This is a genomic window from Desulfarculaceae bacterium (assembly GCA_020444545.1).
Lineage (GTDB): Bacteria > Desulfobacterota > Desulfarculia > Desulfarculales > Desulfarculaceae > Desulfoferula.
Genome location: JAHLKT010000005.1, coordinates 1 through 111257 on the forward strand (window position 1 = coordinate 1; position 111257 = coordinate 111257).

113 protein-coding genes and 1 tRNA gene (1 of these 114 running past the window's edge) are annotated in these 111257 nt (G+C 65.7%); 70 read left to right on the forward strand and 44 right to left on the reverse strand.

From position 1 onward, the window contains the following. Positions 1–85 precede the first annotated feature (85 nt). On the reverse strand, positions 86–1126 hold the full coding sequence (locus KQH53_15060; protein MCB2227998.1) for a hypothetical protein: 1041 nt from the start codon (positions 1124–1126) through the stop codon (positions 86–88). Between the two features lie 567 nt (positions 1127–1693). Between KQH53_15060 and KQH53_15065 the strand changes: the two genes are divergently transcribed. From KQH53_15065 to KQH53_15100, 8 genes are all read left to right on the forward strand, one after another. Next, positions 1694–2818 carry an ABC transporter substrate-binding protein gene (locus tag KQH53_15065; GenBank protein MCB2227999.1) on the forward strand — a complete coding sequence of 375 codons (1125 nt, stop codon included), beginning with the start codon at positions 1694–1696 and terminating at the stop codon, positions 2816–2818. Between the two features lie 128 nt (positions 2819–2946). Next, positions 2947–3861: an ABC transporter permease gene (locus KQH53_15070; protein MCB2228000.1), complete on the forward strand. Its 915-nt coding sequence runs from the start codon at positions 2947–2949 to the stop codon at positions 3859–3861. Between the two features lie 14 nt (positions 3862–3875). Further along, positions 3876–4760 (forward strand): ABC transporter ATP-binding protein, encoded by an 885-nt coding sequence (locus KQH53_15075; protein ID MCB2228001.1) that lies wholly within the window; start codon positions 3876–3878, stop codon positions 4758–4760. Between the two features lie 14 nt (positions 4761–4774). Next, positions 4775–5587 (forward strand): ABC transporter permease, encoded by an 813-nt coding sequence (locus KQH53_15080; protein MCB2228002.1) that lies wholly within the window; start codon positions 4775–4777, stop codon positions 5585–5587. Between the two features lie 26 nt (positions 5588–5613). Then, the gene (locus KQH53_15085) at positions 5614–6471 is read left to right on the forward strand and encodes an ABC transporter ATP-binding protein (GenBank protein MCB2228003.1); all 858 of its coding nucleotides are present in this window, start codon (positions 5614–5616) and stop codon (positions 6469–6471) included. 31 nt (positions 6472–6502) lie between these two features. Next, positions 6503–6691, forward strand: coding sequence for a hypothetical protein (locus KQH53_15090; protein MCB2228004.1), 189 nt, complete (start codon positions 6503–6505; stop codon positions 6689–6691). Further along, on the forward strand, positions 6688–7386 hold the full coding sequence (locus KQH53_15095; protein ID MCB2228005.1) for a DUF1638 domain-containing protein: 699 nt from the start codon (positions 6688–6690) through the stop codon (positions 7384–7386). The genes KQH53_15090 and KQH53_15095 overlap by 4 nt, the downstream gene beginning before the upstream one ends. After that, positions 7386–8117: a sulfite exporter TauE/SafE family protein gene (locus KQH53_15100; GenBank protein MCB2228006.1), complete on the forward strand. Its 732-nt coding sequence runs from the start codon at positions 7386–7388 to the stop codon at positions 8115–8117. The genes KQH53_15095 and KQH53_15100 overlap by 1 nt, the downstream gene beginning before the upstream one ends. 276 nt (positions 8118–8393) lie before the next feature. Here the strand turns inward: KQH53_15100 and KQH53_15105 are convergent, their stop codons facing one another. The 5 genes from KQH53_15105 to KQH53_15125 form a co-directional block, all read right to left on the reverse strand. Next, positions 8394–11207, reverse strand: coding sequence for a sigma 54-interacting transcriptional regulator (locus KQH53_15105; protein ID MCB2228007.1), 2814 nt, complete (start codon positions 11205–11207; stop codon positions 8394–8396). A 142-nt stretch (positions 11208–11349) separates the two neighbouring features. Further along, on the reverse strand, positions 11350–12150 hold the full coding sequence (locus KQH53_15110) for a hypothetical protein (GenBank protein MCB2228008.1): 801 nt from the start codon (positions 12148–12150) through the stop codon (positions 11350–11352). Between the two features lie 101 nt (positions 12151–12251). Beyond that, the gene (locus tag KQH53_15115) at positions 12252–12542 is read right to left on the reverse strand and encodes an HPr-rel-A system PqqD family peptide chaperone (protein ID MCB2228009.1); all 291 of its coding nucleotides are present in this window, start codon (positions 12540–12542) and stop codon (positions 12252–12254) included. Positions 12543–12662: 120 nt separating this feature from the next. After that, positions 12663–12842 (reverse strand): hypothetical protein, encoded by a 180-nt coding sequence (locus KQH53_15120; protein ID MCB2228010.1) that lies wholly within the window; start codon positions 12840–12842, stop codon positions 12663–12665. A gap of 1 nt (position 12843) precedes the next feature. Beyond that, complete coding sequence (locus KQH53_15125; protein ID MCB2228011.1) at positions 12844–13584, reverse strand: hypothetical protein; 741 nt, start codon at positions 13582–13584, stop codon at positions 12844–12846. 157 nt (positions 13585–13741) lie between these two features. On the opposite strand from KQH53_15125, the gene KQH53_15130 reads away from it, so the two are divergent. Beyond that, positions 13742–14917 carry a nucleotidyltransferase family protein gene (locus tag KQH53_15130; protein MCB2228012.1) on the forward strand — a complete coding sequence of 392 codons (1176 nt, stop codon included), beginning with the start codon at positions 13742–13744 and terminating at the stop codon, positions 14915–14917. A gap of 105 nt (positions 14918–15022) precedes the next feature. Here the strand turns inward: KQH53_15130 and KQH53_15135 are convergent, their stop codons facing one another. Continuing rightward, positions 15023–15931, reverse strand: coding sequence for a hydroxymethylglutaryl-CoA lyase (locus KQH53_15135; GenBank protein ID MCB2228013.1), 909 nt, complete (start codon positions 15929–15931; stop codon positions 15023–15025). Positions 15932–16383: 452 nt separating this feature from the next. Between KQH53_15135 and KQH53_15140 the strand changes: the two genes are divergently transcribed. The 5 genes from KQH53_15140 to KQH53_15160 are packed head-to-tail and all read left to right on the forward strand — an operon-like array spanning position 16384 to position 21302. Further along, entirely contained in the window at positions 16384–17970 is a 1587-nt protein-coding gene (locus KQH53_15140; GenBank protein MCB2228014.1) for a hypothetical protein, read from the forward strand. 9 nt (positions 17971–17979) lie between these two features. Continuing rightward, on the forward strand, positions 17980–18930 hold the full coding sequence (locus KQH53_15145; protein MCB2228015.1) for an ABC transporter permease: 951 nt from the start codon (positions 17980–17982) through the stop codon (positions 18928–18930). A 10-nt stretch (positions 18931–18940) separates the two neighbouring features. Further along, positions 18941–19753: an ABC transporter permease subunit gene (locus KQH53_15150; GenBank protein MCB2228016.1), complete on the forward strand. Its 813-nt coding sequence runs from the start codon at positions 18941–18943 to the stop codon at positions 19751–19753. Then, positions 19753–20547 (forward strand): ABC transporter ATP-binding protein, encoded by a 795-nt coding sequence (locus KQH53_15155; protein ID MCB2228017.1) that lies wholly within the window; start codon positions 19753–19755, stop codon positions 20545–20547. Before KQH53_15150 ends, KQH53_15155 begins: the two co-directional genes overlap by 1 nt. Next, a complete protein-coding gene (locus KQH53_15160; protein MCB2228018.1) occupies positions 20541–21302 on the forward strand; it encodes an ATP-binding cassette domain-containing protein in 762 nt (253 codons plus the stop codon). Before KQH53_15155 ends, KQH53_15160 begins: the two co-directional genes overlap by 7 nt. 61 nt (positions 21303–21363) lie before the next feature. Here the strand turns inward: KQH53_15160 and KQH53_15165 are convergent, their stop codons facing one another. Next, the gene (locus KQH53_15165; GenBank protein MCB2228019.1) at positions 21364–21759 is read right to left on the reverse strand and encodes a cupin domain-containing protein; all 396 of its coding nucleotides are present in this window, start codon (positions 21757–21759) and stop codon (positions 21364–21366) included. Between the two features lie 25 nt (positions 21760–21784). Further along, positions 21785–23800, reverse strand: coding sequence for a TonB-dependent receptor (locus KQH53_15170; protein ID MCB2228020.1), 2016 nt, complete (start codon positions 23798–23800; stop codon positions 21785–21787). A gap of 451 nt (positions 23801–24251) precedes the next feature. Between KQH53_15170 and KQH53_15175 the strand changes: the two genes are divergently transcribed. After that, positions 24252–24434, forward strand: a complete 183-nt coding sequence (locus tag KQH53_15175) for a hypothetical protein (protein MCB2228021.1) — start codon at positions 24252–24254, stop codon at positions 24432–24434. Between the two features lie 7 nt (positions 24435–24441). On the opposite strand, the gene KQH53_15180 is transcribed toward KQH53_15175, so the two are convergent. Continuing rightward, positions 24442–24529 (reverse strand) — tRNA-Leu (locus tag KQH53_15180). A gap of 151 nt (positions 24530–24680) precedes the next feature. Between KQH53_15180 and pyrR the strand changes: the two genes are divergently transcribed. The 12 genes from pyrR to KQH53_15240 all read left to right on the forward strand — a co-directional run bounded on the left by pyrR (position 24681) and on the right by KQH53_15240 (position 34963). Further along, positions 24681–25226, forward strand: a complete 546-nt coding sequence (gene pyrR / locus KQH53_15185) for a bifunctional pyr operon transcriptional regulator/uracil phosphoribosyltransferase PyrR (protein ID MCB2228022.1) — start codon at positions 24681–24683, stop codon at positions 25224–25226. Positions 25227–25448: 222 nt separating this feature from the next. Further along, a complete protein-coding gene (locus tag KQH53_15190; protein ID MCB2228023.1) occupies positions 25449–28466 on the forward strand; it encodes an FAD-dependent oxidoreductase in 3018 nt (1005 codons plus the stop codon). Positions 28467–28487: 21 nt separating this feature from the next. Then, a complete protein-coding gene (locus KQH53_15195) occupies positions 28488–28697 on the forward strand; it encodes a hydrogenase iron-sulfur subunit (GenBank protein MCB2228024.1) in 210 nt (69 codons plus the stop codon). 21 nt (positions 28698–28718) lie between these two features. Then, positions 28719–28928, forward strand: a complete 210-nt coding sequence (locus KQH53_15200; GenBank protein ID MCB2228025.1) for a hydrogenase iron-sulfur subunit — start codon at positions 28719–28721, stop codon at positions 28926–28928. Continuing rightward, positions 28928–29890, forward strand: a complete 963-nt coding sequence (locus KQH53_15205; protein MCB2228026.1) for a 4Fe-4S ferredoxin — start codon at positions 28928–28930, stop codon at positions 29888–29890. Before KQH53_15200 ends, KQH53_15205 begins: the two co-directional genes overlap by 1 nt. A 12-nt stretch (positions 29891–29902) precedes the next feature. Then, positions 29903–30931, forward strand: coding sequence for a 4Fe-4S dicluster domain-containing protein (locus tag KQH53_15210; GenBank protein MCB2228027.1), 1029 nt, complete (start codon positions 29903–29905; stop codon positions 30929–30931). A gap of 18 nt (positions 30932–30949) precedes the next feature. Next, complete coding sequence (locus KQH53_15215; protein MCB2228028.1) at positions 30950–31789, forward strand: FAD/NAD(P)-binding protein; 840 nt, start codon at positions 30950–30952, stop codon at positions 31787–31789. A gap of 192 nt (positions 31790–31981) precedes the next feature. After that, positions 31982–32677 carry a 4Fe-4S dicluster domain-containing protein gene (locus KQH53_15220; protein ID MCB2228029.1) on the forward strand — a complete coding sequence of 232 codons (696 nt, stop codon included), beginning with the start codon at positions 31982–31984 and terminating at the stop codon, positions 32675–32677. 72 nt (positions 32678–32749) lie between these two features. Next, entirely contained in the window at positions 32750–33298 is a 549-nt protein-coding gene (locus KQH53_15225) for a (Fe-S)-binding protein (protein MCB2228030.1), read from the forward strand. Between the two features lie 73 nt (positions 33299–33371). Then, the gene (locus KQH53_15230; protein ID MCB2228031.1) at positions 33372–33878 is read left to right on the forward strand and encodes a hypothetical protein; all 507 of its coding nucleotides are present in this window, start codon (positions 33372–33374) and stop codon (positions 33876–33878) included. A 44-nt stretch (positions 33879–33922) separates the two neighbouring features. Beyond that, positions 33923–34270 (forward strand): carboxymuconolactone decarboxylase family protein, encoded by a 348-nt coding sequence (locus KQH53_15235; GenBank protein MCB2228032.1) that lies wholly within the window; start codon positions 33923–33925, stop codon positions 34268–34270. Positions 34271–34372: 102 nt separating this feature from the next. Then, positions 34373–34963, forward strand: coding sequence for a hypothetical protein (locus KQH53_15240; protein MCB2228033.1), 591 nt, complete (start codon positions 34373–34375; stop codon positions 34961–34963). Positions 34964–35151: 188 nt separating this feature from the next. Here KQH53_15240 and KQH53_15245 read toward each other — a convergent pair whose 3' ends face one another. Both KQH53_15245 and KQH53_15250 read right to left on the reverse strand, forming a co-directional pair. Beyond that, the gene (locus KQH53_15245) at positions 35152–35562 is read right to left on the reverse strand and encodes a hypothetical protein (GenBank protein MCB2228034.1); all 411 of its coding nucleotides are present in this window, start codon (positions 35560–35562) and stop codon (positions 35152–35154) included. A 157-nt stretch (positions 35563–35719) separates the two neighbouring features. Further along, positions 35720–36382, reverse strand: a complete 663-nt coding sequence (locus KQH53_15250; protein MCB2228035.1) for an MBL fold metallo-hydrolase — start codon at positions 36380–36382, stop codon at positions 35720–35722. 381 nt (positions 36383–36763) lie between these two features. On the opposite strand from KQH53_15250, the gene KQH53_15255 reads away from it, so the two are divergent. Together KQH53_15255 and KQH53_15260 are read left to right on the forward strand one after the other, a co-directional pair. After that, positions 36764–37030 carry a hypothetical protein gene (locus KQH53_15255; protein MCB2228036.1) on the forward strand — a complete coding sequence of 89 codons (267 nt, stop codon included), beginning with the start codon at positions 36764–36766 and terminating at the stop codon, positions 37028–37030. Further along, positions 37030–37809, forward strand: a complete 780-nt coding sequence (locus KQH53_15260; protein ID MCB2228037.1) for a YIP1 family protein — start codon at positions 37030–37032, stop codon at positions 37807–37809. The genes KQH53_15255 and KQH53_15260 overlap by 1 nt, the downstream gene beginning before the upstream one ends. 4 nt (positions 37810–37813) lie before the next feature. Here KQH53_15260 and KQH53_15265 read toward each other — a convergent pair whose 3' ends face one another. Then, the gene (locus tag KQH53_15265) at positions 37814–39742 is read right to left on the reverse strand and encodes an ATP-dependent DNA helicase (GenBank protein MCB2228038.1); all 1929 of its coding nucleotides are present in this window, start codon (positions 39740–39742) and stop codon (positions 37814–37816) included. Between the two features lie 167 nt (positions 39743–39909). Here KQH53_15265 and KQH53_15270 point away from each other — a divergent pair, with 167 nt between their 5' ends. After that, positions 39910–40578: a CBS and ACT domain-containing protein gene (locus KQH53_15270; GenBank protein ID MCB2228039.1), complete on the forward strand. Its 669-nt coding sequence runs from the start codon at positions 39910–39912 to the stop codon at positions 40576–40578. Between the two features lie 70 nt (positions 40579–40648). Here the strand turns inward: KQH53_15270 and KQH53_15275 are convergent, their stop codons facing one another. Further along, the gene (locus KQH53_15275; protein ID MCB2228040.1) at positions 40649–43120 is read right to left on the reverse strand and encodes a PBP1A family penicillin-binding protein; all 2472 of its coding nucleotides are present in this window, start codon (positions 43118–43120) and stop codon (positions 40649–40651) included. A gap of 142 nt (positions 43121–43262) precedes the next feature. Here KQH53_15275 and hypA point away from each other — a divergent pair, with 142 nt between their 5' ends. From hypA to hypE, 6 genes are all read left to right on the forward strand, one after another. Then, entirely contained in the window at positions 43263–43604 is a 342-nt protein-coding gene (gene hypA / locus KQH53_15280) for a hydrogenase maturation nickel metallochaperone HypA (GenBank protein MCB2228041.1), read from the forward strand. 22 nt (positions 43605–43626) lie between these two features. Further along, complete coding sequence (gene hypB, locus KQH53_15285; protein ID MCB2228042.1) at positions 43627–44277, forward strand: hydrogenase nickel incorporation protein HypB; 651 nt, start codon at positions 43627–43629, stop codon at positions 44275–44277. Positions 44278–44456: 179 nt separating this feature from the next. Continuing rightward, positions 44457–46829, forward strand: a complete 2373-nt coding sequence (hypF, locus tag KQH53_15290; protein MCB2228043.1) for a carbamoyltransferase HypF — start codon at positions 44457–44459, stop codon at positions 46827–46829. Beyond that, positions 46826–47914 carry a hydrogenase formation protein HypD gene (gene hypD, locus KQH53_15295; GenBank protein ID MCB2228044.1) on the forward strand — a complete coding sequence of 363 codons (1089 nt, stop codon included), beginning with the start codon at positions 46826–46828 and terminating at the stop codon, positions 47912–47914. Before hypF ends, hypD begins: the two co-directional genes overlap by 4 nt. Before the next feature lie 19 nt (positions 47915–47933). After that, a complete protein-coding gene (locus KQH53_15300) occupies positions 47934–49460 on the forward strand; it encodes an altronate dehydratase family protein (GenBank protein MCB2228045.1) in 1527 nt (508 codons plus the stop codon). Between the two features lie 19 nt (positions 49461–49479). After that, positions 49480–50493: a hydrogenase expression/formation protein HypE gene (gene hypE, locus KQH53_15305; protein ID MCB2228046.1), complete on the forward strand. Its 1014-nt coding sequence runs from the start codon at positions 49480–49482 to the stop codon at positions 50491–50493. Between the two features lie 71 nt (positions 50494–50564). Here hypE and queD read toward each other — a convergent pair whose 3' ends face one another. Both queD and KQH53_15315 read right to left on the reverse strand, forming a co-directional pair. Next, on the reverse strand, positions 50565–50930 hold the full coding sequence (gene queD, locus KQH53_15310; GenBank protein ID MCB2228047.1) for a 6-carboxytetrahydropterin synthase QueD: 366 nt from the start codon (positions 50928–50930) through the stop codon (positions 50565–50567). Between the two features lie 4 nt (positions 50931–50934). Then, positions 50935–51282 (reverse strand): zinc ribbon domain-containing protein, encoded by a 348-nt coding sequence (locus tag KQH53_15315; protein MCB2228048.1) that lies wholly within the window; start codon positions 51280–51282, stop codon positions 50935–50937. Between the two features lie 221 nt (positions 51283–51503). Here KQH53_15315 and KQH53_15320 point away from each other — a divergent pair, with 221 nt between their 5' ends. Further along, positions 51504–53189, forward strand: coding sequence for a VCBS repeat-containing protein (locus KQH53_15320; GenBank protein MCB2228049.1), 1686 nt, complete (start codon positions 51504–51506; stop codon positions 53187–53189). A gap of 252 nt (positions 53190–53441) precedes the next feature. On the opposite strand, the gene KQH53_15325 is transcribed toward KQH53_15320, so the two are convergent. The 3 genes from KQH53_15325 to KQH53_15335 all read right to left on the reverse strand — a co-directional run bounded on the left by KQH53_15325 (position 53442) and on the right by KQH53_15335 (position 57605). Next, positions 53442–54695, reverse strand: a complete 1254-nt coding sequence (locus KQH53_15325; protein ID MCB2228050.1) for a hypothetical protein — start codon at positions 54693–54695, stop codon at positions 53442–53444. A gap of 4 nt (positions 54696–54699) precedes the next feature. After that, positions 54700–55983, reverse strand: coding sequence for a serine--tRNA ligase (gene serS, locus KQH53_15330; protein MCB2228051.1), 1284 nt, complete (start codon positions 55981–55983; stop codon positions 54700–54702). Positions 55984–56213: 230 nt separating this feature from the next. Then, positions 56214–57605 (reverse strand): PAS domain S-box protein, encoded by a 1392-nt coding sequence (locus KQH53_15335; GenBank protein ID MCB2228052.1) that lies wholly within the window; start codon positions 57603–57605, stop codon positions 56214–56216. 258 nt (positions 57606–57863) lie between these two features. Here KQH53_15335 and KQH53_15340 point away from each other — a divergent pair, with 258 nt between their 5' ends. Together KQH53_15340 and KQH53_15345 are read left to right on the forward strand one after the other, a co-directional pair. Continuing rightward, entirely contained in the window at positions 57864–59018 is a 1155-nt protein-coding gene (locus KQH53_15340; GenBank protein ID MCB2228053.1) for a hypothetical protein, read from the forward strand. 3 nt (positions 59019–59021) lie between these two features. Then, entirely contained in the window at positions 59022–59450 is a 429-nt protein-coding gene (locus tag KQH53_15345; GenBank protein ID MCB2228054.1) for a Zn-ribbon domain-containing OB-fold protein, read from the forward strand. A 72-nt stretch (positions 59451–59522) separates the two neighbouring features. On the opposite strand, the gene KQH53_15350 is transcribed toward KQH53_15345, so the two are convergent. Both KQH53_15350 and KQH53_15355 read right to left on the reverse strand, forming a co-directional pair. Further along, on the reverse strand, positions 59523–60221 hold the full coding sequence (locus tag KQH53_15350) for a LysM peptidoglycan-binding domain-containing protein (protein MCB2228055.1): 699 nt from the start codon (positions 60219–60221) through the stop codon (positions 59523–59525). Positions 60222–60309: 88 nt separating this feature from the next. Further along, on the reverse strand, positions 60310–61194 hold the full coding sequence (locus tag KQH53_15355) for a radical SAM protein (GenBank protein MCB2228056.1): 885 nt from the start codon (positions 61192–61194) through the stop codon (positions 60310–60312). Between the two features lie 103 nt (positions 61195–61297). Between KQH53_15355 and KQH53_15360 the strand changes: the two genes are divergently transcribed. From KQH53_15360 to KQH53_15370, 3 genes are read left to right on the forward strand one after another with little or no spacing between them, the layout of a single operon-like run. After that, positions 61298–62908 carry a DUF4445 domain-containing protein gene (locus KQH53_15360; protein ID MCB2228057.1) on the forward strand — a complete coding sequence of 537 codons (1611 nt, stop codon included), beginning with the start codon at positions 61298–61300 and terminating at the stop codon, positions 62906–62908. Positions 62909–62917: 9 nt separating this feature from the next. After that, complete coding sequence (locus KQH53_15365; protein ID MCB2228058.1) at positions 62918–63895, forward strand: hypothetical protein; 978 nt, start codon at positions 62918–62920, stop codon at positions 63893–63895. After that, positions 63892–64347 (forward strand): universal stress protein, encoded by a 456-nt coding sequence (locus tag KQH53_15370; protein ID MCB2228059.1) that lies wholly within the window; start codon positions 63892–63894, stop codon positions 64345–64347. The genes KQH53_15365 and KQH53_15370 overlap by 4 nt, the downstream gene beginning before the upstream one ends. A gap of 331 nt (positions 64348–64678) precedes the next feature. On the opposite strand, the gene KQH53_15375 is transcribed toward KQH53_15370, so the two are convergent. Both KQH53_15375 and KQH53_15380 read right to left on the reverse strand, forming a co-directional pair. Then, on the reverse strand, positions 64679–66001 hold the full coding sequence (locus KQH53_15375) for a M48 family metalloprotease (protein ID MCB2228060.1): 1323 nt from the start codon (positions 65999–66001) through the stop codon (positions 64679–64681). A gap of 60 nt (positions 66002–66061) precedes the next feature. Next, a complete protein-coding gene (locus tag KQH53_15380) occupies positions 66062–66358 on the reverse strand; it encodes an MTH1187 family thiamine-binding protein (GenBank protein MCB2228061.1) in 297 nt (98 codons plus the stop codon). 131 nt (positions 66359–66489) lie between these two features. Between KQH53_15380 and KQH53_15385 the strand changes: the two genes are divergently transcribed. The 5 genes from KQH53_15385 (at position 66490) to KQH53_15405 (ending at position 70407) form a co-directional block, all read left to right on the forward strand. Continuing rightward, positions 66490–67392, forward strand: coding sequence for a hypothetical protein (locus tag KQH53_15385; GenBank protein ID MCB2228062.1), 903 nt, complete (start codon positions 66490–66492; stop codon positions 67390–67392). 169 nt (positions 67393–67561) lie between these two features. Further along, positions 67562–69274, forward strand: coding sequence for a DNA polymerase III subunit gamma/tau (gene dnaX / locus KQH53_15390; GenBank protein ID MCB2228063.1), 1713 nt, complete (start codon positions 67562–67564; stop codon positions 69272–69274). Positions 69275–69289: 15 nt separating this feature from the next. Further along, positions 69290–69607 carry a YbaB/EbfC family nucleoid-associated protein gene (locus KQH53_15395; GenBank protein ID MCB2228064.1) on the forward strand — a complete coding sequence of 106 codons (318 nt, stop codon included), beginning with the start codon at positions 69290–69292 and terminating at the stop codon, positions 69605–69607. Next, positions 69607–70200: a recombination mediator RecR gene (gene recR, locus KQH53_15400; GenBank protein ID MCB2228065.1), complete on the forward strand. Its 594-nt coding sequence runs from the start codon at positions 69607–69609 to the stop codon at positions 70198–70200. Before KQH53_15395 ends, recR begins: the two co-directional genes overlap by 1 nt. A gap of 12 nt (positions 70201–70212) precedes the next feature. Then, entirely contained in the window at positions 70213–70407 is a 195-nt protein-coding gene (locus KQH53_15405) for a hypothetical protein (GenBank protein MCB2228066.1), read from the forward strand. Between the two features lie 54 nt (positions 70408–70461). On the opposite strand, the gene KQH53_15410 is transcribed toward KQH53_15405, so the two are convergent. Further along, positions 70462–71148, reverse strand: a complete 687-nt coding sequence (locus KQH53_15410) for an MBL fold metallo-hydrolase (protein MCB2228067.1) — start codon at positions 71146–71148, stop codon at positions 70462–70464. A gap of 140 nt (positions 71149–71288) precedes the next feature. After that, a complete protein-coding gene (locus KQH53_15415; GenBank protein ID MCB2228068.1) occupies positions 71289–72071 on the reverse strand; it encodes a hypothetical protein in 783 nt (260 codons plus the stop codon). A gap of 136 nt (positions 72072–72207) precedes the next feature. Here KQH53_15415 and KQH53_15420 point away from each other — a divergent pair, with 136 nt between their 5' ends. Further along, complete coding sequence (locus tag KQH53_15420) at positions 72208–72675, forward strand: hypothetical protein (protein MCB2228069.1); 468 nt, start codon at positions 72208–72210, stop codon at positions 72673–72675. Here the strand turns inward: KQH53_15420 and KQH53_15425 are convergent. Then, positions 72656–72922, reverse strand: coding sequence for a hypothetical protein (locus tag KQH53_15425; GenBank protein MCB2228070.1), 267 nt, complete (start codon positions 72920–72922; stop codon positions 72656–72658). The two genes, KQH53_15420 and KQH53_15425, sit on opposite strands and share 20 nt — an antisense overlap. An 850-nt stretch (positions 72923–73772) precedes the next feature. Between KQH53_15425 and KQH53_15430 the strand changes: the two genes are divergently transcribed. After that, the gene (locus tag KQH53_15430; protein ID MCB2228071.1) at positions 73773–74033 is read left to right on the forward strand and encodes a hypothetical protein; all 261 of its coding nucleotides are present in this window, start codon (positions 73773–73775) and stop codon (positions 74031–74033) included. Positions 74034–74037: 4 nt separating this feature from the next. Here the strand turns inward: KQH53_15430 and KQH53_15435 are convergent, their stop codons facing one another. After that, complete coding sequence (locus KQH53_15435; GenBank protein MCB2228072.1) at positions 74038–74817, reverse strand: hypothetical protein; 780 nt, start codon at positions 74815–74817, stop codon at positions 74038–74040. 139 nt (positions 74818–74956) lie between these two features. Here KQH53_15435 and KQH53_15440 point away from each other — a divergent pair, with 139 nt between their 5' ends. Next, positions 74957–75424 (forward strand): hypothetical protein, encoded by a 468-nt coding sequence (locus KQH53_15440; protein MCB2228073.1) that lies wholly within the window; start codon positions 74957–74959, stop codon positions 75422–75424. Here KQH53_15440 and KQH53_15445 read toward each other — a convergent pair. After that, entirely contained in the window at positions 75405–76181 is a 777-nt protein-coding gene (locus KQH53_15445) for a hypothetical protein (protein MCB2228074.1), read from the reverse strand. The two genes, KQH53_15440 and KQH53_15445, sit on opposite strands and share 20 nt — an antisense overlap. A gap of 246 nt (positions 76182–76427) precedes the next feature. Here KQH53_15445 and KQH53_15450 point away from each other — a divergent pair, with 246 nt between their 5' ends. Further along, complete coding sequence (locus tag KQH53_15450) at positions 76428–78260, forward strand: hypothetical protein (protein MCB2228075.1); 1833 nt, start codon at positions 76428–76430, stop codon at positions 78258–78260. Here the strand turns inward: KQH53_15450 and KQH53_15455 are convergent. Further along, complete coding sequence (locus KQH53_15455; protein ID MCB2228076.1) at positions 78257–78505, reverse strand: hypothetical protein; 249 nt, start codon at positions 78503–78505, stop codon at positions 78257–78259. The two genes, KQH53_15450 and KQH53_15455, sit on opposite strands and share 4 nt — an antisense overlap. A 78-nt stretch (positions 78506–78583) precedes the next feature. Here KQH53_15455 and KQH53_15460 point away from each other — a divergent pair, with 78 nt between their 5' ends. After that, positions 78584–79192, forward strand: a complete 609-nt coding sequence (locus KQH53_15460; protein MCB2228077.1) for a DedA family protein — start codon at positions 78584–78586, stop codon at positions 79190–79192. A 16-nt stretch (positions 79193–79208) separates the two neighbouring features. Here the strand turns inward: KQH53_15460 and KQH53_15465 are convergent, their stop codons facing one another. Both KQH53_15465 and KQH53_15470 read right to left on the reverse strand, forming a co-directional pair. Then, positions 79209–79697, reverse strand: a complete 489-nt coding sequence (locus KQH53_15465) for a protein-disulfide reductase DsbD N-terminal domain-containing protein (GenBank protein ID MCB2228078.1) — start codon at positions 79695–79697, stop codon at positions 79209–79211. A 27-nt stretch (positions 79698–79724) separates the two neighbouring features. After that, positions 79725–80756 (reverse strand): hypothetical protein, encoded by a 1032-nt coding sequence (locus KQH53_15470; GenBank protein MCB2228079.1) that lies wholly within the window; start codon positions 80754–80756, stop codon positions 79725–79727. 204 nt (positions 80757–80960) lie between these two features. Between KQH53_15470 and KQH53_15475 the strand changes: the two genes are divergently transcribed. Together KQH53_15475 and KQH53_15480 are read left to right on the forward strand one after the other, a co-directional pair. Further along, positions 80961–82562 (forward strand): response regulator, encoded by a 1602-nt coding sequence (locus KQH53_15475; GenBank protein ID MCB2228080.1) that lies wholly within the window; start codon positions 80961–80963, stop codon positions 82560–82562. Continuing rightward, complete coding sequence (locus KQH53_15480; GenBank protein ID MCB2228081.1) at positions 82559–83284, forward strand: hypothetical protein; 726 nt, start codon at positions 82559–82561, stop codon at positions 83282–83284. The genes KQH53_15475 and KQH53_15480 overlap by 4 nt, the downstream gene beginning before the upstream one ends. An 18-nt stretch (positions 83285–83302) precedes the next feature. On the opposite strand, the gene KQH53_15485 is transcribed toward KQH53_15480, so the two are convergent. From KQH53_15485 to KQH53_15500, 4 genes are read right to left on the reverse strand one after another with little or no spacing between them, the layout of a single operon-like run. After that, positions 83303–83515 carry a FeoB-associated Cys-rich membrane protein gene (locus KQH53_15485; protein MCB2228082.1) on the reverse strand — a complete coding sequence of 71 codons (213 nt, stop codon included), beginning with the start codon at positions 83513–83515 and terminating at the stop codon, positions 83303–83305. Positions 83516–83527: 12 nt separating this feature from the next. Continuing rightward, positions 83528–85663 (reverse strand): ferrous iron transport protein B, encoded by a 2136-nt coding sequence (gene feoB / locus KQH53_15490; GenBank protein ID MCB2228083.1) that lies wholly within the window; start codon positions 85661–85663, stop codon positions 83528–83530. Beyond that, positions 85660–85905, reverse strand: coding sequence for a ferrous iron transport protein A (locus KQH53_15495; protein ID MCB2228084.1), 246 nt, complete (start codon positions 85903–85905; stop codon positions 85660–85662). Before KQH53_15495 ends, feoB begins: the two co-directional genes overlap by 4 nt. A gap of 13 nt (positions 85906–85918) precedes the next feature. Next, positions 85919–86602, reverse strand: coding sequence for a transcriptional repressor (locus KQH53_15500; GenBank protein ID MCB2228085.1), 684 nt, complete (start codon positions 86600–86602; stop codon positions 85919–85921). Between the two features lie 219 nt (positions 86603–86821). Here KQH53_15500 and KQH53_15505 point away from each other — a divergent pair, with 219 nt between their 5' ends. The 10 genes from KQH53_15505 to KQH53_15550 all read left to right on the forward strand — a co-directional run bounded on the left by KQH53_15505 (position 86822) and on the right by KQH53_15550 (position 97502). Next, complete coding sequence (locus KQH53_15505; GenBank protein MCB2228086.1) at positions 86822–88201, forward strand: sigma 54-interacting transcriptional regulator; 1380 nt, start codon at positions 86822–86824, stop codon at positions 88199–88201. 195 nt (positions 88202–88396) lie between these two features. After that, positions 88397–89494 (forward strand): 4Fe-4S dicluster domain-containing protein, encoded by a 1098-nt coding sequence (locus tag KQH53_15510; protein ID MCB2228087.1) that lies wholly within the window; start codon positions 88397–88399, stop codon positions 89492–89494. Continuing rightward, on the forward strand, positions 89491–89967 hold the full coding sequence (locus tag KQH53_15515) for a hypothetical protein (protein MCB2228088.1): 477 nt from the start codon (positions 89491–89493) through the stop codon (positions 89965–89967). The genes KQH53_15510 and KQH53_15515 overlap by 4 nt, the downstream gene beginning before the upstream one ends. Before the next feature lie 180 nt (positions 89968–90147). Beyond that, a complete protein-coding gene (locus KQH53_15520; GenBank protein ID MCB2228089.1) occupies positions 90148–91296 on the forward strand; it encodes a DUF362 domain-containing protein in 1149 nt (382 codons plus the stop codon). Positions 91297–91300: 4 nt separating this feature from the next. Next, positions 91301–92005: an ATP-binding cassette domain-containing protein gene (locus KQH53_15525; protein ID MCB2228090.1), complete on the forward strand. Its 705-nt coding sequence runs from the start codon at positions 91301–91303 to the stop codon at positions 92003–92005. Then, positions 92002–92808 carry an iron export ABC transporter permease subunit FetB gene (fetB, locus tag KQH53_15530; protein ID MCB2228091.1) on the forward strand — a complete coding sequence of 269 codons (807 nt, stop codon included), beginning with the start codon at positions 92002–92004 and terminating at the stop codon, positions 92806–92808. The genes KQH53_15525 and fetB overlap by 4 nt, the downstream gene beginning before the upstream one ends. Before the next feature lie 149 nt (positions 92809–92957). Then, positions 92958–93449: a (2Fe-2S)-binding protein gene (locus KQH53_15535; protein ID MCB2228092.1), complete on the forward strand. Its 492-nt coding sequence runs from the start codon at positions 92958–92960 to the stop codon at positions 93447–93449. A 3-nt stretch (positions 93450–93452) separates the two neighbouring features. Further along, the gene (locus KQH53_15540) at positions 93453–94337 is read left to right on the forward strand and encodes a xanthine dehydrogenase family protein subunit M (GenBank protein MCB2228093.1); all 885 of its coding nucleotides are present in this window, start codon (positions 93453–93455) and stop codon (positions 94335–94337) included. Next, positions 94334–96610 (forward strand): molybdopterin-dependent oxidoreductase, encoded by a 2277-nt coding sequence (locus KQH53_15545; GenBank protein MCB2228094.1) that lies wholly within the window; start codon positions 94334–94336, stop codon positions 96608–96610. Before KQH53_15540 ends, KQH53_15545 begins: the two co-directional genes overlap by 4 nt. Positions 96611–96980: 370 nt before the next feature. Then, positions 96981–97502: a hypothetical protein gene (locus KQH53_15550; protein ID MCB2228095.1), complete on the forward strand. Its 522-nt coding sequence runs from the start codon at positions 96981–96983 to the stop codon at positions 97500–97502. A 34-nt stretch (positions 97503–97536) separates the two neighbouring features. On the opposite strand, the gene KQH53_15555 is transcribed toward KQH53_15550, so the two are convergent. The 5 genes from KQH53_15555 to KQH53_15575 form a co-directional block, all read right to left on the reverse strand. Then, positions 97537–98850: an amino acid permease gene (locus KQH53_15555; protein ID MCB2228096.1), complete on the reverse strand. Its 1314-nt coding sequence runs from the start codon at positions 98848–98850 to the stop codon at positions 97537–97539. A 74-nt stretch (positions 98851–98924) separates the two neighbouring features. After that, positions 98925–99140 carry a helix-turn-helix transcriptional regulator gene (locus KQH53_15560; protein ID MCB2228097.1) on the reverse strand — a complete coding sequence of 72 codons (216 nt, stop codon included), beginning with the start codon at positions 99138–99140 and terminating at the stop codon, positions 98925–98927. 10 nt (positions 99141–99150) lie between these two features. Beyond that, positions 99151–99684, reverse strand: a complete 534-nt coding sequence (locus KQH53_15565) for a DUF2975 domain-containing protein (protein ID MCB2228098.1) — start codon at positions 99682–99684, stop codon at positions 99151–99153. Between the two features lie 270 nt (positions 99685–99954). Continuing rightward, positions 99955–101091 carry an NADH:flavin oxidoreductase gene (locus tag KQH53_15570; protein MCB2228099.1) on the reverse strand — a complete coding sequence of 379 codons (1137 nt, stop codon included), beginning with the start codon at positions 101089–101091 and terminating at the stop codon, positions 99955–99957. A gap of 34 nt (positions 101092–101125) precedes the next feature. Next, complete coding sequence (locus tag KQH53_15575) at positions 101126–101569, reverse strand: DUF3795 domain-containing protein (GenBank protein ID MCB2228100.1); 444 nt, start codon at positions 101567–101569, stop codon at positions 101126–101128. A 161-nt stretch (positions 101570–101730) separates the two neighbouring features. Between KQH53_15575 and KQH53_15580 the strand changes: the two genes are divergently transcribed. After that, on the forward strand, positions 101731–102120 hold the full coding sequence (locus tag KQH53_15580; GenBank protein ID MCB2228101.1) for a carboxymuconolactone decarboxylase family protein: 390 nt from the start codon (positions 101731–101733) through the stop codon (positions 102118–102120). A gap of 364 nt (positions 102121–102484) precedes the next feature. Here the strand turns inward: KQH53_15580 and KQH53_15585 are convergent, their stop codons facing one another. Beyond that, complete coding sequence (locus tag KQH53_15585; GenBank protein MCB2228102.1) at positions 102485–103639, reverse strand: sugar phosphate isomerase/epimerase; 1155 nt, start codon at positions 103637–103639, stop codon at positions 102485–102487. Between the two features lie 54 nt (positions 103640–103693). Between KQH53_15585 and KQH53_15590 the strand changes: the two genes are divergently transcribed. Further along, positions 103694–104209: a hypothetical protein gene (locus KQH53_15590; GenBank protein ID MCB2228103.1), complete on the forward strand. Its 516-nt coding sequence runs from the start codon at positions 103694–103696 to the stop codon at positions 104207–104209. A 146-nt stretch (positions 104210–104355) separates the two neighbouring features. Here the strand turns inward: KQH53_15590 and glgP are convergent, their stop codons facing one another. Beyond that, a complete protein-coding gene (gene glgP / locus KQH53_15595) occupies positions 104356–106911 on the reverse strand; it encodes an alpha-glucan family phosphorylase (protein MCB2228104.1) in 2556 nt (851 codons plus the stop codon). A 189-nt stretch (positions 106912–107100) separates the two neighbouring features. Between glgP and KQH53_15600 the strand changes: the two genes are divergently transcribed. Then, on the forward strand, positions 107101–107580 hold the full coding sequence (locus KQH53_15600) for a C-GCAxxG-C-C family protein (protein ID MCB2228105.1): 480 nt from the start codon (positions 107101–107103) through the stop codon (positions 107578–107580). 123 nt (positions 107581–107703) lie between these two features. Next, positions 107704–108111 carry a C-GCAxxG-C-C family protein gene (locus KQH53_15605; GenBank protein MCB2228106.1) on the forward strand — a complete coding sequence of 136 codons (408 nt, stop codon included), beginning with the start codon at positions 107704–107706 and terminating at the stop codon, positions 108109–108111. A 312-nt stretch (positions 108112–108423) separates the two neighbouring features. On the opposite strand, the gene KQH53_15610 is transcribed toward KQH53_15605, so the two are convergent. Next, complete coding sequence (locus tag KQH53_15610) at positions 108424–108906, reverse strand: aminoacyl-tRNA deacylase (protein MCB2228107.1); 483 nt, start codon at positions 108904–108906, stop codon at positions 108424–108426. Positions 108907–108909: 3 nt separating this feature from the next. Next, positions 108910–110037, reverse strand: a complete 1128-nt coding sequence (locus KQH53_15615; GenBank protein ID MCB2228108.1) for a hypothetical protein — start codon at positions 110035–110037, stop codon at positions 108910–108912. A 317-nt stretch (positions 110038–110354) separates the two neighbouring features. Between KQH53_15615 and KQH53_15620 the strand changes: the two genes are divergently transcribed. Both KQH53_15620 and KQH53_15625 read left to right on the forward strand, forming a co-directional pair. After that, positions 110355–110789, forward strand: a complete 435-nt coding sequence (locus KQH53_15620) for a hypothetical protein (protein MCB2228109.1) — start codon at positions 110355–110357, stop codon at positions 110787–110789. 247 nt (positions 110790–111036) lie between these two features. Continuing rightward, a protein-coding gene (locus tag KQH53_15625; protein ID MCB2228110.1) for a Na/Pi cotransporter family protein crosses the window boundary here: on the forward strand, positions 111037–111257 show its 5' end (the start). 1402 nt of this gene lie beyond the right edge of the window; only the first 221 of its 1623 coding nucleotides appear in the window; it begins with the start codon at positions 111037–111039; its stop codon lies beyond the right edge, outside the window.

Below are 111257 nucleotides of genomic sequence, written 5' to 3' on the forward strand. Positions count from 1 at the left end.
CGATCATCACCACCGGCTGGTCGTGCCCGATGATCACCTCGCGGCTGGCGCTGCGAATAATGGTCTGCATGGTCGAAAGCCTTTCCTAGGAAATCTTGCCGTATTCCATGGCCGTCTTGCGGGCGGCGCGCACGTTCTCGTCGGGCACCCCGTCGGTGAGCCCCACCGTGTCGATGGAATAATTGGAAAGCGGCGCGCCCTGGTCGATGGCGTCCTTCACCGTGGCCGCCACCTCCTCGGGGGTGCCGTTTTTCATGAGCACCGGGCTGATGCGGGCGTTGAAGGCCACGTCAGGGCCCAGCAGCTCGCGGGAGCGGCGGAAGTCGGTGCCAAAGCCCGCTTCCACGAAGACCAGGTTGGGCACCTTGGCGTAGTGCTCGGCCACCGGGTCCAGGCTGCCGCAGTGGTGGATGCCAAAGGGATGGCAGGCCTCGGCCAGCATGGTGTCGTAGGGCAGGCCGAACTCCTCGTAGGTGTCCCCGCTGATCTGCTCCACGGTGCAGTTGGGCACGCAGTAGATGGTGGGGTCGCACATGGGAGTAACGTCTACCGCGCCGGTGCCGGTGATGGGATAGACCAGTTTCCACAGGTCGATAATGCACTCGGTGCAGAACTTCAGGAAGCGGTGCGCGAACTCGGGGTCCTCGAAGTAGTCCATGTAGAGCTCTTCGCCCCGTAGCTTGAGGGCCAGGTTCTGCACGCCGGTCACGTTGATGTCGCCCACCACCTTGCCGTACTTGCCCTTGAGATAGTCGATCTGCTTGAACACGGTGGCCATGGGCTCGGCCTTGGTCAAGTCGGGCTTTTGGAGCTTGTCGCACTCCTCGGCCGAGAGATTCATGGGCATGGCCCAAGGCAGGGCCGCCTCCTCATAGACGATCTCGCAGCCGAAGATGGCGGGCAGCATGACCATGCCGAAGCTGATCAGGGGCCTAGGGGCCGGATCGGCCTGCCCCAGGCCCACGTCGCCGAAACGCTCGTAGAGCGCCTTTTGCTGCTTGAGGCCCACCTCCACCCGGTAATCGGGATCATAGTAATAGTCCCGGCCGAAGACGATGCCGTAGTTAGCCTTCCACCAATCAGGGTAAAAACCCACGCCCAGGGGGATGTGTTTTTGTTCCGCCAACTGATTCCTCCATGCCGGCTGGGATTGTGATCAAAAAATTCGTGCTTAGCCGCCCCAACGCGGCCTTGTGGCCCGGTTTAATACAACATGCGTGCCACCCGGAGGCCCCAAACCGCGAAATCGTAGGAAATTTGCGGGCTCATTGGCTGAAATAGAAGTAAAAACAGATGCTTATATAAAAATGGCCCCGACTGGGACTCGCGGAAGGCTCTATAAAGAGGTTGCGAGGCCCCTTCGAAGCGCCCGCTGCCCGGGGCCGGACGGCCGCGATCTTGGTGCAAAAATGTTCCAAGAAAGGGCCCCTTGGTGCCCGGGGGCACCGGAAAACGCGCCCGCCGCGGCACAGCCCCGGTAGGGGTCCGAGCCGGTCCAGATATTACAACCTACTGAAAACTAATACTATATGGGCGATATTCCCCTCGCGGGGCATAGGAGAAATGCCTGTTTCCGGCGCTTTGGCATGGCTGCTGCAAATTTAGGCACCCGAACTGTCACCGGGCGGAGCAGTGCCCGCCCCAACTACCCAAGGCACGAGGACAGAGCGCGCCAAGGAGGGTTTAGGTAATGATGAATAGTTTTAGACGCTTAGGTAAAGTAGCCGCCCTGGGGGCCGGTGTGGCCCTGCTCTTGGCGGCCCTGATGGCCGTTGGCGGCGCTCCGGCCCAGGCCGCGGAGCCGGTGGAGATCACCTACGGGTACCATCCCTACTGGACCGGCGGCTGGTCCGGCGTGGTGATCAAGCAAATGGGCCTGTGGAAGAAGTATCTGCCCAAGGGCAGCAAGGTCAACTTCGAGGCTCACCTTACCGGCCCGCCCATGGTCAACGCCCTGTTGGCCGACAAGATGCAGGTCGGCACCATGGGCGACATGCCCTCCCTGGTGGCCACCACCAAGAAGAAGCAGGGCGACATCCGCCTGGTTTCGGTGCCCATGATCTCCAACGGCCAAAACTGCAACCTGATCGTGGTTCGCAAGGACGCCCCCAACTTCAAGACCCCCGAGGAAGCCATCAAGTGGATGAACGGCAAGCTCGTGGCCGTGCACCGCGGCACCTGCGCCAACCGCTTCTTCGAGTCCGTGCTCAAGAAGAACAAAGTCAAGCCCAAGCGCCTCCAGTACATGACCATCGAGGTGATCGCCAGCAGCTTTGAGGCCGGCAAAATCGACGCGGCGGCCATGTGGGAGCCCCACGCCCGCAAGGTGGTGGAGCAGGGCTTCGCTAAGTACGCCGCCACCGGCAGCCCCTACAAGGAGCTGGACGCCAACTTCACCCTGATGCGCCAGGACTTCATTGAGAATCACCCCGAGGCGGCCAAGGGCTGGATGAAGGCCGAGATCGAGGCCCTGAAGATCATGGAGAAGGACCCCATGGCCGTGGCCGCCATGGTCATGAAGGAGACCCAGGGCTACACCCCCAAGATCCTGTGGAAGGCTCTGTATGAGCGCCATCCGGACAGCGCCGGCGGCGACGACATCGTCTACGTGGGCGAGATGGTCTTCTCCCCCCGGGTGCTGGACCTGATGAAGAAGGGCTACGAGTTCCTGCACAGCATCAAGGTGCTCAAGTCCGGCGATATTCCCAAGAACGCCATCAACGAGGGCCCGGTTACCGAGGCCATGAAGGAAATGGGCGTCAAGGCCCCGGTGTGCGTGATCAAGGGCATGCCCGCCAGCGCCTACAAGGGCCAGTAGAGGCCTCCTAGGCGGCCGGCCGCTGATAAGTGGTCAGCCATCGCGCGCTCCCTCCGTCCCGCGCCCCGCGGGACGGAGGGAGATTAACCGCCGGCGCCACGCAAGCATAAGCATGGGATGACAACGCAATGAACCCCTACATAGTCTTGGGCCTGCTGCTCGCGGCCGTGTTGGCCGTGGGAGCCTGGCAGCAAAAGAAAAAGGCCTTGCTCTACGAAGTGTCCTGGGGACACCAGGTCCGTAAGACCCTGACCAGCAAGAGCTTCCTGTTGCAGCTGGGCGGCTTTCTCACCTTCGTGGTCCTTTGGGAGCTCACGGTAAAGACCTTCTCCCTTCCCTGGTTCAACCGGCTCCCCGGTCCCTGGGAATGCCTGATGGAGTGGCTCAGCCCGGACCCGGACTACGGCATCTCCATCTACACCCAGGACTATTACACCCACATCATCTACAGCACCTACCGGGCCACCACCGCCTTTGTGCTGGCCACGCTGCTGGGCGTGCCCTTGGGCCTGCTGATGGGGTGGAGCCGCAAATTTTACGATTACTCCTTCCCCCTGGTGGAGCTTATCCGGCCCATCCCGCCCCTGGCCTGGGTGCCTCTGGCCATCCTGGTCCTGCCGGGCGACGAGCCGGCGGTGATCTTCGTCACCTTCCTGGTGGCCTTCTTCGTTACCGCGCTCAACACCCTGTTGGGAGTGGAGTCCATCGACGAGGCCTACTTCCGGGCGGCCCGCTGCCTGGGGGCCAGCAAGAAGCGCCTGTTGTTCGACGTGGTGCTGCCCGGGGCCATGCCCTTCATCTTCACCGGCCTGCAAATCTCCATGGGCGCCGCCTGGTTCTCCCTGGTGGCCGGCGAGATGATCGCGGCCCAGTATGGCCTGGGCTTTTTGATCTGGGACAGCTACTCCCTGATCCAGTACCCGGTGATCGTCATCGGCATGGTCACCCTGGGAATCATCGGTTGGGCCAGCAGCGCGGTGGTGCGCAGCGTCGGCCGCAAGCTCATGGCCTGGCGTGAGCGCGAGCTCTTCGGCAACGCCTAGGCGGGATGAGGCATATGAATTCCGAACAAAAAGACACTATCGCCCCGGTGGACGGGCCCCAGGGCCCGGTGTGCCGGGCCAGCGACGGCGCCCTGTCCATCCGAAACGCAGGCAAGATCTACGACCCCGAGGGGGTCCACGTGGAGGCCCTCAAGGACTGCTCCCTGGAGATCGGGGCGGGCGAGTTCGTGGCCATCGTGGGGCCCAGCGGGTGCGGCAAGTCCACCCTGCTCAACGCCCTGGCCGGCTTCGACGGCATCACCTCGGGCGAGATTATCCTGGACGGCGAGCCCCTGGCCACGCCCGAGCTGGACCCCCGCCCCGGCCCCGACCGGGTGGTGGTGTTCCAGCACGGGGCCTTGTTCCCCTGGAAGACGGTGTTGGAGAACGTGACCTACGGCCCGGTGGTGCAGGGGGTCATGAGCCAGGAGGCGGCCAACAAGAGGGCCCAGGAGATGCTCGCCCGGGTGGGTCTCAACGACATCGAGACCTCCTATCCCGGCCAGCTATCCTCGGGGATGCAGCGCCGAGTGGAGATCATCCGGGCGTTGATCAACAACCCCAAGGTCCTTCTGTTGGACGAGCCCTTCCGGGCCATGGACACGGTGACCAAGAGCGCCAGCCACCAGTATCTCCTGGAGCTCTACAACGCCACCGGCAAGACCATCTTCTTCATCACCCACGACCTGGAGGAGGCCATCTTCCTGGCCGACAAGGTGTTGGTGATGACTACCCGGCCCGGTTACATCAAAAAAACCCTACAGGTGAACCTGCCCCGCCCCCGCCAGTATTCCATGCTGGCCTCGGAGGAGTTTTTGGGCATGAAGGCCCAATTGGTGGAGGCGGTGCACGAGGAAGCGGTCAAGGCCTTTGAGGCCGGCGAACGCGAAATGGCCTGAGGGGAGAGGCATTCATGGCTAGAGCAGCAGCAATCAGCGGGCCCACTTTGGGGGTGCGCCTGCGCAAATTCGTTACCAGCAAGCAGTTCACCCGGGGCAGCCTGGCGGTGCTGGGCTTTTTCGTGCTGTGGCAGGCGGGCTCCATGGGCCTCATGCCCTTTATGCACGCCATCCCCACCCCGGTCACCGTGGCCGGGTCCTTCTGGGAGTTCATGTCCACGGGCAAGTATTGGCTGAGCTGGATGGACAGCTCCCTCCGGGTCATGTACGGCTTCGTGGCCGCCCAGATCCTGGGCATCCCCCTGGGCCTGGGCATGGGCTGGAACCGCAACTTCAAGGACTTCTCCTATCCCCTGTTCGAGCTGATGCGGCCCATCCCGCCTCTGGCCTGGGTGCCGGTGTCCATCCTCTTCTGGCCTACCAATGAAAGCTCCATCGCCTTCATCACCTTCATCGGGGCCTTCTTCACCATCGTGGTCAACGTGCTGGGCGGCGTGAGCGCCATTCCCCGCCAGCTGGTGGACGCGGCGGTGAGCTTCGGGGCCTCGCCCCGCCAGGTGTTCTGGCGCATCGTCCTGCCCGCCACCATCCCCAGCATCGTCACCGGCATGATGGTGGGCATCGGCATCACCTGGAACGTGGTGATCGCGGCGGAGATGATCGCGGGCAACACCGGACTGGGCCGCCTCACCTGGGAGGCCTATCTGGCCGGGCACACCCCGGGCATCATCGTGGGCATGATCAGCATCGGCGTGGCCGGCTACGTCAGCTCCATGGCGGTGAAGGTTATCGGCGACTGGCTCATGCCCTGGAAGAAGGTCTTCTAGACGGGCCCGGAAAGGTACAAACGCAAATGGCCAACAACGGCAAGAAGCAAAACGACGGCACCAAGGGCGAACTGGTGATGGAGAACGTCACCCGGGTGTTCCGCATCCCGGGGGCGCCCGCCTGCACCGCCTTGCAGAATTGCAGCCTCACCGTGCCCCGGGGCAGCCTCACCGTGCTGGTGGGCCCCTCCGGCTGCGGCAAATCCACCCTGGCCAACATCGCGGCGGGTTACGACCACGCCGACAGCGGCAAGGTACTCCTCAACGGCCGCCCGGTGACCGGCTCGGGCCGCGACCGCATCATGGTTTTCCAGGAGACCGCCCTGTGGCCCTGGATGACGGTGATGAAAAACGCCATCTTCGGCCCGGCCATGGCCGGGCACATCAGCAAGGCCGAGGCCGAGCAAAAGGCCCTGTCCCTACTCAAAAAGGTGGGCCTGGAGGAGTTCAAGGACAAGTACCCGGCCCAGCTCTCCGGCGGCATGCAGCGCCGGGCCGAGCTTTGCCGCGCCCTGGTCATGGACCCCAAGGTGATGATCCTGGACGAGCCCTTCCGCGGCCTGGACGTGATGACCCGCGAGCTGATGCAGGAGTACCTGCTGGCCCTTTACCGCGACACCGGCCTGACCATGCTCTTCATAACCTCGGAGATCGAGGAGGCGCTGTTCCTGGCCGATCGCATCCTGGTCATGACCAATCTGCCCGGCACGGTGAAAACCGAGGTGGAGGTGGACCTGCCCCGGCCGCGCGACTTCCACGTGCTGAGCACCGAGCGCTACCGCCAGATCAAGGCCACGGTCATGGACTCGCTCTACGAGGAGGGCGCCAAGATCTTCGCCAAGCTGGACCGGGCCGAGGACCTTTTGGGCACCTGCGGCAATTGACAAGCGCGGCGCCAGCGGGGAGACTGCCCGGATGCCGACCTACCTTTTCATACTGACCTGGGCCCTGGCCCTGGCCGGAGGCGCCGCCGCCCTGGGCGCGGCAGTGGGTAAAGGCATGGGCGCGCTCTCCCCGGCTTGGACCGGCCGCCTCTACGGCCTGTCCTACGTGCTAATGGGCCTCAGCGTGGTGCTGTTCATCCTGCGGGGCTTCGCGGGATGACCTCCCTGGCGCCCGGCCACCGGGTTTTGGCCTGCCGGGTGTTTCAGCCCGAGCTGGCCTTCCTGGGGGTGGGCGAGGATCAGGCGGTTTATCTGGACCAGGGCCTGCACCGCTACCCCGACCAGCTCCGCCAAACAGTGGGGGCCTCCCTGCGCGAGATCGAGCAGGACCCCACGGTGAGCCGGGTGCTGTTGGCCTACGGCTATTGCGGCGGCGGCCTGCAAGGCCTCTGCTCCCAGCGCGTGGAGTTGCTGGCGCCCCTGGCCCACGACTGCGTGCCCGTGCTCTTGGGCGAGAAATTGGCCGATCCTTGCGTGGGCTGCGGGGGCAGCTTTTTCCTCACCCCCGGCTGGATCGACCACGGCCAGACCCCTTACAGCGAGTACTTCGTGAGCAAGCAGAAGTTCGGGCACGAGGACGCCCTGTGGATCGGCCAGGAGATGCTGGCCGGCTACGACGAGGTGGTCCTGGCCGACACCGGGGTGGGCCTGGAGCCCAGGCATCATGGCTACTCCCAAGCCATGGCCAGCCTCTTCGGCCTGGCCCACCGCGAGGCGCGGGGCAGCCTGGCCTGGCTGGAGCGCCTGCTGGCCGGTGAGCCCGGCCCGGGCCTGGCCCTGCTCCCGCCCGGCCAGCCGGTGGAGTTGAACCTCTATCCCAACACCGAGAGCCTGCCCGCCCGGGAGCGTGCCTGATGCCCGTGGAGCTGGCCCTGGCCCTGATTTTTTTGGTCAGCGGCTTCACCATGAGCTTCGCGGGCTTCGGCTTCGCCCTGGTCTCGGTGCCGCTTTTGGCCCTGTTGTTGCCGGTCAAGGAGGCGGTGGCCCTGCAATTCCCCTATTGCCTGGCCCTGTTCCTCTATCAGGCCTGGCACTACCGGGCCCATCTGGACTGGAAGCTGATGAAGCCCCTGGTGCTGGGCACCGTCCTGGGCCTGGCCATCGGCGCCTTCATGCTCTACCACCTGCCCGAGGTGACCCTGAAACGGGCCCTGGCCGTGTTCATCGCGGCGGTGGTTGCCTTAAACCTGATCCCCGCCGGACAGAGCTTCATGTCCCGCCATGCCCAGAGCCCCTGGTGGGGCCGCTTCTGCGGCTTCATCACCGGGAGCTTCTTCGGGGCCTACACCATCGGCGGGCCGCCCGCCGCCCTGTACATCACCTCGGTGACCGGCGACCCGCTCAAGGCCAAGAGCTTCCTGGCCTCCTTCTTCAGCGTGCAGTTCATCCTCATCGCCTTTTTCTACGCCTACGCGGGGATGTTTTCCTGGCAGGGGCTCAGGACCACCCTGTGGTTCACCCCGGCGGTGATCGCGGGCTCGGCCCTGGGCTTCTGGGCTTTCGCCCATGCCAGCAACCTGCTCTACCGCCGGGTGGTGGCCATAATGCTCCTGGCCACGGCGGTGGTCCTGTGGTGGCGCGCCTAGGCTAGCCCTCCTATTCCATGCAGGCCGGGCATCCGGCTGCGCCAGCCACGGGTATCCTGCGTCGCTGGCTGCGCTCGGTCCTCGACGTAGCGCTGAAGGCTACGCCTGCGTCCCTCGCTTGCCAGGCGCCTTGCCTTCCCGCGGCTGGCTGTGCCGGGAGCCGCGCGAGGTTGACGTGACCACGTACGAGGCCCTTTCGAAGCGGCCCAATGGTGGGCCTCGTCGGCATGCTGCTCTGCCCAGCCTCATGGAAAAGGCGGGCTTAGAACGAATTTTTCAGTGAAGGGTGGGGTTGCCGTCCAGGGCCAGGCCGTACTTCTGGGCCTTGCGGATAACCGTGGAGTGGGTGACCCCCAGGAGCTTGGCCGCATCGCGGGTGTTGCTGGTGGAGGCCAGGGCCTTTTGGATCAGCTGCTTCTCCAGCTGGTCGCGGGCGTCGCGCAGCTTGACCTCGCCGGTGACCCACACCAAGGGCGCCTGGGGCTGCTCGGCGCCCGGGACCATGGAGCGGGGCAGATGCCTGGGCTCCAAGACGTCGGCGTCGGCGGTGACCACCAGGCGCTCGATGACGTTTTGCAGCTCGCGCACGTTGCCCGGCCACTCGGCGGTCTCCAGCACTTGCAACAGCTCGTGGCCCAGGGTACGGCTCACGTCGTACTTCTTGTTGTAGGCCTTCAAAAAGCGTAGAGCCAGGGGCAGGATGTCCTCGCGCCGCTCCCTGAGGGGCGGAATCTCGATGGGCACCACGTAGAGGCGGTAGAAAAGGTCCTCGCGGAACTGGCCGTCGGCCACCATCTGCTTGAGGTCGCGGTTGGTGGCGGCCAGGATGCGGATGTCCAGCTCCACCGTCTTCACGCTGCCCAGGCGGCGGCAGCGCTGCTCCTGCAAGACCTTCAACAGCTTCACTTGCAGGTTCAGGGGCAGCTCGCCCACCTCGTCCAGGAACACGGTGCCCCCGGCCGCTTCCTCGAACAGACCCGGCTTGCCGTAGCGGTCCGCTCCGGAGAAGGCGCCCTTCTCGTAGCCGAAGAGCTCGCTCTCCAGCAGATGCTCGGGAATGGCCCCGCAGTTTAGCGAGACAAAGGGGTGGCTGCGCCGCTTGCTCAGGTTGTGGATCAGCTTGGCCAAGACGTCCTTGCCCACGCCGCTCTCGCCGCTGAGCAGCACGGTGGAGTCCACCTGGGCCACGCGCACCGCCAGGTCCAAGAGGTTCTTGGTGGTCGGGCTCTCGGCCACGATGCCGAAGGCGGCCTCGGGCGAGGCGGCGGCCTTCTCATCCTCCAGGCAGACCTCGGACAGCCGCTTGATGTGCTCCTCCAGGGAGTGCAGCTCGGTCACGTCGCGCACGTTCATCACCACCCGCACCACCTGGCCGAACTTGTCCAAGACCGGGTTGCCGGTGACGAAGATCTCGTTGCCGCTGTTGAGCTTGCGCCGCATGGTGATGGAGGAGCGGTGGCTCTTCACGTGGCGGAACACCGCCTGCACCACGGCCAGGCACACATGGCGCTCCGAGTCCAGGCCGCTCACGTCGCGGCCCGTGAGCTTGGTGGGGGCCAGGCCGGTGATGCGCCCGAAGCTGGGGTTCACGGTGATCACCTGGTAGGTGTCGGTGATCAGCACGCCGTCGTGGGAGTTCTCTATTAGCGAGGAAAGCTCGTCGTTGAGCCTTTGCAGCTCCTCCACCTGCTTTTGCACCGACTCCAGCTCCGAGGCGTCCTGGAACACCGAGACCGCGCCGACCACCCGGTCGTGCTGCTTGATGGGGCTGCGGCTGACCAAGAAGTTGCGGCCGTTGTGGCTGAAGGGTTTGCCCATCTCCAGCTCGCCGGTGGCCAGCACCCGGTCGAGCTGGGTGTCGGGCACGAACTGGTTGGCCGGCTTGCCCAAGGCGTCGGCCTGGGCAAAGCCCATGAGTTTTTCGGCCTGCTGGTTGACGATGGTGAAGTGGCAGTCCTGGTCCACCGCGAAGATGCCCGAGGGCACCGACTGCAACACCGTCTCCAACTGGGCCTTGGTGTGCTTCAGGTTCTCCTCGGCCTCGCGCTTGTCGGTCACGTCCCAGAGAAGGCTCTGCACCCCCACGATGGTCCCGTCGCCGTCGCGCACCGGGTGGTGGATCATCTCCACGTAGCGCGCCTGGTCCTGGCCGGGCCGGCTGAAGCGATGCACCGCGTCCAGGGTGTCGCCGCCCCGGATGACGCTCATCTCGTCGGCCACGTAGTCCTGGGCCAGGTCCGGGGGCAGCAGGTTGCGGGCCGGCTTGCTTTGGCAATCGTCCAGCTCAATACCCATCTCGGCCAACAGCGCCTTGTTGGCAAAGGTCAGCTTGCCTTCGAGGTCGGTGCGGAACAGGCCCTGAGGCATGGTGTCCACCAGGGACTGGTAGCGCTGCTCGCTGTCGCGTAGGGCCTTTTCCGTGCCCATCTGCTTTTTCAGGGTGGCCCGGTAGGTTACGAACAGGAAGTAGAGGAACAGTGGCATGAGGAGGCCGCAGATGGCCAGAAATCCGACGAGCAGGGGGCGGAAGCCGTCCTCGATCTCGGCGTAGAGGGCCGAGCGGGAGCGGTGCACCCCCAGCATCCACTTCTTCTGGGGGATGGCGTAGAAGGCGGCGATCTGGTCCTGTCCCGCGCTGGAGATGTACTCGCCCGCGTAGTTGGTCTGGGCGGTCACCAGATCGCAGAGGTTCTTGTGGTTCTTCTGGGCTCCGCCCAGGATGGGGTTGTCGCCGGCATAGGCCCCCACGCTCTCCGGGGAGGCGGTGTGCAATAGCAGGTTGCCTTTGGCGTCCACCACACAGATGTACTCGTCGGCGGGCCTGTGCCCGGCGGACTCCCAATACTTCTCCAAGGACTTGAGATAGGCGGGGCCGGCGGGCGAGGCGTTCATGTCCGCCGCCCTGACGATCATCTCGGCCTTGTTGAGGTAGAAGTTCTGATAGCCCCTTTCCATCATGGAAAAGGAATAGCGGTAGCTGACATAGCCGATGAGCAGGGTGGCCGCGATGAGGGCCGCGTAAAGCAGGAAGGTGGCCCGGGCCATGGGCCGGGTGCGGGCCTTGAGCTCTGGGTTGCGGTTTCCTAGCATGATGCCCTAACTGATGAAAATTACGAAGCCACACCTCCCCCCTCTAGGCAGTGCCCGATCACCCGAAGGCTCGCTTGGCCGCGCCGCCCTCGTGGGTCTTCTATACATTTTAACAGGCAGGTGGGGCCGCGCCCGGCCTTTTTCAGGGGATTGGGGCGATGGCCAGGGAAAGGGCGTTGGCGATGTCATGGTCGCCCACGGTCAGCTCGAAGATGGCGTTCCGGGCGGCCAGAGCTTCCACCCAGGGCAGGATGGCCAGCTTGCCCGCCCGGCCGGGATAGGTCTGGGACAGCACTCCACGCAGGGCGCTTTGGCGGTCCGCCGGGCAGAGCCGGGTGTCCTCCCCCCGGCTGACCAGGTGCAGGGCGCGCACCGGCAGGCCGGTCCCATAGGGCACGATTCTCGGCAGGCTGCGGTCCAACAGCGCCCAGTAGTCGCTCTTCCAGCCCCGGCCGATCATGTAGTGGCTGTCTGGTCCCAACCGACTGGCAAAGGGCTCCGGCAGCACCGGCTCGGTCAGGCGCAGGCTGATGTTGTGGGGGTAGGGCCGCGCCAGGCCGGTGGCCGGGTCGATGGCCGTGGAGTCGTCGTTGAGCAGGGGCAGTCCTTGGGCCCAGGCCTCGGCGGCCAGGGAGCTCTTGCCGCTCTCGGAGCGGCCGCAGAAAAGCACCGCCTCGCCGTCGGCCACGCAGGCCGAGGCGTGCAGCACCGGGTCGGGGCTAAGCTTGTGAAAGGCCTTGGGCAGGGTGGAGGCCAGGAAGTGGAGCAACCGGCCGGGTTCGGGAACCGGGATCTGCCACTGGCCGATGGTGATCAGGTAGCCGCTCCCCGAGGGGCCAAGGGAGTAGTCGGGGAGAGACTGATACGTCCCCGGGGCGGGCTCCAGTTCCAGTCCCAGGAGCTCGGCCGCCTGGAGCAGGGCTGGGAGGTCGCAGGTCTCCACCAGGGCGCGGGTGTCCTCCCAGCAGAGCAGCCTGTATTGCGCTCCGGCGGTACGGGAATCGGGGTTGGAGTCAGGGGGAATGGGAGGCTCCGCGCGCAAGGCTAGGCCATGGGCCGGATGAACCCCCTGGCCAGGAGGGTTTGCAGGGACTGCTCCACCTGGGCGGCCAGCTCCTCGCGGGGCTGCCGGGGAAAGGCCTCCAGCAGCAGGCCCACCAAGTCGTCGACGCTCTGGGGCCATTGCAGGGCCTCCCAGATAGCCGCCGCCGTGGGGTTGAGCATCAGGGTGTCCTCGCTGTCCCGGTGCATGACCAGCAGGTCCTGCTCAAAGGTGCCCTCGGTGAACTCCTCGATGCGCTGATAAGGCTGTTGCCTGGATATGGCCTGGCTCAATTGGCGGTCCGTTTCATAAAACCCGGTCCCGGTCCCGTGGCGGGCGAAGGCAGATGTGCGCCGCCGCCAAGCAAGGCGCAGCCCGGAAGGGCGCGGATTTGGCGGGAGGTGATGCTGTGTCTAATAGCCGTAGGTGATGCTGTCGCCGCCGTCCAGGACCAAAAGCACCAGGGGAGCCACGAATGCGCCCGTCACCAGCTTGCCGAGGATTCTGCGCCGGTCCTCGTCGGGCAGATTGCCGGGACGGTCCTGGTCAACCTGGCTGTCGCCGGGGGTGGTCGGTAGTTTTTGCTCGGACACGCTAACCTCCAAATGCGCTCTTGCCGGGGTCATCGGACGTTTTTTCCGGATCGGACGGGAAGCCGAACTCATGCACCGCCAAGCTGATCCGGCGCACCACGGTTTCCGTTCTGCTCTCGCATGTTATCACGGGATCGGTGGGCAATTGTGCTAAAAAACGCCGGTCCTCGGCCGATTCCACAAAGGGGCTGATGCTTTTTAGGTAGGCGTTGCCGGGCAGGGTGAGACGCAGGCCGTACAGGGAGGCGGTCTGCCGGATGTGGCGGAAGGCCAGGGGCGCGCGCACCAGGATGCCGCCCACGATATTTTCCATGGCTTCGCCGGGCACCTCCCTCCAGCTGAACACGTCCACGTGCCGCACGTCGTCCAAGTGGGCGATGGCGTGGTAGGGCGATTTCTCCACGATCTTCAGGCCCGCCGCCGCGAAGGCGGCCAGCACCCGGGGGCGCTCCGGGGCCAGGCACATGAGGTCCAGGTCGTGGTGGACCCTGCTTAGCCTGCCGCGCATGGCGTCGTAGGCCAGGCCGCCGGTGATCAGGCAATCCAACTGTTCGCGCTCGATGAGCGCGGCCACCAGGCGCAACAGCTCCAGCAGCCCGGCGTTGCGGTAGCGTAAATAGGTCTGGGAGCGGCACAGGGCTTTTTCCAGCACATCGCGGAACTTGGCCTCGTGGCCCGCAAGCCTGGCCAGAAGGCGGTCATAAGGGGAGAGGTCGAACTTTGCTAGGCGGTCCGGTTTCACGCAGCCCCCTGACGGCTCTATGGTTTTTGCCTAGGATTTTATAACGGTTGCGCGGAGCCAACGTGCTATAAACTCTATCTTAACCGGATGGGGACGGTCAACGGGAAGCGGGAAGGTCCGCGCCGCCCGGACCACACCATTGCCTTGCGAGCAGCTGATGAAGCCGTGGCGCGTGCATAAAACAGGTTGCCCCCTCTTTACCGGGGACGAGCTGTTGCTGCGCGCGGCCCTGCTGGGAAAAGACGAGGCTCTCGCGGCCTGGCGTGGGTGGAAGCAGCGCGCGGACCTGGACGCCCTGGATGTCAATGCCTCCCGCCTGCTGCCTCTGCTCTACGCCAACCTGCGCCGCCACGGGGTGTCGGACCCCTTGATGGCCCGGTTGCAAGGCGTCTACCGCTACAACGCCCTGCGCAACCAAGGCTTCCTGCGCGACCTGAACGGCGCGTTGCGGGTTCTGGCCGAACAGGGCATCCCGGTGATGGTGCTCAAGGGAATGGCCCTTGCCGTGGGCTGCTACGGCGATTTGGCCCTGCGGCCCATGCAGGACCTGGACCTCCTGGTAAAGCCCCAAGACGCTATTCGGGCCATGCGGGCGTTGATCGCCCAGGGATGGGCGCTCAATACGCCGCCGGGCGAATCGTTAGGCCCGGAGTTTGTAGCCAAGCGGATTGAATACTCCCTGAACAACCAGTTCGGCACCAAGATCGACTTGCACTGGGCGGCCAAGCAATTGCAAGAGCCGGTTCCGGAGGTTTCATATTGGGAGCAAACCGAGGAGCTGGAGGGCGCGGGAAGCGGAATATTAGCCCTGAATGCGACGGAATCGCTATTTTATGCCTTTACGCACAGCATCAAACATTTCGGCATCAACGCCCCCCGCATGCTGGCGGACATGCACTGCATAATAGGCAGGCGATATGCTGAGATAGATTGGGCCTGCCTGGAACAGAGAATCAGGCAGACCAACCTAATGCTGCCGGCGCGCAAGGTTCTGCGCTACCTTACCGACCTGCTGCACAGCGCCATACCCGCGTCGCTGCTGCGCCGCCTCGACTCAACACCCATAGCCGGACGTGAATGGCATACTTATTACGGGCTGAACCGTTCGCCCGAGAAATTGGGGAACATCCTTTTGCTGTTGATGAGGATGGCTAACGAATACCTGCAACAGAAGGAAAAAATAGGCCGAAAAGGCAAAAAGATGAGCCTGGCGGAGTATTTAAAATGGCGCTGGGGGCTCCGCGAGATGGGCCAGGTGCCCTCCGCCCTGCTGAGCAAAACTTGGGCTCACCTTCGCCGCGAGCTGGGGAGCCCGGCGGCGCGCCGGAAATAGACATCGGTCTCGTGGCGGCCGGCCGCAACGCCTCTGCAAAAACGATCGGGAGCCCTAGATAACGCCGCCCGCCAAACTCCAGGGGCCGCCGCCCATGGAGCCCGCCTAGACCGCGTTCCAGTCGGGCCGGCCCTGCTTGCAGGTGTAGGAGGCCAGCTCGTCGCCCAGCACCTTCTTGATCAGGGCGGTGGATTCCAATAGGGCGTCGAAGTCCACCCCCGTGGCCGCGCCCATCTCTTCCATTAGGTTGACCAGGTCCTCGGTGGGGATGTTGCCCATGGCCCCCACCGCGGTGGGGCAGCCGCCCAGCCCGCCCACCGAGGAGTCGAAGACCCGGCAGCCGGCCTGGTAGGCCGCATAGGCGTTGGCCAGGCCCAGGCCCCGGCTGTTGTGGAAGTGGGCGGCCAGGGGCAGGCCGGCGTGCTGTGCGCCCAGGCGGCCGAAGACCTCCCCCACCTGGCGGGGGTTGGCCATGCCGGTGGTGTCGCCCAGGGACACCTCGCGCACCCCCAGCTCGGCGTAGGCCGCGATGATGCGCTCCACCTGCTCCAGGGAGATGGCCCCCTCGTAGGGGCAGCCGAAGGCGGTGATCACGTAGCCCCGGAGGCTCTTGCCCGCGGCCAGGGCCTCGCGGGCGATCTCCTTGAAGCCCGCCAGGGAGTCCTCGATGGACATGGCCACGTTTTTCTGGTTGTGGGTCTGGCTGGCCGAAACGAACAAGGCCAGCTCGTCCACCGGGGTCCCCAGGGCCCGCAGGCAGCCCTTGAGGTTGGGCACCAGGGCGCTGTAGATCACCCCCGGGGCCTTGGTCATGCCGCCCAGCACCTCCATGGCGTCCTTGAGGTGGGGGATCACCTTGGGGTGCACGAAGGAGGTCACCTCGATGCGCTTCAGCCCGGTGGCGGACAGGCTGTCGATCAGGGCTATCTTGTCCTCGGTGGGGAAGAACACCGACTCGTATTGCAGGCCGTCGCGCGGGCCCACCTCTACCACAGTCACCGGATCGAGCTGCATGAATTCATCCTCCCTGGCATGACGAACGGCGCCGGAACAATGACCCTGCCGGCTCCCATGGCTGGGCTCCCCCCCGAGGCCAGACTCTAGGTGTCAAAACCAAATGGTCAATTCTAGCTTATTTCCGACTTAGACCTTGCGCCACAATCAATGAATTTGAACCCTAACCGCATACTGGAACTCATGCACCAATTCCTTGTTTGATTCGGCCGAGCGGGGAAGGTCAACAACCCAATCGAGGCGGGATGGAAGATTCTCGGACAGCGCCGCGCAAGCGGAAGGCCCAGGAGGCTCGCGGTGAGTAGGTGTCCCCATGCGCGGAACACACTGATTGACGCTCCCCTCGATTGCTTGTATAAGGAACCAACCGCGTGCCAGAAGGCAGCTTTCCCGCAATAATCCCTTAAGTCAGCTCACCACGGCCATGAAGGTCCACTCGTACAGGTGCGACTATGCTCCTTCATGGTTCGATTTTTCGGCTCTCACCCGGCGACGCTTCGCGGCTGCTTCGCCTGCTCTTGGCCGCCCTGATTTGTCTCCTGCTCGCCGCTTCCCAGGCCTTGGCCGGCCAGCGGCCCCTGGTGATCGGCTGCGGCGCGGACCGCTACTCCAAGGCCAAGCACTACCTCTCCTTTGCCAAGATGGCCCCCAACGTCTGGATCACCGAGCCCCTGGTCTATCGCGGCGACGACTACCGCCCCCGCCCCGGCCTGGTGGACCGTTGGGAGCGCCAGGGCCACAAGTATCGCCTGCACACCCGGCCGGGGGTGCGTTTCCACAACGGGGCCGAGTGGGACGCGGCCGCGCTCAAGCGCGCCCTGGAGATCAACGCCTACAACCGCTCCGAGACCCTGCGCGTCAAGCCGAACAGCTACCGCATCATCGACAAGCACACCCTGGAGGTGGAGACGGCCCACGACACGGTGCACTTCGCGGGCTTCCTGAGCCACCCCTTCGTGGCCGCCTACGCCCCGGGCACCGACTTCATCAACCACCCGGTGGGCACCGGGCCTTTCGTGTTCGAGGAATACAAGCGGGGCCGCTACATCAAGGTGCGGCGCAACGACAACTACTGGGGCGACAAGCCGCCCAATGAGCGGGTGATCTACCGCTTTTTGCCCGACCCCCAAACCCGGCTCCTGGCGCTCTTGAACGGCGAGTGCGACATCATCTTCCCGGTGGACCCCCAGATGCTGGCCTCCTTGCCGCCGGGCGGGCCGTACAAGAAAGTGGCCACGCCCCTGCGTTCCTACGTGGTCATGTCGGTGAACTGGCACGGCCAGGCGCCCTTTGACCTGCTCCAGGACGAGCGCCTGCGCCGCGCGGTGGCTTATGCCATTGACCGCAAAGTGATCGCCGACGCGGTGTATCAGGGCCTGGCCCGTCCGGCCAAGAGCATCCTGGCCCCCTGGTTCTGGGATCAGGGCGAGGACTTTCTCCAGGGCTACAACCACGACCCGGCCAAGGCCAAGCGTTTGCTGGACCAGGCCGGTTGGAAGCCCGGCCCGGACGGCATCCGGGTGAAGGACGGCCGCCGCCTCAAGCTTCGCCTGGTCTCGGGCTTCCCCACCGGCGCGGAGCTCAAGCCCTTGCCCGAGCTGATGCAGCAGATGCTTTTGAGCGTGGGCATTGAGGTGGAGGTGATCCAGACCGACGACATGGGCATGTACTACGGCACCTACATGGCCCCGGGCCAGGGCGATTTGTTCCTAGAGAAGTCGGGCAACACCTCGCCCACCCCGGCTTGGCTGCTCTATCTGCTCTACCACAGCAAATCGCCCTGGGTGGACTCAGGCTACAAGTGGGTGCTGCCCGGGGCCAAGTTCGACCGGGCGGTGGAGCGGGCCCAGCTCAGCGAGGATCCCGCCGTGGTGCGCGCGGCCATCCAGGAGGCCCAGCGGGTGCTGGTGGACGAAACTTGCTCGGTGATCCCGTTGCTGTTCGTGGCCAACGTGTACCTCACCAGGCCCGGCGTGGAGCTGGACCCGCGCCCCCGGGGCGGTTATGAGCACTTCGGCTACGCCCGCTTGCCGCGTTAGGTAGCGGCGTTGCTCAAGCTGATCGCCCGGCGCCTGGTCTGGCTGGTTTTCACTCTGCTGGGGGTGTCCTTCCTTTGCTTCTGTCTGTCGCATCTCTCGCCTGGCGAGACCGGCGACATGCTGCTCCGGCAGTCGGGCGGGGTCACTTCCTCGGAGTCGGCCCAGCGCTTCCGCCAGAGCCTGGGCCTGGACGATCCCCTTTTGGTGCGCTACGCCCGCTGGCTGAGCCATGCGGCCCGCCTGGACTTCGGCGAGTCCTTTGCCACCGGCGAGCCGGTGGGCCGCGAGATGCTGCGCCGCTTGCCCGCCACCCTCAAGCTCACCCTGGCCGCCTTTGGCCTCATGCTGGTGCTCAGCTTGGCGGTTGGGGTGGCCTCGGGCCTCAGGCCGGGCGGCCTCTTCGACCACATCGCCCGGGTGCTCTCCACCATCCTGGTGGCCCTGCCCAACTACTGGCTGGGCATGTTGCTCTTGTTTTTGTTCGCGGTGCATTGGAAGGTTTTTTCCGTGGTGGGCGGTACGGGACTCAAGGGCCTGGTGCTGCCCGCGTTCACCCTGGCCCTAGGCATGAGCGCTTTTTACGGCCGCATGGTGCGCGAGCGCCTCTTGGAGGTGATGAGCCAGGACTACATCCGCACCGCCCAGGCCAAGGGCCTGCCCCTGGGGGTGGTGCTCTACCGCCATGCCCTGCTCAACGCGATCATCCCCCTGCTCAACCTGTGGGGCATGAGCTTCGGTTTTCTTTTGGGCGGCTCGCTCCTGGTGGAGACGATCTTCTCCTGGCCCGGGGTGGCCAGCTTCGCGGTGCAGGCGGTGCTCAGCCGGGACTACCCGGTGACCCAGTGCTACGTGGTGTTCATGGCCGTGATCTTCACGGGCAGCAATTTGGTGGTGGACCTATTGCAGACCCTGGCCGACCCCAAGCTGCGGCGCAAGGCCGCCCAAGAAGGCGGGGCCTAGCATGGCCGCCATGCGGCGTAACTTGAGCCTGTGGCTGGGCGGCGGGCTGGTGGCCCTGCTTTTGATCACCGCCTTGGCCGGGCCCTGGCTGGCCCCGCACGACCCGCTCAAGATAAACCTGGCCGCCCGCCTGGCCCCGCCCAGCTGGGACTATCCCCTGGGGGCCGACCCCCTGGGCCGCTGCGTGCTTTCCCGCCTGCTCTACGGCTGCCGCACCTCCCTGGCCGTGGGGATGCTGGTCTCGGCCGGGGTGATGCTGTTGGGCCTGGCCTTGGGCCTGGCCGCGGGGCTCTCGGGCAAACACGGCGACTTCTGGCTCATGCGTTTGGTGGACATCGTGCTGGCCTTCCCCTCCCTGGTGCTCACCCTGGCGGTGATCGGCCTGCTGGGGCCCAGCCTGCCCGCCGCCGCGGTGGCCCTGTGCCTGAGCTGGTGGCCGGTCTACGCCCGCCTGGTGCGGGGCCTGGTACTCTCGGCCAAGGAGCGGGAGTTCGTCCTGGCCGCCCGCCTGGTGGGCACCCGGGGCCCGGCCCTGGTACGCCGCCACATCCTGCCCTCGGTGATGCCGCCGGTGATGGTCCTGGCCAGCCTGGAGACCGGCACCATGGTGCTGGTGCTGGCGGGCCTTAGCTTCCTGGGCCTGGGGGCCCAGCCGCCTTTGCCCGAGTGGGGGGCCATGCTCAACGAGGCGCGCTCCTACATCTACACCGCGCCCCATCTGCTGGTGGCGCCGGGGGTGGCCATCTTCCTCACCGTGCTGGGCTTCAACCTGCTGGGCGAGGGCCTGCGCGACGCCCTGCGCATCCAAGAGGCGGTGCGCTGATGAGCCTCCTGTCCATCGAGGACCTGCGCATCAGCTTCCCCGGCCATCCCAAGCCCAGCGCGCCGGTGCGGGGCCTGAGCCTCAGCCTGGAGCGGGGCTCGGTGCTGGGTTTGGTGGGCCAGAGCGGCTCGGGCAAGAGCCTCAGCGCCCTGGCCATGATGGGCATGGTGCCCCGGCCGGGGCGCATCAGCGGGGGCCGCATCTCCCTGGACGGCATGGAGCTGACTCGCCTGAGCCCGTCCCAGTACCGCCATGTGCGCGGCCGTCAGATGTTCCTCATCTTCCAGGGCAGCTCGGCGGCGCTCAACCCGGCGCTCACCGTGGGCAAGCAGCTGGCCGAGGTGCTGGTGCATTTGCGGGGGGCCTCCTGGCGCGCGGCCCGGGCTGGCGCGGGCGGGCTGCTGGAGCAGGTGCGGGTGGACCCGCGCCATCTGGGCTCCTACCCCTTCGAGCTCAGCGGGGGCATGCGCCAACGGGTACTGGTGGCCATGGCCCTGGCCATGGAGCCCCAGCTCATCATCGCCGACGAGCCCACCACAGGCCTGGACGTGATCACCCAGGGCGAGATACTGGCCCTGTTCGCGGATCTCAGGCAACGCATCCCCGGCGGGATGATCCTTATCTCCCACGACCTTCGGGTGGTGGCCAGCCTGGCCGACCACATCGCGGTGATGCACCAAGGCCGCGTCGTGGACCAGGCCCCCACCGCCTTGCTGCCCGCCCGGGCCCGCCACCCCCACACCCGCGAGCTCTTGGCCGCGGGCCACGCCTTTTCCCTGGCAGAGCCATGCTGAGGGTGGAGGCGCTCAGCAAGTCCTTTGCAGCGCCCGGCGGGGAGCTCAAGGCCCTGGACAGCGTGTCACTGGAGCTGGAGGCTGGCCAGTGCGTGGGCGTGGTGGGCGAGAGCGGCGCGGGCAAAAGCACCCTGGCCCGCTGCATCCTGGGGGTGGAGCGACCCAGCGGAGGGCGGGTGGTCTTCCAGGGACGCGAGGTGGCCGCCATGAGCCGGCAGGAGCGCCAGGGCCTGTGGCAACGGGCCCAGATCATCTGGCAGGAGCCGGGCCTGGTGTTGAACCCGCACCAAAAGGTGGGGCGCATCGTGGCCGAGCCCCTGATCAACCTGGCCTCCCTGTCACGGCGGCAACGGCAGGCCCGGGTGGGCGAGCTCCTGGAGCAAGTGGAGCTGGAGCCAGCCCTGGCAGGGCGCTTCCCGCATCAGCTCAGCGGCGGCCAGGCCCAGCGTGTGTGCATCGCCCGGGCCCTGGCTTCCAACCCACGTCTGCTCATCTGCGACGAGCCGGTCTCGGCCCTGGACCTGCCCTTGCAGCTCAAGGTGATGGAGCTTCTGGACGGCCTGCGCCGCGAGCTGGGCCTGGGCCTGCTACTCATCACCCACGACCTGGGCATCGCCCGCCGCTACTGCGCGCGGGTGAGCATCATGCTCCGGGGCCAGGTGGTGGAGCAGGGCCCGGTGGCCGAGGTGCTGGGCCGCCCCCGCCACGAGTACGCCCGCCAGCTCCTGGCCGCCACCCCCCGCCTGCCCTGGTAGCCCGGCCCATAAAAAAGGCGGCCCCCCGAAGAGGGCCGCCGGGACCGATGCGCGCCGCGGGTTAGGCGGGATGCTCTTCCAACATGTTGATGAACTCCGCGCGGGTCCGAACCTTGGGCGCCACCGCCACCAGAATCTGACAGGGCTCGGGGCCGTGGATCTCCTGGCCGATCTCGGCGCCGGCTGGGACCAGGGCAACGCTGCCCGGGTTCATCACCCCGCGCACCGAGCCATCGCCCTGAAAGATGTCGCAGCTCCCCTTCACGCACACGATCAACAGTTCCATGGGATGGGAGTGGGCGGGATAAAAACCGGGCGGGATGATCATGGCGTGGCTGCTCAGGTGCTCGCCGTGCAGCATGGGCGCCAAATCGCCTTCCACCCCGGTGGGGTAGTACTTGAGGGCGTCCCAGTCTTCAATGAGTTCCATGGTGCCCACGTTCTTGATCTCTGACATTTTCTTCTCCTCGCCTGGAGCCGGTCTAGAACCAAGCATTGATGCCCACCAATACGTTGAAGCCGGGATAGGGGTAAATGGACTCGGAGCCCGGGCTGCCCCCGGCGCTGCCGTAGGCCTGCTGATCGAAGATGTTGTTGGCCGCCACGAACAGCTCCACACCGGGCTTCCAATCCTCGAAGCGCTTGATGTAGCGCGCGTTGAGCACCCAGAAGCCGTCCTCCTCCACGGTGTTGGCGTAGTTGAAGTAGCGCTTGCCGGTGTAGACCGGGTTCAGGGAGATGTCGCCCCAAACCTTGTTGCGGTAGCCGGCGTAGACCGAGAACATCATGTCCGGCACGCCGTTCAAATGGTTGCCGTCGTAGCTCACGCCCTCGCTGACGAAATCCACGAACTTGGCTTGCTGGTAGGTGAAGCTGCCCGTGGCGTAGAGGCCGTTGGCCCAGCGGGCGTTGACGCCGAGCTCCACGCCCTTGGAGCGGGTCTTGCCCGCGTTCTCGTACTGGGAGCCCGGGGTGGGGTCGGGCCGGACGAACTTGTCGTGCACGTCGTTCCAGTAAAAGGCCAGGTTGTAGTCCAACCAGCTCAAGGGTTGGCCGCGCAGGCCCACCTCGTAGGCGTAGATGCGCTCGGGGTTCAGATCGCCGCTGGTGGCCGCCGCCGCCACCCGGGCCGGGCTCTTGAAGCCGGTGTTGTAGCCGGCGAACACGTTGATGGCCTGGTTGAAGGTGTAGGTGGCCCCGATCTTGGGGCTGAAGGCGCTGTTGGACTGGTTCCAGGTGTTGGGGCCGGGGTTCACGTGGCCCACCTGGTCCTGCTCGTAGTTGTCGTAGCGCAGGCCCGCGGTGACGGTGAACTCCTCGGTGATGCCCAGCTCGTCCTGCACATAGCCCGACCAGGTGGTGTCCTTGCGGTCGCGGTCGCCGGTGAGTTGGCCGATATTGTTGCCGTTGGCCTGGTTAAGGGTGGTGTGGATGGTGTGATAGCGGTACTCGCCGCCCACCACCAGCTTGTTGGCCATGCCCCAGAGGTTGTGGTTCATGGTGAAGTTGATCTCCGGGTGGGCCTCCCACTCGTCGTAGCGGTGCCAGCCGTACCAGAACATCTCGGTCAGCTCGTCCTTGAACTCCACCTTGGCCTTGAGCACGTGGGGGCCGAAGTTCTGGTCATAGGTGAAGGCGGCCAGCTTCTCGGTCTCGTGCAGGGTGTTGTCCGGGCCGGGGTTTTGGGTGGGGTCGGACTCCCACTGGGCCTTGGTAAGGCTGTTGGCATAGTTGGCTTCGGTGTCGAAGTAGGAGCCGTGGAAGGCCACCGTGGCGTCGAAGGGCAGGTTGTAGGCCACCCGGGTGTAGACGTTGTTGTCGCGCATATAGGTGCGCTCCTGGTAGGCGTCCTGGCGCTTCATGGAGGCGTCCACCAAGTACTCCCAGTTGCCTTGGGAGCCGTTGAGCACCGCGTAGCCGTTGCCCCCGCCGAAGCTGCTGAGAGCCACCCCGGCCTTGCCCTCGGCCGGCTTTTTAGCCACCCGGGTGATGATGTTGATCACCCCGCCGATGGCCTGGTCGCCGTACTCGGCCGAGGGGGTCTTGACCACCTCGATGCGCTCCACGTCGTGCAGGGCCAGGCGCGGGGGCACGATGTATCCGTTGCCCTTGTTGAACTCCACGCCGTTGACCAATACGCGCATGGCCCAGGCGCTCACCTCGCCGCCGCGCGAGGACATCAGGCCGTCCTCGTCGATGCCGTAGGCGCTGGCAGGGATGTAGATGCCCGGGATGTTCACCTCGCGCAGCACATCGAACACGCTGTAGTTGCCGGGGTAGCGTTCGATCTGCTCGCGGGTGACCACCGCCACGTTGGTGGGCATCTTGTCCACCTCGGTGGATATCTTGGAGGCGGTCACCGTGATGTCGCCGGGGTTGGTAACCGTGTCTTTGGCCCCGGCGGGCAGGGCCAGGGTAAGCATGAGCCCGGCGGCAAGGCACAGCGCCGCCCAGGACCGCCGGGCCTTGGGGATTCGGGTTGTTTTCTCAGCCAGCATCTTCTCGCTCTCTCCTTTGGGTTGGGTGAGGGGCCTTCGCCCCAGGGCGGAGAGAGCCTTCGGCCACATTGACGCCATGGCCGGCGCGGCGATATACATAAATAAGGATCTCCTTCGCCATGAGGGACGATTCGCACCGAAGGCAGCCCGACGACTTGCCAGGAGACGGGCTGCCTTCACCATTAAAAAAAGCCAAGGGGCCGGTAGGGACTGCTGTCCCGGCCAGGCCTCCTTGGCTTTAGCTTTTTCGACTTATTTTTTCTTAACTCAACGCGCGCCGCTTCTTGCGCCGCTTTCGCGCACCCTTTCTAGCTCGGCGTCAAAATGTTGTCAAGCGAAAGCATGTGTTGGCCCACCCCTGGCCCACCGGAAGGCATTGCTTAAGCCCAACAAAAGGAAAAAACATATAATTTTGCAAGGCTAGATCACAACCGGCGGGAGAGGCCGATGCATGCCTGCCAAGCAGCTCATATGGCAGGCGGCCGACACCTTGTTGGTTTTAGGACTGGGGCTTATTGGGCTCCGCGTTTTTGAATGCACCGAGTACGCTATCGCGCCCAGTGTTTTTGCCACGCTTACCTTGAAAAGATTGACCGGCGCCCTCATGGAAGGCACCGGCCATATAACTTATTGAAATAATTTGGTGCCGAAGGTGAGACTCGAACTCACAAGGCCTCAAGGACCGGGGGATTTTGAGTCCCCTGCGTCTACCAATTCCGCCACTCCGGCATCCAGCCATTTATAGGCCCCAGATGGTGATTGGTCAAGGGCCAGAATGGGTTTTATGCCTTCCCGGAGCGCCGGTAGGCCTTGTTCCCCGCAGCCGGGTGAGTTAAAAAGGTAATGGTACCAGTCCACGAACCAGCAGGGAGACCAGCACATGGACCTCAGCCAAGCCGAGGTGCTCTTCGACGCATCCCAGATCGCCGGGCAGCTCGACGCCATGGCCCGGGACATCGCCGCCGGCGAGGGCGAGGCCGGGGATCTTTGCCTGGTGGGCATCCGCACCGGGGGGGCGGTGCTGGCCAAGCGCTTGCAGGCGCTTTTGGAGAGCATTTTGGGCGCGCCGCCGGACACCGGGATCATGGACATCACCCTGTACCGCGACGACTGGACCATGCTGCACAAGCGCCCCAAGGTGGGCACCACCGAGATCGCCTTTGACATCGAGGAGCGCCGGGTGGTGCTGGTGGACGACGTGCTCTACACCGGCCGCACGGTGCGCGCCGCCTTGGACGAGCTGATGGATTTCGGGCGCGCCCGGCGCATCGAGCTGGCCGTGCTCATCGACCGGGGGGGCCGGGAACTGCCCATCCAGGCCGACTACCGGGGGGCTCGGGCCGAGGGGGGGCCGGATCAAGTCATGGAAGTGCTGCTGGTCGAGGAGGGGCACCCCCGCGACCAGGTGGTGCGCCTGCCCCGCTAGCCCTCCAAAACCGCTCCAAAACAAGTCTTGTGATGATTACAGGGCCTTGGGCGTGCATGAGGGTTCATTCACTATTATTGTTGCCAAGAAAGAAATTGACAGCCTATAGCAAATGTGTATACACATAGTACCTTGTGAAGAGGGCTACAACCCCCCTTATACGTGGAAAATCTATGGATTTTCTTCCTTTAGGGCAAACCATTAGAAAGCCAGAGGAAGCTCATGGCAGCAGCCAAGCAAGTCACCGGCGCGGTGATGGTCGTGGGTGGCGGCATCGCGGGAATGCAAGCCGCCCTAGACCTGGCCAATTCCGGCTACTACGTCTATTTGGTAGAAAAGAGCCCGGCCATTGGTGGGGTCATGTCCCAGTTGGACAAGACCTTCCCCACCAATGACTGTGCAATGTGAATTATCTCCCCTAAACTGGTCGAGGTCGGCCGGCACATCAACATAGAGCTCCTGACCAACTCCGAGGTTCAGGAAATCGAAGGGGACGAGGGCAACTTCACGGTTAAGGTTGCCATGCATCCCCGCTTCATCGACATGGACAAGTGCATCGCCTGCGGCGCGTGCTACGACAAATGCCCCAAGCGCATCCCCAACGAGTACAACGAGGGGTTGGACAAGCGCAAGGCGGCCTATGTGCGTTACGCCCAGGCGGTTCCGCTGAAATACTCCATCGACAAAGACAACTGCATCTACTTCCAGAAGGGCAAGTGTAAGGCTTGCCAGAAGTTCTGCCCCACCGGGGCGGTGGACTTCGAGATGCAGGAGGATAACCGGGAGCTGAAGGTCGGTTCGGTGATCATCAGCGCCGGGTTCCGTCCCTTTGATCCCAGCCCCTATGCGCAGTACTCCTACGCCAACTTCCCCAACGTGGTGACGGCGCTGGAGTTCGAGCGCATCCTGGCCGCCAGCGGCCCCTGGATGGGCCACCTGGTGCGGCCCTCCGACGAGGCCGAGCCCAAGAAGATCGCCTGGATCCAGTGCGTTGGCTCCCGCGACATCAACGCCTGCGACCATCCCTACTGCTCGGCGGTGTGCTGCATGTACGCCATCAAGGAGGCGGTGATCGCCAAGGAGCACTCCAAGACGGACTTGGACGCGGCCATCTTCTATATGGACATGCGCACCTTCGGCAAGGACTTCGAGCGCTACTACGACAACGCCAAGGAAGATGGGGTGCGCTTCATCCGCAGCCGCATCCACTCCATCAGCCAGCTCGATAACAAGTCCTTGCAGATCGAATACGCCACCGAGGACGGCCAGGCTCTGCTGGAAGAGTTCGACATGGTGGTATTGAGCCAGGGCTTGGAGGTCTCGCCCGAGACCGCGGCCATGTGCCGCCAGCTGGGCATCGAGCTCAACAGCACCAGCTTCATCGACGTGGATTCCTTCGCGCCGGTGTCCACCAGCCGTCCGGGGGTCTATGTCTGCGGCGCCTTGGCCGGGCCCAAGGACATCCCGCTCAGCGTGATGGAGGCCTCGGCGGCGGCTTGCGCCGCGGCGGGCAACCTCTCCAGCGCCCGGGGCAGCATGACCAAGGAACAGGTCATCCCCGAGCAGCAGCAGGTGGCCGGCGACCAGCCCAAGGTGGGCGTGTTCGTCTGCTCCTGCGGCATCAACATCGCGGGCGTGGTGGACGTGGCCGGGGTGGTGGAATACGCCAAGACCCTGCCCTACGTCACCTACGTGGAGAACAACCTGTTCTCCTGCTCGCAGGACACCCAAGACAAGATCGCGGCCACGGTCAAGGAACAGGGCCTCAACCGCGTGGTGGTGGCCGCCTGCACCCCGCGCACCCACGAGCCCCTGTTCCAGGAGACCCTGGTGGCGGCCGGCCTGAACAAGTACCTGTTCGAGATGGCCAACATCCGCAACCAGGACTCCTGGGTGCATTCGGACCAGCCCGAGATGGCCACCGAGAAGGCCAAGGACCTGGTCCGCATGGCCGTGGCCAAGGCCGCGCTGCTCAGCCCCTTGCAGGAGGTGCAGCTGGAGGTCGACCCGGGCGCCATGGTCATCGGCGGCGGCCTGGCCGGCATGAACGCGGCCCTGGAGCTGGCCAAGCAGGGCTACTCCTGCCACCTGGTGGAGCGCGACAACGCCCTGGGCGGCAACGCCCGCTCCTTGCGCGCCACGGCCAAGGGCGAGGACGTGGCTTCCTACCTGGCCGAGCTGACCGAAAAGGTGGAGAACGAGCCTCTGATCACCACCCACCTGGGCTCGGTGATCAAGGACGTGGACGGCTTCGTGGGCAACTTCAAAACCACCCTGGCCGGCGACTCCGGCGAGGAGGTGGTGGAGCACGGGGTGGCCATCATCGCCACCGGCGCGGCCGAGTACAAGCCCAACGAATACGCCTACGGCAGCCATCCCAAGGTGATGACCCACCTGGAGATGGACGACGGGCTCGTCTCCGGAGAGTTGGACCCCAAGAAGGTCAACTCCCTGGTGCTGATCCAGTGCGTGGGCTCCCGCGAGCCCGAGCGCCCCTACTGCTCCAAGGTCTGCTGCACCCACTCGGTGGAGACGGCGCTGCACTTCAAGGAGGAGAACCCCGAGTGCCAGGTGGTGATCCTCTACCGCGACATCCGCACCTTCGGCGAGCGCGAGCTCTTGTACAAGGAGGCCCGCTCCAAGGGCGTCTTGTTCGTGCGCTACGACGTGGACCAGAAGCCCGTGGTGGAAGCCGACGGCGACGGCCTCAAGGTGGCGGTGCGCGACCACGTGCTGGGCCGCGAGCTCCTCATCGAGGCCGACCTGGTGGGGCTGGCCACGGCCATCACCAGCCACAAGGCCACGGACCTGGCCCAGATGTTCAAGGTGTCCATGGACGCCGACGGCTGGTTCCTGGAGGCCCACCAGAAGCTCCGCCCGGTGGACTTCGCCACCGACGGCGTGTTCATGGCCGGCCTGTGCCATTATCCCAAGCCCATCGAAGAGGCGGTGGCCCAGGCCCAGGCTTCGGTGGCCCGCGCGGTGACGGTGCTCTCCAGCAAGGAGATGATGCTGCCGGGCACCGTGGCCGTCATCGAGCAGAACAAGTGCGTGGGCTGCGGGGTGTGCTGGACGGTGTGCCCCTACCAGGCCATCAGCCAGGACGAGAACGGCCTGGCCGTGGTCAACGAGGCCCTGTGCAAGGGCTGCGGCACCTGCGTTGCTTCCTGCCGCTCGGGCGCACCCAACCTGCGCGGCTTCACCAACCAGGGCGTCATGGCCCAGATCATGGCTCTGTAGCAGATAGGACGGTACGGTTCCATGAGCGATAATTCCCAGTTCCAACCACGCATCGCGGCGTTCCTGTGCAACTGGTGCTCCTACGGCGCGGCCGACCTCGCCGGGGTGAGCCGGTTGCAGTACCCGCCCAATATTCACGTGATACGCATCCCCTGCACCGGCCGCATGAGCCCCAAGTTCATCTTGCAGGCCTTCCGCCAGGGAGTCGACGGAGTGTGGGTCAGCGGCTGACACCCGGGCGATTGCCACTATATTGCTGGCAACCTCTTCGCCCGGCGGCGGTTCGCCGTCCTCAAGAATCTCCTGGAGTACGTTGGCATTGAACCCGGTCGGCTGCATTTCAGCTGGATCTCATCCGCCGAGGCCACCAAGTTCCAAGACACGGTGATCGAGGTGACCGAGTCGGTCAAGGCTCTGGGCCCGGCCAAGCACATGATCAAAGACGTCCGGAAGGTGGCCTGATGGAAGCGGTGGCTGAAAAAATCAGGGAAGCCGCGGCCAAGCTACTCAGCGAAGGCAAGGTGGATTGCGTGATCGGCTATGCCCAGGGCACGGTGCCCATGCGCGACTACCCCTACTTCGCCTACACCCCGGAAGAAGCCCAAAACCTGACTTGGTCGCCCTTTTGCTGTAACAACCTGGCCAACTTTTTGATCCGCCGCCCCAAGGGCGAGATCGGCAAGGTGGCCATCGTGGCCCAGGGCTGCGTGAGCCGCAGCATCGTGGGGCTGATTAAGGAAAACCAGATCGCCCGCGAGGATGTCTACATCCTGGGCGTGCCCAGCCCGGGCATGGTGGACCGCCGCAAGGTGGCCGAGCGCTTCCCGCTGAAAACCATCACCGAGGTGACGGTGGACGGCGAGGATCTCATCGTCAAGGGCAACGGTTTCGAGGAGCGCATCTCCCAGAAGGAAGTGCGCCGCGACAACTGCTACACCTGCGTGCAGCGCAACCCGGTGATCGTCGACGAGATGATGGCCGAGGAGGGCCCCTCCGACTGGGGCGGCAACATCGACGCGGTGGCCGCGCCCTGGGAGAAGCTCGAGCCGGCCCAGCGCTGGGAAGCCTTCATCGACGAGGTCGACTCCTGCATCCGCTGCTACGCCTGCCGGGACGCCTGCCCCCTGTGCTACTGCCACGTGTGCTTCGTGGACGAGTCCATGCCCCAGTGGTGCGGCAAAACCCAAGACGAGGCCGACGTGGCCACCTTCCATATCCTGAGGGCCTTCCACTGCGCCGGCCGCTGCACCGACTGCGGGGCCTGCGAGAGCGCCTGCCCCCAGGGCATCAAGGTGCGCCGCTTCACCAGCAAGATCGAGAAGGACGTCCGCGAGCTCTACGGATACTCGCCGGGCATGGACCTGGAAGAGACGCCGCCCCTGAGCGTCTATCGGCCCAACGATCCCCAGGAATTCATCAAGTAGGAAGGCTTAGCCATGGCTGACAAGATACTGGCCAAAGACAAGCTGGCCGACTTCCTGGGCAAACTGCAGGCCGATTACGAGGTCTACGCGCCCCAGGAGGTGGAAGGCAAGGCCCAATGGGCCCCCTTGGAGGACGCCGGCAAGGCCCTCTGGGAGTTTTCCAACACCAGCATGAGCCCCAAGGACTTCTTCTTCCCCCAGACCGAAGTCCTGATGCGCTTCAAGAACGTCCAGGACCACGAGAGCGGGATGGTCATGGAGGCCGAGCCGCCCCTGGACAAAAAACGCCTGCTTCTTAACATCCGTCCCTGCGACGCCAAGGCCTTCCAGGTCCTGGACCTGATCTTCGTGCAGGACGAGATGACCAACGACCTGTACTGGAAGGACAAGCGGGACATGACCACCCTGGTGGGCCTGGCCTGCTCCGATCCTTGCCCCAGCTGCTTCTGCACCTCCATGAACTGCGGCCCCGCCTCCACCACCGGCCTGGACGCCCTGCTGTTCGACCTGGGCGACAAGCTCCTGGTGCGCTCCCTGACCGAAAAGGGCGAGGCCGTGGCCGAGGGCCTGGACGACGCCGCCGAGGGCGACACCGCCGCGGCCGCCGAGCAGGCAACCACCGCCGAGGGCAAGATCAGCTCTTCGGTGGGCATGGACAACGTGAACTCGCGCTCGGTGATGGAGCTCTACGAGGCGGGCATGTGGGACCGGGTGTTCGAGAACTGCCTCAACTGCGGCACCTGCACCTACGTCTGCCCCACCTGCCACTGCTTCGACATTCAGGACGAGACCCAGGGCACCGAGGGCCGCCGGGTGCGCAACTGGGACAATTGCATGAGCTGGCTGTTCACCATGCACGGCACCGGCCACAACCCCCGGGGCACCAAGAAAGACCGGGTGCGCCAGCGGTTCATGCACAAGTTCAAGTACATTCCGGTCAAGCGCGGCGGCGAGATCGGCTGCGTCGGTTGCGGGCGGTGTGTGGTGCTCTGCCCGGTGAACATCGACGTGCGCCGCGTCGTCAACGACATGAACGCTTAGCGCAAAGGCCAAGAAGTTATGCGTAACACATACGTTCCCTATCCGGTCCGCATAAAGAAGGCCGAGGTGGCCACCGAGGACAAGCAGCTGAAGACCTTTCTCCTGGAGTTCATCAACGAGCAGGAGGGCGAGGACTTCAACTACATCCCCGGTCAGTTCGCCGAGCTGAGCGTTTCGGGCTACGGCGAGATCCCCATCGGCATAGCCAGTAGCCCCACCGAGGGCAACGACCTCTTGTTCACGGTGAACAAGGTGGGCAGCGTGTCCACCCAACTGCACAACATGAACGAGGGCGACATCATGGGCGTGCGGGGTCCGCTGGGCAACAGCTACCCCCTCAAGGAGATGGAGGGCAAGAACATCGTCATCGTGGCCGGCGGCTTCGCGGTGACCACCCTGCGCTCCACCATGATCTGGCTGCTGGACCCGGCCAACCGCTCCAAATACGGCGACATCACCTTTATCTACGGCGCGCGCACCCCGGGCCTGCTGCTCTATGAAGACGAGTGGCGTTCCTGGCGGGAAAGCGGCCAGGCCAACGTGAACATCACCATCGACCGCGAGGCCGAGGGGTGGGACGGCCTGGTGGGCTTCGTGCCCACGGTTTGCGAAGAGGTGGCCCCCAAGCCCGACGACGCGGTGGCCCTTATCTGCGGCCCGCCGGTGATGATCCGCTTTACCCAGCCGGTGTTCGACAAGCTGGGCTGGCAGCCCGAGCAGATCGTGATGAGCCTGGAGAACCGCATGAAGTGCGGTATCGGCATTTGCGGCCGCTGCAACGTGGGGCCGGAGTATGTCTGCAAGGACGGCCCGGTCTTCACCAAAGCCCATCTGGACCAGCTTCCCAAGGAATACTAGGAGACGCAATCCCGGCCCGGAGACATCGATAAAAGTTTGCTTCCGGGCCGGGATTGATATAGGTTAACAATGAATGAATGCCCGGCTGCGCGGTAAGCTATAGGCTTTTCGGGCCGGCAACCCAGCACAAGCAGCGGGCGGGGCGATAGTCGACTAAGCGGCTTCCCGTCCGGTCATTCTGGGAGAGGATGAATGAGCCAAGAGCCGATCAAACTGGGCAAACGCGAGTCCAAACTGCGCGTGGACCCCAAATGGGCCGATGTGTGCCTCACCTGCGGCACCTGCGCCGGCGGCTGTCCCGTCACCGGCGTCGACGGCATGGACCCCCGCAAGGCGGTGCGCATGGCCGCCCTGGGGCTTGACGACGAACTGATCAACTCCCGCTTCCCCTGGGTCTGCACCCTGTGCGGGCGCTGCGAGCGCGCCTGCCCCATGGGCGTGGAGATCCTGGCCATGATGCGCACCGCGCGCGGCCTGCGTGAGCGGGACAAGGTGCCCGGACCGATCCACAAGGGCACCATGATGTCCATGGAGCGGGGCAACAACCTGGGTATCCCCTACGACGACTGGCTGTTCCTGCTGGCCGACATGTCCAAGGAGATGGAAGACGAGGGCTTCCCCGGCTTCTACGTTCCGGTGGACAAGGTGGGCGCCCGGGTCATCTCCACGGTGAACTCCAAGGAGCCCTTCGGCGAGCCGGACGACATGAAGTTCTGGTGGAAGATCTACTACGCCGCCCATGAGAGCTGGACCGTTTCCAGCGAGAACTGGGAGGGCGTTACCTGGGGCCTGTTCGGCGGGGACGACGAGTCCATGAAGGAGCAGGCGCGGCGGGTCTTGGAGAACGCCCGCAAGGTGAAAGCCGAGGTGCTTCTCCTACCCGAGTGAGGCCACGCGTACTTTGGAACTAGGCTTAGTTTCAAAAAGTGGTTCCCCGAGGTCTTCGAAGAGTTCAAGGTTATGAACATCTTCGAGCTGATGATGGAATACATTAAGGAAGGCCGGGTCAAGATCGACCGCGAGAAGTTCGCGGGCAAGCTTGCCACCGTGCACGACCCCTGCAACTACGGCCGCAAGAGCGAGAAGGCCTTTGGCAAGGCCTACTACGACGAGATCCGCTGGATCACCGACCAGATTTGCGACACCTGGGTGGACACCTATCCCACCAGGGAAAACAACTTCTGCTGCGGCGCGGGCGGCGGCGCCTGGGCCATGCCCTACACCAACGAGCGCCTCTACTACGGCCGCAAGAAGGCCGAGCAGATCGAGCAGACCGGGGCCGAGATCGTGGTGGCCCCCTGCCACAACTGCCGCGACCAGATCATGAAGGCCTTGACCAAGGAGTATGATCTGGAGATCGAAACCTTCTACCTCTGGGAACTGCTGGCCGAAGCCATTATAGTAGAGCCCTGGAGCGAGGAAGAGGTCGAGAAGGCCCACGCCGAGGCCGAGGCCCAGTGGGAGCACTTCGGGGTCGAGCTGGACGACGACTGGGAGCCCCCCGAATAGGCATCTGACCCAACAAGCAACCCTCAGGGGCCGCTCCATCCGGGGCGGCCCCTGATCTTTTTGGGAGCAAGGCATGGCCGAGATCAAATCAGCTTTGGAGATCGCCCTGGAGCGCGCCGCCGCCCTGGGAGCGGGCGAGGACGACAGCCGCCGCGAGGCCGAGGAACAGGGCCGCGCCCTGGCCCGCCGGTTGCTGGAGGGCGAGGCCCCGGCCGCGGAGCTGACCGCCCTGGAGCCCGGCCCCGCGCGCCAGGGAGCGGCCCGGGCTTTGCTGGAAGCTCTGTCCGATGACCGCGCGGAGGCCCTGGATGGCTTGCGGGTATTGGCCGGCGAAGCGGGAGAGGGGGCCTGGCAAGCGGTGGCCCGGGCTCTGGACCAGCGGGCCGAGGCCCGCGAGGCCTTGCACGCCGAGCTGGCCGCCGAGATGAGTGGCGAGCTGGCCGGGCTGCGCATAGGCGGGCCGGCCCTGCGCCCCAACCCCCTGGCCCACCCTGACCATGCCGCCCGCGCCAGCCAGGCCCTGAGCGGCCCCCAGGCCGCGCTCCGGGCGGCGGGCGACGAACTGCTGGCCGCCCTGTAGAGTGGGGATGCGGCCGCCGAGCCGCATGAATGGAGGAGAGGGAAATGAGCAGATCCGAGGAGCTGGCCGAAATACGGGCCGGATACCAGAAGTATTTTGAGCATCAGCCCGAGCACGGCGGCTTGTTCATGGCCCATTTCGAGGCGGTCTACCAAGGCTCGGCCCTCGAAGCCAAGACCAAGCATCTCATCGCCCTGTGCGGCGGGATTATCGCCGGTTGCAAAGGCTGCATATTGGGCCAGAGCGACATGGCGCTGCAAAAGGGAGCCACGGCGCAAGAAGTGCTGGAGGTGTGCTCCATCGCCATGTCCTTGGGGGGCACTCTGGCCGGTTCGCAGGTGGCCATGGTGATGCAGCTTTTGGAAGAGCGCGGCCTGCTGGAGCAGGGCTAGCCCCAATCAGCCCAGTCTAGGGACCCCCTGAAAAACGCCCGCCTGGTTCATCGCCGGAATTAAGGCTGGACAGCGGCCCTCGGGGCCAGGAGAAAACACATCATGATGAAAGAGCAGGAGCTTTTGGCCAAGGCCACGGAATTGCAAGCGCGGGGTTGGGAGGTGCTAAGCCGCCTGGGCCTGCGCGAGCGCTGGGCCCGCGTGGGGCGGCCGGTGCTGGTGGGGTCGCTACGCTTCGGCCTGATGCGCCATCCCAACCTGGACCTGGAGATATACACCGAGACCCCCCGGATGGCCGATGGCTTCGCGGTAATCAGCGAGCTGGCCCAGGTGCCCGGGGTGCGTTCGGTGTTCTTTCTGAACGCCATGGACACCCCGGACCAGGGCCTGTATTGGCGGGTGGACTACGAGGACGAGCGTGGCGACCTGTGGGACATCGACAACTGGCTGGTGGCCCACGACCACCCCAACGCCGGGCTGGCCGACGGCCTGGCCGCCGCCCTGGAGGCCAAGCTGACCGACGAGCATCGCCTGGCGGTGCTTGCCATTAAAAGCGCCCAGGAGCGCGCCAACAAGGCCCGGGGGGTGGATATCTACAAGGCGGTGATGACCGCCGGGGTGACCACGCCCGAGGAGTTCGAGCAATGGCGAGCGGCCAACCCGCCCGCCGAGATCGAGACCTGGCAGCCCTAGCCCGGCCAAGGGCCGCGTCTGGAGCATGGGGACCAGCCTTATATTCGGAGACAAAAAAATACCGGGCACTGAGTGCAGCGCCCGGCGGTTAGTTCCCCCAAGGGAGAAAGGCATCGTTTTCGGAGCCTGTATGTAACATACTGGATCGACAGAAGGAAAAACAGGTAGTGAAAAGGGGAGAAGGATGCCTACTCAGCTGGTTGGGGCATCGCCTCGTCAGGTGTGGATTTCTCACTGTCCTGATAAGCACCCATAGCAGATTTGGAGAACTGAGAAAGCTCCCTGAGCCGACTTTCAACATTCTCGGATGTCGTGCCCTTATCAAACATGATTTCTTGTGCTTTCCACATGTGGACTAAAAAAGTTTCAAGAGGAGGGAAAATGATTGTTTTCCCATTAGGAACATTACTGCGTACGTATTCATATGTAAGCTTCCAGTTCTCGATAGCCGCGTTGAAGACAAGGGCCTGAAGGCTTTTGTTCTCCTCTGATTTTTTGGTTAGATAACTTGTGATTATCATTGTCGCACCTGTAACCACGCCTCCTGCTATCGAAATAGCAAGCAGCAGCCAACCAGATATGTTCTGGGTTTCAAACATGAGCTTTCCTCCCACAAGGCTTCAGGAGGGCCACCTAGGAAAATGGCTCACAGCGTGATGGCTACAACTGATGAGTGCCCCACTCGGCCTTTATTTCAAAACCTAAAGGGATACCTTTGGTCGCTTGCCGGACAGTCGATTATCCAATGATCCGCGCCTAAAGCATGGGGAAGTAGTATTTCTCGATCAGTTCGAAGTTCTTGGCCACCTGATCCTTGCCTTTGACGATGGGGCCGTGGCCGGGGAGCAGCAGCTCGATGTCCCGGGAGGCCACCTTCTTGATGGAGTCCTTGAGCTGGTTGGCGTTGCCGCCGGGGAAGTCCACCCGGCCCACCCCCTGGGCGAAGACCAGGTCGCCAGCGATGAGCGCCTTGTTGGCGGGCCAGTAGAGGCACAGGTGGCCCGGGCTGTGCCCCGGGGTGGAGATCACCTCCAGGGTGTGGCCGCCCAGGGTCAGCTCACCCTCGTCCAGGATCAGGTCGATGGTGATCTCCGGGAAGTTCATGCCCAGGGCGCGGGCCAGGGCCCGGCCCTCGCCGTGCATGTAGTCGATCTCGGCCTGGCTCATGGCCAGCTTGGCTCCGGCCCGTTGGAGCTGGGCCGCGGCCTCCAGATGGTCGGGGTGGCAGTGGGTCATGATCACCAGGGGCGGTTCCTCGCGGAAGCCGTCGCCGGCCAGGCCGTTCTCCACGTGGCCGTAGAGCTGGCTGTGCCCCGGGTCCACCAGGGTGGGGGCTTCCCCCGCGATGAGCACGCTGTTGCAGTTGTTCCCCTGGGTCTGGGTCCAGGGGTAGAAGTACAGGTTGTCGGCCAGCAGCATGTCGCCTCCTTGGGGGCCTTAGCCCGCATATTTCATGAGAGCCGGGTGTCCGGCTGCGCCAGCCACCGTCATACGGCGTTGCTGGCTGCGCTCGGGCCTGGACGTAGGTATGGCTACGCCTTCGGCCCTCGCTTGCCAGACGCCTTGTCTGCCGGCGGCTGGCTGTGCCGGGCCAGGGTACAGGCAGTACTCTGACAGCGTGGATACTTTTTTTATAACGGCCCCATGAACCTTGGTTCTTTGTTTAATGCCACCCAACTCTCATGAAAAATGCGGGCTGGGTTCTCACGGGGATGGGGCGCGGCATAAAGGTTTGACCCGGCCGCCCCGGCCAATTATGCTTTCCCCAGTATACCCCAGCCGCCAGGGAGGCCCCAAAACATGAGCAACCCCGCCCCGACCCGCCCGGATTGTTTCGGCGACTTGGAGCGCGTGTTCCCCACCAGCGAACAGGGCCTGCGCGAGATCGCGGCCGGCTGCTGGGACTGCGCCGCGCGGGTGGATTGTCTGCGCGCGGCGGCCACGGCCAAGGACGGCGGCGAAAAGCTGGCCGAGGAAAAGGCCCTGCGCGAGGACCCTGATGGAGTGGCGGGATTCGTGCGGCGCTGGTCGCGGCGCAAATCCAAGGCCCGCCAGGAGGAAAGCTGATGGCAGCCTATTGCCCCTATTGCGGCAGCGAGGTGGACGGCGAGAGCGCCGCGCCCGGCGGCCTGGCCGGCACGGCCACCTGCCCCACCTGCCACCAGGAGGTGGACCTGCCCGGCACGCCTCCCGCGCCGCCCATACCGCCCCTGCCCCTGGGCGGCCCGGCCCCGGAGCCCCAAGACTACGTGCCTTGGGAAGGGGAGGGCGGCTTTTTCTCGCGCCTGTTTCGGAGCATCGGCCAGGTGCTGATCCATCCCATGCGCTTTTTCGCGGCCCCGGCCCGGCCCGGCTGGGCCTGGGCCCTGAGCTTTGGCCTGATCCTGGGCACCCTGGGCCAGGCCTTGCAAGTCTTCTGGGGCCACGGCCTGGGCTACCAGTACGCGAGCTTTCGCTCGGCCCTGCTCAGCCTGATCTTCTCGCCGCTCACCGTGCTGGCCTCCATGTTCCTGGCCGCCTGGGTCACTCACTTCTGCTTGTGGATACTTAGGGGCACCAAGCATGGGGTGCGGGCCACCTTCCGGGTGATGGCCTATGGCCAGGCCACCAACGTCTTCGTGCTGGTGCCCTTCCTGGGCATGGCGCTCATGCCCGTCTGGGGCCTGGTGGTGGCCGTGGGCGGTTTGGCCGCGGCCCACGAGACCGGCCGCTGGCGCACCTTCTTCGCCATCTTCCTGCCCTTGGTGCTCATCGTCGGGGTCAGCCTGGTGGTGGTGTTGGGCATGTTGGCCGTGGGGGTGGGCGCGGAGCTGCTCAACAAGCTGAAGGCCTTCCCCAGCATCTAGCCGATCAAACCTCCGCCTCGAAGAAACGGGCCACCTCGCCCAGGTCGTGGGTGAGGGGCACCGGAGCCAGGGCCTTGAGGAAGCGCTTGCCGTAGCCCTTTTGAACCAGGCGAACGTCCAGCACCGCCAAGAGCCCCCGGTCGGTGGGGGTTCTGAGCAGGCGGCCCAGGCCCTGCTTGAGGCTCAGGATGGCCTCGGGCAACAGCAGATGGGCAAAGCCGCTCTTGCCTTCCTCTTCCTCGATGCGCTGACAACGCGCGGCCACCAGGGGATCGTCCGGCGGCGCGAAGGGCAGCTTGTCCACGATCACCGCGCTGAGCGCTGGGCCGGGCACGTCCACCCCTTGCCAAAAGCTGGCCGTGGCGAAAAGCACGCTGGGGCTCTCATCCACGAAGCGCTTGAGTAGCTCCAGACGGGGCGCCTCGCCCTGCACCAGCACCGGGAAGGGCAGCTCCGAGGCCAGCATCCCGCTCACCGCCTCCAGGTTGCGGTGGCTGGTGAACAAGACAAAGGCCCGGCCCCGGCTGTGGGCCAAAAGCTCCTTGACCTGCTTGGCCACCGCCGAGGCAAAGGCCTGGCTGTTCGGCGGTGGCATGGTCTTGGGCACGTAGAGCAGCGCCTGGGAGGCGGGGTCAAAGGGCGAGGCCACGATCTTTTGCCGGGTCTCCGTGGGTAGGCCCAGGCGGGCGCAAAAGGGCGTGAGGTCGTCCAGGGGGGCCAGGGTGGCGCTGGTGAAGACCAGGCGTCCCAGGTGCTCGTACAGGGCCAGCTCCAGGTGGGGCCCCACCTCCACCGGCGAGAGATGCAGGCTGCCCCCGCCCCGGGCCTCGGCCCAGGCCACGCTGTGGCCGGGCACCGGCTGGGCGGCGGCCTCCAGGTCTCGCGCCAGGGCGTGGGCCCGCTCGGCCAGTGCCTCGGCTGCCTCGTTGCTGGCGGGCAGGGCTTTGGCCAGGGCTTCCAGGGCCTCTTGCAGGTCGCTGCCGGCCGGGGCCAGGCCCTCCAGCTGCTCCGGGCTCAGGGTGGCCCGGCCTCCCGGCCCCAGGAGCTTGCGCAGCCGGTTGAACAGGCGCTTGCCCGTGGCCTCCACCGCGCCCGCTGCCTGGGCGGCCCCGGACTTGGTGGGCAGCTCCTTGAGCACGTCGCGGAGCAGCAGGGACAAACGCTGGCTGCTCACCCCCACCCCGAAAGCGGCGGTGGCCACCTCGGGCAACAGATGGGCCTCGTCGAAGATAACCGCCTGGTAGCGGGGCAGGGCCTCGCCGTGGCCGCCGGAGCGCAGCACCAGATCGGCCAGGAACAGGTGGTGATTCACCACCACCACCTCGGCCTCGGCGGCCTTGCGCCGGGCCTCCATGAGAAAGCAGGTGTCGCGGCTGGGGCAGCGGCCGCCCAGGCACTGCTCGCTGTTGCTGGTCACCTCGGCCAACAGCGCCTCGCTCAGCCCCGAGCCGCGCACCTCGTCCAGGTCGCCGGATTCGGTGCTCTCCAGCCACTCGGCCAGGCGGGCCAGGGAGGGTTTGACGCCGGGCAACGACAGGTCCGGCTGGGCGGCCAGGCCCAGGTAGCGCCGCTGGCAGAGATAGTTGGTGCGCCCCTTGAGCACCGCCCAGCGCAGCTCGGGCGCCAGGGCCTTCTTGATCAGGGGCAGCTCCTTTTGGTCGATCTGGTCTTGCAGGGTTCGGGTGCCGGTGGAAACCACCACCTTGAGCCCGCTGGCCACCGCGGGCAGTAGATAGGCCAGGGTCTTGCCCGTGCCGGTGCCCGCCTCCACCACCAGGGGCACCTCCTGCCTGAGCGCCTGGTTAACCGCCGCGGCCATGTCGATCTGCCCTTGGCGGGGGGCGTAGCCCGGAATGAGCCCGGCCAGGGGGCTGTCATCGCCCAGCCATATTTGGGCCCAGGCCAGGTCGTCGCTGCTGTTTTGCGCCCTCATGATGGCTTATGGCCGCCTTAATCCTAAAAAACTTGACAAGGAACCCGGGCGGGATTGTATCTTGGTACGTGCGGTTACACAAGCATTGGGCTACAATGAAGAGGCCGGGCCCCTCGCCCGGACCTACGCAATATTTAACGCGGAATTACGTAGCCGGGAGGATGTAGATGCTGGTCAAGTATTGGATGACGGCCGACCCCGTGACCGTCACGCCGGACACCTCGGTGATGAAGGCGTCGCAGTTGATGAAGGAGAACAACGTTCGCCGGCTGCCCGTGGTCGACGAAAAAGGCGCCCTGGTAGGCATCGTCAGCGACCGGGATCTCAAGGAGGCCAGCCCCAGCAAGGCCACTACCCTTGACGTGCATGAGCTGTACTATCTGCTCAGCGAGCTCAAAGTCAAGGACATCATGAGCCGCAAGGTCATGACCATCAGACCCGACGACACGGTGGAAAAGGCCGCGGTGATCATGCTGGAGCACAAGATCACCGGCTTGCCCGTGTTGGAAGACGGCAAGGTGGTGGGCATCCTCAGCCAAGGCGACGTGTTCCGGGTGTTGACCAGCATCACCGGCGTGTACCGGGGCGGGGTACAGTTCGCCCTGAACCTGGAGGACCGGCCGGGCTCCATCAAGGACGTGGCCGACGTGATCCGCAAGCACGGCGGCCGCATGGTCTCGATCCTCACCTCCTACGACATGTGCGAGGAGGGCTGCCGCAACGTGTATATCCGCATCGCGGACATGACCGAGGACCGGCTCAAGTCCCTCACCGAGGAGCTGGAGCACGAGTTCACCGTGGTGCAGGTATCCCAGGAGCAGCTCCGGGACATCTAAGCGGTCCACAAATAAACGCCAAAGCGGCCTCCCACGCGGGGGGCCGCTTTTTTATGCCACGGCGGCTCGTCTAGTGCCCTTCGGTGGGATCGGGCTGGGGGTAGATCGCGGTGGGCGGCGACGGCGTGGTGGGCGGGGGCGCCGCGCCTTGGGGGCCGAAGGTCTCGGACTGCAAAAAGTCCTGGGGGCGGCCCTCGGCCTGACCGGGATTGGCCTGGCCGGGCTGGGGCTGGCGGCCTTCCCGGAACGACTCGAAGAAGCCGCCCTTGCCTCCGGCGGGCACCGGCTGGCCGCTCAGGCGGTTCACCCGCGCGAACACCACGCCCTCGGGCACCGGGAAGTCCGAGGCGGGCTGGCCCTTGAGGGCCTCGGCCATGAAGTATCGCCAGATGGGCCCCGCCGCCCGGGCCCCGGTCTCTTTGCGGCCCAGGGGCTGGTTGTCGTCCTGGCCCACCCACACCCCGCAGATGAGCTGGGGGCTGAACCCCATGAACCAGGCGTCGCGAAGGTCGTTGGTGGTGCCGGTCTTGCCGGCCAGGGGCCGCTTGAGCGAGAGCATCTGCCGCCCGGTGCCCTCTTCGATGACCCCCTGGAGCAGGTGGGTGGTCAGATAGGCGGTCTGGGGCGAGATGACCTGGCGCTCCACCGGCTGGGCCTTGTAGAGCTCCTTGCCGGTGGCGTCGCTCACCCGCTCCACGAACACCGGCTCCATGAGCATCCCGTGGTCCGCGAACACCCCGTAGGCCCGGGTGAGCTCCAGCAGGGTGAGGCCGCTGGTGCCCAGGGCCAGGGAGAGGTTGGGCACCAGCTCGCTGGCGATGCCCAAACGGCGGGCGTAGCCCACCACGTAGCCCAGGCCCAGGTCCGAGAGCAGCTTCACCGTGACCACGTTGCGCGAGTGGGCCAGGCCTTGCCTAAGGGTGGTGGGGCCGTAGAAGCGGCCTTCGTAGTTCTTGGGCCGCCACTTCTCGCCGGGCTGGGTGGGGTCGTCATAGGTGATGGGCGCGTCCAGGACCACGGTGGAGGAGGTGTAGACCTGCTTGGGGTGGTCCAGGGCGGCGGCATAGATGATGGGCTTGAAGGCGCTGCCCGGCTGGCGGCGGGCTTGCAGGGCCCGGTTGAACTGGCTCTTACCGAAGTCCGAGCCGCCGATGAGCGCGCGCACCCGGCCGGTCTGGTTTTCCATGGCCAACAGGGCGGCCTGGGCCACCGGCTCCTGCACCAGCACCAGCTCCCAGCGGCGGGTCTTGGAGTTGTAGTCCCCCACCTTGACCAGCACCACGTCGCCGGGACGGAAGACCTCGCTGATGCTCTTGAGCGGCGAGCGGTGGTCCTCGGGGCGCTTGCGCGGGGGCAGGGCCCAGCGCACCTGCTCAAAGGGTATGTAGCCCCGGGCCGGCCCCAGGCGCAGCTCGGCCACTTGGCGGCCGGGGTCCACGGCGGTGACCACCGCTTTGGCTTTGCTTCCGGGCTCCAGCTCACCCCGGCCCACCGGCACGGCCCGAGCCTGGTCCAGCTCGGCAGCGCCCAGGCGCTTGATGGGGCCGAAATAGCCCTGGCGGCGGGTAAGTTGGGCCAGGCCCTTCTTGATGGCCGCGCGGCCCGCGGCGGTCATGGCCGGGTCGCAGGCGGTGTGCACGGTGAGGCCGTGCTCGTAGAGCACCTTCTTGCCGAAGCGCTCCTCCAGCCACTGGCGTACCGTCTCTTCGTAGTAGGGCGCGGCCACGGTCTTGGCCCGGTGCAGCTTGATGTCCAGGGGTTGGGTCAGGGCGGCCTGGGCCTGCTCGGGGCTGATGAAGCCGTCGGCCTGCATCCGCTCGATGACGTAAACCTGGCGGGTGCGGGCCCGGCGGGGGTGCCTGAGCGGGCTGTAGCGGCTGGGGGCCTGGATGAGCCCGGCGATGAGCGCCGCCTCGGCCACATTGAGGTCCTTGGCCGGCTTGCCGAAATAGGTGCGCGCCGCGGCCTCCACTCCGTAGGTCCCGTGGCCCAGGTATATCTCGTTCATATAAATGTAGAGAATGTCCTGCTTGGAGAGCGTCTGCTCCATGCGCCAGGCGAAGACCATCTCCTTGATCTTGGGCACCCAGGCCTTGGCCGGGGTGTTGAGTAGCGCCTGGGCCACCTGCTGGCTGATGGTGCTGGCCCCCTGCACCACCCGGCCCGCCTTGATGTTGGCCACGGTGGCCCGCGCGATGCCCGCCAGGTCGATGCCCTGGTGATGGAAGAAGTTGCCGTCCTCGGCGGCCACGAAGGCCTTGACCGCCAGGGGGCTGATCTGGCTCAGCGGCACCACGAAGCGCCGCTGGTGGTAATACTGGACCATCAGCGAGCCGTCGGCGGCCAGCACCCGGGTCACCGAGGCGGGGCGGTAGTCGGCGATGCTCTCGATTTGGGGGAGGTCTTCGGTGATGTAGAACCAGCCCACCACCGCCGCCCCGGCGGCCAGGATGGCCGACACCAGGACCAGGGAAAAACCCCAGAGCACCAGGCGCCTGAGCCAGCGCCGTTTGCGGGGAGCTGCGGGAGGAGCGGGTGGCAATGCATTCTCCATATACTGCCTGAGCAGTCTACCAGAGCCCCGAGGCCCAGCCAAGCCAAGCGGCCTTGGCCCGGTTGACCCCTTCCGCGCGGCCGTGCTACTCTCAAAAGCCTTCGTAACATCCCTAGCTTGCGGGAAAAACTTGCACGAACTTTCCATCGCCCAATCCCTGCTGGCCATCGTTTTGGACGAGGCCCGCCGCCACCAGGTGAACAAAGTGACCAAGGTGGCGGTGAAGATAGGCGCCCTGGCCGGGGTGGTGCCCTCGGCGCTCACTTTCAGCTTTGATCTGATCAAGGAGGGCACCAAGGCCGCCGAGGCCGAGCTGGTCGTCGAGCAGGCCCCGGCCCAGGGGGTATGCCACGCCTGTGAAGGGGAGATCGACATGAGCCGCCTGGTGGACCAGTGCCCGCACTGCGGGTCCAAGGATATCGAGTTCACCGGGGGGCAGGAGCTATACGTGGATCACATCGAGGCGGAATGAAGCCGCCGGGAGCGATACGCAAATGGCCGAGATAGAGGTGGGGCGCAGCATTCTGGAAGCCAACGAAAAGTTGGCCGAGGGGCACCGCAAACGCTTCGCGGACAGCGGAGTGAAGGTGCTCAACCTGATCTCCAGCCCCGGCGCGGGCAAGACCAGCGTGCTGGAGCAGACCCTGAAACGCCTGCAAGGACGCCTGGCCTGCGCGGTGATCGAGGGCGACATCCAGACCGACGAGGACGCCCGGAGGGTGGCCGCGGTGGGGGTGCCGGCGGTGCAGATCCAGACCCAGGGCGCCTGCCACCTGGACGGGCAGATGATCGGCGAGGCCCTGGCCGCCCTTGATCTGGACGCGCTGGACCTTCTGATCATCGAAAACGTGGGCAACCTGGTCTGCCCGGTGGACTTCGACCTGGGCGAGGACATGAAGGTGGCGGTGCTCTCCACCACCGAGGGCGACGACAAGCCCAGCAAGTATCCCGCCTTGTTCCAGCAGGCTGGGGTGCTCCTGGTGAACAAGATAGACTTGCTGCCCTATATCGACTGCGACCTGGAGCGCATCCACCGCACTTGCCATCAGCTCAACCCCGAGCAGAAGGTCTTCGACCTCTCCTGCCGCACCGGCGAGGGCATCGACCAATGGATCGACTGGCTGGTTAGCTGGGTCAAGGGCTAGGCATTGATGCCGGGAGGCGTCCAACTCCTGCCTGCGGAACTCGTTTCGCGCTTTTCAGCCTCGACGTGCTGGCGTGTACGCCTGCGGCTAAAAAGCGCTGCAACTTCGTCCCTCGGCGACGGATTTGAACGCCTCTTGGCCTACGGGGTTACGGGAGCGCCTTTCACAGGCCGAACCAAGTGAGCGCCAAAACCACAAGAGAGCTCGCCCGGGTGGAGGGGGTGGTGCAGGGGGTCGGCTTCCGGCCCTTTGTCTACAACCTGGCGCGGGGTCTGGGGCTCACCGGCTGGGTGAGCAACACCGCCGCCGGGGTGGAGCTGGCCGTGCAGGGCGGCGGCGAGGCGGTGGAGGAGTTCTTCGCCCGCCTGGAGACCCAGGCCCCGCCCCTGGCCGTGATCCACCGGGTGGAGCGCCAAACCGCCGAGCCCGAGCCCGGCGAGAGCGAGTTTGAGATCCGGGCCTCGGAGGGCGGCAAACGCTCCACCCTGATCTCTCCCGACGTGGCGGTGTGCGAGGCCTGTCTGGCCGAGATGCTCGACCCCGTTGACCGCCGCCACGGCTACGCCTTCATAAACTGCACCCACTGCGGCCCCCGCTACACCATCATCGAAGACCTGCCCTACGACCGGCCCCTGACCACCATGAAGGCCTTTGAGATGTGCCCGGCCTGCGGGGCCGAGTACCACGACCCAACGGATCGGCGCTTCCACGCCCAGCCGACCGCCTGCCCGGTGTGCGGGCCGCGCCTCTGGCTGGCCGACGGCGAGGGCAACGAGCTAGCGGCTGACGACGCGGTGGCCGAGGCCGCCGAGGCCTTGGCTAAGGGCGAGGTGCTGGCCGTCAAGGGCTTGGGCGGCTTCCATTTGGCGGCCGACGCTGCCAGCGAGGAGGCGGTGGCCCGCCTGCGGGGGCGCAAGCACCGCGAGGAAAAGCCTTTGGCGGTGATGGTGGCCGGGCTGGAACAAGCCCGCGCCCTGGCCGAGCTGGACCAGGCCAGCGCGGAGGCCCTGGCCAGCCGGGAGCGGCCCATCGTGCTGGTCCCCCGCCGGGAGGGTGCGCCCCTGGCCCCCTCCGTAGCCCCGCGCAACCGGCTCATCGGCCTGCTCCTGCCCTACACCCCGCTGCACCACCTGCTGCTGGCTGCGGCGGCCGAGCGCGGCCTCAAGGCCCTGGTCATGACCAGCGGCAACGTGAGCGACGAGCCCATCTGCCTGGACAACCACGAGGCGGTGTGCCGCATCGGGGCCAAGGCCGCGCGCGGGGCCATTGCCGACAAGCTCCTGCTGCACAACCGGGACATCCACCTGCGCTCCGACGACTCGGTGGTGCGGGTGGTGGGCGGGGCCTTGCGCCAGATGCGCCGCTCGCGGGGCTTCGTGCCCTCGCCCCTGATTCTGGCTCCGGGCGTGGCCCCCGAGGGTTGCCCGCCAATCCTGGCCGCCGGGGCCCACCAGAAGAACACCCTGTGCCTGCTGCGAGGCCGCGAGGCTTTTCTCTCCCAGCACGTGGGCGACCTGGACGATCTGCGCACCCTGGAGTTTTTCGAGCTCACCGCCGGGCATCTGGCCCGCATCCTGGAAGCCGAGCCCCAGGTGATCGCCTGCGACCTGCACCCGGACTACCTCTCCAGCAAGTGGGCCGTGGAGCGCGGCCTGCCGGTGGTAAGGGTGCAGCACCACCACGCCCACGCGGTGGCGGTGATGGCCGAGCACGGGCTGAGCGGCGAGGTGCTGGGACTGTGCCTGGACGGCACCGGATTTGGCGACGACGCCACGGTGTGGGGCGGGGAGCTTTTGGCCGCGCGGGCCGGGGGATACCGCCGCCTGGGGCGGCTCCGGCGCTTCGGCCTGCCCGGGGGAGAGGCGGCGGTCAAGGAACCCTGGCGGGTGGGCTGGTCGCTCTTGCACGAGGTCTTCGGCCCGGAGGAGGCCGCCAGCCTGGCCCTGGGCCTGGTGGAGCGGCGCGGCCAGCACCTGCCGCTCATAAGCCGCATGATCGCCCAGGGGATCAACACCCCGCTGACCTCCAGTCTGGGGCGGCTCTTCGACGGCGTGGCCGCCTTGTGCGGCCTGCGCGAAGAGGTGGCCTACGAGGGACAGGCGGCTGTCGAACTGGAGCAGGCTATGCAGGCCCTGGCCGATGGCTACCCCTTTGCCCTGCGCGAGACGGAAGGCCTGCTGGAGCTGGACTGGGGCCCGGCGGTGATGGCTGTGGTTGAAGACGTTTTGAACGGGGCGGACGCGGCCACGGTGTCGGCCCGTTTTCATGCCGGGTTGCTGGCCGGGCTGAGCGCCTGGGCCCAGGCTGGGGCCGAGCTGAGCGGCCTCACACGCGCCTGTTTGGGCGGCGGCTGCTTAATGAACGCCTGCCTGCTGGCCGGGCTGCCTGCGGCCTTGGAGGGCGCGGGGCTCACGGTGTACACTGCGGCACTGGCGCCGTCCAACGACGGCGGTCTGAGCCTGGGCCAGGCCGTGGCCGCGGCCAACGCCTGGGCCAACGGCCTGGACCCCGGCGGCGTCACCACCTTCACTCCGGACGGGGGGAAATCGTGAAACACGTGGACGAATACCGCGACCCCCAGATCACCCGCGAGCTGGGCGCCCGCATCCGCGCGGCCAGCAGCAAGCCCGCCCGCTTCATGGAGCTCTGCGGCACCCACACCATGGCCCTGGCCCGCCACGGCCTGCACGCCATGCTGCCCGAGACGGTGTCCATGGTTTCGGGGCCGGGCTGCCCGGTGTGCGTCACCGCCACCGAGGAGATCGATCGGGCCATCAAGCTGGCCCGCACCCCGGGCGTGGTGGTGGCCACCTTCGGCGATTTGGTGCGGGTGCCGGGCAGCGAGGGCTCCCTGGCCGGAGAGCGCGCCGCCGGGGCGGCGGTGGAGGTGGTCTACTCGCCTTTGGACGCGGTGGGCTTGGCCGCCAAGCGGCCCGAGGACGAGGTGGTGTTCCTGGGCATCGGCTTCGAGACCACCGCGCCCACGGTGGCCGCCGCGCTCATGACCGCCGACCAGCAAGGCCTGAAAAATTTCAGCGTGCTCAGCGCGCACAAGCTCTTGCCTCCGGCCCTGGCCGCCCTGTTGGGCGGGCCGGACCTGGGGCTCAACGGCTTCCTCTGCCCGGGCCACGTGACCACGGTGATCGGCACCGCCTGCTACCAGCCCGTGGCCCGCGAGCACGGCCTGCCCTGCGTGGTGGCCGGCTTCGAGCCAGCCGACGTGCTGGCCGCCATCCTCATGCTGGTGAGGCAGGTGGAGGCGGGCGAGAGCAAGGTGGAGATAGCCTACAAGCGGGCCGTGCGCCCCGAGGGCAATCCGGCCGCCGTGGCCCTCATGAACCGCTACTTCGAGCCGGTGGACGCGCCCTGGCGCGGCCTGGGGCTCATTCCCTTGAGCGGTCTGGCTCTGCGCGAAGAGTTCGCCCATCTGGACGCGGCCAAGAAGTTCGACGTGAGCGTGCCCCCGGCCCAGGATCACCCCGGCTGCCGTTGCGGCGACGTGCTGCGCGGGCTCATCACCCCGCCGGAGTGCAAGCTTTTCGCCACGGTCTGCGCGCCCTCCAGCCCGGTGGGGCCCTGCATGGTCTCGGCCGAGGGCACCTGCGCCGCCTGGCACCGCTACCGCCGCGAAGATTGATCAACCCGTAGGAGACACCATGAGCCCCTCAAAATCCCCGGTCCTGTTGCTGCATCCCGACGACGACGTGCTGGTGGCCCTGACCGGGCTGCCCGCCGGGACCGAGCTGGCCGGGCACGGCCTGAGTTGCGCCGGGGACATCCCGGCCGGGCACAAGCTGGCCCGGCGCGACCTGCCCGAGGGGCACCAGGTGCGCAAGTACGGCCAGATCATCGGCGCGGCCTCCACGCCCATAGCGGCCGGGGAATGGGTGCACACCCACAACCTGGCTTTCGGAGATTTCGCCCGCGACCTGGCCATCGGCGAGGACGTGAAGCCCACGCTCATGGTGCCCCCCGAACAGCGGGCCATCTTCCAGGGCTATCTGCGTCCCGACGGCCGGGCGGCCACGCGCAACTATCTGGGCGTGTTGGCCACGGTGAACTGCTCGGCCTCGGTGTGCCACTTCATTGCCTCGGCGGCCCGCGAGCTGGTGGCCCAGTATCCCGGCGTGGACGGGGTGGTGCCCCTGGGGCACGGCTCGGGCTGCGGCCAGAGCTCGGGATCGGTGGGCTATGCCCACTTGCAGCGCACCCTGGCCGGCTATGCCCGCCACCCCAACTTCGCCGGGGTGCTGGTGGTGGGCCTGGGCTGCGAGGTGAACCAGCTGGACGCCTTCATGGAGAACATGAACCTGGAGCAAGGGCAGCTCCTCAGGGCCATGAACATCCAGGATGCCGGGGGCACCGCCAAGACGGTGGAGTGGGGCCTGGCGGCGATCAAGGAGATGCTGCCCGAGGCGGCCAAGGCACAGCGCCAGCCCCTTCCCGCCAGTATGCTCAAGGTGGGTCTGGAGTGCGGCGGCTCGGACGCCTACTCGGGACTCACCGCCAACCCGGCCCTGGGCGCGGCCATGGACCGCCTGGTGGCCCAGGGGGGCACCGCGATCCTGGCCGAGACGCCCGAGATCTACGGGGCCGAGCATCTGCTCACCCGGCGGGCGGTGAGCCCGGAGGTGGGCCAGAAGCTGGCCACGCGGGTGCGGTGGTGGGAGGTGTACTCCTCGCAACACGGGGCCAGCCTGAACGTGAACCCCACCCCGGGCAACAAGGCCGGCGGCCTGACCACCATTCTGGAAAAATCCCTGGGCGCGGTGGCCAAGGCGGGCACCACCAATCTATGCCAGGTGTACCAGTACGGTGATGCGGTGGAGACGCCGGGCCTGGTGTTCATGGACACCCCGGGCTATGACATGGTTTCCATCACCGGCATGGTGGCCGGCGGGGCCAACCTGATCTGCTTCACCACAGGGCGGGGCACGGTGTGCGGCTCGCGGCCCGCGCCCACCCTGAAGCTGGCCACCAACCGCGCCATGTACGCGCGCATGGCCGAGGACATGGACATCGACTGCGGGGCCATCGCCGAGGGCGAGGCCACGGTGGACCAGATGGGTCAGGCGGTGTTCGAGCGCATTCTGGAGACCGCCTCGGGCCAGGCCACCAAGAGCGAGGCCCTGGGTTTCGGGGACCAGGAGTTCGTGCCCTGGCAGGTGGGGGCGGTGCTTTAGGCCAAAGCGGGGGAGAGGCATGAGCAAGCAAGACAGCATACTCTTGGACCACGGCGCGGGAGGCCGGGCCAGCGCCGAGCTGGTGGCCCGGGTCTTCGCCAAGCACCTGGGCAACGAGGTGTTGAGCCAGATGGACGACGCGGCGGTGGTGCCGCCGCCCGAGGGACGCCTGGCCATAAGCACCGACAGCTTCGTGGTGGACCCCATCTTTTTCCCGGGCGGGGACATCGGCTCCCTGGCGGTGCACGGCACGGTGAACGACGTGACCATGCGGGGCGGGCGGCCGCTCTACCTCACCGTGGGGTTCGTCTTGGAAGAGGGCCTGGCCATCGCAGACCTGGAGCGGGTGGTAGCCTCCATGGCCCTGGCCGCGGCCGAGGCCGGGGTGCGGGTGGTGGCCGGGGACACCAAGGTGGTGGGTCGGGGCCAGGCGGACAAGCTGTTTATCAACACCACCGGCATCGGGGTGATCCCCCCCGGCCTGGAGCTGGGGGCCCATCTGGCCCGGCCCGGGGACGCGGTGCTGGTCTCGGGCAGCATGGGCGACCACGGGGTGACCATCATGGCCGCGCGCGAGGGCCTGGGCCTGGACGCCCCGCTGCGCTCGGACTCGGCGGCCCTGAACAACCTGGCCGCCGGGGTCATCGCCGCCTGCCCGGGCCTCAAGGCTTTGCGCGACCCCACCCGGGGGGGGCTGGCCACCGCGCTCAACGAGATCGCCCAGGCCAGCAAGGTGGACATGGAGCTGGACGAGGCGGCCATACCCATAGACCCGGCGGTGGCCGGGGTGTGCGAGCTTTTGGGCCTGGACCCGCTCTATTTGGCCAACGAGGGCAAGCTGATCTGCATCGTGGAGGGGGCCGAGGCCGAGGCGGCCCTGGAGGCGCTACGCTCCCACCCCCTGGGCAAGCGGGCGGCGATCATCGGCTGCTGCGGCGAGGCCAAGCCGGGCAAGGTGTGGATGAACACCGCTGCCGGGGGACGGCGCATCCTGGACATGCTCTCCGGCGAGCCCCTGCCGCGCATCTGCTGAGGCCGAAAAAAGACCGGCCCCGCGAAGGGACCGGTCCCCTGTATTCAATTTGTAAGCCTTGGTTCCGGGCTTCAGCCCAGGTAGGTGGCCCGGCTGTCGTCCGATTCCCAGGCCGAGACCGAGTACATGGATACGTGCTCGGGCAGGCCCTGGGCGATGGCTTCGAACAAGTGCTTGGCGATCTGCTCGCTGGAGGGGTTCACCTGGTCAAAGGGCGAGATCTCGTTGAGGTGGCAATGATCCAGCCGGTCCATGGCCTGGTTCATCATCTTCTTGAGTTCGCCGAAGTCCATGAGCAGGTCGGCCTGGTCCAGTTTTTCGCCCTGGACCACCACCTCGACCTTCCAGTTGTGGCCGTGCAGGGCCTCGCAGCGTCCCTTGAAGTTACGCAGGTTGTGCGCTGCGGCAAAGCGGCCGGTAACCATCAAGCGATACATGACGCTACTCGGCCGGTCCGCTGTAGGCCTGGCCGCACTCGGTGCACTTGCCGTCCGGGCCGATGATGCCGATGCAGCTGCCGTCGCTGCAAGCCACCCGCTCGTTGGGGTCGAAGGCCTCGCCGGGCTCGGCCTCGGCTGCGTGCGACTCGCCGCAGTTGGGGCAGTAGTTGGCCGTGGGCAGGGCCTTCTGGCCGCAGCTGGCGCAGGTGAGCAGCTTGGGCTCCTCGCCCTCCGGGGCGGGCAGCTCGTGGCCGCAGTGGTGGCAAAAGGCCGCGCCGCTCAGGGCTTCCTGGCCGCAGTGGGCGCAGGTGAGCGTGGGCAGCTCCTGGTTACAATGGGGGCAGTCCATGGCGGGCTCCCTGGTCAGTGGTAGAATAAGGGCCAATGCACGCGCCGGTAGGCGCGGCCTATCAATAGGAGAATAATGGTGCCCCGGCCGCCTTGTGTCAAGGGAGCCGGTGCGGGTGCTGTTTCTTGACGGGGCCGCGGGCGTCGTGATAGAGCTTGGCAGGCGAAAATTTTGCGCCTAGCCCCGTGGGGTTGAGGGGGCAACAGGTGGAGGAGTAACCGATGCAGACCCGTCGATTTTCCAGCATTTTGGCCGCCGCGTTGGCGGCTCTGTTCCTGCTGGGCGCCGCCTTGCCGGCGGCAGCCGCCGGACCCGAGCGGGTGGTGGTGTTGCCCTTCACCGCCAACAGCCAGGAAGACATCTCCTTCGTGGTGAAAGGCCTCAGGGACATGCTGGCCTCCCGCCTGCCCTGGCAGGACAAGGTGACCGTGGTCGAGCCCGATCTGGTGACCCCGGTCCTCAATAAGGTGAAGCCCCCCTACAACGACACCAAGGCCCGCCAGATCGGCAAGGACTTGAGCGCCAACGTGGTGGTCTACGGCTCCATCACCAAGCTGGGCAAGAGCGTCAGCGTGGACGCCCGGGTGGTCAAGGTGGACCAGGCCGGCCCGGCCCTGACCGCCTATGTGCACGCCAAGGATCTGGATGCGGTGATCCCCCAGATCAACAGCTTCGCCCAGCGCATCAACGCCGAAATATTCAAGCGGCCCGACGCCATCGCGGCCCAGAAGGCGGCGGCCGCCCCGGCCAAGACCGCCGCGGCGGGCCGCACCGGCGGCTCCAGCGATATGGACAAGCTGCCGGCCAACATCAGCCCCCTGAACCCGCTGTTCCTCAAGCAGCTTTCCGGCGTGGAGAGCGACCGCTACTGGCGCAGCCCGCGCCTCAACGGCATCGTGCAGTCCATCGCGGTGGCCGACATCGACAACGACGGCAAGAACGAGCTGCTGGTTCTGTTCCATAACCGCCTGCGCTTCTACCGCCTCAGCGGCGATGCCTTCCGCCTGCTCTACGAGTTCAAGAACGGCCCCAAGGGCGAGTATCTGTTCGTGGACTGCGCGGACATCGACGGCAACGGGCGGCCGGAGATCTACGTCACCAACCGCAACTTCGAGAGCGTGGAAAGCTTCGTGTTGGAGTGGAGCGATGGCGGGCCGCGCCTCAAGGAAAAGGACGTGGCCTACTACCTCCGGGTGCAGCTCAACCCCCTGGGCAAGGGGCACTGGCTGCTGGGCCAGCAGGCCGCGGTGGACAGCCCCTTCTGGGGCCCGGTGTACAAGATGCAGGTCAAGGGCGGCAAGGTGGCCGAGGAGCGCGAGCTCAACGTGCCCGACACCGTGTGGCTCTACAACTTCGTCCTGGCCGACCTGAACCAGTCGGGCCGCCTGTTCTCGGTGGTCGTCGGTCCCACCATGCACCTGAGGGTGTACAACGACAAAAACCAGCAGATGTGGATCAGCGGCGAGACCTACAACGCCTCCAGCAAGTTCATCCAGTACATGGCCTTGCAGGGCACTGACTACGAGTCCTCCTGGTGGTATCTGCTCAGCCGCTTGTACCTGACCGACCTGAACAAGGACGGCCGGCACGAGATCCTCTGCTTGCAGGTGCAGGGCCGCATGGGCATGGTCATGTCCAAGACCCGCATGATCTACCAGGGCACCATCTTCGGCATGAGCTGGAACGGCCTGTCCATGGTGGAGGACTGGCGCACCCCGCGCATCAGCGGCGACGTGACCGACTACGCCATCGGCGACGTGGGCAACGTGGGCCGTCCGGCCCTGGTGCTCAGCTTCACCCAGAAGATCTTCGGCGGCATGTTGGAAAAGGGCGTGAGCAACGTGGTGGCCTTCACCCTCAAGCCCAGCACCAAGAACAAGAAGGCCCCGGTCAACAAGGGCCTCTAGGCCTCCTAAGCAAAACAAGCGCCCGGCGCTCTCCTCAGGGGGGGCGCCGGGTTTTTTTGTGGCCCGGCCGCCGCAAAGTTCGGCCAAAGGACGGCCGGAACCAGCCAGCACGAATCGATGCAGCTCCGGCACAGCCAGCCGCCGGCAGACAAGGCGCCTGGCAAGCGAGGGCCGCAGGCGTAGCGGCGATCTACGCCGAGGCTCGAACGCGGCCAGCAACGCCGTATGCCGGCAGCTGGCGAAGCCGGGGGGCTAGTTCAGGTTGGGCAGGCGGCGGTTGGCGTAGAGGGTGGAGCGGAAGGCCTCCCTGAGCATGCGGCGGGCCAGCTTCTTGGGGTTGGCGTAGCGCACCTTGCCGTGCACCACCAAGGCGCTCACCGTGAGGGTGCGCCCGGTGCCCGGGTCGCGGCCGTAGCCCGCGAACCACTCGAAGAGCTCGCTGCGGTCCGGCCCCCGGATGGTGCCGGTCTTGCCGCCCAGGTCCAGGTAACGCAGCACCTTGTCGCGGCTTAGCCTGCGGAAGGCGCGGCGGGCGGTGCCCGACTCCACGGTGGCCTCGAACAGGAGCTGCATCTGGTCGCAGGTTTCGGGGCTGATCACCACCGGGCCCAGCTTGGGGCTGCTCTGGTAGTAAACCTTGCCGTCCTCGCGCACCAGGCGCTTGACCACGCAGGGCTGGGGCAGGCGGCCGCCGTTGACGAACGCCGCCACCATCACCGCCGCGTGCAGGGGGCTCATGCTGGTGATGCGGTTGTAGCCGCTGGCCATCTCGCCCACCGCGAAGTTGTTGTGGGGGTGGACCAGGGGACTGGGCCCCAGGGGCAGCTCGAAATGCAGGCGCCGCTCGAAGCCCAGGGCCCGGGCGTAGCTGGTCAGGGTGGGGCCACCCAGGTTGTAGATGCCCAGGCGGGCGAAGATGGGGTTGTTGGAAGAGGCGAAGCTCTTGGCCAGGGTGACCAGCCGGGGCCGGTAGCGCGGCTTTTCGCGAAGCTGGAAGCGGTACAGGGTGTGGGGGCGTCCCACGTAGCCCAGCCGGCTTTCCGCCTCCAGGCCGGCCTCTTCCAGGGCGGCGGCGGCGGTGATGATCTTGAACAGGCTGGCCGCCGGGGCGCTGGCGTCCAGGGCCACGCCCGGGTCCAGGCGGCGGTTGCGCACCCCGGCCATGACCAGCACCCGCCCGGTGTCGGGCTCCATCAATACGATGGCCGCCCGGTGGCTCTTGAGCGGCTTGAGCCAGCCCTCGGCCACGGTCTGCAAACGGGGGCTGATGGTGGGCTCCAGGCGGAGCCGCCCCAGCTTGGGGTGGTCTGCCCGGAGGGGATAGCCCGCGGCCAGGCGGGGGGCCCAGCCCTCCAGCATCTGGGCCAGGGTGGCCTTGTCCAGGATATTGCTGCTCCGGGCCAGGGCCGGAGCGGCGGCAAGGAACAGAACCAACGCCAAAAGAGCCCCGGCCGCCCCGGCAAGGAGCGGATGCGAGGTCAGCAAACGCGCGCGAACCTTTTTCACGCGGTCAACTCTCCAGTGGGGTTATCACCTCGAGCCCGCCCATGTAGGGAACCAGGGCGGGTGGCACCTTCACCGTGCCGTCGGCCTGTTGATAGTTCTCCAGGATAGCCACCATGGTGCGTCCCACGGCCAAGCCGGAGCCGTTGAGGGTGTGCAGCAGGGTGGTGCCCTTGGCGCCCTTTTCCTTGAAGCGCAAGCCCGCGCGGCGGGCCTGGAAGTCCTCGAAGTTGGAGCAGGAGCTAATCTCCCGGTAGCGGTTCTGGCCGGGCAGCCACACCTCCAGGTCATAGGTCTTGGCCGCCGAGAAACCCAGGTCCGCAGTGCACAGCACCACCTTCTGGTAGGGAAGGTCCAGGAGCTGGAGCACCTTCTCCGCGTCGGCGGTGAGCTCCTCCAGATGCTGGTAGCTCTCCTCGGGCCTGACCAGGCGCACCAACTCCACCTTGTCGAACTGGTGCAGGCGGACGAGGCCGCGCACGTCTTTGCCGTGGCTGCCCGCCTCGGCCCGGAAGCAGGGGGTGTAGGCGGTGTACTTGCGCGGCAGGTCCTCGGCCTCCAACACCTGGCCCATGTGCAGGTTGGTCACCGGCACCTCGGCGGTGGGGATGAGCCAGTAGTCGGTGCCCTCCAGCTTGAACAGGTCCTCGGCGAACTTGGGCAGCTGACCGGTGCCGGTCATGGCCGTGCTATTGACCATGAACGGCGGCAGGATCTCCTGGTAGCCGTGCTCGGTGGTGTGCAAATCCAGCATGAAACTGGTCAGGGCGCGCTCCAGACGGGCGCCCGCGCCCTTGAGCACCGCGAAGCGGGCCCCGGTCATGCGCGCGGCGGCCTCGAAATCGATGATGCCCAGGGCCTCGCCGATGTCCCAGTGGTTCAGAGGCTCGAAGTCAAAGCTCGGGGGCTCGCCCCAGGTGGCCACCACCGGGTTGTCGTCCTCGCCCTCGCCCACGGGCACGGACTCGTGGGGCGGGTTGGGGATGGTGTAGAGCAGGGACTTGACCTGCTCCTCCACCGAGGCCAGCTGGCCTTCCAGCTCCTTGATGCGGCCGCCCACCTCTTTCATTTCGGCAAACACGCCCGAGGGATCGCCGCCCTCGCGCTTGATGCGGCCCACCTCTTGGCTGACCTCGTTGCGCCGGGCCCTGAGGCCCTCCAGCTCGGGCAGAATGGCCCGGCGCTGGGTGTCCAGGGCCTCGAAACCGGCCAAGTCCACCACCGCATGGCGCTCGGCCACGGCCTTTTTTACCAACTCGAGGTTTTCACGGAGGAATTTAAGATCCAGCAAGGAGGAACCTCCCGGAGGGGAGCCGCCCCGCCCTTGGCCCGCCCCGGGCCGGCAAGGGGCTTCAACCCATTTATAACACCCAACATAGTGGGCTAAGTCAATCTAGCATAACAACATACGGTATGTCAAAACTTGTCAGGGGCCGGCGCAAGGTTTTTTCACACCGGCACATGCTCCAAATCTAACGAATAATCGCCCGATTACCATTAGTTTTTGGTGGGATGCGGGGCTCAGTCCTTGAAGACGTCCGGGTAGAGGGTGTGGGCGCAGTCCGGGCACAGGCCGTGGCTGAACTCGGCGTCTGAATGCTGTTCAATGTAGGTTTCCAGCTTGCGCCAATAGCCGGTGTCGTCGCGCACCTTTTTGCAGTGGGCGCAGATGGGCAGCAGGCCCGACAGGGTCTTGATCTCGTCCAGGGCTTGGGTCAGCTCTTCGATGAGGCGCTCGCGCTCCTGCTCGGCCAGCTTGCGCTCGCTTATGTCCTGGCCGCTGATGATCACCCCCAGCGCCTGGCCCGAGGTGTCGTTCAGGGGGGCGCAGTTCCAGTGGAAGGTGAGGGAGCGGCCGTCTTGGGCCAGGAACCGGTTCTCCATGTCCCTCTGGGTGGGGCCCCCCATGGCGGCCAGCAGGGCGGCGCGCACCGCCTCCTGCTCCTCCTGAGGCACCAGGTCGGGCAGGAAGTCCCGGAAAATCACCTGCTCGCGCCGCCAGCCGAAGACCTGCTCGGCCCCCTGGTTGAACTGGTGCACCCTGAGCTCGGGCGAGAGCAGGATGATGGGCGAGGCGGTGCTGGCCAACAGGGCCCGCACCCGGGCCTCGCTCTCGGCCAGGTTCTCCTCGCGGGCCTTGAGGTCCCTGAAGAGCACCTGGTAGGGGCGAGTGAGGCTGGCCACGATGGCCGCGCGGTAGATCAGATAGAAGGAGATGACCTTGAGCACGTGCCCCGCCTGATTGGATAGGCCGTACACGTCGTCGTAGAGGGTGAAGCAAAGCTCGGCGGCGATGGTGCAGGCGATGGACCACAGCACCAGCCGGAGCACCTGTGGGTCCAGGATGGCTCGCCGCGCCCAAAAGGCGGCCCCGGCGGCAAAAAGCACCAGGCAGATAAAGTATTCGGTGGCCACCTTGAAGAAGGTCAGGCCGGTGGTTTCGGAGTAGCACATCGGGAAGTAGCCGGTGAAGATGGCCACCAGCACCCCGGCGGTGAGCAGGCCGTAGATCCCGAGCAGCGGCCAGGCGCGCACCTGGCGGGCGCCGAGCAGCGCCGCGGCCAGCAGGGAGCCCGCCTCCCAGAAGCGGGCGGCCAGCCAGAGCTGGGCCGCCTGGTCCGCGCCCACCCCGGGCATGACCCCCATGCCCTTGTAGGCCAGGGCGTGCACCAGGTCCAACACCCCCACGAACAGATAGGCGATGCCCAAAAAGAGCAAATAGGGCGTCTGGCTGAAGCGGCGGGAGTTCCAGGCCACCATGAAGATGCCCGCGGCCACCAACACCGCGAACAGCTCGGCCAGGCAGTGGAACAGGTTATAGGAGTAGGACGCCGCCAGGCGCAGGCCGATGACGATCAAAATCCAGATCAGCAGGTTGCGTGCCAGGGCGGGAGCGGCAGAGGTCCGGGTCATTCTCTCCTCGAGGCGAGTCAGTGCGGCGCAACGGCACGGCGCTGGGGGAAGATTCGCTGGTGTCAGGCCAGATGCGGAATGAAATACCTTAACACATGTATGGCTATGACAAAGCAGCAATTCTGCTTGGCGGAGCGGACCGGAATTGGTTTTCCTTGTGTCTCCGGCGGAATTGCTTTATGCTCACCGCTATAATGCAGCTATAATGAGGCGGTGGGCCCAAGAGCCCGCCCTTGCATGAAAAAAAAGGAGACCATGATGCCCAAAGTCGCCGTTATCGGGGTGGGGCAGTCGGCGTTCGTGCGCGGCTATCCCGGCTCCATCCGCGAATTGGCCTTCGAGGCCTATTCAGAGGTCATGAAGGACGCGGGCTGCGGCCCCGCGGATGTGGACGCCACGGTGGTCTGCTCCGCCCCGGAGTATGACAAGCAGCGCTCCCCGGCCGGGGTCATCGCCGAATATTGCGGCCTGAACCCCCAGCCCACCTTCTACGTGGAGACCCTGTGCTCCTCGTCGAGCACCGGGCTCAAGCTGGCCTATTCCCTGGTGGCCAGCGGCCTGCACGACTCGGTGCTGGTCATCGGCTTCCAGAAGATGAGCGAGATCAGTAGCGCCGAGAGCCAGGAGCGCATGGGGCGCGGGGCGGACATCCAGTGGGAGAGCCCCTTCGGCACCATGATGCCGGCCTACTACGCCATGCACGCCCAGAACTATCTGCACTCCTTCGGCGCCAAGCACGAGGACCTGGCCCTGATCCGGGTGAAGGCGGCGACCTACGGCCAGATCAACCCCAAGGCGGTGTACCGCAAGGGTGTGGAGCTGGAGCAGTGCTTGCAGGCCGATCCGGTCTCCAGCCCCCTGAAGGTTTTCGATTGCTGCGCCAACGCGGACGGCAGCTCGGCGGTGTTGGTGGCTTCCGAAGAGAAGGCCAAGGCCATGGGCATCAAGAAGCCGGTGTGGATCCTGGGCGTGGGCGCGGCTTCCATGCCGGTGAACATGTCGCTTCGGCCCAAGTTCAACGGCCTGATCGTGGCCGAGCAGGCGGCTCAGGAGGCCTACAAGATGGCGGGCATCGGCCCCAAGGACATCGACGTGGCCGAGGTGCACGACTGCTTCACCATCGCCGAGATGATGGCCTATGAGAACCTGGGCTTCGCCAAGCCCGGCGGCGGCCCCGAGCTGATCCGGGCCAAGGAGACCTACAAGGAGGGCTCCATCCCGGTGAACGTGGACGGCGGCCTGCTCTCAAAGGGCCATCCCATCGGCGCCACCGGCGGCAGCCAGGTGCGCACCATCGTATTGCAGCTACGCGACGAGGCTGGGGACATGCAGGTCAAGGACCCCCAAATCGGCCTGGTCCACAACATCGGCGGCGTGGGCCTCTACGGCAACGTCACCATTTTCGGGAGGTGATAAATGCCTAAGCCTGAGATGGACACCCGCTTCACCAAATTCGGCACGGTGAGCTTCACCGCCGTCACCAAGGTCAACGACTTCATCGGCTATCTGGAAGACGGCAAGGTAACCGGCACCAAGTGCAAAAAGTGCGGCGAGGTGTTTTTTCCGCCCCGGGCCGACTGCTACAAGTGCCTGGACAGCGAGGTGGAATGGTTCACCGTGGAGGGCACCGGCAAGCTGGAGACCTACAGCCAGCTCATGTACGCGCCCATCGGCTTCGGCGAGGACCTTCCCTACGCCATCGCGGTATTGGACTACGGCGACTACAAGGTCTTCGGCCGCATCGGCGACGTACCCTTTGACGAGCTCCAGATCGGCATGGAGATGGTCACCCGGGTCAACGAGCTGCCCAACGGCAACCTGAACTACGTCTTCGACAAGGCCTAGAGCCAACCTAGCCAAACAACAAGGCCCGCTCCCCTGCCGGGGGGCGGGCCCTTTTTTTATGCGAAAGGCGCGTTACTTGTAGATGGTCAACTTCTGGCCCACCATGATGGTGTTGCTGCGGAGGTTGTTCCACTGCTTGAGGTCGCGCATGGTGACCTTGTAGCGCTGAGCCACGGTGAACAAGGTGTCGCCCCGGCGCACGGTGTAGACCTGCTTGCTGCGCTCGGGGGCCTTTTTCCGCACGGCGGGCTTTTCGTCCTTCACCGGCTTGAGCGGCTCCACCTTGGCCGGGGATTTCTTCTCCAGGCTGGAGATCTTCTTGTCCACGGTCAGGGCGTCCAGACGGTCCTGCAAGGCGGCCACGCGGTTGCTCAGCTGGGTGAGCTTGGTCACCGAGCCGGCCTTGGAGGCCACGGCCTTGAGCTCCTTGTCCAGGGTGACCATGCGCAGCATCAGGTCCTGCACGTCCTTTTCCATCTTGGCCACGCGCTCTGCCGTGGCCCCGGGCACCACCGAGGCCGAAACCGGCGGCGGGGGAATCATCTCCGGCTGGCTCAAGAGGCCCCAGATGGCCACGGCCAGGGCCAGCAGGGAGAGCATGAGGCTCACCAGGCCCAGGGCGCCGGGGCCGCTTTTGGGCTGCTTGGGGGGCATCACCGGCGCCGAGGGGGCCGCCGGGCGGCGGGTATGGCCGGGCAGGGGGCTGGGGGAGGAGGGCGCTTCGCCGCCCAAATCCACCCGGGGGCCCATGTCGTCGTAAGAGGAGAGCATAGAGTTCCCTTCGCTTGCTTGGCCTAGGGGCAACGGACCGTCTGCCTCGAATTTATAGCACCACCGGCCCACCCACTCAAGGGCCGCCCTATTGCTCGCCCACGTAATCCGGCCGAAAAGCGCTCCGGGGCAGGGCTCGGGCGCGGGCGATGCCGGTTCGCAGGGTCTCGCGGTCTCCGGGCAGGCGGCCGCTGAGGTTCACGTAATTGGTGTAATGGTCGCTTTTCAGGCTCAGGGGGCCGCTCAGCCCGGCGATGAGGCGGTCGGCCTCGGCCAGGATGTCGTGCGGGGTGCACAGGGTGAAGCGGCCCTTGCTGATCTGGTGCAGGAGCAGGGTGTTTTTTTTGGGCAGCAGGGTGCGCAGGCGCAGGGTGAGCGGCCCGGCTTCATTGATGCGGTTGATCACCGAGGCGGTGGCCTCGGCGTTGGCCAAAAAATCCTCGGCCCCGGCCAGGCCCAGCACCACGTAGAGGCTCAGATCCAGCCCGGCCACCAGGGCCATGCGCCCGGCCGCGACCTGCTCCTCGCTGGTCACGCCTTTCTTGACGCGCAGCAGGGTGGGGTCGTGGCCGCTCTCCAGGCCCAGGTGCAGGCGGCTCAGGCCCGCCGCCTTGAGCTGGGCCAAGCCCTCGGGGCCATGGGAGAGGATGCTGCGCACGCTGGCGTAGACCGTGATGCGCTCCAGATCGGGCCATAGCTGGCGGGCTGCGCGGCAAACCTCGGCCAGGGCTTGGGTGGGCATGGCCAGGGAGTCCCCGGCCGGCAGAAACAGGGTGCGCACCACCCCGCCCAGCTCGGCGCGGGCTTCCTTCAGATCGGCGATGATGTCACCGGTGGGGCGCACCCGGAAGCGGGGGCCGCGCTTGTAGGTGCAGCAAAAGGAGCACTTGTTGTGCGGGCAGCCCACCGTGGCCTGCACCAGCAGGCTGTCGGCCTCGGAGGGCGGGCGGTAGATGGGCCCTTCGTAATACATAAAGAATAGGCTACACCCTGGCTGGGGGGGGCGCATCCTGAATGGTTTGACATTCACCCCCGGGGCTGCCAACATTTCGAGCGGACCCCCGCCAAGGCAAGCCATGAGCGATTGCAGCAAATATTTCGTGGAAATGACTCCGCCCAGCCTGGGCGACAACACCGGCACCATCGACCGCCTGGCCAAGGCCCTGAGCCGCAAGCTGGGCGCCTGGCCCGTGGCCCCGGTGCGGCATCTGAACGATTTCGCCACCCTGATCCGGGACGGCGGCTACGCGGTGACCGCCACGGTGTGCCCCGGCGAAGCCGGGCCGGTGCTGGTGGGCGTGGAGCCCGGCGACACCACCGATGCGCTGCCCCGCGAGGGCCTGGCCCAGCGCGCGGCCCAGGTGCCGCCCGCCCTGTGGGGGCGCGAGGGCCTGGGCGTGGCCCTGGACGTGGGCTCCACCCACCTCCAGGCCAGCCTGCACGAGCTCAGCGACGGCCAGGAACTGGCCAAGGGCACCCGCCTGAACCCCCAGTCCGAGGTGGGGGCGGACGTGCTGACCCGCATCCACGCCGCGGCCCAGTCCGGCGGCCTGGAGCGCCTGCACCGGATGCTCATCGACGCGGCCCAAGGAGTCATCGAGGAGATGTGCGCCCGGGCCGGGCGCGACCCCCTAGAGGTCAAGGGCCTGGTGGCCGCGGGCAACACCACCATGACCCATTTTTTCCTGGGCCTGGACGTGCAGACCATCCCCCGCGAGCCCTACATCCCCTTGATCAACCGGCCCAGCCCCTTCTACGCCTCTGACGCAGGCCTGAAGCTGGCCCCGGATGCGGTGGCCTGGGCCCTGCCCAACGTGGGCTCCTATTTCGGCGGCGACCTGGTGGCGGGCATCGTGGCCGCGGACCTGCACCAGCGGCCCGACGTGGCCCTGTTGGTGGACGTGGGCACCAACGCCGAGGTGGTGCTGGGCGACCGCGACTGGCTGGTGGCCTGCGCCGGGGCGGCCGGCCCGGCCCTGGAGAGCGGGGTGGCCAAGATGGGCATCCTGGCCCAGCCCGGAGCCATCGAAGGCGTGAAGATCGACCCCGAGAGCCTGGAGCCGACGCTCAAGATCATCCCGGACCTGGAGGGCCACACGCCTCAGCCCAAGGGCCTGTGCGGCTCGGGGCTCTTGCAGCTTTTGGCCCAGCTCTACCTCACCCGCACCATGGACATGCGGGGCAAGTTCCGCATCCACGAGCACCCGCGCATCTTCGAGAGCGACGAGGGATGGGCCTATATCGTGGCCACCGCCGAGGAGAGCGCCACGGGCTCGGCCATCTACGTGGACGAGGTGGAGATCGACATCCTCCTGCGCTCCAAGGCGGCCATGTACACCATCCTGCGCACCGTGCTCTTGGAGGTGGGCCTGGACTTCGGCGACCTGAGCGCCTTTTTCGTGGCCGGGGCCTTTGGCAACGTCATCGACCCGGAGACCGCCATCACCCTGGGCATGTTGCCCGATCTGCCCCGCGAGCGCTTCGTGCCCCTGGGCAACTCCTCCCTGGCCGGCTGCCAAAAGTTGCTCCTGGAGCCCGAGGCGCGGCCCTCGGTGGAGGCGGTGGTGGGGCGGCTCACCTACCTTGAGCTCAACGTGAACCAGGCGCTCATGAACCGCTTCTCGGCCGCCCGCTTCATACCCCACACCGACCCCGGCCGCTTCCCCAGCGTGCCGGTCTGGCACTAGAGGCCGCCCATGCAAGACGCGCCCGAGCTTCTGCCCCGCGCCAGGGAGCTTAGCGGGCGCAAGCTCACGCGCACCCGTCTGGTGCGCGACAGCACCAGCTTCATGGACCTGGAGCCCGGCGACGTGCTGGAGCTGGAGGGGCGGCGCTATCTCATCACCGGCACCGAGTACGAGGGCCGCTTCGGGCTCTCGGACCAGCCCAAGCCCTGGGTCAAGCGGGCCGTGGACTGGGACGACGGCTCGGCCAAGATCATCAAGCTGGTGTTCCATGAGGAGTTCTATCGCCACGTGGGCGGCTACAAGATCCGCTGCTACCGCTCCCCGGCCAAGGAGGCGCGCATCCTGGACCTGGTGCGGGGCGACATGCGCTTTATGCAGGGCGAGACCCTGAAGGACACCGCGGGCAACCCGGTGCGCGTCTTGGACCGCATCAACGGGGGGCCGGTGGACACGGTCATGGAGGACATGGGCCGCCGGGGGCACGAGGACTACTTCCACAACCATCTGCGCGGGGTGCTCAACCGGCTGCTGGTCCCTTTCCAGGCCATGGCCTGGCTGCACCGCCGGGGCGAGCGCCACGGCGACGTGCGGCGCGATCACGTATTGGCCGACGCGGCCAGCGGGCAGTGGTCCTGGATCGACTTTGACTACAACTACGACTTCATGGCCAACCCCTTTGGCCTGGACATCTACGGCCTGGGCAACATCCTGTGGTTCGCGGTGGGCTGCCAGGAGGTGACCAGCCACTGGCTCAAGCAGGAGCGCAATCCGGCCCTGGAGCGGCTCCGCGACGAGGACTATTCCCCGGTGCTCAAAAACCGGGTGATGAACCTGAAGAAGGTCTATCCCTATCTGCCCGACGGCCTGAACAACGTGCTCTTGCACTTTTCGGCCGGGTCGCCGGTATTCTATGAAAGGGTGGAGGAACTCATGGCCGAGCTGGTCCCGGCCATAGAGCAGCTTCCCCAAGGGGAGGAGGCGCCATGATCATCTGGAACCGCATTTTGGCCACGGTGGACGAGCACGAGCGCTCCCTGGAGGCGGTGCACTATCTGGCCAGCGTTTTGGGCGGGTCGGACACCTGCCAGGTGGCCCTGCTCAGCGTGTACCAGGCCCCCACCGCCGACGCCCTGCCCGACGAGCAGGACCGGGCCCGGGCCGCCGCTCAGGAGGAGGCCCTGCTCCAGGGCCGTCTGGAGCAGGCCCGCCAGATCCTGGCCGAGGCCGGGCTGCCCGAGGCCAACCTGAGCACCCATCTGGTGCGGGCCGAGGGCCGCCCGGTGGCCGAGGTGATCCTGGAAGAACAGGATCGGGGCGGCCACGGCACCATCGTGTTGGGCCGCCGGGGGGTGAGCAAGACCGAGGAGTTCCTCTTCGGCTCGGTGAGCAGCATGGTGATGCACAGAGCCAAGGACTGCGCGGTCTGGATTATTTCTTAGCAAGGGCGCGCCCAGGCTGCGGCATACTGCGTTGCCGGACTCGCTCGCCGGACGCCTTGTCTGGCAACGCCTGACGCAACCGGCCGGGGCGTTGTCGTGGCGCTCAACCTCGCGTCCACCGAAGCCGCCCGCCATGCCTCTTGCCGTTCGGCCCTGTGGCTTTGACCGCAAGTCGCCGGGGTTGGCCGGGAAATTTTTACTTTAACCAACTCTTTCTGTTGTCCAGGCAGCTTGCGCCTCTCGTGCAGGGGATTTCTTGCCACGCCGCTAAAGCGTCGCGGCCCCGATAGACAAGCTATCGGGGCCAGCAGAAAGGCGAGAGGCTTCCAGCCTAGTTGGATTTTTTGATGGCCCCGAGCTGGCCCAGGCGCTTGTAGGCGGCCCGGCCGTAGTTGCTCTTGGGCGCGGCCTTGTAGACCAGGGCGTAGGCCTGCGCCGCGCGGGAGCGCTGGCCCACCCGGTCGAAGGCATAGCCCAGGTAGAAGTTGTTGACCACGTGCTGGGGCATGCGGCGGTAGGCCCGCTGGTGGGCGCGGAGCGCGTTGCGGTAGTTGCGGTTGGCGCGCTCCACCATGCCCAGCACGAAGGAGGGGTAGAAGTTGTACCCGCTGAGCTTGGCCCCCCGGCGGGCGGAGGCCAGGGCGGCGCGGCCTTGCTTCATCTCGGCCTGGGCCAGGGCCAGGCGGGAGTGGAACATGCCCTCCTTGGGGTAGATGGAGATGGCCCGCTGATAGTAGGCCGCGGCCTGGGACCAGCGCTTTTTCTGGGCCAGGGCGTTGCCCTTGTCCGCAGCGGCGTAGGCCGGAGCGCGCTTCCTCTGCGCGGCCAGCATCCGGTTGAAGTTGGCGGTTCGGTAGGGCCGGGTGCTCAGCGGCGAGGCCAATGCCCGGTCCTTGGCGGCGGTGATGCGCTCGCGGGGCAGGGGGTGGCTGGAGAGCCAGGCCTCGATCTCGCTGGGCTCTGACTTTTGCATACGCTGGAACAGGGCAAAGGTCTCCACCATGGCCGTGGGGTTGTAGCCCGCCTTGGTCATGTATTCATAGCCCAGCTGGTCGGCCTGGCGCTCCTGGTCGCGGGAGTAGGAGAGCATCATCAGGTTGCCGGCCACCCCGGCGGCGGCCAGGGCGGCGGGGGCGTATTCGTTGTCGCCCATGGCCAGGGCCAGGCCCAAGAGCGCGCCGGTCAAGAGCACCTGGCGGGTGTAGCCGGCCACGGCGTGGCGGGCGGTGACGTGGCCGATCTCGTGGCCCATCACCCCGGCCAGCTCGTCCTCGGAGTTCATCTTGGTGATCAGGCCCCGGGTGATGGATATCTTGCCGCCGGGCAGGGCAAAGGCGTTGACCTGGCTGGAGTTGACCACCGTGAACTTCCAGGGGAGGTTGGGGCGGTGGCTGTTGCGGGCCAGGCGCTGGCACACCCGGTCCACATAGGCCTGGAGCTGGGGATCCTGGGGGGGCAGGCCGTGATTGAGCTGGATCACCTCGGGGTAGTGCTGGACCCCCATGGCGATCTCCTGCTGCTCGCTCATGAGCACCAGTTCGTCCTCGCCGGTGACCGGGTTCTTGGCGCAGGCGGCCAGGACCAGGAGCAGGGCCGCCGCCAGGGCGGCCAAGAGGGCGATGCGGCTGGATATGAAGCGGCGCGGCAGGCTCATGGCGTGGTTTTTCCCTCGGGCAAAAGAGTCACCGGCAGTTTAGCATAACCCCCGGACCGACTAAAGTTTCTCGGCCACGCTGTTGAGCTTCTGGTCCATGCTGCCTTGTTTGTCGCGGCGGTCGTCGATGTTGATCAGGGTCATCACCCGCTGGGCCCCGGCCTCGAAAGGCACCTCGTGCACCTGGCGGATGACGGCCAGCACTTCGTCCAGGGGGCCTTCCAGCACGGTGCCCATGGGGGTGAGGCGGTTTTTGACTCCCGAAGCCTCCAGGACCTTGTGCACTTGGGCCACGTAGGAGCTGAGGCTGGTGGAGCCGGTGCCCAGGGGAACCACGGTGAGCTGTACCACGGCCATGATTATTCCTCCGTTTTATCTGGCTTGACAGGTTGTTGTAACCCCCCGGCCAAGCGGGTATAGTCTGATCTTAAGGCAGCAATGCGCCACTTTCAGCGCCTTGGTGCCGCACCTTTTTGGAGCGAAACGCCGTGGAGCGAGATTACTACGCCGGGCTGGCAGATGACCAGCTTTTCGAGTTGTTATTCATGGCCGAGGACCGCCTGCCCCGCGAAGCGGCCGAGGAAGCCGCCAATCGGGACGGCCTGGCCCCCTACATCGGCCAGGTGGTGATGGACAAGCAGTCCTGGCTGGCCGAGCTGCCCGACTGGTGGGCCGTGGTGCACGGCACCTACATCCTGGGCCTGCGCGGCGGCGAAGAGTCGGTCCTGCCGCTGATGGCCGTGCTGCGCTGGTCCGACGCATTCGACTGCGACTGGGTGACCGAGCTGTTGCCCTCCATCTTCGGCAGCCTGGGCTCGCCGGCGATCCCCTGGCTGACCGCCGCGGCCCGCGACGCGGCGGCCGGGTGGTCGGCCCGCGACCTGGCCCTGCGCTCGTTGGCCTCCATCGGCCACAAGCACCCCTCCCAGGCGGAGCACGTGTTCCGGGTGATCGGCGAGCGCTTCATGGACGAGGGCGAGGAGCGCCTGGTGCGCCAGCTGGCCGGCCAGATACTGTTGGACTTCCGCCACCAGGGCTATCGCATGGCCTTGATCAAGTTCGCGCGCGAGGAGTTTGCCTTCCGCGAGGTGGACTACCTTTACCCCGCCGGGCTGGACCCGGAGGAGGTGGAGGCGGCCTATCGCCAGGGCGAGCCCGAGCTGTGGCACTACGAAGAGGACTGGATGCGCTTCTACGAGCCCGGCGAGATTCAGCGGCGGCTCAAGCGTTGGACCCGCGAGCGCCTGGGCACCACCGGCCGCTCCCGCAGCCAGAACCCGCCCAGCGGCGGCGGGGCGCGGGTCTTGCCCCTGTTCGAGCAGGGCAAGCCGCCCGAGCCCCAGAAGCCCAGCGACAGCGGCGAGAAGGGGCCTTACGCGCCGGAGGAGTAGGGGGCGTTTCGGCCATCCTGCCCGCGATCATATTTTCGGAGCGGCCCCCCGGAGCCGCTCCGGCTCCGTTTGACAGGTCCAGGGCCGCAATGTTAATCTTATTCCTGCGGCCCGAAAGTAAATCGACAGTGATAACGGGCAATTACTTACCCCAGCCCTGGAGGGGCGCGTGAGCTATCTGGTCCTGGCCCGCAAGCACCGGCCCGCCACCTTTGACCAAGTGGTGGGCCAGGAGCACGTGACCAAGACCCTGGCCGGGGCCCTGGACTCGGGACGCCTGGCCCATGCCTTTTGCTTCACCGGCCCGCGCGGGGTGGGCAAAACCACGGTGGCTCGCGTTCTGGCCAAGGCCCTGAACTGCGAGCACGGGCCCACGGCCACCCCCTGCGGCAAGTGCGTGCACTGCCTGGAGATCACCGACGGGCGCGCGGTGGACGTGCAGGAAATCGACGCGGCGAGCAACTCCAGAGTGGAGGATGTGCGCGAGCTGCGTGAGGTGATCCGCTACCACCCCCAGTCCAGCCGCTTCCGGGTGACCATCCTGGACGAGGTGCACATGCTCTCCAAGGCGGCCTTCAATGCGCTGTTGAAGACCCTGGAGGAGCCGCCCGAGCACGCGGTGTTCATTTTGGCCACCACGGACGTGCACAAGGTGCCCCTGACCATCCTGAGCCGCTGCCAGCGCTTCGACTTCCGGCGGCTGCCGCCCAAGCTGTTGGCCTCGCACCTCAAGGAGGTGTTGGCCAGCGAGGGCTTGGAGCTGCCCGCCGAGAGCCTGGCGCTCATGGCCCGGGAGGCGGACGGCAGCGTGCGCGACTCGCTGAGCCTCTTGGACCAGGTGTTGGCCTCGGGCCAGGAGTCCATGAGCCACCCCGAGGTGGTGGAGCTTCTGGGCCTGGTGGACCGCGAGTTGGTGAGCGCCACGGCCACGGCGGTCTTGGCCGGCGACGCGGGCGCGGTGCTGGATCTGGTGAGCCAGGTCTACGCGGCCGGCGGGGAGATGCAGGCCTTTTACGCCGCCTTGCAGGAGCACTTCCGCAACCTGGCCGCGGCCAAGGCCGCGCCCGAGGGGGCGGAGCTGTTTGGGCTCACCGGCGAGGAGCTGGCCGGCCTCAGGGCCCAGGCCGGGCCCCACAGCCCCGAGACCTTGCACGAGATCTTCGGCCATCTGGCCGCCAGCGAGGATTTGTTCCGCCGCGCTTCCCAGCCCAGGCTGGTCATGGAAATGACGCTCCTGAAGCTCACCCAGGTCAAGCCGGTGGTGAGCCTGGCCGACATTTTGGCCGGGCTGGAGCAGGGCGGCGGGAGCGAAGGCGGAGCGGCCCCCACGGCGGGCGGCGGCGGCTACACCCCGCCCAAGGCCGCGCCCGGCGGCGGACAAACCGCCCGGCCCGTGGTGCGCGAATCCGCGCCCAGCCCCGCGCCTCGCGCCCAGGCCCCGGCGGCGCCCCCGGCCTCGGCTCCGGCGGCCGCCAAGCCCGGCGACGCCATGGCCATGCTCAAGGAGCTGGTGCGCTATGCCGAGAAAAGCATGCCTGCCTTGGCCTCTTATCTGGGGCGCTCCCAGGCGGAGCTGGAGGACGGGTTGCTCAAGGTGACCCTGCCCAGCGGGGCCATCGCGGCCAGCTACGCCACGGACAAGAACCAGACGGCTCTGAGCCAGATGGCCGCCCGCCTGTGGGACGGCGGCCCCTCGGTGCGCCTGGCGGTCGGGGCCGAGGCCGCGCCCGCGCCGGATCGGCAAAAGGAAGCCGAGAGCCGGGCCGCGCTGGCCAAGGAGCTGATGGCCCACCCGGCGGTGCGGGAGGCTACCGAGGTCTTCGAGGCCGAGGTGGTGGCCCTGGACCCGGAGGAGCCTTCCCATTCCGATATGAACCAGTAAGGAGCGATATAGATGATTCCCAAGGGCGGCATGGGCAACCTGATGAAGCAGGCCCAGAAGATGCAAGAGCAGATGCTCAAGGTGCAGCAGGAGCTGGAGGCCAGCGAGGTGGTCGCCTCCTCCGGCGGCGGCATGGTGGAGGCCGTGGTGAGCGGCAAGGGCGACCTCTTGCGCCTTAAGTTCGACCCCGAGGTGGTGGACCCGGAGGACGTGGAAATGCTGGCAGACCTGGTGGTGGCCGCGGTGGGCGAGGCCCAGCGTCGCGCCCAGGAGATGATGGCCAGCGAGATGGGCAAGCTGACCGGCGGCATGAAGATCCCCGGCCTCATGTAATGTACCCCAAGGCGGTCAACAACCTGGTCCACGCCCTGAGCCGCCTGCCCGGCATCGGCAACAAGACGGCGGAGCGCCTGGCCCTGCACCTGGTGCGGGCCCCGGCGGCCGAAGTGCAGGCCCTGGCCCGGGCCGTGGCCGGGGTGGGCGGGGTGACCACCTGCGGGGTGTGCTTCAACCTCACCGAACGCGACCCCTGCCCCATATGCGCGGACCCGGGCCGCGACGCGGCGACGATCTGCGTGGTGGAGAGCCCGGCCGACCTGGCCGCCCTGGAAGGGGCTGGCAGCTTCAAGGGGCGCTATCACGTCTTGGCCGGGGCCCTGGCCCCCCTGGACGGGGTGGGGCCCGAGGAGCTGCGTCTGGACCAGCTGGTGCGCCGGGTGCGCCAAGGCGGGGTCAAGGAAGTGATCATCGCCACCAACCCCACCGTGGAAGGCGAGGCCACCGCCGATCTGGTGGCGCGCTCCCTGGAAGGCCTGGGCGCGGCGGTCACCCGCCTGGGCTACGGCGTGCCGGTGGGCGGCGACCTCAAGTACATGGACGGGCTCACTCTGAGCCGTTCCCTGGAATCGCGGCGCAGGCTGGACTAGCCCATGGAGTTCATGGACTGGCTGCTGTGGTTCGCCATTATTCCGGCGGGGAGTCTGCTGGTTTTCGGGGGGCTGGTGTTTTGGTGGGCGGGCAGCGTCACCCTGACCAGCCGCCGCCGCTGGGTGGTCACCCTGGTGCTCAGCGCGGCCTTCGTAATCCTGGAGATGGCGCTGATCGCCAAGTTCGCCTGGGTGTTGCCGGACTGATCCATTGCGCCTTTCGCGGCGCGACAAGCCAAACAAATTGCAGGTGAGCCAGGCCTAGGCTGCGTTGTGGGCGAGCTGCTCCATGAGGAAGGAGCGCACCTCGGCGGCCGGGCGGAACACGCCGTAATGGCCCTCGGCCAGGATGTCGGCCTCCAGCTCCAGGAGGCGGGCCATGGAGGCGCGCCACTGGACGATGTCCGAGCCAAAGGCCGGGGCAAAGGGGCCGTGCACGTCCTGGCCGAAGAGCACCTTCTGGCCCCCGGCCGAGCACCAGGCCACCAGCGAGCCGGGGGTGTGCCCCGGCGCGTGCAGGATGCTCAGCTCCTGGCCGCCGCCCAGGTCGATTGCGCCGTCGCCGTCCAAGATTTGGTCCGGCGTGGCGGGCTCCAGGGACAGGCCGTACCAGTCGGCGGCCGAGCGCTTGGCGTCGCCGCTCTGAAGCACCTCGGCCTCGGCCCGGTGCATGACCAGCTGGCAGTTGGCCCGCCCGCAGATCTCGGCCGCGCCGCCGGCGTGGTCGATGTGGGCGTGGGTGATGAGCAGGTGGGTGGGTAGGCCGCCCGCGGCCATGGCCAGCTCCAGCAAGGACGCGGCGCTGGGACCGGCCCCGCAGTCCACCAGGACGCGGGCCTCGGGGCCGACGATCAGGTAGCAGAGGCAATCGCGGGGGTCGGTGAGGTCCGGGCCTCCCACCATGTGGATGCCGGGTGCTATCTTGCGGGGTATTTTGGCTTCGCCCATGGTGTTTGCTCCTCGCCCAGGCGACAATGCGCCGCGCCCGGGGGCGCGGCTATATAACTGATTCCTTATTAAAATAGCATGGCGAGACGCTGGAAAAAAGGGGGGGAACGAGCCTGGCCCAAGGGCGGCCCGGCCGGGCCCTAGCGCGTCAGTTCCTTGAGCAGGTTGTCGCTGAGAGGCATGTCCAGGGCGGGGGGCACGTCGCCGGTGGCGGACCAGATGGGCGTTCCGTTGTTCATGAGGGCCAGGGCAGGGCGGCCGCCGGCGGTGTTGAACAACAGGCCGGTGCGGGGCTGCTGGTACATGAACAGGCCGGGCTTATCGCCTTTGACGGCCAACGAGACGGCGGGCTGGTTGTTGCTGTTCCAGATGCCCAGGACGGAGCCTTGGTTTTCACGATTGGTTAATGCAATAGCTGCCTTTCTGTTTGGTCGGAGCAGGGCGATGGAGGAGTCATCTCCCGAAACACTTATGTATGCTTTTGCGGAATTATTCTCGTCGTAAAGCCCCAATGAAGACGCTTTGTCAGGTGCATAAGCCAATACAAGACGAGGCTTACTTCTTTTACTGTTCATAATCCCAATGCTTGAAGATCCATCATCTGAAGATTGAAGGAATAAATTTATCGCTTCTTTTTTGTCATATAAAAAAACGGATGGTCCTTTTGAAGCGCAGCCTAGCATAAGCCTGACTTTTCCTTTGTCATCCTTAATGAAAAATATAGGGAACCCATCGGGATCGAAGCCAAAACCGGCGCGTGGCTGATTGTGTTTGTCAACAATTACTATACTCCTCGCCACCAACCTATCTCTTGGTTGGCCGGAATCATCCTGCTTCGCAAAAACAACGCTAGAAAAGTAATCTCCACCTAACCCAGAGAGAAAGCAAACGAAAACTAGAGCCAAAGTGTGCCATCGGGACATAACCCCCTCCTTAATTTGTTATTTGAATTTGTTTACCATATTTCATTCGCGTTGGAAATAAATTGGCGAGATGCATCCTTTTGATGAGGTCGTTCTATGTGACAGAGTTTACGCCAACTCTATCGGAGGCATATGAATGGCCGTTAATACGGGTTCTGAGATTGTCGTAGGAGTCAGGCTCGAAACCAACCGGACGAGTGTGGAACGAGTAGAAGCGGGACTCCTAGATTTAACCACGTCGTTTAAAAAACAACTTGATAACGTATGGAAGACAACCGAGCGTGAATTCAGCGCGTTCGTGCAAGGCACGGCCAAGGACGCCTCCGATACCTGGGACAAAACCACCAAGGAGATGAACAGCATCACCGGCAAGAGCCTGTGGGGCTCGGTGAAGGCTGTGTTTCAGGACGACATGGACCAGGTGGAGACCATCTGGGACAACGCCTGGAACAGCATGATCGTCTCGGCCGACAAGGCCTGGGACGGGTTGTTGGTTATAGTTAGACAACGATTACAAAGGTTGCGGCGAAAGAGCAAAGGCCCCGAGGTTTTCCCCGGGGCCTTGGCTTTTGGCGGGGAACTTATTAGCGCGTCAGTTCCTTGAGCAGGTCGTCGCTGAGAGGCATGTCCGGGGCGGCGGGGGTGTCGCCGGTGGCGGACCAGATGGGGGTGCCGTTGTTCATGAGGGCCAGGGCGGGGCGGCCGCCGGCGGTGTTGAACAGCAGGCCGGTGCGGGGCTGCTGGTACATGAACAGGCCGGGTTTGTCGCCCTTCACGGCCAGGGACACGGCGGGCTGGTTGTTGCTGTTCCAGATGCCCAGGATGGAACCCTCGCCTTTGCGGTTGAGCATGGCGATGGCGGGCTTTTTGTCTTTGTCGAGGAGGGTGACGGAAGGGTTGCCGTGCTGAGTAGCAATAAATATTTTGGGGTTTTTATTCTCATCAAAAAGGCTGATAGAGGCACCTTTGTTCGGAAGGTATGATAGCCCAAGCCGGTGCTGATTTCTGCCTGCCATCAACCCTATGGATGAACTTCCTCTGTCTTTGGCCGACAGAAATAATTGCATCTCTTCATTTTGGTCGCGAAATACCATCAAGGGACCATTTTCCGTTAAGGCCCAGTAGGCTCTCACTTTGCCATTTTTATCTGCCAAATAAATGAATGGTTGGTCATCTTCAAAGCCGAGGCCAATGCGAGATTTGCCGGAGTTATCAAGAATATTAATACTACTTGTCGTGATAGTATCAGGCTGGGTGTTCGCATAAACTATCTTTTGGCTAAATAGACCGCCTATGGCCCCTCCGATTATCCCCGAAATGCACATTGCCGAGACTAATAAGACAGTGTTTATTCTGCTCACTTTTCCCCTCGTATTAAATTAGTTATGGGTAACGTAGCCAATTTCATAGCATATTTATTATTTTTTTAACAATGGAAATAATTTGGAGATTGCTTCCTCGCTAGGCTCCGAGTGCCCAAGTATTTAATCGGGGTACGAACTAAGCATAGGAGGAGCCCAAATGGCAGGCGGATCAAGTGTGGCACTACTTGAGGTTGGTATTCGGTTGGACCCTAGCAGCGTGCAGGAGCTTGATAGTGCGATAACGGAGGTATACGGCTCAATTAAACAAAAATTCGACCTTATCTCCAGCGCTACCTGGGACGGGTTCAAGGATTATTCTCGAGACACGTCCAAGGACGTGACCAAGACCTGGGAAAGCACCACCAAGGACATGAAGAACCTCACCGCCAAGTCGCTGTGGGGCACGGTGTCGGCCTGGTTCGATGACGACATGGACCAGGTGGAGAACATCTGGGACAACGCCTGGCAGGGCATGCTGGGTAAGGCTGACACCCTCTGGGAAGGGTTGTTGGTTATAGTTAGGCGAAGATTACAAAGGTTGCGGCGAAAGAGCAAAGGCCCCGAGGTTTTCCCCGGGGCCTTGGCTTTTGGCGGGTAACTTGTTAGCGCGTCAGTTCGTTGAGCAGGTCGTCGCTGAGAGGCATGTCCAGGGCGGGGGGAGTGTCGCCGGTGGCGGACCAGATGGGGGTGCCGTTGTTCATGAGGGCCAGGGCAGGGCGGCCGCCGGCGGTGTTGAACAACAGGCCGGTGCGGGGCTGCTGGTACATGAACAGGCCGGGCTTATCGCCTTTGACGGCCAACGAGACGGCGGGCTCGTTGTTGCTGTTCCAGATGCCCAGGATGGAGCCCTCGCCCTTGCGATTGAGCATGGCGATGGCGGGCTTTTTGTCCTGGTCGAGGAGAGTGACCGAGGGGTTGCCGTGAGTAACAGATATCACGGCTTTGCCAACGTTGTTTTCATCGAATAGGCCGATGGTTGGGCCTTGGTTAGGAGAGTAGGCCATCATTAGTCTTGGTTTTGTGCCATTACTCGTTAGGCCAAATGACGAACTGCCGTCATTTGACGCTTCCAAAGCTAAAACAATATTACCCTTGCTATCATTCATGCCCAAAATAGGCCCACTAGGCGTGCAGGCTAAGTATGCCCTGGTTTTGCCTTGAGTGTCTTTTAAAAATATGGCTGGATTCTTGTCCTTATCAAAACTAATCCCTGCACGTGGCCTATTGTTTTCATCGACCAGGAAAATGCTATGCGCCACAATCTTTTCAGGATAATGAATTGTATCGGCTTTTGTTATTGGTGTTTGCCCGAATAAATAGGTGCCAACTAAACTTGTAAGGAGAGAAACAGCAATAAGGAAAGATAGCTTGAGTATTTTCATTGGATTCCCCCTTGCTAAATAAGTTCTTTAAAATAAAAATACCACAAATTATTGCATAAGGAAATTAATTTGTGAGCAATGTCCATGGCAGTGCGCCAAATTATGTGATTACCATTGGTCGCATAAAGGAGGTGATGTCATGTCCACAAAGATAACTAGCGAATGGGGAATCGAGGTGGCCCCCTCTGTTGTTAAGCGCGAACTGGATAAGGCTAAGGAAGAATTGAATTCTATTCCGAAAGTACTCCAGCAAGAGTTTGAACGCATCACAAAGATCACCCAACGCGAATTCAGCGCGTTCGTGCAAGGCACGGCCAAGGACGCGTCCGATACCTGGGACAAGACCACCAAGGAGATGAACAGCATCACCGGCAAGAGCCTGTGGGGCTCGGTGAAGGCTGTGTTTCAGGACGACATGGACCAGGTGGAGGACATCTGGGAAGACGCCTGGCAGGGCATGCTGGGCAAGGCTGACACCCTCTGGGACGGGTTGTTGGTTATAGTTAGGCGACGATTACAAAGGTCGCTGCGAACGAGCCAAGGCCCCGAGGTTTTCCCCGGGGCCTTGGCTTTTGGCGAGATGCTTTTTAGCGCGTCAGTTCCTTGAGCAGGTCGTCGCTGAGAGGCATGTCCAGGGCGGGGGGAGTGTCGCCGGTGGCGGACCAGATGGGGGTGCCGTTGTTCATGAGGGCCAGGGCAGGGCGGCCGCCGGCGGTGTTGAACAACAGGCCGGTGCGGGGCTGCTGGTACATGAACAGGCCGGGCTTATCGCCTTTGACGGCCAACGAGACGGCGGGCTCGTTGTTGCTGTTCCAGATGCCCAGGATGGAGCCCTCGCCCTTGCGATTGAGCATGGCGATGGCGGGCTTTTTGTCCTGGTCGAGGAGAGTGACCGAGGGGTTGCCGTTGCCTACCGCTACAAAGATTTTTACCTTGCTCTCGTTGTCGAACAAGCTGATTGAGGGCCCTTTGTCGGGTAGATGGCTTAAAAATAGCCTTGCCTTGTTTCTGCCCGCGTAGAGACCAATTGTCGATTTACCTTCGTTGTCGGAACTGATCATCATTGCAGGCTCGTTGTTGTCATGCCTAAAAACGAGAAGAGGTCCTTTATCATTCATTCCAATATACGCTCTGACCACATCTTTTTTGTCATTAAAAAACAAAACAGGGCCATCCTGCGCAAAAGATAGTCCACCCCTGATATTACCGTCCTTGTCAACCAGTTCAAAACTGCTTGCGGTCAATTTGTTCGGGCGCTGGTTTCCGTAGGCAGTATTTACAAAAAAGCGAGCTGAAATCGCTCCACCAAAACACCCTGAAATCACAAAAATGATAGTAAAAAAAATGAATTGAAGCCTGGTCATGATGTTCCCCCTTTTGGATTGCATATTAATTATGGGATAAAAGTTTATAACATATTTCCGCGAAGCACATCAATGAAACAGGTTGGTAGTTAAAAAACAAATCATCGCGTAAAAGAAAGGAGACTTTTTACGTGGAGGATAGTTATGTCCACTGATGCAACTAAGATAGTCGGGAAATTGGTGTTAGAAACGGACCAAGCCAGTGTAGATCGCACAGCAAAAGAAATAAGTTCTGTATTTACTTGGATGAAACAAGAGTTCGACCTCTTCTCGAATTCTACCTGGGACGGGTTCAAGGACTACTCCCGGGACACCTCCAAGGACGTGACCAAGACCTGGGAAAGCACCACCAAGGACATGAAGAACCTCACCGCCAAGTCGCTGTGGGGCACGGTGTCGGCCTGGTTCGATGACGACATGCACCAGGTGGAGAACATCTGGGACAACGCCTGGAACAGCATGATCGGTTCGGCCGACAAAGCCTGGGACGGCTTCCTTAACCGCGCCGTGAACCGGGCCTGGTCGGGCGTGGGCGGCATCTTCGACAAGGTGGTAATGGACCCAGCCAGCGACTGGCTGAGCGGCGCGCTGGGGCTTTCCGGTTCCAGCATTCACTTTAACGACAAGATGGAGGACTTTTTCGCGGCCGTGGAAATGGGCGACTCCTATTGGGAGGCCCTGAATACGGCCGACATCCTCCCCACCGGCGGAATCACCAAGGCGATTGCGAGTTGGTTCGGTGGAAGCGAACCCGCCGTGGCCGAGACCGTCTCCGAAGCCCTGGCCAACAGCGCCTCCCTGTTCGACTTTGGCAGCCAGGCCAGCCTGTATGGCACGGAGGTAGTCTCCGAATCCATGGCCAACAGCGCCGCCTTGTTCGACTTCGGCAGCCAGCCCAGCCTGGGCAGCGGGCTTGGCGCGGGCCTGGCCACGCCCTTGGGGGCCTTCGGGTTGGCCCTGGCGCCGGGCATGGTGGGCATGCTGTTCCACGATGAGATCAGCGGCCTGCTGGGCATGGATACCGACCCCATGACCCCGGAGGAGGCCATAAGCAACTGGCAGGGCCAGGAGAACTTCCTGGCCGGGCTCAGCGGCAACATAGCCGGGGCGGGCCAGGAATGGGCCGAGCTGGCGGGCACCCAGTTCGGGCTGTTCGGCCAGGCGGCCCAGGAGGCGGCCGAGGATTTGGAGCGCCTGCGGACCGTGGCCGGCTACACCCAAGAGCAGCTCGACGGGGTGGTGGCCTCGCTGGACCCCCTGAGCCAGGAGCTGGTGACCAGCGGGCAGGCGGCCAACACCCTGGAGGACGAGGTGCGCCAGCTGGCCGTGGAGATCCACGCGGCGGCCAACAGCATGGCCCTGACCGACCAGGCCACGATCCAGTTCAACGGGCGCATCGACGACTTGGCCGGGCGGCTGGGGCTCTCGGGGGACGCGGCCCAGGAGTTCAAGAGCGCGCTCTACGGCCTGGCCGACGGCTTCAGCGCGGGGGGCGAGGAGGCGGCGGGCTTCGAGGCGGCCCTGGACGCCTTCACCCAGGGCACCCTGGCCTCGCTGACCTCGGGGGCCGAGGGCTCCCGCGAGGCCATCCAGGGGCTCATCAGCTCCATGAAAGGGGTGTCCGGGGCCTCGGGCATCAGCGTGGAGGACATGGGCGACGGCACCACCCGCTTCACGGCAATGGACTACGCCTCGGGCGGCACGGTGGACAACCTGGGCCTGTACCACGCCGGGAGCGGGGGCAACGCGGCCTATGGCTATTACCACTCCGGCGGGCTGGTGGCGGGCTGGCCCAAGGCCCACGCCGGGGCCCTGATCAGCTCCCTGGCCCGCGACGAGGTACCCCTCGTGGCCCGGCGGGGGGAGTACGTGGTGCGCGCCGAGGCGGTGAACGCGGCCACCCTGCCGGCGCTCAAGGCCCTGAACCAGGGCGGGGGCATGGCCGGGGGGGACATGCAGGTGAACTTCACCATCAACCTCAACGGCAACCTCATGGGCAACGACGACCAGATCGAGGACATGGTGCGGCTCATCGAGAGCCGGCTGCGGCAGCTGAAAAGCAGCCGTTGGGGTGCCTAGCGGGGTTGGGCCAGGGGGAAGGGATCGGCCTGGGGCGCGCAAGGCCGGGCGTAGTCGCCCTCCGGGGCCTCGCCCCGGTTCACCGCGTCGAACAGGGCGCACTGCTCGGCGAGGGACAGCCCCTCGAAACGGCGCTGAGCCGCGTCCCCGCCCTGGCCCCGGCACAGGGCGCAGCGCGTGGGGGAGCAGCCTTGGCAGGCCCGGCAATCCGGGCAGGGATGTTTTTTCTCGCCGGTGGTGGTCATGCTTGCACCTCTAATTTATAGTTAAGCATTTTGCGGCGCATTGCATCCCGTAGAGCGAAATCCTTAAGGCGCGTGCTCATGGACCTGACCACCATACAACAGCTCATCGCCGACAACGGCTATTGGGCCCTGTTCGTGGGCACCTTTCTGGAGGGGGAGACCTTTTTCATCCTGGCCGGGGTGGCCGCGCGCAAGGGCCTCTTGAACCCCTACTACGTGGCCCTGATCGCCATGGCCGGCGGGTTCATCGGGGACCAGGTGTTTTTCATCCTGGGGCGCTGGCGGGGCATGGACGCGGTGACCTGGTCGCGCTCGGTGGCCCGCAAGGCGGTGGAGGCCCGCCGTCACATCCGCAGGCACGCGGTGCTGCTGATATTGCTCAGCCGCTTCCTTTACGGCCTGCGCATGGTCATACCCCTGGCCTGCGGCATGGCCGGGGTGCCCATCTGGCGCTTCGTGGCCCTGAACTTCATCTCGGCCCTGGCCTGGTGCCTCACCTTCGGAGGCATCGGCTACTTCTTCGGGGGGCTCATCTTCGATCAGCTGGACGTGGTGCGCGGCCTGCAAGTGCTCTTGCTGGTGCTGGTGGCCGTATTGGCGGTGAGCTATCTGGTGGTGCGCGCGGTCAAGCGCCGCCTGCTGGACGACAACCCTTCCGATTCCAACGGAGACTCCCCGGAAAACTAGGGCGATTCCCCGATAACTAGGGCGCGCTCACCTGAATGGTGATGGGCAGGCTGAGCGAAGCGGGCATGTGGCAGACCTGGTCGTCGCAGGCCTGGTAGCTGATCTTGGCCGTGGCGCTGTAGGCGCCGGGCTTGACGCTCGACGCCACCTTGCCGCTCAGGGCCAGGCTGACCTTGTCGCTGTAGACCTTCACCGGCTTATCGGAAAACTGCACCTTGGCCTCGTGGGCCGGGGGGAACGCCGGGGCGGCGAAGCTGATGCCCGCCGGCGCGCTGAAGCTCACCTTGGTGGGGATAAGGCCGTCGTCCCCGGCCGAGGGGCCGTTGATGTGCAGCTTGGGCGCGATGGTCAGGCGCAGCTCTAGGCTGAAGGCCTGGCCCGGCTTGGCGGCCACCACGGCGGGCTCGGTCCGGCCCTTTACTATGGGGCCTTCCATCATGGCCGAGGCGGCCAGGGGGGCGGCCAGCAAGGCCATGGCCATGATCAGGATTGCCGATATGCGCATGATGCTCTACTCCGGGGGCGCGCGCCCTCAGTCCTCCAGGCTGGTGAGAATGCCGATGGGCTTGGCCTTGGGCGCTTGGCAGGAGCTGGGGCCGGCGTCGCGCCAGCCCAAGGGGGCCATCTTGCCCTCGGGCAATACTTTGAGCCGGGCGCAGGCCCGGGCCAGGCGCGGCCACACCAGATCCTGGGAGTCCTCGAGGTCCAGGCTCAGGTCCAGCATGACGAGGGTGGCCAGCTTGAGGCGCTCCTCCTGGGCCAGGCCCATGAAGGCCCATACCCGGCGGCCCTCCAAGCGGGGCATGGCCAGGGGACCGCTCAGGCGCACCTCGTCGCCCAGGCCGGCCTTGGCGGTCATGTACTTGAGGCCCACGGCCAGGCTGCGCCCCAGATCATAAAGCCGGGCCGAAAGGTCGCTGTCCGCGGCCAGCTCCAGCAAATGGGACACCACCTCGATGGTCTCCGGAGCGGGCGGTTGGGCGGGCTCGGGCGGAGCCTCGCCCCGGCCGGCCAACACGCCCAGGGTGCGCCCGGCGGGCAGGGCGGGGGACCACAACACCATGTCCGGCTCCAGGCCGTAGGCCGCCGAGGCGCCGCCCCGGCCCAGGCGCAGGCCGGTGGCGGATTCGTCCACCACCAGGAGCATGCCCGCCTCGCGGGCCTCCGCGGCCATGCGGCCACAGGCGGCCTCGCCGGGGCTCCAGTCGCAGCGCAGCACCGCCACGCCGGGCTCGCCGCCGGGCGAGGAGAGCGCCTGGCCGGTGCCCGGGGCCATCCAGGCCACGCCCTTGGGGCGGCCCGAGGCCGCGGCCAGGCGGCTGGCCGCCAGCACCGCCTGGGGCGGCTTGGCGTACAGGCGCACCCATTCGGCCCAAGGCCACTGGGCCCTGAGGTTGTCGGGGATGCTCTCCGGAGCCGTCTCGTAGATGGTCACGGTGAGGGGCAGGGCCAGGGACGGGTCGGAGTAGTCCACCATGGGGCCCGGGTCGGGGGCCTGTTTTTCCCAAATGGCGGCGAGTAGCTCGCTCTGTTCGGGCGTGGGCTGCAACCGGTCGCTTTGCATACTTTATAACCTTAGTGCGGGTGGGCGCCGTTTGCATTATAGCCTTAGGCCGCGGCCATGCCAAGGAGCATGGCCACAACCAGTCCCGGCCTAGTGTATCTCCTTGCGCTATGCTAAAATTCCCACAGCAGACTCCGCCCCAGGGGTCGCCCCGCACAAAGCCAAAAAACCTCTCCGGCCCGGCCGGAAATCGAGTGCAAGGCTGTGAACATACCAACCAACACCCAGGCCAGCCCCGGCAGCGATAGCCTGAGCATCCTCTTGGTGGATGACGAGGCCAACATTCGCGAGGCCCTGGCCGAATATCTCGCCAGCCTGAACAATCACCGCCTGGTGACCGCGGCCAACGGCAAAGAGGCCCTGGAGTGCTTCGCGCCGGGCAAGTTCGATTGCGCCTTTTTGGATCTTAAGATGCCGGGCATCACCGGGGTGGAGCTGTTGGCCCGGCTCAAAGAGCTGGACCAGACCCTGCCGGTGGTGATCATGACCGGCTTCCCCTCCCTGGACGCGGCCATCGACACCATGCGCCAGGGAGCCAGCGACTTTTTGGTAAAGCCCTTCAACCTGGACCAGGTGCAGGCCACCCTGGAGCGGGTGGTGCGCGAGCATCGCCTGTTGCAGGAGAACCTCCGGCTCTCCGAGCGCCTCAAGCAGCAGGATAAGATCGAGCGCCTCAACCGGGAGCTGAGCCGCCGGGTGCACGAGCAGCAGGTCTTGCATGAGATGTCCGACGCCCTGGACCGGCTGCACACCTCCGAGGACATCTACCAGGGCATCGCCGATCTGGCCCGGGAGCACCTGGACGCGGGCAAGGCCGCGGTGCTGCTTTTGGACCCGGCCAGCAACCAGCTGGTGGTGATCGCCCAGAGCGGTTTCTCCCCGGAAACGGTGGGGCAGGTGACCGGCAAGGAGGGCGAGGGTTTCTGCGGCCGGGTCATGGCCGGGGGCAAGCCGGTGATGGGCCGCCCCGAGGCCATGGAAGAGGTAGACCGCCTGCTGCCAATGAATGGCAGCCTGCTGTGCCTGCCCATCATGATCCGCGACCAGAGCCTGGGCCTGTTGTTGGTGGGCGAAAAGCGCGGCAGCCTGCCCTTTAGGGGCGAGGACGCCTTCCTGGCCCGCTTTCTATTGCAAAAGGCGGCCCTGAGCGTGGAGAACATCGCGCTCTACGAATCCATGGTCTCCAACCTGCACTCCACCCTGGGCGCGCTGGTTCGGGCCATGGAGGCCAAGGACCCTTACACCCGCCAGCACAGCCGCCGGGTGACCAACCTGGCGGTGCTCACCGCCGAGGCCATGTCCCTGGGGGTCAGCCAGATCGAGTCGCTGAAGTTCGCGGGCTATCTGCACGACATCGGCAAGATCGGCATCAAGGACCACATCCTGCTCAAGGAGAGCAAGCTCACCTCCGAGGAATATGAGGAGATCAAGCGCCACCCGGATATCGGCGAGTCCATCATCCGGGCCATGGACTTGAGCCAGGACGAGCGCCACATCGTGCGCCACCATCACGAGCGCTGGGACGGCCGGGGCTATCCCGACGGGCTGGCCGGCGAGGACATCCCCCTCCTGGCCCGGGTGGTGGCCGTGGCCGATGCCTACGACGCCATGACCTCGGACCGCTCCTACCGCCGCTCGCGCAGCGTGCAGGAGGCGGTGGCCGAGCTCACCGCCTGCGCGGGCAGCCAGTTCGACCCCTCGGTGGTGGAGGCCTTTGTGCGCATGCTGGCCCGCTACCACCAGGACATGGAGAGCATGGCCGCCGAGATGGACCCGGCCGGCTCCGGCCTCGGTGACGGCAAATGAGCTCCGCCGCCTTGACCCCCGAAATTTTGCGGGCCCTCTTGGATCGCGAGCGCCTGCTCCTCGCCGGACGCCTGCTGCCCGGAGTGGTGCACAATCTCTCCGGCGGGGTGCAGACCATGTCCCTGCCCCTGGACCTGGCCCGCCTGGCCCTGGGCCGGGGCGACAGCCAAAAGCTGGCCGACAAGCTGGAGACCATGCGCGAGGGCCTGGAGCGCATGACCATGGAGGTGGGGCTTTTGGCCCGGCGCAGCCGCACGGACCGCAAGCTCGCCTCCGAGCCCCTGGACCTGGCCGAGCTGGCCGGCGGGGAGCTGGATTTCTGGCGGAGCGACCTGTTCATGAAGCACGAGGTGCGCCTGGAGCGGGAGCTGCAAGGCGACCTGCCTCTGGCCCGCTGCGCCCCGGCGGACGCGGCCCTGGCCCTGAATCTCGTGTTGGCCAACGCGGTGGAGGCGGTGCAGGGCGGCCCCTCGCCGGTGATAGTGGTGAGCGCCCTGGCGGTGGAAAACGGCCTGGCCCTGGAGGTGTCCGACACCGGCCCCGGCCCCGAGGCGGAGCTGGCCAAGAGCATGTTCGAGCCCTTCACGGGCGACAAGGGCGAAGGGCACGACGGCCTGGGCCTGTTCCTGGCCCGCGAGGCGCTGAGGCCCTGGTGCGGCGAGGTGGCCTGGCTGCCCGAGGCGGGGCGCACCACCTTCCGGATCAGCCTGCCCCGCGCCTAACTTAAATTTCGCGGAAAATCAGTCCTTGGACGGAGGCCCCTGCTCGCAGGAGGCGCACTCCGTGGGGGTGGGGCCGCTCAGGGGCTCTATCTGATGGCAGGGCCCGCCGCCCCCGCAGCCGCAGCCGCATGAGGGCGCGCCGGGCTGGGGCCGAAAGGTGCGCAGCAGGCGCCGCCCCACGAACCAGGCGGCCAGCCCCACCACAACGGCCACGATGATTCCTTGCCACATGCGCTTACCTCCTTATCCCAGGCCCAAGAGCTTGCCGCCCTGGAACACGGCCAGGGCCAGCAGATAGGCGATCACCGTGTTGTAGCCCAGGGAGAACAGGGGCCAGCCCCAGCCGCCGGTCTCGCGGCGGATCATGACCAGGGTGGCCATGCAGGGGGCGTAGATCATCACGAAGATCATCAGGGCAAAGGCGCTCAGGGGGCTCCAGCCCTTTTCCTTGGCCAGGCGCTGGCTAAGGCTGGCCGCGTGCTCCGGGTCCACCTCGCCCAGGGAGTAGGCCACCCCCATGGTGCTGACGATGACTTCCTTGGCCGCGAAGCCGCCCACCAGAGCCACGTTGGTGCGCCAGTCGAAGCCCAGGGGCGCGGTGAGGGCGGTGAGCCCGCGCCCGATCCTGCCGGCCACGGTGCCGGCCAGCTCGGCCGAGGCGCGCTCGGACTCCAGCTCTTGGCGGGCCTGGGTCGTGGGCGCGGCGGCGATGCGCGCCTGCCAGGCCGCGTCTTGGGCCGGGTCCAGGGCCGGGAAGCTCATGGCCGCCCACATGAGCACGCTGACCCCCAGGATCATGGTGCCCGCCTTTTTCACGTACTGCCAGGTGCGTTCCCAGGTGTGGATCACCAGGCCCTTGAGGGTGGGGGCGCGGTAGGGGGGCAGTTCCATGACGAATGGCGTCTGCTCGCCCTTGAGGATGGTCACTCTGAGGAGCTTGGCGGCCAACAGGGCCAGGGCCCAGGAGATCAGGGTGAGCAAAAAGAGCATCTGGGCCTGGTGGCGGGCGAAAAAAGCGGCGATGAGAAGGCTGAACACCGGCAGCTTGGCCCCGCAGTTCATGAAGGGCACGGTGAGGATGGTGGCCAGACGGGCCTTGGGGTCCTTGAGGGTGCGCGCGGCCATGACCCCGGGCACCGCGCAGCCCCCGGAGATGCCCCCGCCCACGATCAGGGCCATGACGCTGTTGCCGTGCAGGCCGAAGATGCGCAGCACCCGGTCCATGATGTAGGCCACCCGGGCCATGTAGCCCGAGTCCTCCATGATGGCGATGGCGAAAAACATGAAGGCGATGAGCGGCGCGAAGCCCAGCACCCCGCCCACCCCGTCGATGACGCCGGATACGATCAGCGAGCGCAAGATCCCCTCGGGCATGGCGCTCATGACCATGCCGCCCATCCAGCCGAAAAACTTTTCGAACCACACCACCGGGCTCTCGGAGGCCCAGAACACGAACTCGTAGATGGCGTAGAGCACCCCGAACAAAAACAGCGGCCCGCCCAGGCGGTGGGTCAGCACCTTGTCCAGCTTGTCGCTGAAGTCCATGCGCATCTCGCGCTCGCTGACCACCACCTGGCGGGTGATGCCCATGATGAAGCCGTAGCGGTAGTCCGCGATGATGCTCTCGGGGTCGTCGTCCATGGTCGAGCGCACGTGGGAGGCCACCCGGCGGCACACCGGCAAGAGCGACTTGGCCAGCTCCGGGGTCTGCTCCACGTTGTCGATGACTTCCTGGTCGCCCTCCAGGCACTTGACCGCCAGCCAGTGGGCGCTCAACAGGCCGTGGCGCTCCTGGGAGCCCTGTAGCAGGGCCTCCACCTCGGCCACCCCCTGGTCCACGTCCGCGCCGTAGCTGATCTCCAGGGGCTTCCACTCCGGCGGATTCTCGGCCAGCTCAACCGCCGCCCGCAGCATCTCCTCCATGCCCTTGCCCTGGCGGGCCACGGTGGGCACCACCGGCGCGCCCAGCAGCCGGCTCAGCTTGGCCGTGTCGATCTTCAGGCCCTTGCTCTCGGCCACGTCCACCATGTTCAGGCAGATGATCAGGGGCACGCCCAGCTCCATGAGCTGCACGCTGAGGTAGAGGTTGCGCTCCAGGTTGGAGGCGTCCACCACGTCCACCACCACGTCGGGGCGCTGGCCGATGAGATAGTTGCGGGCCACCAGCTCCTCGGGGGAGTAGGCGGTGAGGCTGTAGGTGCCGGGCAGGTCCACCACCTGCACCGGGCGGCCGTCCAGATGGGCGGTGCCCTCCTTGTACTCCACCGTCACCCCGGGGTAGTTGCCCACGTGCTGGCGCGCCCCGGTGAGGGCGTTGAACACGCTGGTCTTGCCGGCGTTGGGGTTGCCGGCCAGGGCGATGGTGTAGGGGCGGCTCATGATCCGGTTTCCGGCTCCACCAGGATGTGCTCGGCCTCGTTGTTGCGCAGGGTGAGGTTGTAGCCCCGGAGCTTGATCTCCACCGGGTCCTTGAGCGGGGCCCGGCCGATGACTTGGATGACCGTGCCGGGCACCAGGCCCATCTCGCGCATGCGCCGGCCCAGCTCGCCGCCGGTGCCGATCTTCTTGACCACGGCCCGGTGTCCGGGCTTTAGCTGCCTTAGGCTGACGACGGGGCTCATGGGCTCTCCGGGACTAGTGATGGTTGATCAGGCTGACCTGCACCTTGGCTGCCACGCCCTGGCCCAGGGCCAGGCGGGTGCCGCCGCAGGCCACCACCACCGCGCCGCCCGAGGAGGAGATCACCTCCAGCTCGGTGCCCAGCTGGATGCCCATGTCGGCCAGATGGCTCTGGGACTGCTCGCCTCCGGCCAAGCGCTCCACCCGCACCCGCTCCCCGGCCGATGCCAGGTTCAAGGGCAGGGTGGGGGTGCGGCGGCGGCGGCAATTGTCGCACAGGCCGTAGATTTGCAAGCGGTGGCTTAGGTGATGGAAGCCGTGCTCCTTCGCGGCGGTGTGCTTGAGCGCCTCCAGCTCGGGATGGTGAAACTCGGTGATGGAGCCGCACTTGGTGCAGATGAGGTGGTCGTGGTGCTCGCCGAGGTGGCGGTGCTCGAACAGATCCGGCTGATTGTCGAAGTGGCGGCAGGAGGCCAGGCCGAAGCGGGTGAGCATCTCCAGGGTCTCGGCCACGAAGCCGGGCTCCAGAGCCAGGCCGGAGGCCTTGAGGCGATCGTCCACCTGCGCGGCGCTCTGGTGCTCCTCGCGCTCCAGAAACGCCTCCAACACCGCCAGGCGGTCGGCCAGGCGGTTGATGCCCTGCTGGCGCAGGAGGCGCTCGAACTGGCGCCTTTCCTCATCGTGTAGGTTGATGCTCAACTAATTCTCCAAAGACAACTAAATTAACAGAGCCTAATTATAACGCGCAAGGTAAAACTGTCACCTCGATACCCCTTAAAAATAATCATTTCGTGAAGAAAGGCAATGGAGCCGCGCCGGGCTCCGGGGGATTTCACCGATTCTTAACCTGGGCGCTTGGCCGAAGCAGCCGCTTGTGTTAACCTTAACGTTAACACCTAACGATGCTAGGAGATAAGCATGGCCGACATCACCGCCGAGGACATCGGGCGGCACTGGCAATCCGTGGTGGACACCATGGCCGAGGGGCTGTTCGTGGTGGACACCCGGGGCAGGGTGGTGTTCATCAACCCTGCCGCCGAGCGCCTCACCGGCTACCGCCGGGAGGAGGTGCTGGGCCGCTCCTGCTCGGCCTTCGAGTCGGAGACCTGCCAGTCCTGCCATGACGAGCAGGGCTGCATGGCCTGCGGCCTGTTCGAAAACGGCCGGGTGCTCAACAAGCGCTGCACTATCGTGAAGAAGGACGGCAGCGCGGTGCACATGCTCAAGAACGCCCGCGTCTTGCACGACGAGCTGGGCCAGGTCATCGGCGGGGTGGAAACCCTCACCGACGTGACCCCGGTGGTGGAGCGCGACCGCCAGATCAGCGGCCTCAAGCGCCAGCTCAAACGCGACTACGGCTACGAGGGGCTCATCGGCCAGTCCCCGGCCATGCGCCGGGTGTACCAGCTCCTGGAGTCCGCCGCCGCCTCGGCCGCGCCGGTGGTCTTGCTGGGGGCCAGCGGCACGGGCAAGGAGCTGGCCGCCGCGGCCATCCACAACCGCTCTCCCCGGCGCAAAGGGCCCTTCGTGCGGGTCAACTGCGCGGCGCTCAACCCGTCCCTTCTGGAAAGCGAGCTGTTCGGGCATGAAAAGGGCGCCTTCACCGGGGCGGAGCGCACCCGCGAGGGCCGCTTCGAGGCGGCCGACGGGGGCAGCCTGTTCTTGGACGAGATCGGCGATCTGCCCGCCGGGCTCCAGGCCAAGCTCTTGCGCGTGTTGCAGGAGGGCGAGGTGGAGCGGGTGGGCTCCAACCGCTCCATCAAAGTGGATGTGCGCATCATTACCGCCACCAACCGCGACCTGGTCAAGCTCATGGAGTCCGGCGAATTTCGCGAGGACCTGTTCTACCGCATCAACGTGGTGCCCATAAGCCTGCCGCCCCTGGCCGCGCGCAAGGAGGACATCCCCCTGCTCGCCCGGTCGTTCATCGAGCGCACCGCCCTGGGTTCCGAGCGGGGCATCACCGGCATCAGCCCGGCCGCCCTGGAGGCGCTCATGGCCCACGACTGGCCGGGTAACGTGCGCGAGCTGATCAACGCCATCGAGTACGCCTTTGTCACTTGCCCGGGCGGCGAGATTCTGCCCATGCACCTGCCCCCCAGCGTGCTGGGCGATCGCCCCGCCTGCGGTCCCTCGGCCCCGGGCCCCACCCAGGACCCCTTGGAGGCGGCCCAGCGGGCCGAGATCGAGGCCGCGCTCAGGGCCACGGGCGGCCACAAGGCCCAGGCCGCCGCCTCCCTGGGGATAAGCAGGGTAACTCTTTGGAAACGCATGAAGAAGCTGGGCATGGCCGCCTAGGTTTTATCCTCTGTTAATCTGCCTTAACGTTACTTAACGTTTCTCTCTGAAAGGCGTGGCGGGATAAGCCACTGAAATAAAAACTAAAACATGCAAAATCTCGGGCAGGGGCCTTTTCGGCACGGGGCTTGCTCTATTAGGCGCCAACCGACGAGACCCGGGCCCGGCCCGGTTGCGATAGCGAGGGAAGTGGTAATGCCCAAGGATCTGAGTCGAAGAAGTTTTCTGCGGGGCGGCCTGGCCGCCGCCGCCGGGGTGGCCGCCAGTCCCATCATCCTGCCGACCGCGGCCCAGGCGGCCAGCGGCAAGGAACTGTGCACCCTCTTGGACCTTTCCAAGTGCATCGGGTGCGAGGAATGCGTGGGCGCCTGCCGCGAGCAGTGGCAGTCCAGCGTACCCGACCCGGTGAGCCCCATCCCCGCTCCGATTCCGGCCAAGGTGCCGGTGCAGGACTGGTCTAAGCGCAAGGATGTCTCCGACCGCCTGACCCCCTACAACTTCCTATATATCGAGCACCTGGAAGTGCCCTACAAGGGCGAAACCGTGGAGCTCAACGTGCCCCGCCGTTGCATGCACTGCCTCAACCCGCCCTGTGCCGACCTCTGCCCCTTCGGCGCAGGACGGGTGGAGAAAAACGGCGTGGTGCACATCGACCCCGAGGTGTGCCTGGGCGGGGCCAAGTGCAAGACGGTCTGCCCCTGGAAGATCCCCCAGCGCCAGTCCGGGGTGGGGGTCTATCTGGATATCATGCCCAAGTTCGCGGGCAACGGGGTGATGTTCAAGTGTCACCGTTGTTTGCCCCTGGTGGAAAAGGGCCAGCAGCCCCGTTGCGTGGAGGTCTGCCCCGAGCAGGTGCAGAGCATCGGCCCGCGCGAAAGCATCCTGGCCCAGGCCGAGACCCTGGCCCGCCAGAAGGCCGAGGCCGACGGCGCCTCTCCCGAGAGCTGGCGCGACTACGTCTACGGCTTGAGCGAGAACGGCGGCACCACCACTCTTTACGTCTCGCCCATGCCCTTCAGCGTGGTCAGCCAGGCCATCGAGCAGGCCCACGCCGCCTCGGCCAAGCCCGGCCGGGGCCGCGCCGCCCAGGCCAAGCAGGGCGGCCGGCGCAAGGGTCGCGGCTTCGGCGGCCGGCCGCCCATGGGCCCGGTGGCCGACGTGATGGCCAAGGCCGACAACCTCAGCCTGGCCCTGGTGCTGGCTCCGCTGGCCGGGCTGGCCGCGGGCTTCACCCGCCTGTTCGGCAAGAAGCTCCGCTCCGACGACTCTGAGCACAAGGGGGAAGCGGCATGATGAAGCACTCTTATTCTCCCGGCGGCCGCGTGGCGGTGTGGCTCTACGGCATCGCCATCGGCCTGGCCCTGTTCAGCGGCTTCGGCCAGATGCCCCTGTACAACCGTTATTACCTCACCTCGGTGCCCGGCCTGGGCTGGAGCGGCAACTTCATCGCCCTGAGCGAGCTGCACTACTTCGCCGCCGCCCTGATGCTGGGTCTGTTGGCCTGGCGCCTGGCCCTGGATGTCCGAGACACCGACACGGCCTGGTCCTGGGGCCCCCGCTCCTGGTGGGGCTGGAGCCTCCTGGCGGTCATCGCCCTCACCGGCGCGGCCAAGGCTCTGCGCAACGCGGGCATCTTTTTGCCCCCGGTCTGGCTCATGATCCTGGACTTCGCCCACCTGGGCAGCGCCATGGCCTTTATGTTCAGCGGCCTGGTTTCCCTGTTCCGGCCGCGCCCCAATCCGTACCTCCGTGGCAAGCTTGCCTGAACGACCAAGCTTGCCAGCCTCCTAGCGCCAGCCCCGCTCCCCTGCATGGGAGCGGGGCGTTTTTTTGCGCCCGGGCATACCGCTGGATTGCCGCGCCCCCCTTCCTTGACACCCCGCCGTCCGGCTTCTAACCTGATAACGGAACCTGAAAATCGCAATGCGGGCAAAGGAGCCTAGCGTATGGCCAGCAAGGTCTATTTCATTGACGTCCGGGCCACCATCAAGCGGTCCCTGGTCAACAAGATCGACGAGCTCATCGCGGCGGTGGGCCTGGCGGACACGATCAAGCCGGGCGGGCTTACCGCCCTCAAGCTGCACTTCGGGGAAAAGGGCAACACCGCCTACATCCGGCCGGTGTTCGTGCGCCGCTTCGTGGACGCGGTGAAAGCGGCGGGCGGCCAGCCCTTCCTTACCGACGCCAACACCCTCTATGTGGGCACCCGCGCCACCTCGCCGGGCCATTTGAACACTGCGGTGGAAAACGGCTTTGCCTACAGCGTGGTGGGCGCGCCCCTGATCATCGCCGACGGGCTCAAGGGCCACAACTCGGCAGCGGTGCCGGTGAACCTGCCCGAATGCGACGAGGCCCACATCGGGGCCGAGGTGGTGGAGGCCGACAGCCTGATCAGCCTGGCCCACTTCAAGGGCCACGAGGTCTCGGGCTTCGGCGGGGCCATGAAGAACCTGGGCATGGGCGCGGCCAGCCGCCGGGGCAAGCTGTTCATGCACAGCAACATCACCCCGGTAATCAAGGCCAAGCGCTGCATCTCCTGCGGATCGTGCATTAAGCGCTGTCCCGTGGGGGCCATCAAGTTCGTGGCCCGCACCGACGCCCCCGCGCCCCTGGAGAGCAAAAACCCCAAGGTGCAGGCCCACAAGGACCCGGACAAGTGCATCGGCTGCGGCGACTGCATCCTGGCCTGCCCCACCGAGGCCATCCAGATCGGCTGGGACGCCGAGGTGCCCGACTTCCTCAAGCGCATGGTGGCCTACACCAAGGGCGTGCTGGCGGGCAAGGAGGGCCACGCGGCCCACTTCAACTTCATCACCCAGGTGAGCCCGGCCTGCGACTGTTATCCCTTCAACGACGCGCCCATGGTGGCCGACATCGGCATCGTGGCCTCCAGCGACGTGGTGGCCATCGACCAGGCCTCGGTGGATCTGGTGAACCAGGCCCCGGGCCTGCCGGGCACCGAGCTCAAGCACGCCCACGCCCCGGGCGCGGACAAGTTCCGCGACCTTTATCCCCGGGTGGACTGGGAGGTGCAGCTGGCCTACGCCGAGGAGATCGGCCTGGGCAGCCGGGAATACGAGCTGGTCCGGCTTTAGGCCCTTGAGCCCCGAATCACCCAACCCAGGGGCCGCCAACGGCAACGGCGGTCCCTTGATTCACCTGGAGAACGTCTCCTGGGACACCCCCGGCGGCGCGCCGGTGCTCTCCGGCGTGTCCCTGTCCCTGGAGGCCGGGGATCTGGCCTGGCTCTCGGGGCCCTCCGGCGGGGGTAAGTCCAGCCTGCTGCGCCTGATCAACCGCCTGGCCGAGCCCAAGAGCGGCGAGCTTTTCTTGGCGGGCAAGCCGCTCGCTTCCTACGACCCGCCCGCCCTGCGCCGCAAGGCCGCCCTGTTGCCCCAGACCCCGGTGATGTTCGAAGGCAGCGTGGGCGACAACCTGCTGGCCCCCTTTGCCTTCAAGGCGGCCCACGGCCTGCCGCGCCCCTCGGGCGACCGCCTTTTGCGCCTGCTGGAGGGCCTGGGCCTGGCCGGGGTGGGGCTGGAGGCGGCGGCCGCCGGTCTCTCCCTGGGCCAGAAGCAGCGGGTGGCCCTGGCCCGGATGCTGCTGTTGGAGCCCGCCGCCTTGCTCTTGGACGAGCCGGTGAGCGCCCTGGACCCCGAATCCCGCGAGTTGGTGGAGCAGGCGGCGGTGGAGCAGGCGGCCCTGGGCCGCGCGGTGCTGTTGGTCAGCCACCAGCCGCCCCAGGCCATGGGCGCCTTACGCCACCTGGTGCTGCGCGAGGGTCTGCTGGAGGAAACGGCGTGAGCGGCGCGGTGCCCATCGGCTGGCTCCAGATCGCCCTGGCCCTGGGCTTCATCCTCCTGGCCGGAGGGGCCTCTCTGTGGCTCAAGCTGGGCCTGGGCCGCGAGCTGGTGGTGGGCACCCTGCGCACCTTTGGCCAGCTCCTGTTGATGGGCTACGTGCTGCTCTACATCTTCGCCCTGAGCTGGCCCTGGCTGGTGCTGGCGGTGTTCGCGGGCATGATCTTCTTCGCGGCCCGCATCGTCACCAGCCGGGTGCGGGGCAAGGGCGTGCCGGTGTTCTGGCCGGTGTTTTGGTCCATGCTGCTCTCCTACATGGTGGTGAGCTTTTTGGTGGTGGGGGTGGTGGTGCAGGCCGATCCCTGGTGGGAGCCGCGCTATTTCCTGCCCCTTGGGGGCATGGTGGTGGGCAACTCCATGAACGCCATGGCCCTGGCCCTGGAGCGCCTGTTCGGGGAGATGAAGAACCGGGCGGGCGAGGTGGAGACCATGCTCTCCCTGGGGGCCGACCCCAAAGAGGCCACGTCCGCCATTTTCGCCGATTCGGTGCGCGCGGGCATGATCCCCTCCATCAACTCCATGATGGGGGTGGGCCTGGTGTTCATTCCGGGCATGATGACCGGCCAGATCCTGGCCGGGGCCGACCCCCTTTTGGCCATCAAATACCAGATCGTGGTGATGCTCATGCTGGTGGGCTCCACCACCCTGGGCAGCGTCCTGGCGGTCAGCCTGGCCCGTAAGCGCCTCTTCACCCCGGCGGCCCAGCTCCGCCCCCTGGGGGTTGCCAAGCCAAACAAGCGGGCATAGTTCACTCCGCTGAACGCAATGCCCCCCTCAGAGAATGGTTGACCCCGGCCCCCGGGGCTGCTATGTTTGGGCTCACAATGGTTACAGCGCCTTTTTAGGCCATAATCACAGGGAAAACAGCCCAAAGCCCTCATGCGGGGAGGTCATCTATGGCCAAACAAAACATAGAACTTATAGTGAACGGCGACCGCTACGAGCTGGCGGTGGAGCCCTGGCGCACCCTGGCCGACGTGCTTCGGGAAGACCTTCGGCTCACCGGCACCAAGATCGGCTGCGCCCAGGGCGATTGCGGGGCCTGCACCGTGCTCATGGACGGCCGCAGCATCAGCTCCTGCCTCACCCTGGCGGTGGAAGCCCACCAGCGCGACATCACCACCATAGAGGGCCTTTCTCCCTCGCCGGACAAGCTGCATCCCATCCAGGAAGCCTTTGTGCAGCACGGCGCGGTGCAGTGCGGCTACTGCACTCCAGGCATGGTTCTGGCGGCCAAGCATCTGCTCGACGCCAACCCCGAACCCAGCGAGGCCGAGATTCGCCAGGGCCTCAGCGGCAACCTGTGCCGCTGCACCGGCTACAACAAGATCGTAGACGCCATCGGCGCGGCGGCCAAGAAGCTCTCCGACGCCGGGAAGGAGGCTTAGGCCATGGTCATGCCTCACTTCACGGTGCACCAGCCCGACAGCCTGGAAGAGGTCCTGGACCTGCTGGGCCGCCACCGCTCCAGCGTGAAGGTGCTCTGCGGGGGCACCGATCTGCTCATGAAAATGAAAGCCGGCGCGGTGAGCCCGGACCACCTGATCAGCCTCAACCGGGTCAAGGGCCTGCGCACCATCTCCTACGCCGAGTCCGACGGCCTGGTCATCGGCGGCGCGGCCCGCCTGGCCGAGGTGGGCAAGAATGCGGACGTGAAAAAGCTCTACCCGGCCCTGGCCCACGCCTGCTCGGTGATGGCCACCGTGCAGATCCGCAACATGGGCACCGTGGCCGGCAACCTGGCCAACGCCGCGCCCAGCGGCGACACGGCCGCGCCTCTGTTGGCCTACGGCGCCTCGCTGGTGGCGGTGGAGCGCGGCGGCCGCCGCCAGATCAAGCTCACCGATTTCTTCACCGGCCCGGGCCTCAGCGTGCTGGAGCCCCTGGAGGTGATCGAGGCCATCCGGGTGCCCGACCCGCCGCCCCGCAGCGGCTCGGCCTACATGCGCCTGAGCGCGCGCTCCAAGGTGGACATCGCGGCGGTGGGCGTGGCCGGCTTCATTAATCTGGACCTGGAGGGCAAGGTGATCCGCTGCCGCCTGGCCCTGGCTTCGGTGGCTCCCACTCCGGTGCGCTGCCTGGAGGCCGAGCAGATGATCGAGGGCCAGAAGCCCGACGAGACTCTCCTGGCCCAGGCGGGAGCGGCCTGTGTGCGGTCCTGCCGCCCCATCGACGACGTTCGGGCCACGGCCTCCTATCGCCGGGCCATGGTGCAGGTCTTGGCCCAGCGGGTGCTGGCCAAGTGCTACGAGCAAGCCGCGGGAGGTGTGTCATGAACAATCCCGCCATCATCGGACAGAGCATCCCCCGCCTGGACGCGCCGGCCAAGGTGACCGGCCGGGCCATCTACACCGACGACATGAAGCTGCCGGGCATGCTCTACGGCAAGCTGCTGCGCAGCCCCTATGCCCACGCCAAGATCAAGCGCATCGACGTGTCCAAGGCCAAGGCTCTACCCGGCGTCAAGGACGTGATCGTGGGCGCGGACACCCCGGGGGTGAAGTACGGCAACTGGCGGCTGGTGCCCCAGAGCCAGGACGAGCTGCCCCTGGCCGTGGACAAGGTGCGCTTTGTGGGCGACGAGGTGGCCGCAGTCTGCGCCCTCGACGCGGACACCGCCGAGCGGGCCATCGAGCTGATCGAAGTTGAGTACGAGGAGCTGCCCGCCATCTTCTCGGTGGAGGATGCCACCGCCGAGGGCGCGGGGCTCATCCACGAGGAGTCCAAGGGCAACGTCAGCCTGGTCCGCAAAATCGACTACGGCGATCTGGACGCCATGTTCGCCAAGGCGGACTACATCCGCGAGGACACCTTCCGGGTGCACCCGGTGCAGCACGCCTACATGGAGCCCTGCTCCTCCCTGGCCCAGGCCGAGGAGGGCAACCGCGTCACCCTGTGGACCTCCACCCAGACGCCCTACATTGTCCAGTGCCTCTTGGCCTCCACCTTGGGCCTGCCCGAGAACAACGTGCGGGTGATGAAGGTGCAGATCGGCGGCGGCTTCGGCGGCAAGATGGAGCTTCGCCCCTGGGAGTTCTGCGCGGCCTTTATGTCAATGCGCACCGGCCGCCCGGTGAAGTTCACCCTGACCCGCCACGACGAGCTGGCCTATGGCCGCCGCCGCCATGCCATGACCATCTACTCCAAGGTGGGATTCGCCAAGGACGGCAAGCTCCTGGCCAAGGACTTCCAGGTCATGCTGGACGGCGGGGCCTACAACGCCATGGGCCCCACTGCCACCTTCCTGTGCGGCACCTTCGGCAACATGCTCTACAACTACCCGGCCTACCGCTACTTCGGCCGCCACGTTTACACCAACAAGCCCCCGGCCAGCGCCATGCGCGGCTTTGGCGCGCCCCAGGCCGCCTTTGCCGCCGAGACCCAGATGAACATCGCGGCCGAGGACCTGGGCATCGACCCCATCGACATCCGCCTGATGAACGCCATGGAGACCGGCGACGTCATCCCCGACGTGGCCACCATTTCCTCTTGCGGGTTCAAGGAGTCTTTGGAAGAGGTGCGGCGCATCAGCGGCTGGGACGAGAAGAAAAAGAACAAGACCAAGGGCAAGGGCCTGGGCATAGGCTGCTTCAGCTTCATCAGCGGCGGCGTGTTCAACTGGTTCAACACCAAGTACAACTTCTCGGCCGCCGAGCTGAAGGTCTTCGAGGACGGCACCGCTCAGCTGGCGGTGATGGCCTGCGACATCGGCCAGGGCCCGGACACGGTGCTCCGCCAGATCCTGGCCGCCGAGCTGGGCATCCCCATTGAGAAGATCCGCCTCATCAGCATGGACACCGCCTGCACCCCCAAGGCCGACCTGGGCACCTGGGGCAGCCGGGTCACCCTGATGAACGGCAACGCCATCATCGAGGCCGCCGGCAAGATCAAGGCCATGCTGCGGCCCGTGCTGTTCAGCGAGCTAGACCTGAACCAGATCCACGACGTGGCCTTCGAGGACGAGCGCGTGTTCGTGCGGGCCAACCCCAAGAAGGGCATCCCCTTCGGCGAGTGCGTGTACAAGGCCTTGCGCGGCCGCGAGGGCGAGCCCCTCACCGCCCGGGGCTACTACACCCCGCGCAACAAGGGCCTGGTCAGCCCGGCCTTTAGTTTCGGGGCCCAGGTGGCCGAGGTCACGGTGGACGAAGGCACCGGTCAGATCCAGGTGGACAAGATGTACACCGCCCACGACTGCGGGGTGGCCATCAACAAGATGTCCGTGGAGGGCCAGCTCGAGGGCGCCATCCAGATGGGCCTGGGCTACGCGCTCATGGAAAACCTGGTCATGGACGACAAGGGCCGCACCCTGAACACCAACTTCCTGGACTACAAGATGCCCGCGGCCGAGGACATGCCACCCGGCGATTCGGTGGAGATAGAGACCTACGAGCCCGAGGGGCCCTACGGCGCCAAGGAGGCGGGCGAGGGCCTGGCCATCCCCACCGCGCCAGCCATCAGCCACGCGGTCCACGAGGCGGTGGGCTACCGCTGCATGGAGACGCCCATCACCCCGGAGAAGGTGCTGCGCGCTTTGGGCAAGATCAAGTAAGTAACGTTTCGCCTAACGTTTAAGGGCCTCCCGCCAGGGAGGCCCTTTTTTAATGCGGCCGCGCCTGGGGTCCTATCCATAAATAGCCGGTCATTGCGAGGCGAGCCGCCCCATGCGGCGGGCCGCAGCAGGCGCCCCCTCGCGGCGAGCCGTGGCAATCTTCCTTGGAATCGTCCGGGGTCAGGAATCAAAACGATCCGAAATGCGAGTGACCGCAGCGTTGCCAGCGGGTAAAAAAGGTTGACATCACGACCTGTTTTGTTGGCATTCTTTGCACAGACCCACCTAGCATCATCTTCCGAGCATGGCCGGGGAAGCTCCTCCCCCGTGAGGATCAGGCCTGCCCCTTAGTCAGGGAAAGGGGACAGGCATGACCACTTTTCAGATGACCATGTTGGGGGTACAGGGCCTTACTGGGCTGGCCATCGTGGCCACGGTAATAATTTATATTTTGCACCTCCAAACCACGCGCCACGCGGCCAAAGGCCAAAACCTCATTGCCATCACGAACTATCTCCAAAAGATGGAGGTGCGCGATGCGCGCACCCACGTCATTACCGTTCTCAGCCGCAAGGATTATGAGGAATGGGATGAGGAGGATAAGCGTCTGGCTTCCCTGGTTTGCTCCACCTATGACTTCGCCGCCATCTTCATGAGCCAGAAGCTATATGACTCTGACTTGTTCTATGACACCTACGGCGCCTCGGTATGCAAGTGCTTCCAGGCAGTGAAACCGCATTGCGAATACATTTGGGATCCAAACAGAGGGGGCCCGGCCTACTGGAAAAACCTTCCCAAAATTGCCAAAAAGGCCGCGAAACATCCCAAGGTGTCAGCCAAGGACATTGAAATGCCGGCAGGGGCCAAGGTTCGTTCGGCTGGCGCGTCTTAGCGGGCAGCAGCCGGGAAAGGCGCTGCCGCCCCTCCTACGCCTTCCCCGCCGCTCCCGCCTTGGGCTTGGCCAGAATCAATGCGTAGACCCCGATGACCACCAGCACCAGCGCGATGACCAGCCACAGCTCGTCCAGGGTGGCCGAGGCGAATGCCGAGATCAGGAATATGGACGACAAGGCCACGATGATCTTGTTGCCGATGGACTTGGTGCCGGTGGCGATGTCCTTCTTCACGATGGCGATGCCCGACCAGAAGTAGGGGAACAGCAAGAGCAGCACCGAGATGGTCACGGTGATGTTGAAGGCCGCGGCGATGTTGCTGCCCAGAGACATGAGGATCAGCTCCACCACGGTCATGATCACGCCGTTGATCACCAGGCCCTTGGAGTAGATACCGTGCTTGTTGGTGTAGGAGTAGGCCTTGGGCAAGAAGCCGTTGTCCGCGCTGGTCTTGGCCGCCGAGGCCGAGGAGAGGTTCCACACCATGAACGAGGCGATGCAGGCGATGGCCATCACCGCCGAGGTGATCTCGCCGATGACCTTGGAGCCGAAGATCTTCTGCATGGACAGGGCGAAGGAGGCGGGCGCGGTCTGAATCTCCTTGGCCGGGAACATGCCCTCGATCACCGTGGTGGAGGCGATGTACAGGATGGCCACGATGATGAAGCCCACGATGGTGGCGATGGGCACGATCTTCTGGGGGTTGGCGATCTGCTCGTTGTTGGTGGCGATGCTCTCCACCCCCACGAAGGAGAAGATGAGCACCGCGAAGCCGGACATGATGGCCTTGCCCGAGCCCATGCCCGAGACGTTCCAGTTCTTGCTGAACTGGGCGGTGTCAAAATCCAGCCAACCGGCCACGGCGGTGATGATCACCGAGATCAACAGCAGCGTCACCGTGATGGACACGACTTTGGAGATCACCCCCACGCCGCGCATGGAGGCGATCACGAAGACCCAGATTAGGGCGATCACCGTGATGCCCAGGAAGATGGGGTGGTTCAGGGCGGGCACGAAGATGGCCAAGTAGCCCAGGCCCGCGATGAGGATGGACACGTTGGAGATGAGGTTGCCGTAGACGTAGAAGAAACCGCTCTTGGCCCCCAACACCGGGTTGACGTAGGTGGCCAGAGCGGTGGGGCTGGGGTCGTCGAACATCATCCCTGCCTTGACGTAGACCAGGGTGAGGAACAGGGCCCCGGCGGTGACCAGCAGGAACGAGACCAGGGTGATGGACCCGGTGGCGGCCAGCTGCTGGGGCAGGGCGATGACCCCGCTGCCCGCCAGGGACGACACGATAAGGAATATGGCGCCTACGAGTCCGAGCTTCTTGGCTTCGCTGGTCATTATCCGTCCCTCCTCTAGGGCCCATGACGACGGGCTAATGACCCCTTTTTAACATATTCCTTCCGGAACTAGGGCTATAAATCCGCCTGCCCCTCGCGGTACTCCAGCAGATCACCCGGCTGGCACTCCAGAAAGCCGCAGATGGCATCCAGGGTGGCCAGGCGCAGGCCCTTTATCTTGCCGGTCTTGATCAGGCTGATGTTCTGCTCGGTGATGCCCACGGCCGAAGCCAGGTCTTTGGACTTCACCTTGCGCTTGGCCAGCATCACGTCCAGGTTGACCACTATCATGTTCATCCTCCTAGACGTAAAGCTCTTGTTCTTCGGCCAACACCCGCCCCTGGTCCATGACCCAGGCTACGGTGATGACTACCAGGCCCATGAATCCGGCCACCACGTCCTGGCTGTCTATGCCCAGGACCAACAGGCGGGTGCCCGGTGTCCAGTGGAAGGTGAGGATGACCCCGGCAATGGGCTTGAACAAAAAGCTGGCCCCGGCCCAGGCGAACAAGGACCAGCCCAGTTGGCGAAAGCAGGCCACGTTGGCCGCCCGGAAGATATCCCCATGGGCGTAGAGGTAGAACAGCCGCCGCAGGCGCGACAGGGCGAAAATGGCCACCCCGGCGGGAAGCATACTGGCCAAAAAGGCCAGGGCCCGCGTGCCTTGGGGCAGGTAGCCCTTTACGGGAACCGGCAGCTGGGCGAGGACATAGGGCAGGTGGTTCGCAAAGGCCCAAGCCAAAGCCAGCACCACGGGTATGGCGATCATCAGGAGGGTGGTCACGGTACGCAGGCGCGCACTCACCCTGGCTATGCGCTCGATTTGTTGATTCATCTCTCGGCTCCTGGAAGGTGCGTTAGTAAGTTTTGGGCAGGATCATGGAGAGGATCATGACGCAGCTAATCAACTGTGTCAACGATAAATTAAAATAAAACGATAAAAAATAAAACTTGTAGGTTTATGCGAGCCTTGCCTCACAACAGGGAGAACCTCGGAAAGGGTGCCGGTTGGTAAAGGTTTGGGAAAAAGAAAAAGAGAGCCGGGATCGCCGGAGAAAACGTAATCCTCCGGCGTCCCGGCCAAGTTATGGAATAGAGGTTGGGTTCAGTCCGTCACCGGCTCCTCCACGTAGCAGCGCTGGGGCCGGAACATCCAGTTTTCAAAGCACTGGTTGCAGGAGATGCAGATAGCCTTGCGCATGTCCCCGCCCTTCCAGCGCAAGGGCAGCTCCGGCTCGCGGATAAACGGCCTGCTCATGCCTATGAAGTCCGCCTCTCCCTGTCGCAGCACATCCTCCATCACCTTTGGGCTGCGCATGCCGCCCACCAGAATCACTGGTAGGCCCACCCGGTCTTTTATGGCCCGGCCATGGGCCCGGAAATAGGCCTCCTGGCTCGGCTTGGCCACCCCTTTGACCGCTATGCGCTCCGGGCTTTCGGACAAGGTGCCGCCGGACACCTCGATGCAGTCCAGGCCCGCCTCCGCGATCAGGGCGGCGATCTCCACTGCTTCGCCGCTTTGCAGGCCGCCCTCGAGGAAGTCAGAGAAACTCAGCTTCATGATCAAGGGGTAATCCGGCCCCACCAGTTCCCGGCAGCGCCGCACCACCTCCACCGCGAAACGGGCCCGCCCGGCCGGGCCGCCGCCATATTCGTCGTCCCGGCGGTTGGTAAAAGGCGACATGAAGTTGGTGATCAGATTGCCGTGGGCGCCGTGAAACTCCACCGCGTCGAACCCGGCCTCTTGCGCGCGGCGGCAGGCCTGGCCGAACAGCTCCGTCACCTCTGCGATATCGTCTCCGGTCATCTCCTGGGGGACTACGCCGCTGGCCTCGATGGGAACCGGGGACGGGGCCAGGGGGGCCGATCCCCGCAGCTGGGGGACGTCTTGGCGGCCCAGGTGGCCGATCTGCATGGCCAGCTTGGCTCCCCTGGCGTGAACCGCGTCAATCAGCTTGGGCCACGGTTCCATGAACCGGTCGTGATGCATGGCCAGGGGCGACAACATCCCCAGGGCGCTGGGGCGTTTTTGCCAGGCCTCTATGGTGGCCCCGCAGGTGATTATCAGCCCCACCTCCGCCTCGGCCAGTTGGCAATACAGGTCCCGCAGCCGCCCGGTGGGCTCCCCCTCGTCAGTGGCCATGCCCTCGAAGGTGGCCGAGCGCACCAGACGATTGCGCGGCTTCAGGCCACCGATGGCGCCCGGTTGGAAAAGGGGGCTGGCTTTCGTCCGCGAATTCATTTTTTCTCCCCGGTCAGGAGACTCGGCAGCCGCTTCACTCCAGGGTCCACCACTTGGTGAAGTAGGTCTCCCTCACCTTGCCCGCCTTTTCCTGAGCCCAGCGTTCCAGGCCCATGCGCTTGATCAGGCACAGGTTGAACACCTTGGTGTTGTGGGGCACCTTGTCCGCCCGGTCGGCGTAGGGGTGCAGGTTGTCGCAGGGGAACTCGTCGCAGTCGCAACAGAAGTCATGCCCCTTGGCCTGGCTGCACCCATAGGCCGGGCAGGGCCCCTCCCGGTCGAAGCTCACCGTGTGCAGGGGCGGGTGGCCCTCGTGGGCCCGGCAGCCGGAGCAGCGCATGATCTCCTCGGGCATGCCCATGGTGTCGTGAAAAGACTTGGTTATCTTGAGGGCGTCGGCATCGCCCTGGGTGGCCAGATAGAAGTGGCAGTTGAAGCAGTCCAGGCCGCAGGGCGCGGTCATGTGGCGATAGTCCATGGGGCGCCTCCGTTGGGGTTCGGGCCATTAAACCACGGGGCGCTGGCGGCAAGCATCCCCCGGCCGGGGGAGGGGATGGTCTATAATCGAGACCAGCGCCCGGAGCCGCCGGGCGCGCCTAACCCGCCAACCAGCCGAGGCTGAGCCAGAGAGGGGCAACCATGAGCGAAGACATGAACCAGAAAGGCCTGGAGATCAGGCGCGAGGTGCTGGGCCAAAAGTACGTGGACGCCTCCATCGAGACCAGCCAGAAGCTGGACTTCGGCATGCCCTTGCAGGAGCTGGTCAACAAGTATTGCTGGGCCGAGGTGTGGGGACGGCCGGGCCTGGACCGCAAGACGCGCAGCATGCTCAACATCGCCATGATCAGTGCCCTGAACCGGCCCAACGAGGTGAAGATCCACCTGGCCGCCGCCCTGCGTCACGGGTGCAGCGAGGAGGAGATCATGGAGATCATCCTGCAAATCGCCATCTACTGCGGGGTGCCCGCGGCCATGGTCACCTACAACCTGGCCAAGGAAGTGGTCGCCGAGCACCGCGCGGCGGATTAGGCGCTGTCGGCGAGGGCGGCACTGACCAGACCTTGCGCTAATGGGCGCGGAGGCTGGGGAATCATCGGGAAAGAGGTTTGGAAGGGAATAAGCCGGGGGAGGGTTCCTGTCCGAATGCCCCCGGACCTCGGCCAAGGCTCCCGCTTCGCCTCCGGAGGCCGAGGACTACGGTCGGGCCGGCAGCTCTAGTTTTGCATCGCCGCCCGCCCTGATCTCTGTCCGAACCTGCCACGGGCAGACCGCGCGGCAGCTCAGGCCCAAGGCTTCCCGCCCGGTTTTCTTTCCTTTAAAAACCTCTTCCCAGGCAGGGTCCGGTTACAAACCTGTTCCCGGCATTAAGCGGGACCAGGGAGCCAACCGCTCCCTAGCCCAAGGGAGGCTCTCCCCACACCCGCTCCAGGCCCCTGAGCGATCCCCACAGGTCCGGCTCGGCGTGGGGCTCCAGGGTCAGCACCGGCGCCGGGTCCAGGGAAGCGATGCGCTCCTTCAGGAATGCCCAGTCCACCACCCCGCAGCCGGGCGGCTGGTGGGTGTCGAAAGTGGCGTCGTTGTCGTGCAGATGCATCTCGCCCAGGTGCGGCGAGAGCGCCTCCCACCAGGCGGCCAGGGGCGTAGGCGTGAAGCAATGGGCGTGGCCCACGTCCAGGCAGAAGCCCACCGGAGGACCGCCCGCCGCCATGATGGCTTGGCGCGCGGCCAGGAGCACGTTGGGCGCGGGCTCGAAGGTGTTTTCCAGGACCAGCTCGCAGCCGCCTTCGCGCAGGCGCGTGGCGATGGGGGCCAGGCCCCGGGCCAGGCGGGAGCAAAACGCGGGCAGATCGCGGTGGGTGTCGGCCAGATAGCCCAGATGCCCCACCGCGCGCACGGCCCCCAGTATCAGGGCCCACTCCGCCGCCTGGGATATGCGCCCCAGGCTGGCGGCCGCGATGGCCGGGTCCGGGCTGCCCGGAGCCAGATCCATGAAGGGCAGATGCACCGTCACCCGGCGGCCCTTGAGCAGCTCCGCCGCCTGGGCCAGCTCGGCCTCGCCCATCCGGTCCAGGGCCTGGGCGTCGATGCCCACCTCCGGGTTCACGGCCAAGACCTCCACCAGGGGGCGGTAGCGGCCCAGCAGCATGGTGAGCGGCAGGTTCACCTGCACCGAGGCCAGCCAGGGCCAGGCGCGCCCCTCCCGCGCGGCGCTCAGCAAGGCCGCCGCCGCCTCGGCCGGGTCGGCCGGGGCCACGGCGTCGCAGCCGGGCATGGCCTGTCCCCATGCCAGGGTGGGGCATGGCAGGACCTCCAGGGCGCGGGCCTCGCCGGGCTCCAGGCAGAGCAGGGCCACGGGCCTAAGCTCCACCGGGCAGGCCTCCAGCACCAGGCCCAGGCCGTCCAGGGGCGCGTCCAGGTCCGGGGCGGGCTCTCCCGCCGGACCGATGAACAAGGGCTTGGCCGCGGGCTCCAGGCCCCGGGCCACCCCCGCCGCCCGGGCGCGGGCGCTTGGCCCCCCGGCCAGCCAGATCACCGGCGCTGGGCTCATTGCCTGGACTCCGGGCGTGTATGCTGGTAAATCAGAGGCACAAGGAGGATGGCTATGCCGGTCATCGAGTTAAACGTCTCCGATCAGGTCTATCTGCGCTGGCTTGATTTCCGCGCCTCCCAGCAGGCTGCCCGCCTGGAAGAGGCCGGGGTGCTGGGCGATTGGGTCTTGGCGGGATTCATGAATCAGGCCAATGATTATCTAAAGTCCGGCGGCCCCCTGGGGGCCGAGGACGCCGACTCCCGCCGTGAGCGCCTGGAGGCCAAGGCCCGCAACCAGCTGTCCAAGCCTCAGAAGCGGGTGCTGCCCATGTTCGACGAGAACGAAACCGTCACCCTGGCCGAGATCAGCCGGGTGCTGGGCATCATGCCCGAGGACGGGGCCGCACTCACCGAGCAGTGGGTGGCCGAGGATTTCCTGGCCCCGGCTCCGGAGCGCGACGCCTCGCCCACCTTCACCCTGGCCCGCTCCTGGCGGGAGCGCAACCTGGCGGCCAACCGCCCCTCGCTGCACGCTCCCCGGCGGCTACATTTTTCCAAAGGCTCCAAACCTGGCCCTAATGAGATTTAGTCCCGCCCATTAGTTGCCGCCTCCGGCACAGTCAGGCGGCGGCAGACAAGGCGCGGGCCAGCGAGTTCCGCAGGCGTATATGTCAATACGCCGAGGAAACGAGCGCCGCCCGCGACGCAGTATCCCGCCGCCTGGCGAAGCCGGGCCTAGTCGCTCCAGGCGGCCAGGCCGAGCGCGTACTTGGTGCCCATGAGCGGGTGGTAGGGCACCACGCGCACCGCCAGGCCCAGGCGGCCGGTGCTCTGGGCCTTGATGCGCCCCACGAACTCCCAGACTCCGTCGCCCCCTTGGCCCGGGTCCAGGATATGGGTCAGGCGCTCGGCGAACTCGCCGTCCGCGCCCAGCTGGCCGTAATAGGCGTCCACCGCCACCTCGCCCGGCTGCAAGCCGCCCAGGCGCACCCTGGCCTTCACCTCGATCTCCTGGCCCCAGACGCTGGTCTCCGGCGCGTCGCTGTACACCGCCTCCACCTTCACCTGGCTCCAGTTCTCCATGATGCGGCTCACCCAGGCGCCTAGCTCGCGGGCTCCGGTGAACTCCTGGCCCACCAGGCCGTTGTAGCGGCTGGCCGCCGGGAGATAGCCCATCTCCGCGTAATCCTCCACCTGGCGGTGGCTGTTGAACTCCGGGCACAGGGTGAGGAGGCTCTTTTTCATGTAGGCGATCCAACCCCGAGGCAGGTTCTCGTGGTCGCGGCGGTAGAACAGGGGGGCCACCTCGTTCTCCAGCAGGCGGTACAGGGCCCGGCCCTCCACCTCGTCCTGGGAGTAGCCCTGGCTGTGCTCCTCGCCGCGCCCGATGGCCCAGCCCAGGCCGGGCTGGAAGCCCTCGTCCCACCAGCCGTCCAGGATGCTCAGGTGCAGCCCGCCGTTGGCCACCGCCTTCATGCCGCTGGTGCCGCAGGCCTCCAGGGGCCGCTGGGGGGTGTTGAGCCAAACGTCGGCCCCTTGCACCAAATAGCGGGCGGTGTTTATGTCGTAGTCCTCGATGAACACCAGGCGGTCGGCGAAGCGCTTGTCCCGGGTCAGGGCGGCGATGCGCCGGATGAACTCCTTGCCTTCGTTGTCCTTGGGGTGGGCCTTGCCCGCGAAGACGATCTGCATGGGCCGCTCTGGGTCGTTTAGCATCCGGGCCAGGCGGTCCAGGTCCTGGGTGATCAACACCGCGCGCTTGTAGGTGGCAAAGCGCCGCGCAAAGACGATGGTCAGGGCCTCGGGATTGAGCACCTCTGCCGCGTGCTTCAGCTCCTCGGCGCTGGCCCCCCGCTTGGCCAGCTGGGCGCTCAGGGTGCGTCGCAAGAAGTCCACCATCTGGCCCCGGCGGCGCTCCCGCACCCGCCACAGCTCGGCGTCGGGCACCTCGTCGATGGCCTTCCACACCGTCTGGCTGTCCGGGTCCTCGTGCCAGCCCGGCCCCAGGTAGCGGTAGTAAAGGTAGGCCACGTCGTTGGATATCCAGGAGGGGATGTGCACCCCGTTGGTCACGTGGGTGATGGGCAAATCCTCGGTGGGGAAGTGGGGCCACACCCCGGCCCACATGTTGCGGCTCACCTTGCCGTGCAAACGGCTAACCCCGTTGCAAAAGCCGCTGAGCCGTAGGGCCAGCACGGTCATGCAGAACAGCTCGGACTGGTCCATGGGGTTGATGCGGCCGTAGCCCATCAACACCGGCATGGAGATGCCCAGCTCCTGCACGTAGCCCTCGAAGTGGCGGCGCACCAGATCGGGCTCGAAGTAGTCGTTGCCCGCGGGCACCGGGGTGTGGGTGGTGAAGCAGTTGGAGGCGCGCACCACCTCGCGGGCCTCGTCAAAGCTCAGGCCCTTTTCCGCGCGCAGCTGGCGGATGCGCTCCAGGCTGGCAAAGGCGCTGTGCCCCTCGTTCATATGGATCACGTTGGGCTCGATGCCCAGGGCGCTTAACAGGCGCACCCCGCCGATGCCTAAGAGAATCTCCTGGCGGATGCGCATCTGGCGGTCCCCGCCGTAGAGCCTGTAGGTCACCGACCTCAGCTCGGGCGGGTTGTCCTCGATGTTGGCGTCCATCAGGTACAAGGGCACCCGCCCCACGTTGACCTTCCACACCCGCGCCTTGAGCGGCTGCCCCTCGATGTTCACCTCGATGGTCAGCTCCGAGCCGTCCTCTTGGCGCACCAGCTCCATGGGCAGGGTCCAGAAGTCGTTGGGGTGATACTCCTCCTGCTGCCAGCCGTCCGGGTCCAGGTATTGGGTGAAATAGCCCTGGCCATAGGCCAGGCCCACCCCCACCAGGGGCAGGTTCAGGTCGCTGGCGCTTTTCAGGTGGTCGCCGCTCAGGATGCCCAGGCCGCCGGAGTAGAGCGGCAGGCAGTCGGCCAGGCCGTACTCGGCCGAGAAATAGGCGATGGAGAACTTCTCTGGCATGCGGCCGTTCAGAAAGGCGCAGCGCTGAGCCCCCAGATAGCCGCGCATCTGGCCCACCACCCGGTCCATCTGAGCCAAAAAGCCGCTGTCATTGGCCAGGATTTCCAGGCGCTCCTGGCTCACCTGGTTGAGCATGGCCACCGGGTTGTGCTTGAGATCGGTCCACAGGTGGTGGCCCAGGCGGTTCCACAGGTCCACCGCCTCGGCGTGCCAGGAGAACCACAGGTTGCCCGCCATCTCGGCCAGGGGCGTCAAGGCCTCGGGCAGATTGGGCTTTATCTTGAAAGTAAGGCTCGGCCGCAAGGCTCGTCCTCCTGGTTGGGCGTTGTCCGCTGGTTGAGTCGATGCCCTCAATTGTGACCACGGCCGGGGTAAATAGCAAGGTTTGCTTGGCCCCGGTGCGCCTGCCCCACGGGGTGTGGTAACTTACTCCCTCGGGCGGTTCGCGGCCCCCATGCCGCCGGAAGTTGTACTCTTGAGAGGGAGACCAGCATGACCCCGGATCAGATGCGCGACAAGGCCAAGGAGCTGTTTCTCAAGCGGATGCACTGTAGCCAGGCCCTGATGATGGTGGGCCAGGAGAAGATGGGCATGGAGGACCCGGACATGGTCCGGGCGGTGGGGGCTTTCGGCGGGGGCATCGCCTCCAGCGGCAAGACCTGTGGCATCTTGCTGGGAGCCATCGCGGCGGTTTCGGCCCGCTACGCCAAGTCCAACCCCGAGGAAAAAGACGACCCCAAGATGTGGCTGCTCAGCTTCAAGCTGATCAAGGCCTTCGAGAAGATGTGCGAGCCCTACGGCAGCACCAACTGCGCCGACATCGCCAAGGTGGCCTGGAAGGACAAGGATCAGGTCAAGGCCTTCTACGGCCAGCCCGAGAGCCGGCGCATCAGCGAGTGCGCCATGCTCACCGGCGAGCTGGCCAAGGTGCTGGGCGAGTTGCTGGAGCAGGCCGAGGCCTCGGAAGGCTAGGGCGCCCCTCACCGGCTGATTGCACACCAGCCCCCCCAAAGGAGCGATGTTTTGACACCAGACCAGATGCGGGCCCGCGCCCTGGAGCTGTTCGACAAGCGTTTTACCTGAAGCCAGACCCTCATGACCGTGGGTCAGGAAAAGATCGGCCAACCCGACCCGGCGGTTATCAAGGCCATGGCCGGTTTCGGCGGCGGCCCCGCCCGCCGGGGCGGGGTTTGCGGCATCCTGGCCGGGGCGGTGGCCGTGGTGGGGATGCTATACGGCCGGGGCACCCCCGAGGACCAGCTGGACCCCATGCTCTATGAGCTGGACCACAAGCTGGGCGACCGCTTCGCCGAACTGGTCGGCGCCGGCGGCGGGGTGGACTGCTTCGACATCGTGGGGGTGGATTGGCGCGACGAGGAATCAGTCAAAAAATTTTACGATCCCAAGGACCCCCGCCGGGCACGCTGCGCCCCTCTGGTGGGCGAGATGGCCGCCTATCTGGGCGAGGTGCTGGACTCGGTGCGGGAGCGTAAGGCTTCTTGAATCGCCGCCCGGCTTTGGGTGGGAAAAAGAAGAAGAGATAGGGAAAGAAAGAGGCGAGTAAGGCGAAAAGCTGCCGGGTGCGGTCCAGGCTCCCGGGCTGCTTGGCGGCGATGATGCCGGGTCGTCCAAAGAGGTGAGAGCGGCAGACGGGGCTAACCCCAGTCTCCTGTTCGGCGGCTCCGAGGCGGGCCGATTGCGCGCCGGCGGCGTCTCGGCCTTGGGCCATTGGCGGGGCCGCCTGGCCGCCGTCTTTTCCTTTTTTAAAAACCGTTCTGAAGCGGCCCCAGCGAACCACCTGATGCGCTGGAGCGCCTAGAGCGCCACCTCCACCATGACCGGCTTCAAGAGCTTCTCCAGCACCTCGGGGCCTACCTCCACCAAAAGCCCCCGCTTGCCGCCGTTGATGATCAAACGGGGCAGCTCCATAATGCCCTTTTCCACGTACACCGGCAGCTTCTTGCGCTGGCCAAAGGGGCTGATGCCCCCCACCTGATACCCGGTGTGGCGCTGGGCATCGCGCTCGGAGCAGGGGTTCACTTCCTTCAGGCCGATCTGGCGGGCCAGGGCCTTGGTGCTCACCTCCTTGTCCCCGTGCATGAGCACTAGGAAGGGCGCGCCGTCCGGCCCGGCCATTACCAGCGTCTTGACCACCATGTGCTCGTCCACGCCCAGCTGGCGGGCGGCCTCGCCGGTGCCGCCGTGCTCCACGTAGTCGTAGGGCCGGGGGGTGAAAACCACGCCGGCCCCCTTCAGGGCGTGGAGGGCCGGCGTGGAAGGTATCTTGTTTTTAGCCAAGGTCTAGGCGTAGCGCAGCAGGGCGGCGATTCCGCCCAGCCCGTCCAGGGGCGATTCGCCGTCGATCTGCTCCAGGCGGGCCCCGCCTTGCATGGCCCCGGCCACGGCCAGGTTCACCACGTCGCTCACCGGGGTCATGGGCTGGTTGCAGATGGGGCAGTCGCCGGCCACGTGGCGCAGACGGCCGCAGGAGGGGCAGGCCCCGCCAGCGGCGGTGAAGCCGCGCCGCACGAACAGGGTGTGCACCTTGCCCTCGAACAAGGCGCCCAGGGTCTGGTTGAGCCCGGTGGCCGCCTGGCCGTTGGGCCCCAGGTTGTCGGCCAGCTTGGCCAAGAGGCCCTCCTGGCGCTGGCGGCGGGAGGCCTGCAACACCGTGCGCACCTCGGCGGCCACCGCCGCCTCGCCCGCGCTCCGGTCCAGGCTGAACACCCCGGCCAGGCGTTCGCTAAGGTAGGGGTGCAAATGCTCGGTCAGCTCGTCGGCGGCGGACTTGAGCCCGCCCAGCACGATCTGACCCGCCCCTGTCTCATCCATCAGCTCGCGGGCCTTGGCGGCCACGCTGTCCAGATAGCGCGTCCGGGCCTGCTCGGCCTTGCGCGAAACGTGGCTGTCACCCATGCGGCCCTGGCCGCCGCCTTCGGGGGTGATGGCCTCCTCGCCGTTCATCTCGGCCTCGGCCAGCTCCTTGGCCCCGCCCAGGAAGCAGGAGAAGAAGCGGGCCTGCTTGCCGTCCAAGATCACCGCCAGGGTGGGCCCCAGGTCGCCGGCCAGGGCGGCCAGGGGCCGGATGTAGGGCGCGGGGCCGGTCTCCATCAGGTTGGCCACCGGCACCTCCAGGTGCAGGCTCTCGAACAGCCCCGCCGGGGCGCAGGCGAACACGGCCAGGCCCCGGCCCGGGCTGGCCGGCAGCTGGTCCACCATGCGCTCCACCTTTTCCAAATCCTCGGCCAACTTGGGCCAGTCCGCCGCCGATCCGTTGCTGGTTAGCTGCTGCTCCTTTTTCCGGGCCAGCTCGCCCAGGGCCAACAAGCGTTGCTCGCGGCTCTGGTCCAGGGCCAGGTAAAGGCTCAGGGTTGGGTTGGGCGTGGTGCGAATGGCAGCCAGATCATGCAATTGGCGGTCTGCAAGCATAAAAATCTCCCTCGGTCAGGCTGTGGCCTGCCGTCTGCTCGGCGCGCCGGTACGCGCGGGCGTTGGGGGATGGCCGCGGGGAGGACCCTCGGCCGACGGGTGGGTGATGAATCCGTCCCAGGGGACAGAACATCGCACCTCCATTTCAGGTGCTCGAACCTTGCTCTCACATGCCTTGCTTCGTCTTACTTTCAGGATAGCGCCCGGGCCGGGCCGGGGTCAAGAAGTCCGGTCAAGGCGCTTTTCATTGTTTCTAGGAGGAAAAAGGGATAAAATCTTCGTGTGGTTATCCATTCGTGTCCGGTTGGGAGCCGTGGGTGAGCATTGATTCCAAAGACTTGCGCAAGGTGTTGAGCATGCACGCCCGGCGCCTTAGCCGGGAACGCTCCCGGGGCGTGCGCTTCAGTTCGCCGGACGACGAGCTGGCCAGCCCGGTGGAGCAAAGCATCGAGGCCCGCCGCCAGCAGGTAATGGCCAAGGTCACCGCGGACGTGGTCTCCGGCCTGACCTCCCGCAGCCGTGGCCTGACGCCCGAGATCGACGACCCCCGCGCCCTGGCCCTGGACCGCCTTTCCCTGGAATACGGCCGCCCGCTCTACGCCGAGGACCTCCCCGGCGGGGGGGTGCGCCTGCTGGTGAGCAGCCCGGATCAAGGCGGCGACCTGATTCCCTTGTCCGACGCCGAACAGGAAAAATTGGGCCGCCGCTTGAGCCAATTGGAGCAGCAGGTGCGGGCCAGTTTGGCCCCCTGAGCCTCGCTCCGGCGTGGGATGTTTCCAACCTACCGAATACATTGACGATAATCCCGTGAAAACCGCCTAGGGTTTGGTAGGGGATTAGGGGGTTGACGTACGGCCTTTTGGCAGATAAGAATGCCGCCAAGGTTAAAATCTGCTAATTATCTGGTTATAACCAGATTACAAGGCTGCCCGCATAAACGTGAATCTCACTGAAATTATTATCCAGGCCGTGGGAGGCCTTGGCCTGTTCCTGCTGGGCATGAAGCTCATGTCCGAGGGACTCCAGAAGGTGGCTGGCGATCGCCTGCGCACTTTTTTGGAGGCGGTGAGCAACCGCCGGGTCATCGGCTGCCTCACCGGCGCCCTGGTCACGGCAGTAGTGCAGTCCTCCTCGGTGACCACCGTCACCCTGGTGGGCTTTGTCAACGCCGGCCTCATGAACCTCACCCAGGCGGTGGGCGTAGTCATCGGGGCCAACGT

Excerpts from the sequence above, each read along its gene's own strand:
- KQH53_15065 (MCB2227999.1), top strand. The coding sequence starts at position 1,694 with ATGAATAGTTTTAGACGCTTAGGTAAAGTAGCCGCCCTGGGGGCCGGT.
- KQH53_15070 (MCB2228000.1), top strand. The coding sequence starts at position 2,947 with ATGAACCCCTACATAGTCTTGGGCCTGCTGCTCGCGGCCGTGTTGGCC.
- KQH53_15075 (MCB2228001.1), top strand. The coding sequence starts at position 3,876 with ATGAATTCCGAACAAAAAGACACTATCGCCCCGGTGGACGGGCCCCAG.
- KQH53_15080 (MCB2228002.1), top strand. The coding sequence starts at position 4,775 with ATGGCTAGAGCAGCAGCAATCAGCGGGCCCACTTTGGGGGTGCGCCTG.
- KQH53_15085 (MCB2228003.1), top strand. The coding sequence starts at position 5,614 with ATGGCCAACAACGGCAAGAAGCAAAACGACGGCACCAAGGGCGAACTG.
- KQH53_15090 (MCB2228004.1), top strand. The coding sequence starts at position 6,503 with ATGCCGACCTACCTTTTCATACTGACCTGGGCCCTGGCCCTGGCCGGA.
- KQH53_15095 (MCB2228005.1), top strand. The coding sequence starts at position 6,688 with ATGACCTCCCTGGCGCCCGGCCACCGGGTTTTGGCCTGCCGGGTGTTT.
- KQH53_15100 (MCB2228006.1), top strand. The coding sequence starts at position 7,386 with ATGCCCGTGGAGCTGGCCCTGGCCCTGATTTTTTTGGTCAGCGGCTTC.
- KQH53_15105 (MCB2228007.1), bottom strand. The coding sequence starts at position 11,207 with ATGCTAGGAAACCGCAACCCAGAGCTCAAGGCCCGCACCCGGCCCATG.
- KQH53_15130 (MCB2228012.1), top strand. The coding sequence starts at position 13,742 with ATGAAGCCGTGGCGCGTGCATAAAACAGGTTGCCCCCTCTTTACCGGG.
- KQH53_15135 (MCB2228013.1), bottom strand. The coding sequence starts at position 15,931 with ATGCAGCTCGATCCGGTGACTGTGGTAGAGGTGGGCCCGCGCGACGGC.
- KQH53_15140 (MCB2228014.1), top strand. The coding sequence starts at position 16,384 with ATGCTCCTTCATGGTTCGATTTTTCGGCTCTCACCCGGCGACGCTTCG.
- KQH53_15150 (MCB2228016.1), top strand. The coding sequence starts at position 18,941 with ATGCGGCGTAACTTGAGCCTGTGGCTGGGCGGCGGGCTGGTGGCCCTG.
- KQH53_15155 (MCB2228017.1), top strand. The coding sequence starts at position 19,753 with ATGAGCCTCCTGTCCATCGAGGACCTGCGCATCAGCTTCCCCGGCCAT.
- KQH53_15160 (MCB2228018.1), top strand. The coding sequence starts at position 20,541 with ATGCTGAGGGTGGAGGCGCTCAGCAAGTCCTTTGCAGCGCCCGGCGGG.
- KQH53_15165 (MCB2228019.1), bottom strand. The coding sequence starts at position 21,759 with ATGTCAGAGATCAAGAACGTGGGCACCATGGAACTCATTGAAGACTGG.
- KQH53_15170 (MCB2228020.1), bottom strand. The coding sequence starts at position 23,800 with ATGCTGGCTGAGAAAACAACCCGAATCCCCAAGGCCCGGCGGTCCTGG.
- KQH53_15175 (MCB2228021.1), top strand. The coding sequence starts at position 24,252 with ATGCCTGCCAAGCAGCTCATATGGCAGGCGGCCGACACCTTGTTGGTT.
- pyrR (MCB2228022.1), top strand. The coding sequence starts at position 24,681 with ATGGACCTCAGCCAAGCCGAGGTGCTCTTCGACGCATCCCAGATCGCC.
- KQH53_15195 (MCB2228024.1), top strand. The coding sequence starts at position 28,488 with ATGAGCGATAATTCCCAGTTCCAACCACGCATCGCGGCGTTCCTGTGC.
- KQH53_15205 (MCB2228026.1), top strand. The coding sequence starts at position 28,928 with ATGGAAGCGGTGGCTGAAAAAATCAGGGAAGCCGCGGCCAAGCTACTC.
- KQH53_15210 (MCB2228027.1), top strand. The coding sequence starts at position 29,903 with ATGGCTGACAAGATACTGGCCAAAGACAAGCTGGCCGACTTCCTGGGC.
- KQH53_15215 (MCB2228028.1), top strand. The coding sequence starts at position 30,950 with ATGCGTAACACATACGTTCCCTATCCGGTCCGCATAAAGAAGGCCGAG.
- KQH53_15220 (MCB2228029.1), top strand. The coding sequence starts at position 31,982 with ATGAGCCAAGAGCCGATCAAACTGGGCAAACGCGAGTCCAAACTGCGC.
- KQH53_15225 (MCB2228030.1), top strand. The coding sequence starts at position 32,750 with ATGAACATCTTCGAGCTGATGATGGAATACATTAAGGAAGGCCGGGTC.
- KQH53_15230 (MCB2228031.1), top strand. The coding sequence starts at position 33,372 with ATGGCCGAGATCAAATCAGCTTTGGAGATCGCCCTGGAGCGCGCCGCC.
- KQH53_15235 (MCB2228032.1), top strand. The coding sequence starts at position 33,923 with ATGAGCAGATCCGAGGAGCTGGCCGAAATACGGGCCGGATACCAGAAG.
- KQH53_15240 (MCB2228033.1), top strand. The coding sequence starts at position 34,373 with ATGATGAAAGAGCAGGAGCTTTTGGCCAAGGCCACGGAATTGCAAGCG.
- KQH53_15245 (MCB2228034.1), bottom strand. The coding sequence starts at position 35,562 with ATGTTTGAAACCCAGAACATATCTGGTTGGCTGCTGCTTGCTATTTCG.
- KQH53_15250 (MCB2228035.1), bottom strand. The coding sequence starts at position 36,382 with ATGCTGCTGGCCGACAACCTGTACTTCTACCCCTGGACCCAGACCCAG.
- KQH53_15255 (MCB2228036.1), top strand. The coding sequence starts at position 36,764 with ATGAGCAACCCCGCCCCGACCCGCCCGGATTGTTTCGGCGACTTGGAG.
- KQH53_15260 (MCB2228037.1), top strand. The coding sequence starts at position 37,030 with ATGGCAGCCTATTGCCCCTATTGCGGCAGCGAGGTGGACGGCGAGAGC.
- KQH53_15265 (MCB2228038.1), bottom strand. The coding sequence starts at position 39,742 with ATGAGGGCGCAAAACAGCAGCGACGACCTGGCCTGGGCCCAAATATGG.
- KQH53_15270 (MCB2228039.1), top strand. The coding sequence starts at position 39,910 with ATGCTGGTCAAGTATTGGATGACGGCCGACCCCGTGACCGTCACGCCG.
- hypB (MCB2228042.1), top strand. The coding sequence starts at position 43,627 with ATGGCCGAGATAGAGGTGGGGCGCAGCATTCTGGAAGCCAACGAAAAG.
- KQH53_15300 (MCB2228045.1), top strand. The coding sequence starts at position 47,934 with ATGAGCCCCTCAAAATCCCCGGTCCTGTTGCTGCATCCCGACGACGAC.
- hypE (MCB2228046.1), top strand. The coding sequence starts at position 49,480 with ATGAGCAAGCAAGACAGCATACTCTTGGACCACGGCGCGGGAGGCCGG.
- queD (MCB2228047.1), bottom strand. The coding sequence starts at position 50,930 with ATGTATCGCTTGATGGTTACCGGCCGCTTTGCCGCAGCGCACAACCTG.
- KQH53_15315 (MCB2228048.1), bottom strand. The coding sequence starts at position 51,282 with ATGGACTGCCCCCATTGTAACCAGGAGCTGCCCACGCTCACCTGCGCC.
- KQH53_15320 (MCB2228049.1), top strand. The coding sequence starts at position 51,504 with ATGCAGACCCGTCGATTTTCCAGCATTTTGGCCGCCGCGTTGGCGGCT.
- KQH53_15335 (MCB2228052.1), bottom strand. The coding sequence starts at position 57,605 with ATGACCCGGACCTCTGCCGCTCCCGCCCTGGCACGCAACCTGCTGATC.
- KQH53_15340 (MCB2228053.1), top strand. The coding sequence starts at position 57,864 with ATGCCCAAAGTCGCCGTTATCGGGGTGGGGCAGTCGGCGTTCGTGCGC.
- KQH53_15345 (MCB2228054.1), top strand. The coding sequence starts at position 59,022 with ATGCCTAAGCCTGAGATGGACACCCGCTTCACCAAATTCGGCACGGTG.
- KQH53_15350 (MCB2228055.1), bottom strand. The coding sequence starts at position 60,221 with ATGCTCTCCTCTTACGACGACATGGGCCCCCGGGTGGATTTGGGCGGC.
- KQH53_15355 (MCB2228056.1), bottom strand. The coding sequence starts at position 61,194 with ATGTATTACGAAGGGCCCATCTACCGCCCGCCCTCCGAGGCCGACAGC.
- KQH53_15360 (MCB2228057.1), top strand. The coding sequence starts at position 61,298 with ATGAGCGATTGCAGCAAATATTTCGTGGAAATGACTCCGCCCAGCCTG.
- KQH53_15365 (MCB2228058.1), top strand. The coding sequence starts at position 62,918 with ATGCAAGACGCGCCCGAGCTTCTGCCCCGCGCCAGGGAGCTTAGCGGG.
- KQH53_15370 (MCB2228059.1), top strand. The coding sequence starts at position 63,892 with ATGATCATCTGGAACCGCATTTTGGCCACGGTGGACGAGCACGAGCGC.
- KQH53_15375 (MCB2228060.1), bottom strand. The coding sequence starts at position 66,001 with ATGAGCCTGCCGCGCCGCTTCATATCCAGCCGCATCGCCCTCTTGGCC.
- KQH53_15380 (MCB2228061.1), bottom strand. The coding sequence starts at position 66,358 with ATGGCCGTGGTACAGCTCACCGTGGTTCCCCTGGGCACCGGCTCCACC.
- recR (MCB2228065.1), top strand. The coding sequence starts at position 69,607 with ATGTACCCCAAGGCGGTCAACAACCTGGTCCACGCCCTGAGCCGCCTG.
- KQH53_15405 (MCB2228066.1), top strand. The coding sequence starts at position 70,213 with ATGGACTGGCTGCTGTGGTTCGCCATTATTCCGGCGGGGAGTCTGCTG.
- KQH53_15410 (MCB2228067.1), bottom strand. The coding sequence starts at position 71,148 with ATGGGCGAAGCCAAAATACCCCGCAAGATAGCACCCGGCATCCACATG.
- KQH53_15415 (MCB2228068.1), bottom strand. The coding sequence starts at position 72,071 with ATGTCCCGATGGCACACTTTGGCTCTAGTTTTCGTTTGCTTTCTCTCT.
- KQH53_15420 (MCB2228069.1), top strand. The coding sequence starts at position 72,208 with ATGGCCGTTAATACGGGTTCTGAGATTGTCGTAGGAGTCAGGCTCGAA.
- KQH53_15425 (MCB2228070.1), bottom strand. The coding sequence starts at position 72,922 with ATGCTCAACCGCAAAGGCGAGGGTTCCATCCTGGGCATCTGGAACAGC.
- KQH53_15435 (MCB2228072.1), bottom strand. The coding sequence starts at position 74,817 with ATGAAAATACTCAAGCTATCTTTCCTTATTGCTGTTTCTCTCCTTACA.
- KQH53_15440 (MCB2228073.1), top strand. The coding sequence starts at position 74,957 with ATGTCCACAAAGATAACTAGCGAATGGGGAATCGAGGTGGCCCCCTCT.
- KQH53_15445 (MCB2228074.1), bottom strand. The coding sequence starts at position 76,181 with ATGACCAGGCTTCAATTCATTTTTTTTACTATCATTTTTGTGATTTCA.
- KQH53_15450 (MCB2228075.1), top strand. The coding sequence starts at position 76,428 with ATGAAACAAGAGTTCGACCTCTTCTCGAATTCTACCTGGGACGGGTTC.
- KQH53_15455 (MCB2228076.1), bottom strand. The coding sequence starts at position 78,505 with ATGACCACCACCGGCGAGAAAAAACATCCCTGCCCGGATTGCCGGGCC.
- KQH53_15460 (MCB2228077.1), top strand. The coding sequence starts at position 78,584 with ATGGACCTGACCACCATACAACAGCTCATCGCCGACAACGGCTATTGG.
- KQH53_15465 (MCB2228078.1), bottom strand. The coding sequence starts at position 79,697 with ATGCGCATATCGGCAATCCTGATCATGGCCATGGCCTTGCTGGCCGCC.
- KQH53_15470 (MCB2228079.1), bottom strand. The coding sequence starts at position 80,756 with ATGCAAAGCGACCGGTTGCAGCCCACGCCCGAACAGAGCGAGCTACTC.
- KQH53_15480 (MCB2228081.1), top strand. The coding sequence starts at position 82,559 with ATGAGCTCCGCCGCCTTGACCCCCGAAATTTTGCGGGCCCTCTTGGAT.
- KQH53_15485 (MCB2228082.1), bottom strand. The coding sequence starts at position 83,515 with ATGTGGCAAGGAATCATCGTGGCCGTTGTGGTGGGGCTGGCCGCCTGG.
- feoB (MCB2228083.1), bottom strand. The coding sequence starts at position 85,663 with ATGAGCCGCCCCTACACCATCGCCCTGGCCGGCAACCCCAACGCCGGC.
- KQH53_15495 (MCB2228084.1), bottom strand. The coding sequence starts at position 85,905 with ATGAGCCCCGTCGTCAGCCTAAGGCAGCTAAAGCCCGGACACCGGGCC.
- KQH53_15505 (MCB2228086.1), top strand. The coding sequence starts at position 86,822 with ATGGCCGACATCACCGCCGAGGACATCGGGCGGCACTGGCAATCCGTG.
- KQH53_15510 (MCB2228087.1), top strand. The coding sequence starts at position 88,397 with ATGCCCAAGGATCTGAGTCGAAGAAGTTTTCTGCGGGGCGGCCTGGCC.
- KQH53_15515 (MCB2228088.1), top strand. The coding sequence starts at position 89,491 with ATGATGAAGCACTCTTATTCTCCCGGCGGCCGCGTGGCGGTGTGGCTC.
- KQH53_15520 (MCB2228089.1), top strand. The coding sequence starts at position 90,148 with ATGGCCAGCAAGGTCTATTTCATTGACGTCCGGGCCACCATCAAGCGG.
- KQH53_15535 (MCB2228092.1), top strand. The coding sequence starts at position 92,958 with ATGGCCAAACAAAACATAGAACTTATAGTGAACGGCGACCGCTACGAG.
- KQH53_15540 (MCB2228093.1), top strand. The coding sequence starts at position 93,453 with ATGGTCATGCCTCACTTCACGGTGCACCAGCCCGACAGCCTGGAAGAG.
- KQH53_15545 (MCB2228094.1), top strand. The coding sequence starts at position 94,334 with ATGAACAATCCCGCCATCATCGGACAGAGCATCCCCCGCCTGGACGCG.
- KQH53_15550 (MCB2228095.1), top strand. The coding sequence starts at position 96,981 with ATGACCACTTTTCAGATGACCATGTTGGGGGTACAGGGCCTTACTGGG.
- KQH53_15555 (MCB2228096.1), bottom strand. The coding sequence starts at position 98,850 with ATGACCAGCGAAGCCAAGAAGCTCGGACTCGTAGGCGCCATATTCCTT.
- KQH53_15560 (MCB2228097.1), bottom strand. The coding sequence starts at position 99,140 with ATGATAGTGGTCAACCTGGACGTGATGCTGGCCAAGCGCAAGGTGAAG.
- KQH53_15565 (MCB2228098.1), bottom strand. The coding sequence starts at position 99,684 with ATGAATCAACAAATCGAGCGCATAGCCAGGGTGAGTGCGCGCCTGCGT.
- KQH53_15570 (MCB2228099.1), bottom strand. The coding sequence starts at position 101,091 with ATGAATTCGCGGACGAAAGCCAGCCCCCTTTTCCAACCGGGCGCCATC.
- KQH53_15575 (MCB2228100.1), bottom strand. The coding sequence starts at position 101,569 with ATGGACTATCGCCACATGACCGCGCCCTGCGGCCTGGACTGCTTCAAC.
- KQH53_15580 (MCB2228101.1), top strand. The coding sequence starts at position 101,731 with ATGAGCGAAGACATGAACCAGAAAGGCCTGGAGATCAGGCGCGAGGTG.
- KQH53_15585 (MCB2228102.1), bottom strand. The coding sequence starts at position 103,639 with ATGAGCCCAGCGCCGGTGATCTGGCTGGCCGGGGGGCCAAGCGCCCGC.
- KQH53_15590 (MCB2228103.1), top strand. The coding sequence starts at position 103,694 with ATGCCGGTCATCGAGTTAAACGTCTCCGATCAGGTCTATCTGCGCTGG.
- KQH53_15600 (MCB2228105.1), top strand. The coding sequence starts at position 107,101 with ATGACCCCGGATCAGATGCGCGACAAGGCCAAGGAGCTGTTTCTCAAG.
- KQH53_15605 (MCB2228106.1), top strand. The coding sequence starts at position 107,704 with ATGACCGTGGGTCAGGAAAAGATCGGCCAACCCGACCCGGCGGTTATC.
- KQH53_15615 (MCB2228108.1), bottom strand. The coding sequence starts at position 110,037 with ATGCTTGCAGACCGCCAATTGCATGATCTGGCTGCCATTCGCACCACG.